This is a genomic window from Flavobacterium sp. DSR3-2 (assembly GCF_049896525.1).
Taxonomy (GTDB): Bacteria; Bacteroidota; Bacteroidia; order Flavobacteriales; family Flavobacteriaceae; genus Flavobacterium.
This window is the reverse complement of sequence record NZ_JAFCUM010000005.1, coordinates 1-115,343: the sequence shown is the minus strand read 5'-3', so window position 1 is coordinate 115,343 and position 115,343 is coordinate 1. Positions and strand designations below refer to the sequence as shown.

The following is a 115,343-nucleotide window of genomic DNA, read 5'->3' as shown; positions in this document are numbered from 1 at the left end:
ACTTTTGGAGCAGTCATTCTGGAAAACACATCCGGATGTAAATACAGTTAAAGCGGAAATAGCAAAAGGAAACAGCCCGTCAGCATCAACTCCCAATGCTTTTGATGTAACAGTTATGGCTATCAACAATGATGCTCCTGTGACTACAATTAAATTCTTACTGGAACAACCCGGGAATGAAGTCAATAAATCAACACACGACAATCGTATTTATTTACACTGGGCAGCAAATAAAGGAAATGCAGCAATCGTAGAATATCTAATAGCCAAAGGTTCCGATATTAACCTAGAAGACAGTCAAGGCTATATACCAATTACATTTGCAGCTGCGAATGGTCAAAACAATATTGCTGTTTATGAAGCATTATTTAAAGCCGGAATAAACCCGAACAAGAAATATAAAGACGGTGTAAACCTATTGCTGTTGGCGATACCGTTGGACAAAAGTCTGACACTTTCTAACTATTTTATTACTAAAGGAATGTCTCTTGATGCTGTTGATGACTATGGTAATACCGCATTTAATTATGCGGCGAGAACAGGAAATATTACCCTTCTAAAAACACTGTTAGAAAAAGGAGTAAAATTCAATGATGATGCACTAATTATTGCCGCGCAAGGTTCCCGTAGAGATGCAAATACTCTTGAGACCTTTAAATATTTGGTAGAGGAATTAAAAATAAATCCAGCAGTAATCAGCAAAACAGGTGAGACAGTACTTCATTTTCTTGCAGGTAAATCCAAACAAAACGAAATCATCAATTACTTTTTAGCCAAAGGAGTAGATCCCAACAAAGCTGATAACGACGGAAATACAGCATTAATGGCTGCTGCTGCATCCAAAGAAATCGCTGCAATGGAACTGTTATTACCAATTGTAAAAAACAACAATTTGCAAAATAGCAAAGGAGAATCGGCATTAACGATGGCGGTGAAGTCAGGAACCCCTGAAGCAGTTGCACTTCTTTTGAACAAAAGTGCTGCGGTAAATGTTTTAGATAAAGACGGAAACAATTTGGGATACTACTTAATACAATCCTACAGACCAATGAGTCGTGGCCCAGAAGTGGCAAATGGACCATCACAAGATCCTTTTGACGCTAAAATAAAATTGCTGCAAGACGAAGGATTCAACTTAGTCGCTCCTCAAAAAGACGGAAGTACGCTTTACCACTTTGCTATCGCCAAAAACGATTTGGCATTATTAAAGAAAATCACCAATTTGAACATTGATGTAAATGCAAAAAATAAAGATGGTTTAACTGCGTTGCACAAAGCAGCCATGATTGCTAAAGACGATGCTATCTTAAAATACCTAGTGTCTATTGGTGCCAAAAAAGAAATCACCACTGATTTTGACGAAAGCGCCTACGCCTTAGCAAAAGAAAATGAGTCTTTAACAAAAAACAACGTTTCTTTAGAATTTTTAAAACAATAGTATGCAATCAATATTAAAATTAGGTGTAACAGCTTTGCTATTATCCTTATTATCTTTTCAGGCTTCCGCACAAACCAGTAAATACAAATGCATGCTGCAAATGTCAAACTACATGGGAGAAGGCGCTTATATTGTAGTTTCACTTATAAACGCTAAAGGCGATTATGTAAAAACGTTATATGTAATGGGTGATGATAAAAAATGGTACAAAACCCTTAAAGAGTGGCACAAATTTTACGCTAAAAAACCAGAAAACATCAGCGCCAAAACCGGAGCTTCTGTAACTGGTGGTGACCGAAGCATCACAACAATAGAAATTGAAGATGCTAAAATCAATAAAGGATTTAAATTACGATTTGAAACAGCAGTAGAAGATCATAAATATAATACCGCTGATTTAGAAATTCCACTTACAACTGAAGGAATTGCTGCAAAAACTGAAGGTAAAGGTTACATTCGCTACGTAAGATTAAATAAAATCTAAAAAACAGCTATTGTTTGCTAAAGGTAGTTTGGGCGTGACCCTCTCTAAAAAAGGTCGGGTCGGGTCTTCCGTTCCCGCTTTTTTTATAAAGACAAAAAAGCCTTTATAAAAAAGAGCTCCACTTCAACCCCTCATGCAAGCGCAGCGGTAAAGCAACCAAAAATATTTAAACAACATTTTAATCCAGTTTCAACTCCCTCCCTCCGGGGAGGGTTGGGGTGGGGAAACATACAACTTGACAAATGACTCTTTCTTTTTGGCGTTACTTACATTTGGCTTTGGCTGTATTTTCTGCTGCATTTTTAGTGTTGGCGTCCGCAACTGGTGTCATACTTGCCGTAGATGCCATACAGGAGAAAACACCGCCATACAAAGTAGAAAATTTTGAAAAAATAACACTCGAAGAAACTTTACCAGCACTAAAAAAAGCGTATCCCGAAATAACGGAATTGAATGTTGACCACAATCAATTTGTGACCCTGCAAGGTATTGACTGGAAAGACAATGATGTTAATGCTTACATCGACCCAAGAACTGGAAAAATACTAGGAGAACCCATCAAAAAAAGTGCGTTTATCCAATGGACAACAGCGCTCCATCGTTCTTTATTCCTTAAAGAAACCGGGCGTTTTTTTGTTGGTTTTATTGCCTTTTTGTTAATATTGATTTCCATTTCGGGTTTTGCTTTGATACTCAACCGTCAAAGAAGTCTTCGCAGTTTATTTTCTAAAATTGTAAAGGAAAATTTTGTACAATATTACCATATTTTTTTAGGTCGATTATCACTGATTCCAATTCTGATAATTGCACTTTCGGGTACGTATTTAACCTTGGAAAAGTTTAATTTTTTCTTCGAAAAAACAGATGTAGAAGAAAAAACCGAAATAGCAACACGTACGTCTATTTCAAAAAAAGAGACTCCTATTTCAGTTTTTAAAAACACGCTTCTGGCTGATGTTAAAAAAATTGAATTCCCTTTTTTAGATGATCCTGAGGAATATTATAGCATTACATTGCAAGACCGAAAAATAGAAGTCAACCAAATTACTGGCGCAATAGTGCGTGAAATTCCTTTTCCATTGCAAACTTTAGTGTCAGACTTGAGTCTTAATTTGCATACCGGTCGCGGCAGCATTTTATGGGCGATAATTTTAGGAGTAGCAAGTTTAAACATTTTATTTTTTATCTACTCCGGTTTTGCCATGACGTTAAAACGAAGAGCGAGCCGAATTAAAAATAAATACAAAGCTGAAGACAGCACATTCATTTTACTGGTAGGTTCCGAAAATGGAAGTACGTTACTTTTTGCCAATGCCATTCAGAAACAATTGCTTGCCAACGGAAAAAAAGTTTTTCTTACCGAAATAAATAATTATTCAGTTTATCCGATAGCAGAGCATCTTATCGTATTTACTTCAACCCACGGACTGGGCGATGCGCCTTCGAATGCGGGTAAATTTATAACACTGGTCAATAAAACTGAACAAAATCAAAAAATCAATTTTGCGGTCGTTGGTTTTGGGTCGAAAGCGTATCCTGATTTTTGCGGTTTTTCCCGTGAAATTGATACCGTATTGGAAAAACAAAATTGGACTGAACGCTTATTAAAATTACAAACCGTAAATGACAAATCAGCGGATGAATTTGTAAATTGGGTTAAATTATGGAGTGCCAAAACAGGAATTCCACTTTCGGCAACTCCATCTTTATATAGTACAGTTCCAAAAGATTTGCAAAAGCTAACCGTACTTGATAAAACTGCCATTTCTGATACGGAACATACTTTTTTACTTACATTACGTTCTAATAAGAATGCTAAATTTACTTCTGGGGATTTACTGGCTATTTATCCTTCAAACGACAATCAAGAACGCCTCTACTCTATTGGAAATCATAACGGCAACATACAATTAGTGGTAAAGCTGCATCCTTCTGGTTTGGGTTCAGGCTATTTATATGGCGTTAAAGAGGGATCTGTTTTCAAGGCACGAATTATTAAAAATCTATCATTTCACTTCCCGAAAAAAGCATCTAAAGTAGCACTGATTTCAAATGGAACCGGCATTGCTCCTTTTCTGGGAATGATAGAACAAAATAAGAAAAAAATTGAAATTCATTTGTATTGTGGTTTTCGAAAAGCAACTGAAACTGTAATAGTATATGAAAAATTTGCTGCTGAAATGATTCAAAAACAGCAACTTAAAAGTTTTCATGTGGCGTTATCCCGCGAAGTAAACCATCACTATGTAATGGATCTAATCAAACGAGATGCTGATTTTTTTATGGATTTACTGTCACAGGGAGGCGTTGTAATGATTTGCGGTTCTCTTGCGATGCAAAAGGACGTGGAAGCGGCTCTTGATGCACTCTGTCTTGCGAAAGCAACTTTGAGAATTGCAGATTATAAGGCTAATAGACAAGTGCTGACGGATTGTTATTAAATCCTCTCCCCAGCCTTCTCCAAAGGAAAGGGAGCCGAAACTAAATTGAATTTACAATAACTACTGCCGTTTTTGTAGAATTGCTCCGCGTGAGTGATGGCAGTGAAGCTCTTTTTTTGAGAGGCTTTTTTCAGCCACTCAAAAAAAAGCAGGAACGTACAGCACGACCCGAAGTTTTTACGCAGGGTCACGCCCAAATAATTTTAACATTGAATTTTATGTCTGGAAAATACTTCTTTTTGCTGATTGCGATACTTTTTTTGAGTCAAGGAAATTATGCACAAATCGGACGAAAAAGAACCACCTTACTTATGGGCGGTCGATTTGACATTACCATTGTAGCGAAGGATTCATTGTCAGCAGAACAAAACATAGATGCTGTTATTGCAGAAATTACACGAATAGAAAATTTGATTTCCGACTGGAAACCGGACTCGCAAGTATCAGAAGTGAACCAAAATGCGGGTATTCGGCCGGTGAAAGTGGACAGGGAAGTTTTTGAATTGACGCAAAGAGCGATTCGGTTTTCTGAAGTGACTAATGGCGGTTTTGACATCAGCTTTGCGGCAATGGATAAAATCTGGAAGTTCGACGGCTCCATGACTGAGATGCCTTCGGCGGAAGCCATTCAAAAATCGGTTGAAAAAGTAGGCTACAAAAATATAATTTTGGATAGCGTCCAATCCACCATTTTTCTAAAACTAAAAGGGATGAAAATTGGATTTGGCGCATTAGGAGAAGGATATGCCACCGATAAATGCCGGAATATGATGCTTGCAAAAGGCATTCAAGCCGGAATTATAAACGGATCAGGAGATATGAGCACTTGGGGAAAACGGCCTAATGGAAAAGCTTGGAATATCGGTATTACGAATCCTTTTCATCCTGAAACAATTTTAGCTGTTGTACCATTAGAACAAGATGCCGTAACGACATCAGGCAGCTACGAAAAATTTGTTGTTTTTGACGGCAAACGCTATTCACATATCATCAATCCAGCAACGGGATATCCCGCTACAGGCTTATGCAGTGTGACGGTTTTTGGTCCAAATGCTGAAATGGCAAACGGTTTAAGCACTTCATTGATGGTTTTAGGGAAAACAACAGGACTGCTTTTGCTCAACAAATACCCTGATTATAGTTGCGTCATGATTACAGATGATAGAAAAGTACTGAAATCAAAAAACTTCCGAATCAAGAAATTTAAGACCAAGTTCTTAGAAATTAAATAGTGTACTACAAAGCATAAGTACCACATCCAATTGTGTATGAAAAATAATTTTTACTCATAAACCATTCCTGATTATTTACCCAGACTATTTAAATTCAAAAAATAATTCTCTAAAAAATCGATTCTTTTGTCGCTTTATTTTTGATCATTTTGATTTTAAGCTTTACTATTTAAATAACCTAAACTCTTTGTTAGTTTAGCTTTTATGTTACTTATTGGATTTGTTCCTCAGCACTACTTATCGTTCGAATTTGTCTTAACATAAATTAACATAAGACATTTGCAGCGCTTTCAGACACAATTAACCGCAGGCACAACCGTCAAATGTTACTTTTAAGGTTTAAAAAATGAATTTTATTAAGAATTATTTAATTTTTTAAAAATATAAATACCTACAAAACAATACCTTATAATTAAATATAAATATTATTCATATTTAATCTAAATAAGTTTTGCAAAACCACACCTGGGTTTTATATTTGCATTATTATTTTTAATTATTCCAAATAAACAATCATGAAATATATTTTCCTTCCCACATTAACCCTTTTATTTAGTCTATCGTGTTTTGCGCAAGAATCACTAAATGCATCTGACGATAAAAATTTTGATGACCCTTTCGAATCAATAACGGATACCATAAAAAATAAAAAAGGTGGAATTCTTAAAGAAGTTATTGTTATGGCCAACAAAGAGAAAAAGGTAGTTTCAGCATTAAGATCAGGATTAAAACCAATGGACACTCCGCAAAGTGTTCAGGTTATTGGAGCTGAAATAATTGAGCAACAGCAAGCCATTCGTCTAAGTGAAGTTATCAAAAATGCTAATGGTATTTATGTAGGTTCTGCACGTGGTGGCGCTCAGGAATCGTTTTTCTCAAGAGGGTATGATATGTCAGCCAACAATATGTTTAAAAATGGTTTCCGTTATAATGCAGGTTCTATTCCGGAAGTTTCAGGTTTAGAGAAAGTGGAGTTTCTTAAAGGTGGTTCTGCCTTATTGTACGGAAACGTTGCTCCGGGTGGAATTTTAAATTTGGTAACAAAAACGCCTTCTTTCAAAAGTGGAGGAGAAATTACAATGCAAGCAGGGAGTTATTCCTATTATAAACCATCGATTGATTTCTACGGACCTTTAAATAAACATATCGCTTATCGATTTAATGCGTCGTACGAAAACTCAGAAAGCTTTAGAGATTATGTCAAAAATGAGCGTATTTATATAAATCCTTCATTTCTTTTTAAAGTAAGCGATAAAACTCAAATTACGGTACAAGGTGACTATCTTAGTGCCGATTGGACACCTGATTTTGGGACTGGAATAATTGGTAAAACAATTTTAGATTTGCCCCGAAACACGTATTATGGAGCGCTTTGGTCAACAGGTAAAACAAAATCATCCAGTGCTTCAGTATTGGTCAATCATGATTTCAACAACAACTGGAAATTAAGTTTTAATTCTTCTTTTCAGTCTTACAACAGAACTCAAAAATCGACTGCACAGTTAAACTCGATTGATGCCAATGGAAATTGGAAACGTGGCTTGACACAAGCTGATGCTTCTGAAAAAATATTTGGAGATCAATTGAATTTACAAGGAACCTTCAACACTGGAAGCATCAAACACCAAATATTTACAGGAGTTGATTATGAAAATTCTATGGCACCAAGTTATACTTTTGGCTTCTATGCCAATCCAAATGGTACGAAGGCTTTAACCACTGAAGCAACTGCCATAAATCTATTCAATTACGATTATAGCACACAAAGCCTCACCTCGCCATATTCAACTAGAGGAACCCAACTGGCTACTACAGATACACAACGTTTTGGAGTATATGCGCAAGATTTAATTTCCATTACTGATTATGTTAAGGTTTTGGCCGGACTGCGTTGGTCATGGCAAGAAAGTGAGGTCACAACCTCCAAAGAAGTGATAGGGAAAGTGAATGGAGTTGACGCCATTACAACAACTCTAGATAATGCAACCGCTACAACTGGAACTAAAAACTTAAACAGAGCCTATTCCCCAAAAGCGGGACTGGTAATTCAACCAAATAAAGATTTGTCTTTGTTCGCTAGTTACTCGAACTCATTTACTCCTAATAGCGGAACAACGGTAGATTTGCAACCGTTAAATCCTTCTATAATAGATCAATTCGAGGTGGGTATCAAAAAAGATTTTTGGAAAGGTATTTTAAGCACCAATGTAACAGCATATCAAATCTCAAACAATAATTTAGCTCAAACTGTTTTGTTTGCGGCTGACGGTGTAACACCTAATGTAAATACGAACTTAAAAGAACTGGTAGGGGGAACAAAAGGAAAAGGAATTGAAATAGATGTTACTGCAAAACCAACACTAGGTTTGAACATCATTGCCGGATATAGCTTTAACGAAACCAAAATTTCTAAATCTTCAGGAACAAGCGGAAGTCTTGTAATAGGGGATATTTTAGCAAGAACACCAAAACATACAGCCAATTTGAGTTTTTTCTACAAATTGCCTAGCGGGGCACTGAAAGGGCTTACTTTTGGAGCCATCGGGAACTATATTGGTGACCGAACAGGAGGTTGGAATGACCGTTATGTATGGACAGAAAACAAACCAGTAACTGCTCCAAAAACATATACTGTGACTATTGAAGACCGTGACATTCCATTAAAAGGGTATACAACAATTGATGTTTCTGCAGGTTATGAATGGAAGAAATTCTCCATCTTGTGCAAACTATCTAATGTGACAAATGAGTTGAATTACACCGTACACGAAAATTACAGTGTAAATCCAATCGCTCCACGTCAAGTATTGACAAGCTTGAAATATAAATTCTAAAACCTTACTTAGGTTGTATTTTATCCAAAGTTTTCCTGTCCCTTTCATTTTTTTGATAAGCAGAAAAAGTTTTGAATTTTTTAATAAAAAAATCCCATCTCCTTTTGACCGGAAATGGGATTCTATATTTTAGAAGAATTTGAAGTTATTTCAAACCCGCCAAACTGTGTTCGATAGTTTCAATTTTTGCCAAAGCGTCGGCTTCTTTTTGTCTTTCGTTTGCCAATACTTTCTCTGGCGCACCAGCCACAAATTTCTCATTTGCCAGTTTGTTTTGAACCGATTTCAAGAAACCTTGCGTATACTCCAACTCTGTCGTAAGTTTAGCAATCTCAGCTTTTACATCAATGTTTCCGGTTATTGGAATGAAATATTCATTTGATTTTACACGGAAAGATAATGCTCCGTCCACTTTATCTGAAACATATTCTAATGAAGTAATATTCCCTAATTTTGTTACTACCGAATCAAAATAAGTGGCGGCTTTGTCATTATTTACTACTTTCAGTTCGATTGTATCTTTGAAAGGAATATTTTTGTCTTTACGAATTGTTCTGATCCCAGAAATCACTTCAATTGTATTCTCAAAATCAGCAATTAAACTGGCGTTGAACGGTTTCATTTCCGGCCAAGTTGAAACGATTAATGCTTCTTCTGTAGTTCTTTGAGCAAGAATTTGCCAAATTTCCTCTGTCAAGAACGGCATAAACGGATGCAATAATTTCAAGTTATTTTCCAGCATTGCTATGGCTTTCGCCAAAGTTACGCTGTCAATTGGCTGTTGGTACGCTGGTTTTATCATTTCAAGAAACCATGAACAGAAATCGTCCCAAACCAATTTATAAATTGCCATCAACGCATCGGAAATTCTATATTTTTCAAAATTATCTTCGATTTCCAAAAGCGTTTGTTGCGATTTGGCTTCATACCATTCAATCGCAACTTTTGATGATTCCGGTTGCGGTATGGCATCCGAAACTTCCCAACCTTTTATTAGTTTGAACGCATTCCAGATTTTATTGGTAAACGCCTTTCCTTGATTGCACAATTCTTCATCAAACATAATATCATTTCCTGCAGAAGCGCTCAAAAGCAATCCCACACGAACTCCATCAGCTCCAAATTTTTCGATTAAATCCAAAGGATCCGGGGAATTCCCTAATGATTTAGACATTTTACGTCTTTGCTTGTCACGAACCAAACCAGTCAAATATACATTTGTAAATGGTTTTTTGCCTGTATATTCATAACCTGCTATGATCATTCTCGCTACCCAGAAAAACAAAATATCCGGACCGGTAACTAAATCATTCGTTGGATAATAATATTTAAAATCTTCACTTTCCGGATCCATAATTCCGCCAAAAACAGACATTGGCCACAGCCAAGAGGAAAACCAAGTATCCAAAGCATCAATGTCTTGTCTTAAATCTTTTGTTTCAAGTTTCAAGTTTAAAGTTTTGGCTTTTGCCAATTCTAAAGCATCTTCTATATTCTCGGCAACCACAAAATCTTCTTTTCCATCACCATAGAAATACGCAGGTATTTGTTGTCCCCACCACAATTGACGCGAGATATTCCAATCGCGAATGTTGTTCAACCAGTGTGCGTACGTATTATTAAAACGAGCAGGATGTAATTTAATATCACCATCGACCAAAACGGATTTAATAGCCGGTTTTACCAAATCTTCCATTTTCAAGAACCATTGGTCAGACAAACGAGGCTCGATTACGGCTTTCGTTCTCTCCGAAGTTCCCACTTTATTCAAGTGAATTTCTGTTTTTGCTAAAGCACCAATTGTTTCTAATTCTTTGGAAATTTCCTCACGAACTACAAAACGGTCTTTTCCTTGGTAATTCAATCCAAAACTATTCAAAGTAGCATCTTCATTGAAAATATCAATAATCTCCAAATTATGCTTTTCTCCCAATGCCTTGTCATTCATATCGTGCGCCGGAGTTACTTTCAAACAGCCTGTTCCAAATTCGATATCGACATATTCATCTTCAATAATTGGAATTACCCTTCCGCAAATGGGTACAATGGCTTTTTTGCCTTTCAAATGAGCAAATCGTTCGTCATTTGGATTAATACAAATTGCAGTATCTCCAAAAATAGTTTCCGGACGTGTGGTTGCAATCGTCAGGAAATCTTCACTTCCTTCGATTTTATATTTTAAGAAATATAATTTTCCTTGTTGTTCTTCATAAATTACTTCTTCGTCAGACAAAGTCGTTTTGGCTTCGGGATCCCAGTTTACCATTCGGTATCCTCTATAAATCAGTCCTTTGTTGTATAAGTCTACAAAAGAACGAATCACCGACGCTGACATATCAGGATCCATCGTAAACTTGGTTCGTTCCCAGTCACAAGAAGCTCCCAGCTTTTTTAATTGATCCAAAATTACACCACCATATTTATCCGTCCATTCCCAGGCATGCGCCAAGAATTCTTCGCGAGTCAAATCATTTTTATTAATTCCTTCCGCTTTTAATTTGGCAACTACCTTTGCTTCAGTTGCAATTGAGGCGTGATCCGTTCCCGGAACCCAGCATGCGTTGAACCCTTTAAGACGCGCTCTTCTAATTAAAACATCTTGAATCGTATTGTTTAACATGTGTCCCATGTGCAAAACTCCAGTCACATTTGGTGGCGGAATCACAATGGTATATGGTTTTCTGTGATCTGGCTCCGAATGAAAATAATTATTTTTCATCCAGTAGTCATACCACTTATTTTCAATAGTTTTAGCGTCAAATTGTGCAGGAATTGTCATTTTATCGTGGATTCGTTTACTCGTTAAATTCAAGTGTTTGTTGCCTATGTTAAACTGATAACAAAAGCAACAGGTACATTTTATATTTTGGTCTAATATTTGCAATTAAATTGCGGAACAAAAGTAAATAATTAAGTAGATTATAAAAAGAGAAATAAAAATTTGTGCATTAATTAAAAGAAACTAATTTTACTAAAAGATTTTAAATAAATGAAAATGAAAAAAACTTTAATTTTATTCGCATTCGCATTGATCAGCAGCATCGGTTTTGCTCAAAATGGCCCTAAAATTGAGTTTGCCGCGAAAGACAACACGATTGATTACGGAAAAGTTACCAAGAATGAAAATGGCTCTCGTGATTTTATTTTTACAAATACAGGTAATGCTCCATTAATTATTACTAATGTACTTTCTACTTGTGGTTGCACGGTTCCTACAAAACCTGATGAACCAATTATGCCTGGAAAAACAGGAAAAATAACTGTAAAATACAACATGGCTCCTGGACCCATCAGAAAAACAATAACAGTTGAGTCAAATGCAGTGAATTACGAAGCTGGTAGAGTTGCTCTGAAAATAAAAGGAGAAGTGATTTCCAATTAATTTTAGACTTAAAAATAAATTAAAAACGCTTTTGGATAATTTTTCCAAAAGCGTTTTATTGTCATAAGATATCGTCCAGCTTAAACCGAAACTTTAAAATTTGGCTTTCCCGTTCAATCTCAATATCAATCCACTTATCTTCTACCGACTTAAAAAGAAAATTGATTTCTTGCAAAGAATATTGATAAGGAATGTTGTTATTAATTTTTATAATAATATCTCCTTTTTGCAATCCTACTTTTGCCGCGGGCGAATTCTTCCTAACGTTAGCTATTTCATAAATAGGTTTCAATTTAAATTTATATTTAAAATCAGTAGTTACACTAACCCCGCCGGATTCATTATATCTCGTACTTAACGGAACTGTTCCCATGCGCACAGTTTCCTGAACCCACTGCAAACCATTGTGCTGTATTTCAACACCACTTTTATTATAACTAAAAGGAGCTTGATAATCACTGTTTTTTTTGAAATAAAGTTGCTGTTCCCTATAATCAAATATGACCGTAAACCGTCTCATGATTTCGCCACCTACTGACCCCATTCGGTCTGGCACCATAGAAACGTTTCTAATTGAAATGGAGTCTGGAAAAGCCACAACCGGATTATTGAAGATAAAATCCCCCATCTGAAATTTCTCAATTCGGGCTCTTTTGCCTTCAACATCGCCACTAAAACCCCTGCCCAAAAAATCATCAAAATTTTTCTCTGGAACTTTAATCCATTTTGAGCGATCTTGAAACAACCAAATTGCATCGCTGTTACCAATATCAACCAATAATTTAACTGTTACGTCACGATTACTCTGATTAATGCTGCTTTTTAAATATGGTTTCGAATTTTCGATAGATATAGGAATGGAGCTAAATTTTTTAGCCATTTTAACTCTGTTTTTATCCGTGTCTTTGTAAACGACAACTCTTCTTTTTCGGTAATCAATTTTGACTAAATTATTTCTAAAAAACTGGTATCCAATAATACCGTTTACGGGAATACCAATGTGAGATGATAAATTAAAATCAGGGTCTAAAACAATATAAAGCATGTGATTTCTATTCTTTAGACTGCTAAATTCTAAAATATTATTTGTCGATTTCAATCCTTCAACAGCCTCTTGGCTTCCTAATCCTTTTAATAGTATTTTTTCAATATTAAAAAAACGGACTTCTTTTTTATCTTCTAAACTGAACAATATAGTTTCAACTACACCAGTGTCCAGCAAAAAATTTAATTCTATCCCATTCACTTTAATAGGTACAAAAACCAAATTGTTGATTAATTTGAAGGGAACACTTATCTTATTTGCTTCTTTTTCAAACTGGAATCCTTGTTGCGAATAAGCTGAACAAACACAGCAGTAGATAAGTAATAAAAAGAGCGGTTTTTTCATTATTTTTTCTTTTCCATAAAATTAATAAATAAATAATATCAAAATGCAGATTTAACAATATATACACCTTTTGATTAGAATAAATTCGGAAAAAAAATTGCAAATTTGCAATTCAATAATTTAAGACTATGCCAACAATATCAAACAAAGGCAAACAAATGCCAGAATCGCCAATACGAAAATTGGTTCCGTATTCAGAAATTGCCAAGAAAAAAGGAAATAAAGTATATCATTTAAACATAGGTCAACCGGATATAAAAACGCCAGAAGTTGCCATGAATGCTGTAAAAAATATTAATTTAACTATTTTAGAATACAGTCATTCTGGCGGAAACGAAAGTTATAGAAAAAAATTATCGGCATATTATATCAATCAAGGTATTTCGGTAAATCTCGAGGACATTATAATTACGACTGGTGGATCAGAGGCACTTATGTTTGCCATGGGAAGCACTATGGATCACGGCGATGAAATCATTATCCCCGAGCCTTTTTATGCAAATTATAACGGATTTTCAACGGCTTCAGGAGTTACTGTTGTCCCTGTAATTTCGACAATAGAAACTGGTTTTGCTCTTCCGGCTGTAGAAGATTTTGAAAAACTGATTACTCCAAAAACAAAAGCGATTCTTATTTGCAATCCAGGAAATCCAACTGGATATTTATATTCCAAAGAAGAAATCATGAAACTGGCAGTATTGGTCAAAAAACATGACTTATTCTTAATCTCTGATGAAGTATATCGTGAATTCACTTATGATGGAGATGTACATTATTCTGTAATGAATGTTCCCGGACTTGAAGAACACGCCATTATGATTGATTCTGTTTCTAAAAGATACAGTATGTGTGGCGCAAGAATAGGATGTATTGTTTCTAAAAACAAGGAAGTCATGGCTGCTGCAATGAAATTTGCACAAGCAAGATTAAGCCCGCCAACCATTGAACAAATTGCAAGCGAAGCCGCTCTGGACACACCGCAAAGTTATTTTGACGAAGTAATTTCAGAATATAGAGAACGAAGAGACACTCTGATTGAAGAGTTAAATAAAATAGACGGTGTTATTATAAGCAAACCAAAAGGAGCTTTTTATTGTATCGCGCAACTACCGGTGGACAACGCTGATGCATTTGCAAAGTGGCTTTTAGAAAGTTATGACCTAAATGGTGAAACGGTAATGGTAGCGCCCGCAGCTGGGTTTTACTCGACACCCGGAATGGGATTAAATCAGGTTCGTATTGCTTATGTTTTGAAAAAAGAAGACTTAATAAGTGCCGTACGCATACTAAAAGCAGCAATTCCTGTTTACAATGCAGCCCAAACAAAAGCGTAATTAACGTATACTTCAGTTGTACTCATTGAGTAAACGGAAGTATTTTATAAAAAGGCAATAACACACCCGTTATTGCCTTTCTTTTTAGGTCCAAAAAACAAAAAAAATCTCCTGATTAATCGACAAAGTAGTCTTAAATAATAAGAGCGATAGAAATTCTTTACTTTTTATTATTTATCTTTACCCCTTAAATATTTATACCCACTATAATAGTTGCTTTTAATGATAAAAAACGAAGAATTGCAAGACGAATTAGGAGACAATCATGTTAGTTTATCCGCGAATAATCCAGTAAGAGACGATGCTTTTGACCTTACTGATGATGAAAAAATTGAAAAAATAAAAAAAGACGTCGAGAGTATTCTGATTACACTTGGAATGGACTTGACCGATGATAGTTTAAAAGGCACACCCAATCGTGTTGCTAAAATGTTTGTCAAGGAAATTTTTGGAGGTTTGGATCCTGCAAAAAAGCCAAAAGCTTCCACATTTGACAACAATTACAAATACGGTGAAATGTTAGTTGAAAAAAACATCATCGTGTATTCTACCTGTGAACATCATTTATTACCCATTATAGGAAGAGCGCATGTGGCTTATATTTCTAACGGAAGAGTTATTGGTTTATCTAAAATGAATCGTATTGTGCAATATTATGCCAAAAGACCTCAGGTTCAAGAGCGTTTGACGATGCAAATTGTTCAGGAATTACAAATTGCTTTAGGCACCGAAAATGTAGCTTGCGTGATTGATGCCAAACACCTTTGCGTAAATTCAAGAGGAATTAGTGATATAGAAAGTAGCACTGTGACATCTGAATTTGGCGGAAAATTTAAAGATAGTGTAACTCGTAGAGAGTTTCTCGACTATATTAAATTAGAAACAAAGTTCTAATCCTCTCCCCGACCCTCTCCAAAGGAGAGGGAGCCTAGTCTGGTAAGATCAGAGCAAGATTACAATAATTATTAACAACACATTCACGGCTCAACTCCCTTCCCTTCGGGGAGGGCTGGGGTGGGGAAAACAATAATCTGCAATGCCTTTATACAATACGCAAACGCTTAAAATATACAATTCTCTTTCGGGAGAAAAAGAAACATTTACACCCATTCACGAAGGAAATGTTGGGATGTATGTTTGTGGGCCAACGGTTTACAGCAATGTGCATCTTGGAAACGTGCGTACTTTTATGTCTTTTGATGTGATTTTCAGGTATTTTCTACATTTGGATTACAAAGTGCGCTATGTTAGGAACATTACTGATGTGGGCCATATTGTGGATGATGTGGATGAAGGCGAGGATAAAATTGCCAAAAAAGCGCGTCTGGAACAACTGGAACCGATGGAAGTTGTACAGCGTTATACCGTAGATTTTCACGACATTTTGAATGAATTTAACTTTTTGCCACCAAGTATTGAACCAACGGCAACGGGTCACATTATTGAACAAATCGAAATTATAAAGACTATCATTGAAAAAGGAATTGGTTATGAAGCCAATGGATCCGTTTATTTTGATGTGGTAAAATTTAATCAAACCAATCATTACGGACGATTAAGCGGACGGAATATTGAGGATATGCTTGCCAATACCCGTGATCTTGACGGACAAAGTGACAAGAGAAATCCACAGGATTTTGCGCTTTGGAAAAAAGCGGAAACCCAACATATCATGCGTTGGCCTTCGCCTTGGAGCGATGGATTTCCAGGATGGCACTTAGAATGTACCGCAATGAGCACTAAATATTTAGGCAATCATTTTGACATTCATGGTGGCGGAATGGATTTAAAATTTCCGCATCATGAGTGCGAAATCGCACAAAACGAAGCCTGTACCGGTCAAACTCCAGTTAATTATTGGCTACATGCCAATATGCTCACCTTGAACGGTAAAAAAATGGCTAAATCTACGGGCAATAATATTTTACCAAGAGAAATATTGACGGGAGAAAACACGATTTTGAGTAAAGCTTTCTCAGCATCGGTTGCGCGATTTTTTATGTTACAGGCGCATTACCGAAGTATTCTTGATTTCTCTGATGACGCCATTGTTGCTGCCGAAAAAGGATACAAACGATTAATGGAAGCGATGAATTCATTAAAAGAGATCACTGCTGGCACAAAAAGCACGGTTAATATTGCTGCTTGGAAACAGTCCTGTTATGACGCGATGAATGACGACTTTAATACGCCAATTTTGATCGCGCAGTTGTTTGAAGGCGTTCGATTTATCAATTTATTAAAGGATGAAAAAGAAACTTTGAATGCCGATGACTTAAATTATTTTGCAAAAACAATGCATGCATTTGTTTTTGACGTTCTAGGTTTAGAAGATGAAAAAGTTTCGGACAGCAGTAACGATAAGTTAGAAGGGACAGTGAATATACTTATCGAAATGAGAAAACAGGCCAGAGACAACAAGAATTTTGCTTTGTCCGATCAAATTAGAGACCAATTAATTGCTTTAGGAATTCAGTTAAAAGACGGAAAAGAAGGAACAACATTTAGCATTTAGTCTTCAGTTATCCATTTTTAATGATTAGTGCAGAATTTTAAATTGAAACTAATAAAATATGATTTCAAAAATCCTCATATTTCCTTTTATACTATTAGTTCGATTTTATCAAGTTGCTATTTCTCCGTTTACACCTTCCGCTTGCCGATTTGAACCGACTTGCTCATCCTACATGATCCAAGCCTTACAAATTCACGGTTTGTTTTACGGAGGATTTTTAGGAGTAAAACGCATTTTGAGTTGTCATCCTTGGGGGAAAACGGGCTATGATCCTGTTCCAGAAAAAACATGCAATCACAAACATTAACCTTTTTGAGCATATATGTACTTAAAAACTCTATTTTTACGACTAATAAATAAATTTAACACTAAATGACACACGCTTTAAACATCGTTTGGAATCCATCAGAAGGAATCGATTTAGGCTTTTTTATCATTCGATATTACAGCTTAATGTTTGTAATTGCTTTTGGATTAGGCTGGTACATCATGAAACACATCTTCGAAAGAGAAGGTGAATCGATAGAGAAATTGGATTCTTTGTTTATCTGGACTGTGTTGGCGACCTTAATTGGTGCTCGTTTGGGACACGTTTTCTTTTACGATTGGGAATATTACCGCAATCATTTATTAGAAATTATTTTACCTTTTCGATTTAGTCCGAGTTTTGAATTTACAGGATATCAAGGTTTAGCAAGTCATGGCGCTGCTATTTCTATAATAATTGCCATGTATTTTTATAGCAAAAATATATTGAAAAGACCACAGTTATGGATTTTAGACCGTGTTGTTATTCCTGTAGCGAGTGGCGCCATTTTCGTCAGATTAGGCAACTTTTTCAATTCGGAAATTATTGGTCATGAAACCACATCTTCCTTTGGAATAAAATTCATTAAAGATCATTTTAGTCCGATGGATGCTGTCAATGCAACTCAAATAGCGAATCCTAAAGAGGCTTATACAGCCATTGCAACAGAGCCTAAATTCGCAACTTTACTGGAACAGGTTCCTGTGAGACATCCTACACAGTTATACGAAGCATTTTGTTATATTTTTGTTTTTGCTATCTTGTTTTTTATGTATTGGAAAACCGAAAAAAGAAAATATACTGGATTTATTTTTGGAATGTTCCTCGTTCTTTTATTTACCGTTCGTTTCATAGTGGAATCCGTCAAAGAAAGTCAGGGTGGTTTCGAAAGCGCTTTAGGCTTGTTTTCAACAGGACAATGGCTCAGTATTCCATTTATACTTATAGGACTGTATTTCATTTTTACAGCTCAAAAAGAATTAACGAATTAAAAAATCATTTCGTTTCGAAAAAAAAGCGTTAGCGACATCAAAGTAGCTAACGCTTTTTTTATAGGGAAAATAAAAATCCAAAATCAATGTTTTTTGTATTATAACCGGAATTTTTTTTCTGTAGACCAGCGTTAGAAATGTGACGAATATTTGGCCGTATGTCCAATGTAATTCTGTTAACTTTGCAAGTGAATCCTATGGCTAAAACATCTGCGAAGGCAAAACCTTTAGACAAGCGCTCCGTTTCCGTATCTGTAATCATTGGTCCGATACTTCCTAATACATAAATAGAGGCCGATTTAAAGACTGGTTTCCTTGCCAGAAAGCCAATATTAAAAACATATTCTTTTACATCCTTTAGCTTTGTATACATCTCCCGTTTAGCTTCATAATCCGGTTCATCAGGTGCTACGAAATACAAATTTAAGAGTTGGTGTTTTGCAAAATTAAGCTCTGGTTGCAGTACTAATTCATATTTAAAGCGCTTTGTATCCTTTATTTTGTAATATAATTGCAACTTGAAATATTGGTTCGTATAAGTATAATTTCTATTTTTAAATTCATTTCCTGATCCGTAAGCAAAGCCGAATTCAATTCTATTGCCTTTATCTTGCGCATAAAATGGGATTGAACTGCAAATAACAATTACAATAAGAAGTGCTTTTTTATTCATAGAATTTAGATTTAAAACTCTTCCGCTCTTTACAATCAACTGTTAAATTACGAATTAAAAATCACACTTTGGTTTACAACAAAAAAAAGAGATTCAACTTTCGCTGAATCTCTTTTTATAAAGTATAGAAAAAAATTTTAGTCTTCTAAATGTGCTCTTTCAACCTTGTTTTTATCTTCTTTTGAAATTGTATCCACCAACACCGGTGTTGCGATAAACAATGAAGAATATGTTCCCACTACAATACCTACTAACATAGCAAATATAAATCCTCTGATTGATTCCCCACCGAAAACGAACATTATTAACAAAACAACAATCATTGTTAATGACGTATTGATTGTTCTGGACATGGTTGTATTAATTGACTGATTTACAATATCAGAGAACGTTCCTTTAGTTTTACCTGCTAAAAACTCTCTAACCCTGTCAAATACAATAACAGTATCATTCATAGAATACCCAATAACGGTTAGAATCGCAGCGATAAAATGCTGATCGATTTCCATTCCGAAAGGCATGAATTTATAGCATAATGAATAAATTCCTAATACAAAAATAACATCATGTGCGATGGCGGCAATCGCACCTAAACTATATTGCCACTTTCTGTAACTGATCATTAAGTATAAAAACACTATTGCCATTGCTCCAAGTACTGCCCAATATGCATTAGTTTTGATATCTTCTGCTACCGTTGGACCAACTTTAGAAGCTTGTAAAATACCTAATTTTTTACCATCATAAGAATTAACAAATTTGTCATACGTCATATCTGCTGAAAAATGCTGTTTTAAAGTGGTAAATAATAATTTATTCACTTCTTCATCTGCTTTTATTCCTGGTTCTTGAACTTTAAATTTGGTAGTTATTTTTAATTGATTATTATTACCAAAAACTTTTACTTCAGCACTACCATCAAAAACTTTTGCTAATTCTGCTTTTACAGTTTCTGTTTCAATTGGTTTTTCAAAACGCACTTGGAATGTTCTTCCTCCCACGAAATCAACTCCCTGATCTAGACCGTTTGTTGCTAATGAAATAACACTAATAATTACAACGATACTGGAGAACAAATAAGTCCATTTTTTCATTCCTAAGAAATCAAAATGAAAGTTATTGAACATATTTTTAGAAAAATTTGTTACAAAAGTCAAATTGTTCTTTTTGCTTATATTCCAGTCAATGAAGATCCTTGCAATAAAGATTGAAGTAAATAAAGATGTTACTATACCGATCAATAATGTAGTGGCAAAACCTTTAATTGGTCCTGAACCAAAAATAAATAACACAGCTCCAGTTAAAATATGGGTTACATTCGCATCTGTAATGGATGACATCGCACCTCTCCAGCTGTACGAAGTTTTAACCGCTTCTTCCAGAGTTTTACCAGCACGCAATTCTTCTTTTGCTCTTTCGTAAATAATGATATTTGCATCCACTGCAGTACCCATTGTAAGAACAATACCAGCAATACCCGGCAATGTTAATACTGCTCCAAGACTTGCTAAAATTCCGAATAAGAATAATAAGTTAACCGCTAGTGCAACATTTGCATACCATCCGGCTTTACCATAATAAATCATCATCCAAAGTGATACTAAAAGTAATCCGATCAGAGCGGAGTTAGTACCATTATCAATTGCTTCCTGACCTAAGGATGGACCCACAACCTCTGACTGTACAATATCTGCAGCTGCAGGAAGTTTACCCGCTCTTAAAACATTTGCTAAATCTTTAGTTTCTGTTACATCAAAAGCTCCTGAAATTTCAGATCTACCACCTGATATTGGGCCCGTAGAAACTCCAGGTGCGGAATAAACGATATCATCAAGAACAATAGCGATATTGCTTTTTTGAGTATATGCTCTACCAGTTAATTCTTCCCAAGCTTTTGCACCTTGACCGTTCATTTGCATAGAAACAGCCGGTTTACCACTTTGATCAAATGTATCGCTTGCATCAGTAATTACGCCACCGCTCATTGCAGGCACATTATCTCTATTTCCTTTTAAAGCGTATAATTCTACAGCATCAACATCTTTTGCTTTAGCATCTTTTATTATCATTGGTTTACCCCAAACAAATTTTGCATATCGTTGGTCACCGGCTAATAAAATTCTGATATTAGCTCTTTTCAAATATCCGTTTACAACGGCAGTATCTTTTGGAGAGAAAAGTCCCAAAACCGGACCTCCGCCTTGACCAATAATTTTATCAAATAAAGGATTTTCTCCTTTTTTAGCAGCAGTTGAATCTTTAGCATCAGTAAGTAACGCACTTAAAGAATCTTTCACAACTGGTTTTACTTCAGTCGTATTGATTTCAGTTTTTTTCAATGACTCATTAGCAGCCATTAAAAAGTTACCTATTTCTTCAATTTTGTATGTTTCCCAAAACTGTAATTGAGCTGTGCTTGATAATAATTTTTTAGCACGATCTACATCTTTTGCACCTGGAAGTTCAACAAGAATTTGACCTGAATTTCCTAATTTTTGAATATTAGGCTGCGTTACACCAAACTGGTCAATACGTTTTCTTAAAACTCCAAAAGCACTTTCTACAGACTCATCTACTTTTCTGGAGATAACCTTTTTTACTTGTGCATCCGTCATTTGAAAATCTACTCCACCTTCACCTTGCAAACTTCTGTTCGCGAAAATATCAGGAGAAGCTAATTTTACAGTTCCTTTTGAATTGGCATCAAAAGCATCAAAAAACTTATCTAAATACGATTTATTTCCTTGTGAATCTGCAGTCGCATCAGCCAAAGACTTATTGAAAACTGGGTTTTTAGAATTATTAGATAATCCTTTTAAAATATCTTTAACAGATATTTGAAGTATAACATTGATACCACCTTCTAAGTCAAGACCTTTATTGATCTGCTTATCACTTACTTCATTAAAAGTAAAATTAGTGAACCCAAGATTAAATACTTCTTCTTTACCAATAGAATCTAAATATTTTACTTCTTTGTCAGCATTTCCATTAGCAAAAGATTTTGCATCGTTTTTTACTTTGCTTGCGACAAAAGTGAAAGAAAGTTGGTAAATACTTACCAATGCAAATAGAATTGCGAAAAATTTAATAAGTCCTTTATTCTGCATTATTACTAAAAATTAATTATTTTTTATTTATTTATTTTTGCTTTAAACCTTGTAAAACAACATTTTACATCCATTTTTAAATTTAAAAAAGAATCTCAATAGTTACTTCATTTTTTTTAAACCGAGCAAATATATAATTAACGTTAAGATTAACCAATTTATTTATAGATTAATCTCAAGAAAAAGACTGCAATGATGCAGTCTTATCTTTTTTCTATGTAAATTTTATACCAAAATCGATTTTAAAGCGTCATTCATTTGTCTAACGGCATCAGCACTTTTAGCAAATAAGGTTTTTTCAGCATCATTTAGTTTAATGTCAAGAATTTCTTCCACTCCATTTTTACCAATAATACATGGAACACCAATACAGATATCATTTTGACCATATTCTCCTTCAACGAAAACAGAACAAGCGATCATTTTCTTTTGGTCATTCAAAATACTATCCACCAAAAAAGCAACTGAAGCTCCCGGAGCATACCAAGCCGATGTTCCAAGAAGTCCCGTAAGTGTAGCTCCACCTACCATAGTGTCCGCAGCTACTTTTTGCAATTGTTCTTCCGAAAGAAATTGTGAAACTGGGATTCCGTTGTAAGAAGCTAATCTTGTCAAAGGAATCATAGTAGTATCACCGTGCCCACCAATAACCATTGCTGAAATATCATTAGCAGGTTTGTCTAAAGCCAAAGATAAATATGTTCTGAAACGAGAACTGTCTAAAGCTCCACCCATCCCAATAATTCTATTTTTTGGCAATCCAGTAGATTTCAATGCTAAATATGTCATGGTATCCATAGGATTTGAAACCACTACAATAATAGTATCCGGCGAATGCTTCAATACATTTTCAGCAACTGTTTTCACAATTCCTGCATTAATTCCAATTAGTTCTTCACGAGTCATTCCTGGTTTTCTTGGAATTCCTGATGTAATTACCACTACATCACTTCCTGCTGTTTTAGAATAATCATTGGTAACACCTGATACTTTGGTATTAAAACCTGTATTAGTGGCACATTGCATGATATCTAATGCTTTCCCTTCAGCAAAACCTTCTCTAATATCCAATAACACTACTTCGCTGGCAATTCCTCTATAAGAAATTACATCCGCACATGTTGCTCCTACATTTCCTGCTCCTACAATGGTAACTTTCATATTTTAAAGTTTATTCGGTTAATTGTTAATTTGGTTACTTGTTTTTGTGTTAATCTATTCAAATAAAAACGAACGATTACATTACGTTACGCATCGATATTTGCGTAAACTGCATTTTTCTCAATAAATTCTCTTCTTGGCGGCACCTCATCACCCATTAACATAGAGAAAACTCTATCGGCTTCCGCCAAACTGTCAATAGTTACCTGACGCAACGTTCTAAAACTTGGATCCATTGTGGTTTCCCATAATTGCTCTGCATTCATCTCTCCAAGACCTTTATAGCGTTGAATTCCTGCGCTTCCGCCCATTCTTTCATTTGCTTGATCACGTTGTAAATCATTCCAAGCGTATTCTTTCTTGTTTCCTTTTTTGACTAAATATAAAGGTGGTGCTGCAATATATACGTGCCCTTCTTCGATTAATTCTTTCATAAATCTAAAGAAGAACGTTAAGATTAAAGTAGAAATGTGACTACCATCGACATCGGCATCACACATAATGATTACTTTATGGTAGCGTAACTTTTCAATATTTAATGCTTTACTATCCTCCGCAGTTCCTATTGTAACGCCCAGTGCCGTAAATATATTTCGAATCTCTTCGTTTTCAAAAACTTTGTGATGCATTGCTTTTTCTACGTTCAAAATTTTACCACGTAACGGTAAAATAGCCTGAAACGCACGATCACGACCTTGTTTTGCGGTTCCTCCCGCCGAATCTCCCTCGACAAGGTATACTTCACATTTTGCAGGATCTTGCTCTGAGCAGTCTGATAATTTTCCTGGTAATCCACCGCCACCCATTACGGTTTTGCGTTGTACCATTTCACGCGCTTTTTTGGCTGCGTGACGCGCTTGTGCTGCAAGAATTACTTTTTGAACAATAATACGGGCGTCATTTGGATTTTCTTCCAAATAATTTTCAATCATTTCACTGACCGCTTGACTTACCGGAGAAACAACCTCTCTGTTTCCAAGTTTGGTTTTAGTCTGTCCCTCAAATTGTGGTTCAGCAACTTTTACCGAAATAATCGCCGTTAATCCCTCTCGGAAGTCATCGCCGGAAATATCAAATTTCAATTTGTCTAACATTCCAGAAGCATCTGCATATTTTTTTAGTGATCTGGTCAAACCAGTTCTAAAACCTTGCAAGTGTGTTCCTCCCTCGTGCGTATTAATATTGTTTACATAAGAAAAAATATTTTCCGTGTAACTGGTGTTGTAAATTAAAGCCACTTCAACTGGAATTTCTCCTTTGTCATTATCCATGGAAATAACATGCGCTATGATTGGCTCACGATTTCCATCTAAATAGCGGATATATTCTTTAAGACCTTCAGTAGAATGAAAAATTTCTGAAACAAAATTTCCTTCTTTATCTAATTCTCTTTTGTCTGTAAAAGTAATTGTAATTCCTTTATTTAAAAAAGATAATTCACGCATACGAGCGGATAAAGTATCATAAGAAAACTCTATTGTTTGCGTAAATATGCTTGGATCCGGATAGAAAGTTACAATAGTTCCTCTCTTAGTAGTTTCCCCAATTTGCTTAACTGGATACAACGCCTTTCCTTTTTCATATTCTTGCTCATATACTTTTCCATCACTACTGTGAACAGTAGCTCTCAGATGATTCGATAAAGCGTTTACAACAGAAACCCCAACACCGTGAAGTCCTCCAGAAACTTTATAAGAATCTTTATCAAATTTTCCTCCAGCACCAATTTTGGTCATTACAACCTCCAATGCCGACACACCTTCTTTTTTGTGAATCCCTACCGGAATACCACGCCCATTATCTTCAACAGAAACGGATCCATCTTCATTAATATCAACTATTATGGTATCACAATGGCCTCCCATTGCCTCATCGATAGAGTTATCTACAACCTCATATACTAAATGATGTAGTCCTCGAACACCCACATCTCCGATATACATCGAAGGACGCATTCTTACGTGCTCCATTCCTTCTAATGCCTGAATACTATCTGCTGAATAACTGTCCTTCTTGATTTCTTCGCTCATATATATTTTATTCTAAAAAATGTAATTTTTGTATAACACGCAAATATATAAAAACGCAAATTATATAACCGTTAAAATCCCTTTTTAAGCCCTTAAGTTATTAACATTTGTTCATATAATTATAAAAAAAATGCTCTCAAAATTGAGAGCGTTCTTCATTTACAAATATTGAAATTATTGTTTCAAACCGTAATTCCTGTTTTAGCAATTTCGGTATCGGCTTTAACGTGCGCTGCATTGGCTCTTCCGCTTGGATCTAGGTTTTCTTGCCATTTTGGAATCCATTTCCTAACCGTTTGTGCGGCACTTACTTGTGGGTAATATTTATTAAATATCGACCTGTATAAATAGGCTTCTTTAGTTGTAGGAGAATTGTATGTAAATTCAGTCGCTGCGCCCGATAATTGCTCATCCGTAACTTGTGTCGCACAATAATCAATCAATTCATCAATCCATTGATAACCCACACCATCTGAAAATTGTTCTTTTTGTCTCCACAAAACTTCATCCGGGAGATACGGGTTTTCAGGAGTATCAAATGCTTTTCTTAAAATATATTTTTCTTTTCCATCGTACGTTTTAGGCATCTTTTCTTCTGTTTTGATGCGAACAGCGATTTCCAAAAACTTTTTGTCTAAAAACGGAACTCTAGTCTCTAATCCATGAGCCATCGTTGATTTATCGGCTCGTAATAAATCGGCAGTAAATAATTTCTGTACTCTTTCGATGGTTTCCTTTTGAAAATCTTCAGTTGAAGGTGCATTTCTAAAATACAAATACCCTCCAAAAATCTCATCGGCTCCTTCTCCTGAAAGCACCACTTTTATTCCCAAATCCGTAATCGCTTTTGATAAAAAATACATGGGCGTACTTGCTCTTATTGATGTCACATCATACGTTTCAAGATGCCAGATTAATTTATCCAGAATTTTAATTCCTTCTTCGACAGTGAAATGAACTTCATGGTGTTCTGTTTCTAAAAATTCCGCCACTTTTCTTGCAGCGGCCGCATCCGGAGAATCCGCATTTAAACCTATTGAGAAGGAATGCAATTTTTTACCGGTTTCAGCCAATAATCTGGAGGCAATTGCTGATGTCAAAGAAGAATCCAATCCTCCTGAAAGCAACACTCCAATTGGCACATCGCTCATTAACCGTTTACGAGTCGCTTCGGTCAACGTCTCTCTAATTAATTTTAAATCTAACTCTTGGTCGGCTTTTAAATAATCTTCGTATTCTGGTTTGTAATACTTAACAAAACCCGTTTTTTGAGTGTAATAATGTCCCGGAGGAAAAGTAGAAAAGGTTCTACATTGATCCGCAATAGGTTTCATTTCAGAGGAGAAATAAATTCTTCCTCTTTCGTCTAGTCCATAATACAATGGTTTCACTCCCAGCGGGTCCCTGCTGGCAATAAAATCATCTCCATCAACAACTACAAAAGCCCAGTCTCCATCTAAACGATTGCAAAAATCGTAGCCAAACTCCTCGTACAAATGCACAATAACCTCTGAATCTGATTTGGTTCTAAAAGTATGCCCGTTCAAAACACCATCTCTTAATTCCTGATGATTGTATATTTCGCCATTATGTACCATGTAGGCCGTTTTTGTGCCTTGTATCGGTTGTTTTCCGGAATGTAAATCGATTATAGACAGCCTTTCATGACTTAAAATATGTCCTTTTTCAGTCACATGTACGTCACTTTCATCCGGACCACGATGCGTCATTCTTTTTGAAAGTTCCCCAAAAAATTGTTCATCTTTTCCCCTTCCGATAATGGCTAATATTCCGCACATAACATTAAATTTTAATTTTTTTACCAATTCAACTTGACAAATATGCGATAGCAGTTACAAATACAAAACATAATTCGTGTATTTAGTTGCTTTTTAAAACAAAAAGATGCGTTTTATCTTAAAAATGTAATTCAAACAACACTAAATTAAAACAGCCTATTACAACTGTAAATCATCAAATTTATTCATAGCTATTATTTAACTTTCTGACCTTTTAGATACGTGTTCGTTGGTTTCATTTTCACTATCTTATTTTCTTCCACTTTCATTAAATCCTGATCAAACATTACAAAATCAGCCCATTTCCCAACTTCCAAACTTCCTTTTTCTTTTTCTTCGAAATTAGAAAAAGCGGCCCAAATGGTCATTCCTCTTAAAGTTTCGGCTCTGGTCAAAGCATTTTCCATTTGAAAACCACCTTTTGGATATTCTTTACTGTCTTTTCGGGCTACGGCAGCATGAAAAGTTAGCATCGGATTCACTTCTTCCACAGGAAAATCAGTTCCAAGAGCTACCATTCCAGCTTTTTGAAGTAGTTTTTTGTAGGCGTAGGCATTTTTTAATCTTTCTTTCCCCAATCTGTCTTCAGCCCAATACATATCTGATGTGGCATGTGTGGGTTGAACCGAAGGAATAATTCCGAATCTAAAATAGTCAAAATCAGCTTCACGCAGAACTTGCGCATGCTCAATTTTCCATCTTCTGTCTTTTGTGCCTGTCAAAACTTCTTTGTATATTTTCAAAATCACCGTATTTGCTGAATCGCCAATGGCATGTGTATTTAACTGAAACTTTGAAGCCGCAATTTGTCTCGCTACTTCTTTTAATTCTGGAACTGGTGCCAGCAAAGCACCATATTGGTCGGGCTTATCAGAATACGGTTTGTGCATGCAAGCGCCACGCGAACCCAAAGCACCATCGCCATACATTTTAAAGGAACGCACATTTAGATTATCCGTTTTATAAATTCCTTTATTTAAATATAAATCGATATTTTTTTGATTTGCTGTCACCATAGCATATACATTTAGCTTCATCAATTTTGCTTTCTGCAAACTATCCATCAAATGAATAATATCCGGATCCAATCCTGCATCATTCACGGTTGTCAATCCGTAATCAAACATCACTTTTTCGGCATCCAATAAGGCGGCAATTTGTATCTTACGAGTTGGTTTTGGAATTATCTTAAACACTAATTCCATTGGATTATCTACTAAAATTCCTGTTAGTTCCCCGTTTGCAATTTCAATCTGACCGCCAACAGCCTTCGTATCTTTCGTAATTCCAGCTAACTTCAACGCTTTGCTATTTACGATTATTGCATGCCCGTCTACTCTATTCAAGACTACAGGAATATCAGGAAATGCGGCATCTAAATCTGCTTTTGTTGGATACTTTTTGACTTTCCAATCGTTCTGATCCCAACCATTCCCAACAATAAACGTTGGATTTTTATCTTTTTGAAAAGTCTTTAAGCGTGTAATTATTTCGTCCATACTTTTAGTTCCACGCAAATCAGCTTCTTGTAAACTTAATCCATAGCTATAAAAATGGCAATGCGCATCAATTAAGCCAGGGTAAATGAATTTTCCCTCCGCTTGTATCGTATTTTTAGATTCGTATTGTTTTGTAATTTCACGATTAGTACCAATAGCCACAATTTTGCCCTTATCTATTGCCATAGCCGAAGCGGTCTCAAAAGAGTTATTGACCGAGTAAATCGTTACATCGGTAATAATGGTATCAACGGAAATTTTATTTTTTTGATCACAAGAAATCAATAAGAATAAACCAAAGAATAGTGTAATAAATTTCATAATAAACATTTTAGTTGTGCTAATATAAAAAAACTCGCCTAATTATTTTGGACAATCCGTAATTATAACGTTTTTTCAAATTCTATATTTCTTCCTAAATTTATTTTCCATAAAAAAACGCTCTCGAAAAGGAGAGCGTTCTATCTATTTTAAAAATCTTATTTCAATACTGTTTATGCTTTTATATACGCGTCATCATGCACACTCGACACCGCTCTTCCGGAAGGATCATTCATGTTTTTGAACGCTTCATCCCATTCCAATGCAATTTTTGTACTACATGCAACGCTTGCTTCTTGTGGAACACACAAAGCCGCTGCATCACTCGGAAAATGCTCATGAAAAATGGAACGATAATAATATTCCTCTTTAGAGGTAGGCGTTTGTAAAGGGAACTTGTATTTAGCATTTGCTAATTGTTCGTCTGAAATTTCAACAGCTACAACTTCTTTTAAAGTATCAATCCAACCGTATCCTACACCGTCACTAAATTGTTCTTTTTGTCTCCAAGCTACACTTGGCGGTAACATCTCTTCAAAAGCTTTACGAACCACCCATTTTTCCATCGGATGTTCTGCATTTATCATTTTATCTTGTGGATTGATTCTCATCGCCACGTCCATAAATTCTTTATCTAAAAATGGCACACGTCCTTCAATTCCCCATGCTGCTAAACTTTTGTTCGCTCTTAAACAATCATACATGTGAAGTTTTCCTAATTTACGCACATTTTCTTCATGGAATTCTCTCGCGTTTGGTGCTTTATGAAAATACAAATATCCTCCAAAAAGCTCATCTGCTCCTTCACCTGATAACACCATCTTGATACCCATTGATTTAATAACTCTTGCCATCAACCACATTGGTGTCGACGCCCTAATTGTAGTCACATCATACGTTTCCAAGTTATAAATTACATCTTTAATTGCATCTAACCCTTCTTGGATAGTAAATTTAATTTCGTGGTGAATGGTTCCAATGTGATCCGCTACTATTTGCGCTGCTGCAAGATCCGGAGAACCGTCTAATCCTACCGAAAACGAATGTAATTGGGGATACCAGGCATCGGCTACGTCTCCAGATTCAATACGTTTTTGTGCATATTTTTTGGCTACAGCCGAAGTAATTGAAGAATCTAATCCTCCAGAAAGTAAAACTCCATAAGGCACATCGCTCATCAATTGTCTGTGAACAGCTGCTTCTAAAGCGACTTTAATATCATCAATGTTGGTTACGTTGTCTTTTACAGCATCATAATCAACCCATTCCCTTTTGTACCACTGTACAAATTCGCCATCTTTACTTGACATATAATGACCAGGAGGAAACAATTGAATTTTGGTACAATATCCTTCTAATGCTTTCAATTCTGAAGCAACATAAAAAGTTCCGTGTTCATCCCAACCAATGTATAATGGAATAATTCCCATGTGATCTCGAGCGACAAAATACTCATCATTTTCGACATCATAAATGGCAAATCCGAAAATCCCGTTCATTTCATCTATAAAATGAGGGCTTTTTTCTTTGTAAAGTGCTAAAATTACTTCGCAGTCACTTTCAGTTTGAAAGTTATATTTGCCTTCAAATTGTTTACGTAATTCTCTGTGGTTGTAAATTTCACCATTTGCTGCTAAAATAAGTTGTTTGTCTTCACTAAACAACGGTTGTTTCCCAGAAGCAGGATCAACAATTGCCAAACGTTCGTGAGACAAAATGGCTTTTTCATTACTGAAAATTCCGCTCCAGTCCGGTCCACGATGACGGATAATTTTAGACATTTCTAATACTTGAGGTCTTAAAACTTCTGCTTTTTGTTTTAAATCAAAGGCACATACTATTCCACACATAACTATATATTTTTATTGTTCTGTTTATTTTGATAGGGCAAAGATGGAGTTATAGTTCTAATTGAAAAACACAAATGCCATTTTTAGTTATAAATAATAACTAAAAAAGAAAATTTGTGTTTAAAATGTAACTAAAAGATAATAAAAACAGAATTGAAGTTGTGGATTGTAAAAAGAAACGCAGGTGAGATGAGTTTTATTCAATATTCTCCACCAAATACTTCGTCCCATTAATCTCAAAAGTAAAACCTTCTTGATTTCCCATGAGTTTATTTCCCAAAGGCGATTGTGGTGATAATGCGATAATATTGATTCCATCGATATTGATTTTAGGAAGCGCCACACTCAGATACAAATAGATTCCGTTCGCTTTTATCAAACTCCCCAAAATAATTGTTTCGGCAATTGTAACAGCATCAATTTTATCCAGAACTGTTTTTTGATCCAGTACTTCTCTCAATTTACGATTTAGTTTTTCCTGCTCAATGTGCATCATCGATAAGGCGGTTTCGTGTTTGTCTCCGGCAGAACCTTTAGCGTCATTTTTAGAATCTTCGGTAAGCGCCACAATCATGTCTTTGAAAACGTCGATTCGATCCTGAACTAATTGCAGGTAATGAATATGTATTTTTTGTTTGAAGGTCATAGGTTTTTTTGGAGTGCGGATATTTACCATCCGGTGGTTATTCTAGAATTATTTGTAGTTTGTTTTTAAAATAAAAATTTAAGGGACATAATTCATTGGTAACATATCTCCCAATTTTCTCGTCGCTAAATCTCCCCCAAACTCAATCTTATCAGCATCTGAATTGTTTCCATACTCATCTACATAAAAAACATTTGTTAAGAAAATCACTTTTGATTGTTTCGTTTTCTTGTAAAGAAAATTAAAATCGGCATAAAATCTAGGTTTAGAGCCAGCTAAAAGGCCTTCATATTTAATATTCGAAGCAATACTGATCTTCTTTAACTTTCCTTCATTGGAAATTGTAAAATAATTTTCTGGAATATCCTGAAAACCTCCTTTGAACAATAAAAAAAGATCTTTACCCCAACGATTTTCCGAAAGATTTTTAAAGAGATGCATCGAAGAGCCATTGTATACATTATCCCTGATTTTTTTTATTTTAGATTCTTTATTTATCTCATTAAATAATGTTGTTCCCAAAAATAAGCTTTTAGTTACGTCTTCATTTTTTATACTCTTTTTACGAAATTTAACATAAAATTCATACAAATCGAATTCAATTTGATAACCTAAATATGGATTATCAATTTTTAATGGCTTATCTGATTTCGCAAATAAAGTATTTGTTTTATAATCATATTCAAATTCAATATCCTCTTCATTATTAATTTTACATGATTTTCCAGCCTTTGTAGTTCCTAAAAACTGATCTCTAAACAATTGCATTTTTTGGCTCCTTGTAAAATAATCTTTTCTTATGACAACCTCATCAAGTTCGACTTGCTTCGCGACTAAATAAATTTTTCTGTTGTTATTTTCAAAAGGGTTGGCAATACCTACTGTTTCATAACCCATAGACCGGATAATCAATGAGGTATTAATTTTACTCTTCACACTCAAAAAATATTTCCCATTTTCATTGGTCAAAGTAGCTATTGTGGTTCCATCCAAATAAACCGACGCTCCTACCATTGGCATTTTGTTTTCGTCAAAAACGGTTCCTTCTATGGTTTGACAAAAGGTATTTAATGAAAACAAGAAAATAAAAATTAATAATATTTTTTTCATATTACAAAAAATTAAATCAATATTCTTCACCAAAAAATCACCGAAAGGTACTCATAGAAACTACGATGTTCTCCAAGTTTTTTTTATTACGGTTTCTGTGATTTTGTGTCTACTTCGTAGTTAAGTAAAAAATTAAAAATCAAATTTATAGTTCACGCCTAAAATCACTTGAAAACCTTGAACTGGATAATTTAACCATTTTTGGTAGGCATTATTAGTGATATTATTGGCTCTTGCAAAAGCAGTCAATCGGTCACTGTATTTGAAACCAACATTTGCATTGACATCAAAATACGATTTTAAAGTAAAAGGACCCGGCTGAACTACATATACAAAATCAGTATTTATCTGAAAATCTTTTCGCTCGCCAACGTAAAACACATTTGCACCAGCAAACCATTTTTCAGTTATATTAAAATCAAGATTTGAATTTATTTTAATCGCCGGCAAGTTCCAGGCTTCTTGCTGAAAATCATTCGTAAAACTACGGAAAGTTCCGTTGATTCCAAAAGACACATTTTTAGAAAAATCGGCTTTTAATTCTCCGTAAAAACTCAATGTTTTCATATCGTCATACACCACTTGAAAGGAATTTCCAAACGCATAATCTTCATTACCCGCATTTTCATTATAATCATTGCTTCTAAATAATGCTTTATTTCTTTCGTTGACGTACGAAGCTTTAACATTATAACTTACATTATTAGTCAATTTCCCTTTTAATCCGGCAAAAACATCATACTGCTGATCTGTTGGTGTAATACTTAATGTAGGGGATAAAAAAGGATTTTCGTCTACAAAATCCTGATATGAATTTTGTTTTAAGTTCCCTTCGGCGCCAGCATAAAAAATCATCAAATCGCCAACTACTTTATACGAAGCATTGAATTTTGGATAAATATAAAAGGAATTACTGCTGTTTTGATTGTCCATGCTATATATAAATGCAGCACCAATATTTAGCGTCCAGTCGTTCTCCTGCATCACAAAGCTTGGTGAGATTCCGAAATTTGTAAAGCCGTATTTCATGGCTTCCGTATTAGTATTTAAATAATTTTTCTTGAAATTACCTCCTACATAATCTACAATTAAATCCGTTTTCACAGCACTTTCCATTACGTCAAATTCAATTGTAGGCTTTGCATAAAATCGATTTTCAGAAGATCCGGAAGCATCCGAAAAATGGTTGTATTTAAGACTTGTTTTGTTTAAAATACTTTCGTTAAAAGCTACATTTCCGCCTAACGATATAGTTCTGTATGTTTGCTGCGGATCAATTGCATTAATCAACATCACTTGATCCTGAGCTGATAAAGTACTCCCAAATTCTGAAGGCAATCCATACCAGTTATAAATTTGGTTTTGGTACCCTAAATCCAAATTCCATGACACGTCTTTTTGATTTGAACCGTACATCAAGTTCAGAGCCGTATCGTAAAAACGATCTTCTAACGCTACATTTTTGATTCCGCCTTCTGACGAATGATGACGAAACATACCGCCAACATAATCCGTAGTATTAAGATCATGATTTACGAATAATTCGCCAATAAAAGTTCCGTAATTCCCAACACCAAAAGTGGCATAATTTTTAAATAAATGCGCTTGTTTTTCTTTCTCTACTCCTTCTGCTTTTCCTTTTGATGGGGTAAACGTTGAAGCTACCGGAAAAGAAAAAATGGAATACTTTATAATTTCTTTTTTGGCATTTCCTTCCTCATCCAGTTCCGGAATTTCTTTGACCTTGAAAGCATCCGAAATTTTTGGCGTATACGGTTTCACAACATTTACTGTTTCGGTGCCTATTTGCTCTTTCTTTTGTGCAAACGAAAATTGAGAAAGCAAAAGAAACAAAATCCCAACCGCAACTCTCCCCGAAGGGCAGGTTGCCATCAATGTTTCTATCTTATTAATAAATGATGTTATTTTTTTATCTTTAAATGTCATGTTTTATTTTTTTACTTCTTAATTTGTAATTCGTCCTTTCTAATCTTCAATTTATACCTCCCATTCGCCTTTTGCAATAAATTGCGTTTTGCCACCAATTTTTATCTCAAAATGATTATTCGTTAATTTCCCATCAAAATAAATCTGGGACGGTCTTCTTATAAAATCACCCTGGTGATTGATAATTTGGATTTGTGGCGCATCATATTTTAAAAGAAAAGCCTGTAAACAAGTGCTTGCACTTCCCGTTGCCGCATCTTCAATAAGTTGATTGTTTTCAATACACAGCATTCTGCTACTGAGTTTTGCATCTTCTAAACAATAAAAATACAACGCTCTGTGATTGGTTTTGCAGTGTGCATCCAACCAGTCGTTCATTTTATCCTTATCCAAAATCAAATTCTCCAATGCTTTTATATTTTTGACAGGAACAATTACAAAAGCGCTTCCTGTAGTCACCTCCTGAATGGGAAATTTGGCATCGAGGTCACTATTGCTTAAATTGCTAAACGATTCAAAATCATCTGCTGAAAAAATATCCAAAAATTCCGGTTGTGCAGCCTGCAGCCAAACCAAATCTTCCGATTGATACACTGGAATTTCACCAATTGGAACCGATAATGAAATCTTTTCTGGTTGCTGCTCAAAAATCTTATTCATCAAAACCCATGAAGTTCCAATAATTGGGTGACCGGCGAACTTCATTTCGTGCTCTGGAGTAAAAATTTTGATGGTTGCCGAATTGTTTTCAGCATCAAGCTCGGTTATAAAAGTGCTTTCCGCAAAGTTTATTTCTCGCGCAATTTCCTGCATCTGTTTGTCAGTTAACAAATCGGCACCTGAAAAAACTGCGAGTTGGTTCCCCGCATATTTTTTTTCTGCAAAAACATCAACGATATAAAAAGATAGACTCATTCAATTTGTTTTTTTGGCTTTCGATTATTTAAAAATTTACGCTTGATTTAAGTTGTTTTCCAACTTCTAAACCTTGATTTCTTACTTTGTAATCGATGAATTTGTTTTAGATTCTTCCGCCTTTATAGCGTTCAATTCTCTTTGTGCATCTGAAACGACATCTGGAAAATCAGTAAAATTTTGAATTACATTTTCTAAAATATAGGTTGCCTGATAACTGTCTTTCAGTCCGTAAAAGTTTTTCGCCATCAATACTAATCCTTTGGCTCCAAAATATTTATAACTGGAATAATTCTTCGCTAATTTTTGAACTGCAGTATTGGAAGCTTCAAATTTTTCGTCTTTATTTTTAAAATAAGCATCATAATACAATGCTTCAGCTGCTAATTCTCCTTTGGCAATCGTCATTAATTTTGCATAAGCAACTTTCGCCTTCGCTTCATCACCCGTTTCAATTGCCGCACGTGCAATGATAATTTGTGCATCACTTTTTACATTATCATCTGTTTTTGAATTCATCAAAACCTTCTCGGCATAAATAACTGAATTCGGATAATCTTTTTTATCATAATACAATTTCATCAAGTTCGATTGTGCAAATGTTTTGTTCTGAGAAGTATCTGCTTCATTTTCTAAACGAGTCAAAATCAGAATTGCTTTTTGATCCTCTTTGTTTTTAAGGAATATTTGAGCCAATCTTGACAACGATTGTTCAGTAAATTCACTTCTGGATTGTGCAACTACATATTCATAATTAGGTGTCGATTTGCTTTCTGACCCGTCAGCATAATACAATTGCGCGAGGTAATAATTAGCTTTCAAAGTATGAATCCCGCGAGGAAATTGGCTTACATAACCGCTAAATCCTGCAATTGCCTGTTTAACATTATTTTGTTGAAATTGTTTTTCAGCGGCTTCATAAGTGTCATTGTCCAATTCTGCATCCGTTACCGCAACAAAATCCAATGTTCGAACCCAAGTTGCATATTCATCTACTCTACCATTGTCGACATAAATTAATCTAGCAGTCGCAACCGCTTCCAAAGCTTCCGGAGTTCTAGGAAAATCAGCCGCAACTTTTTTAAATTTCAACAATGCCTGCTCGTCTTTATCAGTGTTATAATAAACCAATCCCTGACGCAAAATAGATCTGGAAGTGAAAGATCCTTTTTTAAATTCCGTATTTAATCGGTCGTATGTTTTTACAGCAAGTTCATTTTTATTCTCAGCAACATAGGTATTTGCCAATTCAAAAAGCGCATCGTCCCTGTATTCTGATTTTGGATAAAATTGTAAAAAAGCATTTATCTCATCAATTTTCTTATCGTTTTTAGCCATAAATCCATAGGAAATTGCTTTTTGGAAATACGCATAATCCGCATCTACACTTTTAGATTCGATTACCTTAGTATATGCCTCCATTGCGGGACCGTATTTTGAAGTCACAAAACGGCAATCCGCCAAACGCAAATACGAATCATTCAAACGCACTTTATCACCAGGCGCTTTTTCTATTTGTTTTTGGAAATAATCACCTGCTTGATCGTATTCTTTCAATTTAAAATACGTGTACGCAATATTGTAATTACTGTTTTTAAATTCCGGTGTTGTTGCGGCTTGATTTGAACCAATGAATTGCTTGAAACTCAATAACGCCTCTTTGAAATCATTTAAAACATATTCAGACTCTCCTTTCCAGAAAGTAGCTCGGGCAGTAAAAACAGCATCTTTTTGTTCGCTCATGGATTTCGTGAACATCTTCATTGCTTCCGGATAATTTCCATCAGTGTGTAATTCTAAACCTCTATAAAAAAGCACTTTTTGGTACGCTAATTTATTTTCTGGCGCTTTATTTTTTTCCAATAAAACTAAAGCTTCTTTGTAGTTTTTAGAAGAAATATAAGAATCTATCAATAATTTCTCCACCTCAGAACGGCTTGCATTATCTGGATATTTTTTCAAAAAAGCCTGCAGAACCGAAGGAACGCTTTGATACGAATTCCCTAATTCATAACTTAACTTAGAATAATTCAAACTGGCGTCTTCTTGAATGGCTGCATCAAAACTCATTTCCGATGCATTTTTGAATGCGTTCAAGGCTTGTTGCTTTTTATCAGTATTCAGGTAACTTTCTCCCAAGTGATAATAAGCATTTTGTGCTACTAAATCTTTCCCTCCAATGATTTTATTGAACTGCGAAATCGCATTTTCGAAATCTTTTTGTTTGTAATACGCATAACCCAATTGGTAAAAATCAGTATTACTCCATTTCCCTTTTTTTCCTTTATAATCTACTAAATATGGAATTGAAGTATCGTATTTTTTTAAATTAAAATAACTTTCACCAATGATTTTATTTAGTTCTGATTTTTCCAAAGGAGTTGATTTAGCCATTGCTTTCTGCCCCAAATCAATTGCTTTTTGGAAATTCCCCAGCTTAAAATTCATATCTGCCTGATAATAGGAAAGCTTTTCTTTGTACTTCTCCTCGCCCGAAACTTCGTCAAAATACTTCGTTGCCTGCTTGTAATCATCTCCTTCATAGGCCATAAATCCCAAATAATATTTGGCTTGAGAACCATATTCGGCAGAATTAACGACCTTATTCAAATATACTGTAGCTTCCTTTTTCTTTTTGGCATTAAAAAAACTATAACCTTTCTGGAAATTGAATTTATCTTGGTCTTTTCTGCTTAAACTGCTTTCGTCTACTTTATCAAACCATTGTAACGCTTGCGGATAATTTCCTTGGTTAAAATGATAATGTGCCACCTCAATATACGCCTGATTTTGCTTTACGCTCGTAGGATAATCTGAAACAAATTGCTCCATCAATTCATCCGCATTGGACTGATTGGTTCGAATGGCGCAATTAGCGGCATAATAGGCACAATCTGATTTCAATTCTTCAGTAGCTGCAGTTTCCTTCACCTTATTAAAAATAAGTTGCGCCGATGCATATTGCTCATCTTTGAATAAAGAAACCGCTTTATTAAAATCTTTAGAATCGTGAGTATAAATAGTTGATTTTTGTGCCGAAATACTGGCCGTTATAATAAAAAAGGATAAAAAATAGCCCCAGGAAAGTTTTTGCATTGCGATTTTATTTTAATAATTCAAATGTATTGTATTCTGAACTCTATAACGAATCCGTTTTGGCTTTTATTATGATTTTTTTTCACAGTTTGCAATTAAAGCGACACTGCGTATGATTAATCAAATCAAGCCGCGCCAGTTTTTCGTAATGTTTGTAATTTTTTAAATTCTACCTAATAGAATAGAATTTATTTTGAATGGAAGCGTTATCTTCTTACTTTTACCCAATAAACAAATGCAAATTATGTCACAATCCGTACTGTCTTTAAAAAATGTAACTATTTATCAAGAAGAAAAAACTATTTTAACAGAGGTAAACTTGGAGGTAAAACATGGTGAATTCCTATACATCATTGGAAAAACAGGCTCCGGAAAAAGTAGCTTAATGAAAACTTTATATGGTGATTTACCTTTAACTGACGGAGAAGGTCACATAGTAGATTTTGATTTAGCCACCTTAAAGGAAGATGACATTCCGTTTTTAAGAAGAAAGATTGGAATCGTTTTTCAGGATTTCAAATTACTTCCGGACCGTACGGTAAACGAAAATATGTTGTTTGTTCTGAAAGCAACTGGCTGGACCGAGAACGTAGAAATGCAAAATAAGATCGACGAAGTTTTGAATAAAGTGGGAATGAAAGATTTTGGCAAAAAAATGCCCCATCAACTTTCTGGAGGAGAACAACAACGTGTAGCCATCGCTCGCGCTTTGCTGAACGATCCTGAATTAATCCTTGCGGATGAACCAACAGGAAACTTAGATCCACAAACAAGTGCCGAAGTATTGGAAGTCCTGAAAAAAATCAATGCCAATGGAAAAACCATTATTATGGCAACACACGATTATGCACTGTTAATGAAATTCCCTTCGAAAACATTAAAATGTGAAGACTCCAAAATTTTTGAAGTGATTCAGCAGCGAACAGCGTAATGCTTTCGTTACTAATTCCGGTTTATAATTACAATGTTTATCCGCTGGTTTCGGAGTTATACAAACAATGTTTAGATTGCGGAATAACGTTTGAAATTTTGTGCCAAGACGACGCTTCACAATCAAGTTTGAATGCATTTAATGAGCATGTAAATGCATTACCAAATTGCAGTTTTGTCTCCTTAAAAGAAAATCTAGCACATCGTGAAAACAGAAACTCCCTCGCTGAGCAAGCAAAATTTGATTATTTGCTTTTTATAGACGGGGACTCAATAATTATTCATGAGCATTACATAAAAAAATATATTGATAATCTCCAAGATTTTGATATTGTTTATGGCGGCAGGTTGCATCCTGAAAAATGCCCTTCCGACAACCAAAAACTACGTTGGAAATACGGAAGATTTATTGAGGACAAATCTTCTGAAAACCGAAAGAAAAAACCGTATCAATCGGTGCTTTTTAATAATACCATCATTAAAAAAGACTGTTTCAAAAAAGTAAAATTTGATAAAGACACAAAAAAATACGGTCATGATGACACCCTACTTTCGTATCAATTGAGTTTATTACAAGTGAAGATAAATCATATTGAAAATCCAGTTGAACATGGCGATATTGATACTAATTTAGTTTATCTGAATAAAACCAAAGAGTCTTTAGAAAATTTGATTTTGTTATATAAAGAGAATAAAATCACTATTGAGTTTGTGCGATTATTACAATTGTATCACTTTTTAAAAAGAACAAAATCCTCTTTTAGTATTTCAAAAATTCATACCCTTTTTGAAAAATATCTAGTACAAAATTTGACTGGAAACAATCCTAATTTAGTTCTTTTCAATTGGTTTCGAGTGGGTTATTTATGCTCAATAAATCAGAAAAATTAATTCTTTTTGATTCCAATAAATAATTGGTTCCAAGTTTCCATAATAGCATCGATATGGTATTTTTCACTGGCTAATTTTGCATTTTTTCCCATTTCTCTTCTTAATGCCGCATTTTCTATTAAAGTCTCAATCGCTTTTATATAATCTGACTCATTGCCATTTTCGATCAAAAAGCCGTCTTCGTTTTGAGAAATTATTGCTCTTGGTCCGCACGGACAATCGTAGGCTATACAGGGCAATCCAGAAGCCATCGCCTCAATTAAGACCATTCCAAAACCTTCAAACCGAGACGTCATTAAATAAAATGAAGCGTCTAAATATTTTTCGTTAATATTCTGAACCGGTTCATAAAAAATAACATTATTCAAAATATTTAAATCTTCAGCCAACAATCTTAAATTGTTGTTTTCAGTCGATTTTCCATAAATTTCAAGTGTCCAATCGGAATGTTTTTGAATCACTTTTTGCCAAATTTGTAACATTCTGTCCAATCCTTTTTCATAAGAATGACGTCCAACAGCAATTACTTTCTTAGATTTTAAATCAGAAGAAGTAGTTGGTTCAAACCATAATGGATTAGGAATTACAACACCATTTTTCACATTCCATTCTTTCAAACTCTCCTTTGATAAGGCAACAAACTTGGTAAACCTTTTAGCAGCTAATTTTTTGAAAAGTATTTTAATTTTTGTCGAAACAAAATATTTTGTTGGTTCTTTTTCCTCAATATATTTAGAACTGTGGCACTCAAAAATAATCGGCGTGTTTGTGTTTAAAATAAAAGGAACTAAATAGGCTTTTAAACCGTTGTCACAAACAATGATAACATCCGGTTGAATGGTTTTAATTTTACTTTTTAACCCTTTTGAAAAAGAATTAATAAACTGAAAAAAGCTACCATTTAATAGCAAATCGTGATAAAAAATAGTAGAATTAAAAGAATAAAACAAAGGAGAAAAGCCTTCATTTTGAGTTAAAATATGTACTTCATATCCTGATTTTTCTATTAGATAATTCGTTTTTACCGAAAGCACTCTGGCAACTCCGCCTTCGTTATTTATGTTGGGAACAATGTAGAGAAGCTTCATTTTTTTGACTCCAAAAATGCACCAAAATCCCGAATATAATCGGCTTCTTCAAAGGTATCCGATGCCAACACTAAACAAACGGCTCCCGAGGAAAAATTTTGCAATTCTCTCCAAATCCCTGTTGGAATCAGTAATCCAACATTTGGCTTATTCAATACAAATGACTTTTTTACAGCACCATCCTGAAGAACAACCTCAAAACTTCCACTCAAAGCAATTAAAAGTTCTTGTTGAAGGATATGTGAATGTCCGCCTCTATAAGCGTTGCTTGGCACATCAAAAAGATAATACACACGCTTGAACTCAAATGGCAAAAAATCCTTTTGAATGAAGGCTAAATTTCCTCGCGTATCTTCTACAACGGGGATTTTTAGGAGCTGTATGGCGTCAAGAGTTGTCATAATTCTATTTTAAACTGATTTTCATTAAATCCAGCCATTGTTTTCCAATAGCTGAAACAGAAAAAGATTGCACACTTTGCAACGCATTCTGTTTGCAATATCGATATAAATTTTCGTCTTCAATAAATAAATTCATTGCTTCAGAAAGTTTTTCAACATTCTGATTTTCGACCAGTAATCCATTTTCTCTATGCTGAATCATTTCTTTTGGTCCTGATGAGCAATCAAACGCAATTACAGGAGTTTCACAAGCCAGCGATTCCAAAATTACATTGGGCAAACCTTCATTCAAACTGCTTAACACGAAAAATTTAGCGTTTTTCAAATACTTAAATGGATTGTCCTGATGCCCTAAGAAATGCACTTTGTCTTCAATTTTTCTTTCCTTAACCAAGTTTTGCAGCATTTTTTTTTGTTCACCATCACCCAAAAAAACCAAATGAATATTGTTTTGTGGCAGAACTGATTTGGAATACGCTTCAATAAATTTATCAAATTGTTTGATGTTTGTTTCCATTTGGCCTACGCCAATAATATAATCATACGGAATTTCATTCTCCTCTTGGCTCTCTACTGCAATTACCTCAATATCGATTGGATTATAAATTCGGACAACATTTTTCAGCTGGTGTTTTTTCTCGATCAGTGCTTTGGATTCGTCCGAAACATTGACTAATCTATAACAATCTCCGTACATAAAACGACTGAGAAAAGACCAATTTGGCATGTAATGATCTATCAAAAAACTGTGAACTGTGAAAATGGTATTCGTTTTATAAAGCCATTTTGCGATCAATACCTCTTGAATAGGTTTTGTCCGAAATCGGAAATCGATAATGAAATCGAATTGATTTTCGTCAAGGTATGTTTTCAGAAAAGTGAACCGATTCCATTTATTAAGAAGTCCCTTGGACGCATTTTTCATCTTGCCTAAATTGACCAATTTTCCTGAATAGGAATACGAAATTTCGTCGAGAACAACAATAGTATGAACCTCTAACCCTTGTTTTTCGAAAAATTGAGACAAAATCGCCATGACCTTTTCGGCACCGCCACGACTTAATCGATAACCAATTAAAGCAATTTTAATTTTTTTGTTGGGCAATATCATTAACGATTTCTTATTTTCGTATCAAATATAACTCTTTTAAAAAAATATGCAAGACAATCCATTGGTTACCATTATTTGCTTATGTTACAATCAGGAAGAATACGTCTTGGAGAGTTTATTTTCAGTTGTCAATCAGAATTATGCTGCTGTAGAACTCATTATTGTTGATGATTGCAGCTCAGATAATTCAAAAGCAGCAATCGAAAATTGGCTGCTTGATTTTCCAAAAATCCAATTCATTGCGAATGAAATTAATTTAGGAAGCACCAAATCGTTTAATAAGGCCTTAAAAAAAGCCAAAGGCGAATTTATCATTGACTTGGCTGCAGATGATATTTTATTATTTAATTGTGTAACTTCACAAATAAATGCTTTCAAAAATACAATCTATAAAAATCTCGGAGTAGTTTATGGAAATGCGGAATTAATTTCTGAAAAAGGAATATTTAATTCTTATTATTTTCCCGTAGACCGTTATAAAAAAGTAATAAAACAGCGTGCAACGGGTGACATTTATTACTCGGTACTTTCTGGTGGCGACTGCATGTGTTCGGTTTCATCAATGGTAAAAAAATCCGCATTTGATCATTTAAATGGTTACGATGAAACGCTTGAGTATGAGGATTTGGATTTATGGATTCGCGCTTCCCAGATTTACGATTTTGATTTTATTGATGAAATTTTAATCCGAAAAAGGACAGTCCAAAATTCTTTAGGAACTCATTTTTTTATGAAAAATGATGCTAGAGCCAGAAAAATAAATCAATCTACTTATTTGATTATAAAAAAGGTTATGAGACTGAACAGAACAAAAAATGAGGATAAAGCGTTGTTAAAACGCATTCATTTCGAAATCATTTTGAACAATAAAACTACAAACTACACCTTATTATTAAAGTATATTTTGCTTGAGATTAAGCTGAGATTACGTTTCCTGAATATAATCTAAACCATCATATAATTATCTAACGCTGCTTTCTCTCCTTCCCAATCTCTGGAAATATGTGTACTAATTAATTTTGCTGGAATACCTCCAATTAAAATGTTAGAACCAAAAGAAGTATAATCAGCATTGCACAAACTATTTGAAGCTATCGTACAAAAATTAGTCGTATTAGTACCCTGAAGTACAGTCACTCTGCTGGATGCATAATTGTAATTCCCAATTAGGACGGGCATCGTCATTTTAAACTTTTCGCCGGTTTGGGTATCCATCATCTGATGAAAATTAGTATCCATAATTTGAGATTCCGCACCAAAACGGGCATAATTCCCCAATACAATTCGCTCGATACAAATCAATTTTGCATTGGAAGCTAATGAAGCCATGTGGCCGAATTCACAATATCCATTTTCGCCAATGTAAATAAAATAATCTTTTCCAAATTGTACGTGACCCTTAAAAACGAGCGTTCCCAAAACATTAATTTCGGCAATTCCTTTGTGAAGGGTATTCATTTCATACGGTTGTCCAAAACCAATCATTCCTTTTTTAATAGCTCCTTCAATTTCTATTTTTCCCGCTATTGACGTGAATTTTACCTTCCCATAAAAAAATACCGGAAGCTGTTTTGCAACATTAAAAGGGAATTTTTTGAAATTAAAATATAGCGTTTTTGTCCAATTTATGGAATAATAAATTTTAAGTTTTTGATAACTTGACTTTGCTTTTCTGTAATTATGTTTTAAAATTTCAATCATTCTTTCTCTTTATTACAGCGTTGAACAGTCCTTTTAGCTCCATCTTTTTATTCATTTGAAATACAACAAAAGCAATGGAAAGTACTACCATTACTGACATTAAACAGTATTTTAAAATTGGATTCGGAATGTATCGAAACAAAAATGTTGCCATACACATCAGGATGCAGATTAAATATATTTTATAAAAATCACTGTCAAAAAAGAAATTATATCTTTTAAAGGTAATTATTTTCAAACCAAAAAAGTGAATCATATAATACACTAAAAAACTAAAACCCAGCCCTTCCAATCCATAAAAATAATAGCCTAAAACATTTAAAAGTAACGATATCGCATTGAAACCAACGGCCGTTTTCAGAAACATATTAGAATCTCCTTTGGCAATTAAAATATAGCCCATCGACCAGGAAACCGCTCTGAATAACATAGCCAATATTCCAAAACAAACCATCGGAATAATGGCGGCAAATTGTGGTGTAAACACTATTTTCACAATAAGCGGAATCAACGTTAAAAACAGAATTATTACCGGCGTTATAATCAATATTGAAATGAACGATTGCTGAATAACACTCGTTCTGACTTTTTCATTTTGATCACTTATGGAAGCTAATCTTGGAAAATAATCGGTACTCATTACCGTGAAGATTACGCCTACATACGAATTCAACAAAATAAAACCCGCATTATAAAATCCCACTTGTTCTAAATTCCCCACTTTTCCGACATAAATTTGGATTAAATATGTCGTCAGCAAAGTCAACGAACTACTTAATGTCAGCATAAATCCAAGGGTAAAGATACGCTTTGCGTCAGTCATCAATTGAATTTTTGTTATACTTTTTCTCTCAATTTCCACTTTTCCGGAATAATAAAAGGAATATAATAAAGCGGATAGAGAAGTAACAATTATCGTTGGAACAATCGCGTCGATTCCATAAAAATAATACAGCGGAATAGATAATAGCAATCCGAATATATTTCCATATAGATTCGCTTTCGCCAAAAACCTCATTTTCCTCAATCCTTGCAAAACAGCTAATTCTCCTGTTGTCAATTGCTTAAACAGCAACGTAATGGACAAAAAAACAAACGCATACATTTGGTCTGAATTCCCAAAGGTAATTATGCTCAACCAACTAGAAAAAATCATAGTTAATAATGTTCCCAGAATACCCGTCAATAACGCTACAATTTTAACCACTGAAACCGTAGCCGAAACTGTATTTAAATTTTCATTTTTGTAATCTGCTGAAATGTGTTTAATTCCACTTGTTTCTAGTCCTAATCCCGATAAACCGCTAATGACTCCAATTGCAGAATTCAACAAAGCAATGATCCCCATACCTGCAGGACCTATAAAAACAGCGATTAATTTGGTTCTGATTACAGCAATAATAATTGTTAGAAACTGAACACCACCAAAAAGCGAAGTCGTTTTTACAATTTGATGATATGAAGTTTTAGAATCAGACACTATTAATATTGATTTAAAACCGTAATAATAAAATCTACCTCATCCATTGTCAAAACTGGGCTTATGGGCAAACTCAATACTTCATCATGGATTTTTTGGGAAACAGGAAAAGTCAAATGATTCCACGCTGATAACGCTTTTTGATTGTGCGGCGGAATGGGATAATGTATGACCGTTTGAATACTATTCTGATGTAAATATTCTTGTAAATTTATTCTGTTTTGTGTTCGAATGACAAACAAATGAAAAACATGGTTTTTAGATAAATTCCAAAAAGGTAAAATTATTTTATCATTTTTAATTTCAGATAAGTAACGTTTAGCAATTATTCTCCGCTTTTCATTTTCAATATCTAAAAACGGTAATTTCACATTTAAGAAAGCCGCTTGCAGTTCATCTAACCTTGAATTTATACCAACATAATCATTGTAATATTTGGTTTCCGAACCATAATTTCTCAGTGACTGAATGGTTTTGGCTAATTCGGAATCATTTGTTGTAACCGCGCCACCATCGCCTAATGCGCCCAAATTTTTCCCTGGATAAAAACTATACGCTACGCTTGATTTTTGATTTTTGATTACTTCGTCAGTCCGACCTGCGGTCTGGGGTGCTGATTCTTGATTTCTGATTGCGCCGTGAGCCTGAGCCGCATCTTCAACAACCAGCAAATCATTTGCAAAAGCAATTTCATGTATTGCATCCATTTCTGCCAATTGTCCATACAAATGAACGACCAGAATCGCCTTGGTTTTTGAGGTAATCTTTTCAGCAATTAAATTGGGATTGATGTTGTAGGTTTCTAACTTTGGCTCGACCAAAACAGGAATTAAATCAGCTTGTAAAATAGATAGAATACTCGCAATATAAGTGTTGGCAGGAACTATGACTTCGTCGCCTTTTTGTAATTTTCCCAACTGAATATATCCTTTGAAAATCAACATTAAAGCATCAAAACCATTTCCCACACCTACACAGTACTTTGTGCCGCAATAGCTAGCAAAATTGATTTCGAATTCCTTAACTTCATTCCCTAAAATATACCAACCATTATTTAGAACTGCTTTCAATTTTTCCTGAAAAGCGGCTTCATACGGTTCATTTATTTTTTTTAAGTCAAGAAATGGTATCATATTAGATTCATTTTATAAAAATCCTGACTATAAACCGAGCAACCCAATTCTTCTTTTTGTTTTAAAAGTCCGGCATGATACCCTTTTTCATTGTCTTCATTTACGATTCCCATATCAAAAAAAAGTTTGCCTTCGCTCTTGTATTTTTGGATCAAATTAATGAATAAAAAATCCAACGCGCGTAATTCCTCCCCTTTTTTAGTGGTGGCTCCATATTGCGATTTCACAACGGTTTCCGTCTCTAAAATTGTTACACCGGCAATAATAACATCTTCAAAATACACTGAAAACTGTTTGATATTTTTCGGGAATTTTTCTTTCAGTGCTGTAATTTCTTTTAGTGTATGTACTGGTTTTGCGTCATATTTTTCCAACAACCTTGGCTCTAAAACCAATTTCCAAAACAATTCCAATTGCTGTTCTTCCACCAGCTCTAAATCGAGTTCTTCAATTTTTCTAAAATGCTTCAATTTACTTTTCGAAATTGTCAAAGGCAAGGACAAATTGATGCCCAAATTCATTTCTTTTTTATCTAAAAAAGCTCCTTTTTTCAGCATAAAAAAATCCATTTCAGCGTTACCTTTTAATGTATAAAATAAAGGAATAGGTTTAAAATAGAACGATTGCACCTCATTTTCTTTAAAAAAAGACATAAGAGAATTCAAAATATTTTCTACTTTTTCTCCGTTTAATTTCGTGGAATAAACCAGTCCGCCATACGTCAAGCCTTGATGGGAATAAACTATTGCCCCAACTCTATTTGCAGGCAAAACAGCAACCAGTTTTTTATTCTCAAAAACCAGTAACGAAAAATCCTTGAATCGATCTTTGTGGTATTCCATAAAATCTCGGTGAAATAAAAAAGTAGCATTTTTGGCCTGACCAATAAAGGCATTCCAGTTTGCATAATCACTTTCCCGATATGGTCTGACAGAATAATTTTTCACTGTTAAATTTTAGACTTTGTGAAAGTAATCAATTTTTATTTATGTTCTAAAGTGGGCAAATACCATTTGAATTTTACGGCCATAAAACGAACCGAAATAATAACAATTGAAGTCGTTAAGTATAAAATATCATTATCTAAATTCAATTTTCGAAGCAGGAAAAAAACAATCCCGCCCAAAATACAAATCGTGGCATAAATTTCTCTTCTGAAAATAACCGGAATTTCGGTGCACAAAATATCACGAATCACACCCCCAAAACAGGCCGTCATGGTCCCTAGGGCAATACAAACAACTGGATGAAGCCCAATATTAATTCCTTTTTCAAGACCAATTAAAGTAAAAACACCTAATCCAATCGTGTCAAATAAAAACAAAGAAGTTCGTAATTTGTCGAATTTTTTTCTGAAAAGTATTGCCAAAACAAACCCAATAATGATTACATAAACATATTTTAAGTCAAGCATCCATCCTACTGGCGTTCTGCCAATCATAATGTCTCGGAGGGTTCCGCCCCCAACCGCAGTTACAAATGCGATAATAAAAACCCCAAAAGGATCCAGTTTTTTATTCATGGCGGTCAATGCGCCTGACATGGCAAAAGCCATCGTACCGATGATGTCAAGTAAGTGAAACATTAGAATTGCAATTTTGACAAAAATAACGAAAATACTCGTGAAAAGAGCTAGAAATACCTTCTATTAATCAATATGTTGCTTCCAGAAAAATATTCGAATCGGATTAGAAAACTGGATTTTCTCTATGTATCTTTGTAGCTATTAATTAAATAGTTGAACGTCTTGAAACAAATCACTTCGATACAAAATCCATACATAAAATCCTTAGTGCAATTGCAGGAAAAATCAAAAGCACGCAAACAATCCGGTACTTTTTTAATGGAAGGAAAACGCGAAATTTCGATTGCTGTAAAAGGTGGCTACGAAATGGAAACGCTATTGTTTCTCCCTGAAATTTGTTCGGAAACTGACGCTAAAGAATTATCAGAAAATGCAGAATTAATTGAAATCAACAAAGAAGTCTATCAAAAACTGGCTTACAGAGATACTACCGAAGGAATTCTGGCTGTAGCCAAAACCAAATCGATGCAATTATCCGATTTGAAATTATCCGAAAACCCTCTAATTCTTATTGCCGAAGCACCTGAAAAACCAGGAAATATTGGCGCTTTATTGCGAACTGCAGATGCTGCTAATCTTGATGCAGTGATTATTGCCAATCTAAAAAGTGATTTGTACAATCCAAATATTGTGCGTTCCAGCGTGGGCTGTTTGTTCACCAATCAAATTGCTACTGGAACAACATCTGAAATTATTGCTTTTTTAAAAGAAAGAAACATTAATTTTTATTGTGCGACTTTACAAAATTCGACTTCGTATCATACTCTGGATTACACGACTCCAACGGCATTAGTCGTGGGAACGGAAGCTACTGGATTGACTGAAGAATGGCGAAAAGAAGCGACCCAAAACATTATTATCCCAATGCAAGGCCAAATTGATTCTATGAATGTTTCGGTTGCCGCAGCCATCTTAATTTTTGAAGCCAAAAGACAAAGAGGGTTCTAATTGTTTGATTGAAGATTAACGATTTTAGATTGCAGATTTAAAAACAAAAAATATTAAAAATTTACCATTTTATTAAATACTATAGATAATATGAAAAATAAATTATTCGTTGCAATAGCATTGATTTCAAGCACTCTTTCATTCGCACAAATCAATTCGACTCAAGTGGATGAACTAGTTAACCGTACTTTAAAAACATTTAATGTTCCCGGAATTGCAGTGGCGATAGTCAAAGACGGAAAGATTATTCACGCCAAAGGATACGGTGTAAAATCAATTTTAACGAATGAAAAAGTGGATGCAAATACGCTTTTTGGAATTGCATCCAATAGTAAAGCCTTTACAAGCGCCGCTTTGGCAATGTTAGTAGATGAAGGAAAAGTAAAATGGGACGACAAAGTCATCAAATATCTTCCTAATTTCAAGATGTATAATGAGTATGTAACGAATGAATTTACCATTCGGGATTTATTGACGCATCGCAGTGGACTCGGACTTGGCGCTGGAGATTTGATGATTTGGCCTGACGGAAGTAACTTTACGGCACAAGATATCATCCAGAATTTACAGTATTTAAAACCGGTTTCGGCATTTAGAACACAATACGATTATGACAATTTACTGTATATAGTTGCCGGAGAAGTCATTCGCGTAGCGAGCGGTTTGAGCTGGTGTGATTTTGTGGAAGAGCGCATGATGAAACCCTTAAAAATGGAGCATAGTGTGGCTTCTTTTTTACGTTTAAAAGACACAACAAACATCATTGCACCTCACGTTCCTATTGACGGAAAACTAAAAGTAATCAAACGCTATCAAAACCAACTTTTTGATGCGGCCGCCGGCATTTACTCCAGTGTAAATGATTTGAGTAAATGGACCATTATGCAAATGAACAACGGGAAATATGGTGCAGATAATAAGCAATTATTTTCTAAAAAAGAACATGCCGAAATGTGGCAATTACAAACCATAATTCCTGCAACCACAAGACCTCCTTACAACACTCATTTCAGTGGGTATGGACTGGGCTGGTTCCTGAGTGATGTAAAAGGATACAAACAAGTGACGCACACTGGCGGTTTAGAGGGAATTGTTACGCAAGTCACGCTTTTACCGGAACTGAATCTGGGGATTATTGTATTGACCAATCAGCAATCAGGTGCTGCATTCAGAGCAATTACCAATACTATAAAAGACAGTTATTTAGGAATTCAATCCGAGGATTATGTGACTAATTACAGTACTAGTCTAAAAGAAAACGAAGCCTCTGCTGACAAAGTAACTGATGAAGTTTGGGCAACCGTAGCCAAGAATAAAAAAGACAAAATCAAAATTGATTTTAAAAGCTATACAGGAACATACCAAGACAATTGGTTTGGTGAAGTAGTACTTTCAGAGAGAAAAGGACGATTGTATTTTGCTTCGAAACGCTCTCCACAACTTACTGGCGAAGTTTTTTTCTATAAGGACACTAATTATGTTGTCAAATGGGACAATGCGTATTTCCATGCGGATGCTCATTTGTTTTTTGAATGTGATGCCACTGGAAAAGCAGTAAGATTAACCATGAAACCCATTTCTGAGCTAACTGATTTCAGTTATGATTTTCAAGACTTGGATTTTAGTAAAGTGCAATAATCATGTTGAATGTCAATTTTGTTATTTACACACCGAAGCCCTTTTTTACTTGCACATCTCCCAATTAATTTCTATTTTTAGGAATTGAACCATGCCGTTATGATAGAAATTGATATAGAAAAAGAAAATAAAGCAATTGCTCAAGAATACAAAGAATTACTTCGTATAAGCTACCAAACATTAAGTGATGATGATAAAAAACTCATCCGAAAAGCATTTGATGTTTCTGTGGAAGCACACAAAGAACAACGACGAAAATCCGGTGAAGCTTATATTTTCCATCCGATTGCTGTGGCAAAAATTGTCGCTTCTGAAATAGGTTTGGGTGCTACATCCATTGCTGCTGCTTTACTGCACGATGTTGTAGAGGATACGCCAACTACAGTTCAGGATATCGAACGTTTGTTTAATCCCAAAGTGGCTCAAATCGTTGAAGGATTAACAAAAATATCGATGGTGCAAAGAGATTTGAATGTGTCCATGCAAGCGGAGAATTTTCGTAAAATGATATTGACCCTGAATGATGATGTTCGCGTTATCCTCATTAAACTCGCCGATCGGTTGCACAACATGCAAACTATGGATTCAATGCAGGAAGACAAGCAGACAAAAATTGCATCGGAAACCTTATACATTTACGCTCCATTGGCGCATCGACTGGGCTTGTACAACATTAAAACCAAACTGGAAGACTTAGGTTTGAAATATACGGAACCTGCAGTATACAATGAAATTGTCAGCAAAATAAAAGAAACTAAAGAGGAACAGGATGCTTATATAAAAGACATTTCGGATGTATTGAAAAGTTCATTAGACGCTGAAGGAGTTGATTACATTATAAAAGGACGCCCAAAATCGATCTATTCTATTCGTAGAAAGATGCAGGCGCAAAACGTGAGTTTTGATGAAGTATACGATAAATTTGCGTTGCGTATTGTATACAAATCAAATCCACATGAAGAAAAATTTGTTGCGTGGAAAATATATTCAATCGTTACGGATCATTACAGACCAAGTCCAAGCCGATTGCGCGACTGGATTTCATCACCAAAATCAACCGGTTACGAAGCCTTGCACATTACCGTTATGGGACCAAAAGGTCGATGGGTTGAAGTACAGGTTCGAAGCGAACGTATGGATGAAATTGCTGAGAAAGGATATGCCGCACATTACAAATACAAAAACGGAGGTACCGAAGAAAGTGGTTTGGATGTTTGGTTAAATTTATTAAAAGAAGCTCTAGAAAATTCTGAAACAAATGCGGTAGATTTTGTAGAAGATTTCAAAATGAATTTATATTCCAAAGAAATCTTTGTTTTTACGCCAAAAGGAGAAATAAAATCATTGCCTAAAGGCGCCACTTCGCTAGATTTTGCGTTTAGCATTCACTCCGAAATCGGAATTCGAACTAGAGGAACGCGTGTCAATGGAAAATTAGTTCCTTTGAATTTCGTGTTAAAAAGTGGCGATCAAATAGAAATTATTACTTCTCAACATCAAAAACCCACCGTCAACTGGCTGGATTACGTAACGACTTCGAGAGCGAAAACGAAGATAAAAAACGTTCTGAATGAAAATACCAAAAAAATTGGTGAAGAAGGAAAAGAACTGTTGACTCGAAAATTAAAGCATCTAAAAATAACGTTGAGTGAACAAGTGATTAACGAATTAGTCAACTTTTTCAAATTAAAAACAAGCTTAGATTTATTTTACAGAGTGGGAATTGGCGCTATCGAAAACCAGCAACTCAAAGATTACGCTGCGCAAAAGAGCAATACTTTCATTAATTTTTTTAAAAATAAAATGAAACGCTCGCCAAGTACCACTTCTGATGATGACATTCACAAACCAATTATAAGCAGCAGTTATGACATGCTTGTTTTTGGTAAAGAACATGACAAACTCGATTATAAACTATCGCCGTGCTGCAACCCAATTCCGGGTGATGACGTTTTTGGTTTTGTAACTATTAATGAAGGTATAAAAGTGCACAAGAAAGATTGTCCAAACGCCATTGGCATGCAGTCAAATTACGCGTATCGAATCATGTCAGCAAAATGGATTGATTCTTCTCAAGAAGAGTTCAAAGCCATCATAAACATTACCGGTATGGATGTTTTAGGGCTTACCAACCAATTGACAAAAGTGATTTCGAATAACATGCATGTAAATATTCAAAGTATTTCTTTGAGTACCGATGCAGGAATTTTTCATGGTCAGGTAGCCGTGATCGTTCAAAACAATACCATTTTGAAAAAAATGATTAATAATATCAAAAAAATTGACGGAATTGATAAGGTTACCAGAGTTTATAAAACTTAGAAAAGTTTCAAGTTTCTCTGTTTGAAATAGGTTCTCCAACTTGAATCCGAATAAACTTGAAACTAAACAAACCGGAAACTTTAAACTTTAAACTAAAAAATTTATCTTTGCCAGATATGACACTCATTTCCACAGATAACACCAAAAACCAAGAAATTGTAAAAAATGTTTTTACAATGTATCTTGAAAAAAAAGGACATAGAAAGACTCCTGAACGCTATGCTATCCTTCAGGAAATTTACGACAGCGAAGAACATTTTGATGTAGAGAATCTTTACATTAAAATGAAAAACAAAAACTATCGTGTGAGTAGAGCAACTCTTTACAATACTATTGAATTATTATTGGACTGTGCTTTGGTGCGCAAACACCAATTTGGACAAAATCAGGCTCATTACGAAAAATCATATTTTGACAAGCAGCACGATCATATAATAATGACTGATACTGGTGAAGTAATTGAGTTTTGTGATCCTAGAATTCAAAGTATAAAAAAAACAATCGAAGAAATATTCGATATAGAAATCACCAACCACTCGTTGTATCTCTATGGAATCAAAAAACAAAAAAACAACTTGGACGAAAAAGATCGTCTGTAAACATAAAAACTAACTACAAATAACATTCAGAATGACGGTAGATTTATTACTAGGATTACAATGGGGAGATGAAGGAAAAGGAAAAATTGTTGATGTTCTAACTTCAAATTACGATATTATTGCTCGTTTTCAAGGAGGTCCAAACGCAGGACATACTTTAGAATTTGATGGAATAAAACATGTTCTTAGAACTATTCCTTCCGGTATTTTTCATAAAACTGCTATAAACATCATTGGAAACGGAGTTGTAATTGATCCTGTAGTTTTTCAAAAAGAAATCGAAGGTCTTGAGAAATTTAATTTAGACATCAAGAACAAATTAATCATTTCAAGAAAAGCGCATTTAATTTTACCAACACACCGTTTATTAGATGCCGCTTCTGAGGCTTCAAAAGGGAAAGCAAAAATTGGTTCTACTTTAAAAGGAATTGGTCCAACATACATGGACAAAACCGGAAGAAACGGAATCCGTGTGGGTGATATTGAATTAGAAGATTTTGCAGATCGTTACAGAGCTTTGGCTGATAAGCATGAAGCAATGATCAAATTTTACGATGTTGCTATCCAATATAATTTGGAGGAATTGGAAAAAGAATTTTTTGAAGCTATAGAAGAACTAAAAAAATTAGATTTTATCGACAGCGAAGAATATTTACACCAAGCTCAAAAAGCTGGTAAATCAATATTATGTGAAGGCGCGCAAGGTTCATTATTAGACGTTGATTTTGGAACTTATCCATTTGTAACATCCTCTAACACGACTGCTGCTGGTGCTTGTACCGGCTTAGGAATTGCTCCAAATAAAATCAAAGAAGTATACGGAATTTTTAAAGCGTATGTAACACGCGTAGGAAGTGGCCCGTTCCCAACAGAACTTTTTGACGAAGATGGCGCTACAATGGCAAGTGTAGGAAACGAATTTGGATCAGTAACCGGAAGACAAAGACGTTGTGGCTGGTTAGACTTAGTAGCGCTTAAATATGCTGTTCAAGTCAATGGTGTAACGCAATTAATGATGATGAAAGGCGATGTTCTTTCTGGATTTGAAACGTTGAAAGTATGTACCGAATATAATTACAAAGGAGAGAACATTTCTCATTTTCCTTATAATATCGAGCCAGAAAATGTAACTCCAGTTTATCAGGATTTCAAAGGATGGAAACAAGATTTGACAGGCATGACAACTTATGATGAATTGCCTGTAGAGTTGAAAGATTATATTGCATTTATTGAAAAAGAAGTGGAAGTTCCAATCAAAATAGTTTCTGTAGGTCCAGACAGAAAGCAAACTATATTAAAATAAGATTATAAACGCTCTGAAAATTCAGAGCGTTTTTTTTAGTTTAAAACCCAATACAAGCGAATGAAAAATCCAGCTATCAAAATACAAAAAACCGAATTGCTCTCCGACAATTGGTACATCTTAAACAAAGTTACTTTTGATTATCAAAAAAAAGACGACTCTTGGATAACCCAAAAAAGAGAAGTCTATGATAGAGGAAATGGCGCTGCTATTTTGCTTTATAACACAAAACAAAAGACAGTTATTCTAACGAGACAGTTTCGCTTACCAACGTACCTTAACGGAAATGAAACCGGAATGATGATTGAGGTTTGTGCCGGACTTCTGGACCAGGACAATCCCGAGCAATGCATCATTCGCGAAACAGAAGAAGAAACAGGATACCGCATTTCTAAAGTCAAAAAAGTAATGGAAACCTACATGTCTCCCGGTGCCGTTACTGAAATCTTGTATTTATTTGTGGGCGAATACGACGAATCCATGAAAGTAAGTGACGGTGGTGGAGTAGAACATGAAGAAGAAAATATAGATGTGATGGAAATGGCATTTGACAAAGCCTATTCTATGATTGAATCCGGCCAAATGCAGGACGCAAAGACGATTATGTTATTACAATATGCAAAAATTCATAATTTGGTTTAATGAACAATACAACGAAAGGAGTTTTATTTGCCTTATTCGCGACCATGCTTTGGTCAGTAAATATGGTAATTGCCAGTGGCTTAAAAGGTCATATTCCTCCTGTTGGATTGGCTTTTTGGAGATGGACACTTGCTTATATTGTTTTGGCTCCATTTGCCATAAAAAGTACTATTAAAAGTTTCAAAATTGTAAAAAAACATATTTGGTATCTTTGTATTACCGCTGTTTTAGGCATTACAATTTTCAATACGCTAATTTACTTTGCAGGAAAAACAACAAGCGCAGTCAATTTATCATTAATTGCCATTTCAATTCCGTTATTTATTGTGGTACTCTCCAGAATTATTTTTAAAGAGAAAGTGTCCAATATAAAAATAGTGGGAATTGCAACCATAATCACTGGGGTTCTAATACTGATTTCCAAAGGTTCATTGCAAGCAATACTCCACATCAACTTCACCATTGGGGATTTATTGATGCTTGTGGCTTGCTTTTTTTTTGCCTACTACACGATATTAGTCCGACAAAAACCAGAGGAATTAACGACTAAAGTATTTTTGTTTAGTGTATTTTTTATTGGTACGATTGTGCTGCTCCCTTTTTATATGTATGAACACATCTATTATCAAAAAGTAATTTTCGACACTAAAACTGTATTGGTAACTGCTTATGTAGGTATCTGCGCTTCACTAATTTCTTATTATTTATGGAACGAAGCCATTCGATTAATTGGAACATCAAAAACAGCTTTAATTTACTATTTGATTCCGGTATTTAGCGGGATCTTGGCGTATTTTTTTTTAAATCAAGCGATTTTACCGACGCAAATTATCAGTATGGCAATCATTATTTCAGGGTTATTTATTTCCAATAAGAAGTAATGATTCACTCTTTTTTATTACTGAACTAATTTCTGATTTCAACAATGTCATTTGCACTTTAAGAGTATTACAAAATTGAAAATTTAATTTTTTAAAATTATTAGTCATTACTTATTTAGCAAATCAAAAGTAATTCCAACAGTGAGATTAATTTCTGAAAAGAATTGTTGAAGAAGTTATTGATGCCATTAAAAAACTGCACTGTTTTACTTTAGTTGCTACTTGTTCCTAAATGCATAAAAATAGCAGAATGAAAAATAAATTCATTCTGCTTTTCTATTCACAAAGTGTTCTAAGAATTTACTATTTATTAGGTTGTGGTGTCATTCTTAAATACGGTTTTACCCTATCGTAGCCTTTTGGAAATTTAGCGGCAATATCTTCATCTTTTATCGAGGTCGAGATCACTACCGCATCTCCATCTTTCCAGTTTGCGGGTGTGGCTACGCTGTATTTAGCTGTCAATTGCAAACTGTCAATTACACGCAATAGTTCGTCAAAATTTCTACCGGTTGATGCAGGATACGTCAATGTTAATTTTATTTTTTTATCTGGTGCAACAATAAAAACAGAACGAACGGTGAGACTCTCATTTGCATTAGGATGAATCATATCATACAATTCAGCGATATGCTTGTCTTCATCAGCAATTATCGGGAAATTTACAGTTGTATTTTGAGTTTCATTGATGTCTTTTATCCACTCCATGTGGGAATCTACACCATCAACGCTCAAAGCGATTACTTTTACATTTCTTTTTTCAAATTCAGGATAATAATTCGCAACAGTTCCTAACTCAGTAGTACAAACTGGTGTAAAATCAGCCGGATGGGAGAATAGAATTCCCCAAGCATCTCCTAACCATTCATGAAAATTTATTTTTCCTTGTGACGTTTCTGCTTCAAAATCAGGAGCAATATCGCCTAATCGTAATGTTGCCATAGTAATTTAATTTATTGATTAGTAACACTGTAAGATATTGAAATAAAAGCAATAAAGGAGAAAATCAATCTTAAAATTGTACTAATTTTTATGAAAATCAGAAAGTAACACTTCCAAAATAACACTATTAGCAGACCAAACGCCATAGCCCTGATCGAAGCGGCATCCTTTTATTTTTTTCTTTAAAAAACAAAAGATTCAGTGCAGAGCAGGAGAAAGCTCCTGAAAAAAAATCCTATTTTTTCTTTAAATTAGGTAAAAAGAGCGCTATAATTCCTATCAAAGGCAGATAGGCACAAAGATAATACACGTAAGTTATGCTGGTATGATCCGCAAGATTTCCCAATAAAGCGGAACCCAAACCGCCCATTCCGAAGGCAAAACCATAGAAAAGACCAGAAACCATTCCGAGTTTTTTAGGCAATAATTCTTGTGCATAAACCAAGATCGCGGGAAATGCAGAGGAGATTATGATTCCAATTAAGATCGATAAAACGCCTGTCCAAAACAGATCAACGTAGGGCAACAATAAAGTAAAAGGTGCGGCTCCCAAAACCGAAAACCAAATCACATATTTCCTTCCAAATTTATCGCCTATTGGTCCTCCGATCAAAGTTCCAATGGCACAAGACGCCAAGAATAAAACCAAATGAAATTGTGCTTCCTGTACCGATAATCCAAATTTTTCAATTAAGTAAAACGTAAAATAACTGGACATACTTGCCATGTAAAAGAATTTTGAAAATATCAAAACCAACAAAATTGCCACTGAAATAATAATGGTTTTTTGGGACAAATTAGGCAAATCGATTACGGCTTTTTTTGCACTTCTTAAACTCAAATGATTTTGATACCAAAGTGCAATTCTACTCAAAACAATCAATCCAATAATGGCTACCACCACAAACCAAATGATATAATATTGTGAATTTGGTACAACAATCAAGGCTACTAACAAAGGTCCGATTGCAGTTCCGGCATTCCCTCCCAGCTGGAAAATGGATTGTGCCAAACCACGCTTTCCACCAGATGCCAAAAAGGAGATTCGGGACGCTTCAGGATGAAAAATGGAAGAACCTATCCCAACTAAAATAACCGAAACTATGATCATTGAAAAACTGGAAGCATACGATAAACATACAATTCCGGATAAAGTAAAGAGCATTCCGAAAATTTGAGAAAAAGGCTTTGGTCTTTTATCTGTATACAAACCTACTAAAGGCTGCAATATAGAAGCTGCCAACTGATACGCCAGGGTGATTAATCCGATTTGTGTGAATGTTAAATTGAAATTTTCTTTTAAAATAGGATACGCAGCCGGTATAACCGACTGTAATAAATCATTTAATAAATGGGCGAATGCAATGGAAAATAATATAGAGTAAACAGTTTGCTGAGCAACCGGACTTGTATCATTTTTTGACACAGTATTAAGAGATGAATTCATATTTCTAAAAAACTATATTACTAATTATTGGTTCAAATTGTTTCTAAAAAGTTTAAATATATTGAACAACAAAATACCAAAATAATAAGGTGATAAACGATAATGGGATTCCAAAACCAATCATCATACTGCATAAACGGGGCTTTAAACCGTGAGTAGAAGCTAAAATACAAGCAGTAATCATGGGTGCCATCGCTGACTCCAATATCGCAACTTGAATGATTTTAGAATGTTGTTGCAAAATTACGACATACAACACGTAAATGAGAGCTGGAGTCAATATTAATTTATACAAAAGTCCCAATCCTAAAAACTTCCAATGCTGACTTTTCCGGTCAAAACGCAGTTGCAAACCAACAGAGAGCAATGCCAAAGGTGTCACGCCACTTCCCAGTTTTTGCAATAAAATCTGAACATATTCATGAAAATCGAAATTGAAAACATTCATCAAACAGGCAATCAAAAAAGTTATAAATGGAGGGAATAACAGAATCTTCTTGGCAATCTGAAAACCATTTGGATTGCCACTGGAATATAAAGTTGCTACTAGTATTCCTAATGTGGAAAGTACCACAAAAGAACCCGGTTGATCGACTAGAATAGCCGTTTTCAAACCTTCTTCTCCGTACAATGCTTCAATTATTGGAAAACCTAAAAAGGAAGTATTACCCAAACCTGCTGTTAAAATTAAACAACCGATAAGTTTTTTAGACCATCCAAATTTGCTGCCTAAGAAACTAAAAAATATATAAGATACTGCAAATCCAATCCAAGCAACTCCAATTGGATATAACAATTCAGTAGTCCATTTTATTTTTGGAATATAATACAGGGCGAGAGCAGGAAGACAGATGTAAATAACAATCTTGTTTAACAACTTATAAATACTTACAGGAAACCCTTTTATATTTTGGAATACAATTCCAAGGAATAGGAAAACAAAGATTAAGATGAAGTTGGTCATAATACAACAAAGATATTGACTAATAAGAAATAAAATGAATTCAAAAAAATAAAATTTGTGATATATCCTCCGCAAAAGAGGAGCGATCAAAATGAAATGACATTTTAAGAGAATGACCGTCTATTCAAGATAGTTTTTATTATTTTTACTATTCTAAAAAATTATTTTGCCAAATAAAAAACAAACTCCAAGCGCATTGAATGAAAAACCCGGAATTTCTGCTCCAGAAATTATCAGCGCTGTTGCTGTTGGGCATATTCAGCAATTTAGAAAAATACAACCTTCGGCAAAAGAACTTTTTAAAGGAATTTTAGACGAAAATATTACTGCGCTTAGCCGTGCGATTACTTTAGTTGAAAGTACAAATGTCAATCATTTGGCTAAAGCCAATGAAGTAATAAATGCCTGTTTGCCTTATGCTAAAAAATCTGTCAGGATAGGAATTACAGGTGTCCCAGGCGTTGGAAAAAGTACCTTTATAGAAGCTTTTGGAAAATACTTGACTAGTTTAGGAAAAAAAGTAGCCGTACTTGCCGTTGATCCTAGCAGCACGATTTCACATGGAAGTATTTTGGGTGACAAAACCCGAATGGAAGAATTGGTGAAAGATAAAAATGCTTTTATACGACCATCTGCTTCGGGGGAAACATTAGGTGGTGTTGCTCGAAAAACCCGTGAAACCATTACGCTTTGTGAGGCCGCCGGTTTTGACACCATAATCATAGAAACCGTTGGTGTAGGTCAAAGTGAAACCGCAGTTCACAGCATGGTTGATTTTTTTCTTTTATTAAAAATTTCTGGTGCCGGCGATGAATTGCAAGGCATTAAACGCGGCATCATGGAAATGGCTGATGCTATTGTCATCAACAAAGCGGATGGTGACAATATCAAAAGAGCGCATCTTGCCAAACTGGAATTTAATAGAGCTCTGCATCTTTTTCCTGCTAAAAAATCAGGTTGGACTCCTACAACTGCTGCCTGTAGCGCCATAACTCATGAAGGAATACCTGAAGTTTGGGAAACCATTCAAAAATTTCTGGAACTGACAAAAGGCAATAATTATTTCTTTGAAAAGCGAAAAGAACAAAACCAATATTGGATGTTGGAGACCATTAACGAGCAATTGAAAACCAATTTTTACAATAACCCGGAAATTCAAAAATCATTGGATTCAACTAAAAAAGCGGTACAAAATGATGAAATTTCACCCTTTGTAGCCGCTCAAAAATTATTGGAAAAGTATTTTAAAAAAGACTAAGATATTATTTTACGATCTTTTGTTCTAAATAGGTTTTGTAACCATATTTTATCATCATTAAGCCTAAGGCAATTTTACCAAATTTACCAATAACATAACCCGCAGCATGTCCATAATTATAGGCATTACTAGAGTTTTCATTTGAACGAATTTCAAAAGGAAAAAAATTAAAAACGCCTTTAATTACGAGCAATGTCCCAAAAATAAACATGGAATACACAAATACATTTTTCATGTAAATATAAATTAAGTAAAACAAGAAATCAACTATTCTTCGTAAAGTTTGATTTCTCGGTCATAAAACTTATTGGCAAGAACGATTAATCCTTCCATTTCTGCATTTAATTCTGCTTCGTCAAGGTCTTCAGCTTCTTCCATAAACTCTACCTCATCATCCTTGAGATTAATGATAAATCTTGGGTAATCAAGGTGTATGATGAAAATATCTTCGGGAAAATCAGTGTTATCGCCCAGTAAAAATTTTGGTAATTCCATTTTAGTATTGTTTTGTTGATTTGATATTGAGTTATTTTAATTTTGAAAAAAACCTATTTGTCCGAAAGAATTATGGGTGTGTTTCGGCTGCCATTCATAAAAATAATCTTGGTATTAGTTGACGCTGCAAGTTCTTTCTGAGCTTTTATTTGCTCGTACTGTAATTGCTTATCTGTTAATCCTGTTGAAATGATACGTTGATAATCAGCAATACCTTGCGCTTCTACTCGCTTACGCTCTGCTTCTTGTTTTTCTTTTTGAAGCACAAATGTCATTTTTTGGGCATCTTGCTCGGCATTAATTTTACTTTCGATAGAAGCTTTTACCGATGCTGGAAGGTTTATATTGCGTATCAATAATTGCTCTAAAATCAAACCTCTTGATTTAAAATCGGCTTCAATTGTTTTAAATATACGCTGCTGAAATTCATTCCTTTTAGTAGAATACAAAGCTACGGCATCATAATAAACTGCATTGTCACGAATACGAGTTCGGGTAACAGGACGAACAATTTTATCACTGTAGTTCACGCCAATTTCTTTTAGAATTTTTGGAGTAGCTTCTGGCGATACTCTAAACAAAACGGTCAGATCGATAACGACTTCAAGTCCATCATTTGACAACACACGAATGGCATCATCACCAGATTGAGCGCCTTCGTTATGAACCGCAGACATGGTGTAATTTTGGGTTTGAATATCAAATTCTGTCACATCCATGAGCGGATTTATCAAACTCAATCCACTTTGTAAAATGTCGGTTTGAACGCTACCATAAAGGGACTTTACTCCTACTTTTCCAGCGTCAATTTGTTTGAACATAGATGAGAAAATTCCTAAAACAACCACAAGTACTCCAATGATTTTAAGACTGCCTGAGAACTTAGAGAAAGAATTTAGATTGCTTTTTAAGATGAAACTTAAAATTAAAAATAGTATTCCTAGAATAATTAATAGTAACATATTTTTATTGGTTTGGTTAATATTCTTGTTTTACGAAAATTCGGATGAGAAGTTACAGCGTACGAAAAATTTTATTCTTTATGATTTTGTATAACTAACTTTCTTGTCAATCTCGCAAAGCGAATATACAAAAATAAAGCGGCAGCGGTTAATCCTGCCAGAAGTCCGATCCAGATTCCAACGGCTTTGAGTTCCGTATATTTTCCTAAATAATAGGAAATAGGAAAACCAATAACCCAATAGGCCACAAAGGTTATGTACATAGGGATTTTTACATCTTGCAAACCACGTAAAGCTCCCAAAACAACGACTTGAATTCCATCCGATATTTGGAAGATAGCCGCAATCAATAGCAATTTTGACGTGATTATGATGATTTCTTCATTATCCAGCATTTGAGCTGAATCATTCATATTTAAGAATAAATGCGGTAAAAAATTATGAAATACCACAAATATTATCGCAAAGAAAGTTTCAAGTATAATCGCCAATAGAAAAATAGATCTTGCCACAACAATCAAATTTTTATAATCGTTCATTCCTTTGGTATGACTCACTCGGATCATTGCAGTAACACTTAATCCCATAGCTACCATAAAGGTGGAGGAAGCTAAAATAAGTGCAATCTGATTGGCAGCCTGGCTATTTTTACCCAAAGAACCAGAAAGCCAAATCGCAGCGGTAAATAAGGTTACTTCAAACAACATTTGCATTGCTGACGGCAAACCAAGATTAATGATTTTTTTCAAAATTGATTTTCGGATTTCTTTAAAACTAAAGTTTTTAAAATATTTTTTCAAAGCTGAGTTTCGTTTCATCAGGTAATGCATAAAAACTACCATCATTATTCTGGACAAAACAGTTCCTAACGCTGCTCCCAGAATTCCTAATTTTGGAAAAATCCAAATCCCATAAATCAGTACGTAATTAAAGAAGATATGTACCACGTTTGCCATCAAAATAGCATACATCGAATATTTTGTTTTGGTTAAACCATCTGCAAATTGTTTATATCCCTGATAGATAATCACCGGAATCAAAGAAAACGCCACCCAATCAATATATGGAGCGGCCATTTCAGCGACTTCTTTGGGTTGGTGCATCAAATACATAATCTGTTTTGAAAGCACCGTCAAAATAAACAATGCCACGCCTAAAACCGTACATAAAAGCAGTCCGTGATGAAAAGTGGTACGGATTTTTTCATTGTTTTTTTCAGCATCAGCCTCAGCAACTAACGGAGTAATTGCGGTAGAAAACCCTATCCCTAAGGACAAAGCAATAAAAATGAAGCTATTACCAAGTGAAACGGCCGCCAACTCCGTAGACCCCAATTTTCCTACCATGAAATTATCAACAATACCTATTAACGTATGCCCTAACATTCCCAAAATTACAGGATAAGCCAATGTTATATTATAAGAAAACTCTTTGAAGTATTTAGATAAATTCACTTTTTGTCTTTTTTTGGACAAAGATAATTAGAAGCTTTGAATTGTGTTGATACAATTGCATTTTAAACAGCTGTTTTTTTAATTTTCAGTCAATATAACAAGGAATTCTATAACAAATCGACATAATTATATAACTTTTTAAAAACTACGAAACTTACTTTTGCACTGTTGTTTTACGATAAACAAAACCCATCAAAACAACTAAAATATTAAAAAATACAATTATGAAAATCGCAGGAAAAATTAAATTCGCATTAGCACTTACTATCTCAATGATGTTTGCTTACAATGTGGAAGCTCAGGAAACAAACAAAGCAACAAATTACGACCAAGGATTCCGTTTAGGATTTGGTGCAAATGCAGGATATTCAGTTAATGATCCATACAAATTGGTACTAGGAGCTGATGTTAGAGGTCAATATGATTTATCAGAAAGATACTCTTTAACGTTGACTACAGGTTACACTAATTTATTTGTAAGCAAAGCTGATGGGTTTCCTGGCCTAACAGAAGGAAAAGATTTAGGTATCATCCCAGCAAAAGCGGGTTTTAAAGCTTTTATTTGGGAAGACCAATTTTACGTTATGGGAGAAGCTGGTGCAGCATTTGCAGCAAGTAATGTAGACAATACCAGAGACAAAACTTCTTTATTGTTATCTCCAAGTATAGGTTATGCTTCTAAATACATAGATATTTCTTTGAACTATACACATTACAATCATTTTGATCGTTTAAACAGTAACGGTTCTCTTGGTAGAGGAGTTGGACAAGTAGGTATTCGTTTAGCTTATGGTTTCAAACTATAAACGCACAAATAATGTTATAAAAAAATGCGCTGAAATTCAGCGCATTTTTTTTGGTCTATTCTTTTTTCAACAGGTCTTTATACATTTCAAAATTAGCTTTTACCTTTTCGTCTAATTTCGGTTCTTTGATGTCACTATATTTTTGCATTTCTTCCCAGATAATTTTGGCCACAACATAACGCGCCATTTCCTTATCGTCTGCAGGAATAATATACCATGGCGCATTTTCGGTAGCCGTTTTATTAATCGTTTCCTCATAATACTGCATGTACTCATCCCAATGTTCGCGTTCTTTCAAATCTCCGGGTGAAAATTTCCAATGGTGCTCCACTTCTTCCAATCTTCGCAGCAAGCGTTTGCGTTGCTCTTCTTTACTCAAATGAAAATAAAATTTCAAAACAATAGTTCCGTTTTGCGTGATGTGCTTTTCAAAATTATTGATCTGCTCTAAACGGTTTTGCCAAAACTGTGACGTAATGTCTTGTACCTTTTCAATTCCTGGCAAATTTTCATTCAAAATATATTCCGGATGCACGCGGGTGTACAAAACATTCTCATAATGCGTTCTGTTAAATACTGCAAATTTTCCTTTTTCTGGCAAAGCCAAATAATGTCGCCACAAATAATCGTGTTCCAATTCCGTTGAATTGGGAGTTTTAAAACTGTGCACCTCTACACCGCGCGGATTAAATTCCTTAAAAACTTCCCGAATTAGACTATCCTTGCCCGAAGTATCCATCCCTTGCAAACAAATTAAAACCCCGTATCGATTGTGCGCGTACATCACATCCTGCAACTCGCTCAATTTCGCCTGAACTTTATCCAGTTTTTCCTCTTTGGCATCATCACTGGCTCCATTGAACAAATTAGTAGGGATTTTGGCTAATTCAATTTTGCCAATCACTTTAAAATCATTGGGATTTATAGACTTCATAACAAATAATTTATCTTTGTAAACTCAAATATAACAAATTATAAAGATTAATCCTGATGAATTTCAGGAGCATTTTCCAGCTATTCGTTGCAATCTTTCTAGTCCTGAACTTGTTTCAGGATCCTGAAACAAGTTCAGGACTAGAAAGGATTTTCACTATTATCTGGGCTAGGCAATGCTTTTCAAAACACATATTATGGAAAAATTCACACTCGAATTACTGTTTCAAATCATCGGCATTGGTTCCGCATCCGGACTAATTTACAAAAACAATTCGCTATTAATTATAGGTGACAACAGCGGTTTTCTTTACGAATACCACCTAGATTCGCAGGATTTAAAGCGCCATCCGCTACTGGAAAATCCCATTGAAAACACGCTAAAAAAAGACAAAGCTGATTTTGAAGCCCTAACCGATTTTGGAGATAGTCTGTATGTTTTTGGTTCTGGTTCTACCCAAAAAAGAAACAAAATGTTACAAGTCAACTCCAGCACTAAAAAGGTGATTGCTAAAAATGACCTCGCCGGTTTGTATGCCGTAATGCAAAATTTTGGAGAAATTAAACCTGAAGATTTCAACATCGAAGGCGCCATCTACAATGGCGAAAGTTGGTTTTTATTGAATCGTGGCAACGGAGGATCTCATAAAAATGTCCTTTTCACCATCAAAGGAAAAAACCTTGCCAACGACTTCACTATTCTTTCGAACACCTACATACTTCCTAAAATAAAAGGAGTACGCAGTAGTTTTACCGACGGAATTTTAGTCGATGACAGTATTTATTTTTTGGCGACAGCCGAAGACACCGAATCTACGTATGATGATGGCGAAGTTCTAGGAAGTCTGATTGGGAGCATTAACCTGAAAACCATGAAAATCGATTTCACTAAAAAAATTAGCAGCACCCATAAATTCGAAGGATTGACTTTATACGCCAATTCAAAAGAGAAAATCGAGTTCTTGCTTTGTGAAGACAAAGATTCCGAGGTTTTAGAAACGGATATTTACAAACTGACTTTGGACAAAAAATGATGTTTCTTTCGACCTAAATAACATAACGTTAAATTTAGATTAAATAGAAAACCAAAATAGATTTAAAATGTAAAACGTATTACTTTTACAGTAAACTCAGCCTTGTAAAGGCATTAAATAATTAAAAAAATGACAGACTTAAAAAATAAAAATGCCCTAATTACCGGCGCTGGAAAAGGAATTGGAAAAGCGATTGCTTTGGCATTAGCCAAAGAAGGCGTAAATGTAATTTTGATTGCCAGAACACAGGAAGAAATAGACAGTGTTGCGGCAAAAGCACGTTCGTTGAGAGTAAAAGCACTGGCAATAACCGCTGATGTTGCTGATATCATCTCGGTTAATACCGCCGTTGAAAAAGCATTGGCTGAATTTGGAACCATTGATATTTTAATCAACAATGCCGGAATAGCCGCTTTTGGAAAATTCCTAGAATTAGAACCCACAGATTGGGAACGTATTATACAGGTAAACTTAATGGGAACTTATTATGTGACTCGCGCCGTTTTGCCCAATATGATTGAAAGACAAACGGGTGATATCATCAATATTTCTTCAACATCAGGATTAAGCGGAAATGCATTAACAAGCGCTTATAGTGCTTCTAAATTTGCAGTTTTAGGATTAACCGATTCTTTGATGCAGGAAGTGCGTAAGCATAATATTCGGGTAACGGCGTTAACACCAAGTACGGTTGCCACTGATATGGCCAAAGAATTAAAATTGACTGATGGAAATCCTGATACAGTTATGCAAGCTGAAGATATGGCCGAATTAATCATCGCGCAACTCAAATTAAACCGACGCGTATTTGTCAAAAATAGCAGTATTTGGTCTACGAATCCATAATGCCATTTAAATAAAGAAAATGACAAAACAAATTGTCTAAAAAAAATCTGCAAAAATCTACAAAATCTGCGTGCTGAAAATTTTTCACGCAGATTTTGCACATTCAGCAGATTTTATATCTTACAATACCTACTTCGAATTTCTTTAACCAAGCATTTGAAAAGAGTTAAATACAGTTTGTATTAATTCCTTTTAATTAAAAAAGAAAAAATTATTGACTAAATTCGTATTAAAACCGATTCTTTGTGGTGAAAAAAAATAACCTTTTTAAACCACAATATTCACGAACTCCATTCGTACGCTTCCGTCTTCATCAATTTTTGTCAATTTAATGTCGTGCAACGTATTGACTAATTCTGGATTCCAAGGCGTTTTTACTTTGACATAGTTTTCGGTAAACCCGTGAATGTAGCCTTCTTTATTTTCACTTTCGAATAAAACAGTTCTATTACTACCCAATTGGCTTTCGTAAAAAGCGCGACGTTTTTTAACGGATAATCCACGTAACATTTTACTTCGTTTGGCACGAACATTAGCAGGAACGACACCTTCCATTGTAACTGCTTCCGTATTATCACGTTCCGAATACGTGAAAACATGTAAATACGAAATATTCATTTCATTCAAGAAATGATAGGTTTCCAGGAAATGTTCATCTGTTTCGCCAGGAAAACCAACAATTACATCCACACCAATGCAGGCATGTGGCATGACTTCCCGAATTTTATTAACTCTTTCTGTATATATTTCACGCTGGTATCGGCGTTTCATTAATTTCAAAATATCGTTACTTCCAGATTGCAACGGAATGTGAAAATGCGGTACAAAAGTCCTGCTTTTCGATACAAATTCTATCGTTTCATTTTTCAATAAATTTGGTTCAATAGATGAAATTCGCAATCTTTCAATACCTTCTATTTTGTCTAATTCCTGAACTAATTCCAGAAAAGTATGTTCGTGTTTTTTATTTCCGAATTCCCCTTTTCCGTAATCGCCAATATTTACTCCGGTAAGAACAATTTCTTTTATGTTTTGCTCTGAAATATCCTTTGCATTTTTCAATACATTTTCCAGTTCATCACTTCTCGAAATTCCTCTTGCTAAAGGAATCGTGCAATAGGTACATTTGTAATCACAACCATCCTGAACTTTCAAGAAAGCGCGGGTTCTGTCCCCTATCGAATAACTTCCCACGTAAAAATCCGCTTCGGAAATTTCACAGGAATGTACTTCACCAAAATCATTTTTAGACAAATCATCGATATAATCTGCCAATTTAAATTTTTCAGTTGCACCAAGAACTAAATCTACTCCATCTACACTCGCTAATTCTTCTGGCTTCAATTGCGCATAACAACCCACCGCCGCGACAAATGCTTTGTCATTCAATTTCATTGCTTTTCGAACCACTTGCTTGAACTGCTTGTCTGCATTTTCAGTAACGGAACACGTATTAATCACATACATATCAGCTACTTCCTCAAAATCTACCCGATCAAAACCTTCGTCTTGAAGATTACGGGCAATCGTCGAAGTCTCCGAAAAATTCAGTTTACAACCCAGCGTATAAAAAGCAACTTTTTTTCTATTTTCCATAAAATAACTCAATTAATGAAATCGTTGTCAAAAAATTGAGTGCGCAAATTTACGAACAATATTCTGGAAAATGAAATCAATAATTTTCTATATAGTAGTATCTTGTGAGCAAATAATTAGGCTTTAAAAAATGAAAAAAATAATTACAATTACATTTCTTATGATTGCGTTACAAATAAATGCTCAAAACGCAATAGAATGGGATGGAAAATATCAAATCCAACTTTCCGATTTTAAATCAAAAGCAACTCAAATTGGCAATGTGAGTAGTAATAGCATACAAACTGCTTCTGGACTAAATTTTAGCATACAAATGAGTAATGTTGAATTTATGTTTACCAAAAACTTCAATTCCAAAGTAAGTTCTACATTCAAACGAGAATCGGCTTCCATAATAGCAACTGATACTATTACAGGTGAACATATGGTGAAATTTGCTCAATATGAATTTGATTTATCAGAACTTTATGCTCGAAAACTTAGAAAAGACTTATACGTTAACAAAGGCACTTTTTCAGATATTAGTTTTCTTCAACCGCTTTATGATGCTATCCAAAAAGAATATGTAGAAGAACACGGAGAAGCCTCTAAAAAAACTAATCTGGGACAAAAAAAGGATATATTAATAAAACTTAACGATGATGTTTTAATAAGAATTCAAGAACTTTCTGATTTCTGTAAAACTTGTAAATCACCTAAAAAGAAATCTTAATTCAAAATAAATCGTCTCACAACCTCAGCAACGCCATGATCATTATTTGATGCAACAACAACATCGCCTTTATCTCTCAATTCAGGATCAACATTGTCTACCCAAACGCCCAATCCGGCATATTCAATCATGGTTAAATCATTTCCTGCGTTTCCAACGGCGATAATTTCACATTGAAGGATATTTAGTTTTTCCGCCAAAAATTTAATACTGGCTCCCTTATCGATTCCATTTTGAGCTACTTCAAGAAAGAAAGGTTTTGACATGCTGACACTAAGATGTGGCATCGCTGCTTTCAAATCTTTCTCTACTTCTTTTAAATAACTTGGCTCTTCTAATAAGATACATTTTACAGCTGAAGATTGAACCTCCTCTTTAAAACTTACCACTTTATTATGCGCTAAACCGGTGATGTTTTTTTCGATTTCGATATATTCAGAATCTGTTTCACTTACAATTTTACCATCAACATAAGTAATAATATGAGTATTACTTTTTAAACTGTAATCGTACAATTCATGGATTTGCTCTTGGGATAATGTTTGTTCAAAAATGACCTTATCTTCCTTCAAATCTGTAATCACAGCTCCATTATACGATATCATGAACGAATTATCCAATTGCAGTTCTTTGGCATACGCTGTCATTGCTGGGGTTGGTCTACCAGATGCCAGAACAATATGAACACCTAATTCTTTTGCCTTAAACAACATTTCTTTATTCTCGTTTGAAATGGTATGGTCATCAGTCAACAAAGTGTCGTCCATGTCCAAAACCAACATTTTATATTTCATTTTAATTTTTGTTGCGAATGTTTTAAATACTCATTCTAAATTCTTCGATAACTGGATTTACTTTTGAAAACTCAGTTTCCTGAACGAACAATTCTACCGCTAAATCCGAATTCCCAAAACCTCCCAATCGAGCTGATTGTATATTGTTTTTCACAACAACATTTACACCAATCGCTTCGATTTTTTCTTGTAAAGCCATTGCTAGAATTTCACTTCCCGAAAACACTTTCATTAATCCCATCTTGTTATTTATTTATTATTATTTGTTACCGTTTTCTTCATTGCCTTCTTGTTCTTCGAACTCATCTCCAGCTTCAGGTTCGAAATCTTCCTCCTCCTCTAAATCCTCGTCTTCAACTCCATCAAAATCAAATTCAAAGGGCTCTACTAACATTTTTTCAGCGAGGACTTCGATTCGTTCTGTAAATTGTTCCGAGAAAATTATACGTTGGGTTCTGACGATACTATTTGAAATACGCATGATTTTTGTTTCATGACGCAATTTCAAAATTGGGTCTGCATCATCCAAAATAAACATTTTTAATCGGTTTACATTAAATCCAGCCGTGGTAAACATTTCGCTTAATTTATTTGGAGTTCCAATCAATACGTCAATTCCGCTGGAAATATAATTTTTATCGTATTCCATATCTCCTTTATCATGAACACCATAGACTTCTAAATTAGAATTCTTTCCGTATTTTTCAAAAAGTGATTCCATTTCCAACACTTTGGCTTTGTCTTCAACAATAATTAAAGCTCTTGGTGATTCTTCGTTTGCACCTGCCAACCTCTGAATTACATTCAACACAATAGTTGTTGATTTCCCGCTTCCTTTTGGTGCAATAATAATGCAATCCGAACCACTTTTCAGTGTCGAAAATGTTTCTTTTTGCATCGCATTAGCCTCGGTCAAACCGTTTTCAATTAAGGATTGCTGTAAATCTTCGTTTATTTTTTTTAGTTTCATTTCTTGTGATTGAAAGATTAAAAATTGAAAAATTAAAAGATTAAACCTGGTGCTGAATCTTTAAATCATTACATTTTTAAAATCATTAAATTAATTTTATTTTGACGCAAATAGTTTCACATCATTCTCGGAAATTTCGCTTCCACCGAGGATAATCAAGCGCTCCACTACATTTCGTAATTCACGGATGTTTCCAGTCCAATCGTATTCCTTCAATAAATTAATCGCTGCTTTAGAGAATTTTTTCACTGTATTCCCTTGCTCTGAAGCAATTTTATCAGAAAAATGCGAAATCAACATCGGGATATCATCGCGTCTTTCATTCAAAGCAGGAACTTTTATTAAAATAACGGCCAAACGATGGTATAAATCCTCACGGAAACGACCTTCGGCAATTTCTTTATTCAAATCTTTATTAGTTGCTGCAACCACACGAACATCTACTTTAATATCCTTATCCGCTCCTACTCTTGTAATCATACTTTCTTGTAAAGCACGCAACACTTTGGCTTGCGCCGAAAGACTCATATCGCCGATTTCATCCAAGAAAATAGTTCCTTTATCAGCGGCTTCAAATTTCCCTGCGCGGTCTCTCACTGCTGATGTAAACGCTCCTTTTACGTGACCGAATAATTCGCTTTCTATTAGTTCTGATGGAATAGCAGCGCAATTTACTTCGATTAAAGGAAAATTAGCTCGTTCACTTTTTTCGTGTAATTGATGTGCTACGAGCTCTTTTCCAGTTCCGTTTGGTCCCGTGATTAAAACCCTGGCTTCGGTTTGTGCTACTTTTTCAATCATCACTTTTATGTGATTAATAGCTTCGCTTTCGCCAATCATTTCGTAGTTCTTGCTGACTTTTTTCTTTAAAATTTTATTCTCTACTACGAGCTGTTTTTTATCCAAAGCATTTCGAACCGTATTCAACAACCGGTTTAAATCAGGTGGTTTCGAGATGTAATCAAATGCACCCAACCGCATTGTGTTGATGGCGGTTTCCATATCGCCATGACCGGAAATCATCACCATGGGAATTTCAGGTTTGATTTTTTTGACCGCTTCCAAAACTTCAACGCCATCCATTTTTGGCATTTTGATGTCGCATAAAACCAAGTCGTAATCGTTATTTTTTATTTTTTCAAAACCTGCAACCCCATCTTCGGCTTCTTCAACTTGATAGGTTTCGTTCTCTTCAGAAAGTATTTTTGTAAGTACTCTTCGAATTGCGGCTTCGTCTTCTATGATTAGTATTTTTGACATATTTGTATTTTTGTTTTGCCACGAAGGCACAAAATTTCATTTCTAATTAACAGACAACGTTTTTGAAAACTGATGCCCTAGCCCCGATTGAAGTGGAAATCCTTTTTATTTTTTCTTTAAAAATAAAAAGATTACAACGGAAAGCGGGAGATAGCTCCATAAATTAATTAAGTTTTAACAAAGCTGAATTAACCTTCTATTAGTATTTCAACCAGCGGTACATTTCACTCCAAGTTGGTTTTTTGCCATACATCAGTATTCCTATTCGGTATATTTTTGCGGCAAACCAAACTACAAAAAAGAAGCTTCCGAATAATAACGTTACTGATATTATGATTTGCCACAAAGGTACGCCAAACGGAATTCGCATCAGCATCACGATTGGCGAGGTGAGCGGAATCATTGAAAAAACAACTGCAATTGTCCCGTGCGGATCATTTATTACAGTGAAAAATCCGACATAAACACTTAACATTAACGGCATGATAATAGGTAACAAAAATTGTTGTGAATCCGTTTGATTATCAACTGCAGCGCCAATTGCCGCATAAAATGAGCTGTATAGAAAATAACCGCCAATGAAATAAACCACAAAGCCACCTAAAATACTGGCAATGGGTAAATTCCATAATTCTTTAATATACATTTGGGCAGTTCCAGTCATTTCCTGCTGCGCGGTTTGCATCATTTCCGGAGAAATTCTGGCTGTAGGACCTACATTTACTCCCAAAAATACCGAGGCAGCAAACAGTAATGACATTCCGATTATTGCCCAAATAAAGAATTGCAGCAATCCGGCTAATGAAGTTCCTATTATTTTTCCCATCATCAATTGAAATGGTTTAACCGATGAGATTATAATTTCTACTATTCGGCTGGTTTTTTCCTCGATGACGCTCCTCATCACCATGTTTCCGTAGATGATTATGAACATCATAATAAGATATCCAAATGCGCCGCCAATCCCGATTTTGATTTCATTAAGTCCTTTCACGCTTTCTTCACCAGATGCTTTTGTCAAGCTAATATTCACTTTAGATTGCGCATTTTTAATTGCCAGTGTATCTAAATGCGCTTTTTCTAAATTGTTTTTGGTCAGCTTATTTGCAATTACATCTTGAACATTTTCAATGAATGAAATACTTGGACTGCTGTTTGAAATAAACTGGATTTTATTTTCGAAATCCTTGGCATTATTCGCTTTAGGGATATACAACAATCCTTCATAGCTTTCATTAGAAATACTGTCTTTAAGAAATTTCAAGTCAATTACAGTCAGATCAAGGTATTTGTACGCTTTGTTTTTATTGTTTTGCGAAGTAAATTCCTTTACAAACATACCCGATTCATCATGAATAGCGATTCGTTTGGTATCGGCTTTCATGGAACTTAAATAGGCCACAAAAACGGCTATTCCCACAAATAGTAACGGACTTAAAAAAGTCATAACAATAAAAGATTTATTACGCACTTTGGCAATAAACTCTCTTCTTATAATTAATGATATGATGCTCATTTTTAGACTGCTTAAATTTTTCGATTACTTAGATTTTTTTAAAACGATTCGATTAGAAGACTGCAAAAAGTCTAATAATTGAAGAAGTCTATCCAGCTATTGTGTTACTGTTTGAATGAAAATATCATTGACACTTGGAATTTTTTCGACAAAATGCGTTACCTGACCGCGTTGTGTAAGAATATTTAATAATTCATTTGGCGTCGAATTTCCGAGTTGGATTTCCAGTTTTAATTCGTTGTTCAATGATTTAAAATTAGCGGGACCAACAGTGAATTTTTGTTTAATGGAGTACATCAAACCTTCTACATTCTCAGATAAAATACCAACTTCAAAACTGTTAGTTTTAAATTGTCTTTTTACATCATCCAGTTTTCCTTCAATCAGCTTATTGGATTTGTGAATTAACGCAATATGGTCACATAATTCTTCTACGCTTTCCATGCGGTGAGTGGAGAAAATTATGGTTGCTCCTTCTTCTCTTAACGCTAGAATTTCATCTTTTATAATATTGGCATTTACGGGGTCAAAACCAGAAAAAGGTTCATCAAAAATCAATAGTTTTGGCTTATGCAGAACGCAAACCACAAACTGAATTTTCTGCGCCATTCCTTTAGAAAGTTCTTGAATTTTCTTGTCCCACCAGCCTTGAATTTCTAATCTTTCAAACCAATATTCCAATTGTTTTTTGGCTTCAGCCTTAGAAAGTCCTTTCATTTGAGCCAAATACAAGCATTGTTCTCCCACTTTCATCGTGTTGTACAATCCCCTTTCTTCCGGCAAATATCCTATATATTGAATGTGTTTGGGTTGCAGTTTTTCACCATCCAAAATAATTTCGCCACGATCCGGCAATGTAATTTGATTTATAATTCGGATAAGTGATGTTTTACCGGCCCCATTTGGACCTAAAAGTCCGTAGATACTCCCTTTTGGAACCGTTAATGAAACCTCGTTAAGCGCAACATAATCACCGTATTGCTTGACAACTTTATTCACTTCAAGAATGTTACTCATGCTTATTTTTTAATTGGTGTAAAAGTAAATAATTAGTACCGAAATACTTAGAATAGTTTCAGATATGTAGCATTTAATTTTTAGCGATCGTGTATGATATCGCCTTATATTTATTGGTATTTGTTTGCAACTAACAAATTACTATTGGCGATTTCATAAAAAACCCATCCTTATTTTAACAAGGATGGGGTATATACTTTAAAGAGCATCGATAAATTATATCGCTACTTTTTATTATGAAAACATATCTTTTACTTTCTCAAAAAATGATTTATCTGATTTTTCAGGATTTGGAATAAAATTTTCGTCGGTAAGATTTTTTTCGAAAAACTGTTTTTGATCTTTATTCAATGTTTTTGGAGTCCAAACATTTACATGCACCAATAAATCTCCGTTTCCGTAACCATTGATGCTCGGAATTCCTTTTCCTTTTAATCTTAAGATTTTACCAGATTGAATTCCTTCTTCCAGTTTGATTCTGACTTTTCCGTTTATAGCTTCAATATCTTTAGAAATACCAAGAACAGCTTCAGCAAAACTGATGTATAAATCATAATGCAAATTCTCCCCTTCGCGTTTCAAGAACTCATGCTCCAATTCCTCAATAGCAACAATTAAATCTCCCGGAATACTATTTCCTGGAGCATCATTTCCTTTATTAGAAACTTTCAATTGCATTCCGTCCACCACTCCCGCGGGTATTTTTATTGAAACAGTTTCATCTTCAAGAATCATTCCTTGTGAATCTGCTTCTGTTGGTTTTTTATCTAAAATTTGACCCGAACCACTACATGTCGGACATGTTGAAGCCGATTGCATTCGACCCAGAATTGTATTTGTAACGCGCATCACTTGTCCCTGACCATTACATGTAGAACACGTTTTGTAACTAACGCCAGGAGCTTGAACTTTACGTTTAACTTTTACTTTTTTCTCTACACCATTGGCAATTTCTTCCAATGTTAATTTTACTTTGATACGTAGGTTACTCCCTTTAGCACGACGAACTCCGCCGCCTCCGCCTCCGCCGAAACCACCAAAACCGCCTCCGAAAATATCACCAAACTGACTAAAAATGTCATCCATATTCATTCCGCCTTGACCACCTCCGCCGAAACCGCCAGAACCATCAAAAGCTTGATGACCATATTGATCGTACTTTGCTTTTTTCTGAGGATCGCTTAATACTTCGTAAGCTTCAGCAGCTAATTTAAACTTATCCTCTGCTGATTTATCTCCAGGATTTTTGTCAGGATGAAATTGTAGTGCGCTTTTTCGGTATGCTTTTTTAATTTCTGCAGCATCAGCATTTTTTGAAATGCCTAATATTTCGTAAAAATCTTTTTTCATTTTTATTTTTTCTTTTGTTGAGTCGCACTAATGTGCATAGCTGCGCATAATGTAAAGACTTAATAAACCTTGGCTCTACTACTGCCCTAATACAACTTTTGGAAAACGAATGATTTTGTCACCTAACTTGTATCCTTTTTCAAGAACGTCAACAATTTTACCTTTCATTTCGTCTGATGGTGCAGGTATTTGAGTAATTGCTTCAGCAAAATCAGCATCAAAAGCGTCTCCTGGGTTTACCTCAACTTGCTCTAATCCTTTAGCAACTAAAGTATTTTTTAATTTTTCATGAATAAGTTCCACTCCTTTTAAAAGCAATTCATCTTCTGATTTACTTATTTCAACAATGGCTCTGTCAAAATCATCCAATACTGGTAACATCGCTAATAAAACCTCTTGGTTTGCTGTTTTGAACAACTCAATACGCTCTTTGGTAGTTCTGCGTTTGTAATTTTCGAATTCAGCAAATAATCGTAAATATTTATCTTTCTCTTTGGCTAAGTCTTGCGTCAATTGCTCTTCTACACTTAATTCCTCAATAATCATTTGCTCCCCATTCGCATTATTTTCTAATGTCGTCTCATCTAATTCTTGATCGATTTCTGTATTTTCAGTAGTCATATTACTAGTATTTTTAAAAATATTCTTAAACTTCATTTTTATTCTTTTCTATTGATTGCAAAAGTACTGCCAATTCTTTTTAAATGTCAAATTGTCATCTTTTTATTGATTTCATTTTTCTTTTCGCTATTACTTCTGAGTACTTAAAATTTTAAGATTATTTTAAGATTATCTTGCCATTCTTTATTTAGTTTTGTTAACAAATTTTTTTTAGAAATGTTTTCAAAAGTAAAAAACTTGAGATTATATTCTGAACAATTATTAATTCACCTTTACTTTATATTAAGAAAAGCTTCGTTTTAACCAACGAAGCTTTTCTTATATATTCAAATTAAGAGTTTAACAAGGCTTGTTTTAAATTTTCAAAATCCAATGTAAGCTGTTCACCCGTAGTTAGATTTTTGAGCGAAAACATATTCAATTCCATTTCTTGTTTCCCAGCAATTACCGCAAAAGGAATTCCACGTATATCCGCATGTTGAAACTGCTTTGCCACTTTAGCATTATCAGGATAAAATTCTACTTTTATATCTGAATTTCTTAATTCTTTTATCGCTTTCATCGCGTAAAAAGCTTCACTTTCACCATAATTGATAAACAATGCTTTTGAAGTTTCCGTTACAGTTTCCGGAAATAAATTCAATTCTTCGACTACCAAATAGATTCGGTCTAATCCAAAAGAAATACCTACGCCGCTCATGTTTTTCAATCCAAAAATTCCCGTCAAATCATCATATCTTCCACCACCACCGATGGAACCCATTGAAACAGATTTTGGCGGAGCCACTTCAAAAATAGCGCCTGTGTAGTAATTCAACCCTCTTGCTAAGGTTACATCCAAGTCCAGAATTGCGGTTGACAAACCAAGTTGTGTTACATTATCACAGATAAAACGCAGTTCCTCGACCCCTTTCATTCCGTCGTTAGACTCAGCAAGCAAAACTGAAAGCTGGTTTATTTTCTCCGAAATGGTTCCCGTGAAATGAAATAACGGTTGTACTTTCAGAATCGCTTCCTCCGAAATTCCTTTCTCCATCATTTCTTTCTTCACGCCGTCCTCGCCTATTTTGTCGAGTTTGTCCAACGCTACCGTGAAATCGATTAATTTATCCGATGCACCAATTACTTCAGCAATTCCGGATAATATTTTTCGGTTATTGATTTTGATAATTACTCCCTCTAAACCCAAAGCTGAAAAAACACTGTCATATAATTGTACTAATTCTACTTCCTGCCACAATGATTTAGAACCTACCACATCCGCGTCACATTGAAAAAACTCTCTGAAACGTCCTTTTTGCGGGCGATCCGCTCTCCAAACCGGTTGGATTTGGTATCTTTTAAATGGAAATTCAATATCGTTTTGGTGTTGTACCACATAACGGGCAAACGGAACGGTTAAGTCATACCGCAAGGCTTTTTCGGAAATACTTGACGTTAATTTAGTACTGTCTCTGTTTTCTAAATGAGTTGCGTTGGCTTTCGCCAAATAATCTCCAGAATTTAATATTTTAAAAATCAAACGATCGCCTTCTTCCCCGTACTTCCCCATTAAGGTTTCGGAGTTTTCAAATGAAGGTGTTTCTATAGGTTGGAATCCGAATTTCTCGAAGTTGCTTTTTATGATTTGGATGATATAGTGCCGTTTTGCCACCTCAGTTGGTGAAAAATCTCTGGTTCCTTTTGGGATGCTCGGTTTTGATGCCATGGTGTAAATATTGGATATTAAATTTAAGATTTTGGAAGTGTTGAAAAAATTCCTAATTCTAATTCTTTGCAAATATCTTATTTTTAAAATTATTCTGTTTACAAATTTTAGCATTTTATTACCCAATGCTTAGCCCGGATTAAAGTGTAAATACGGCAGCAAAAAATACTATTGTTTTCTTGCCTGAAAGAGCGACCGCAGGAAGCTCCTTTTGGGCAATTGAAAACAAATTATTTTTTGTTGCAGGATTGTAACGGAAAGCTGGAAAAAGCTTCAAAAACAAAACGGTCAAATTAAATTAATTTTTAGACTTAGAAGATTTGTAACAAAATTTGTATTTTCGTGTCAAACTTACATGATGTTAAAATTATTCAAAGAAAATATTCGGATTGCATTCGGTTCTATCAGAACGCAATTGTTACGAACGGTTCTTACGGTGATGATTATCGCTATTGGAATCACGGCATTAGTTAGTATTCTTACGGTTGTTTCAGCGCTGGAAAACACAATTTCCGCCGATTTTGCATCGATGGGGGCCAATACCTTCAACCTAAAACAGTATGAAAATACTACAAGACGACAGGGAAGAGACGAACGAGAAATAATCAATCCTATTATTTCATATCCTGAAGCCGTGGCTTTCAAGAATAAATACAGTTATCCATTTACGGAAACTTCTCTTTCTTTTACGGCAACATCAGCTGCGGAAGTAAAATTCGAATCTTCAAAAACAGATCCAGAAAACTCAATCGTGGGTGTCGACGAATTTTTCATGACTAATTCCGGACTGGAAACGAGTGCCGGCCGTAATTTTACAGGATTTGACATTGATAACAATGCGTACGTGTGTGTTGTAGGTTCTGATTTTGAGAAAGGACTGCTAAAAGACGTGAATCCTATTGATAAGATAATTTCAATTAGAGGCGCTAAGTTTAGGGTTATTGGAGTATTAAAAGAGAAAGGATCAACTTTTGGAAACAGTCAGGATTTACGAGTTTTGATTCCAATTCAATTAGCCCGTTCCATATTTACAGCGCCAAATATCAATTACACTGTGAGCGTTATGGTTAGCAAAAAAGAATTACTGGATCAAGCCATTGACAACGCAAACAGCACGATGCGCAGAGTTCGAAAACTAAGTCCGGTGGAAGACAATAATTTTGGGATAGTCCGTAGCGATGACTTGATTAATAGAATTTTGGGAATTACACAATATCTCGGATTAGCATCGTGGCTGATAGGAATTATCACCGTTCTGGGGTCTTCTATTGCTTTGATGAATATTATGATTGTTTCGGTTACGGAACGCACCAGAGAAATTGGGGTCAGAAAAGCATTAGGAGCCAAAAAAACGACCATTGCGATTCAGTTTTTTATAGAAACAATGCTGATTGGTCAATTTGGTGGATTAGTGGGAATCATTTTCGGAATTCTAATTGGATATGGCATTGCAACTGCAATGGATTTTGCATTCGTAATTCCGTGGGGCGCTATCATGGCAGCATTCATCACCAGTTTCATTGTAGCCATCGCTTCAGGATTGTATCCCGCTATCAAAGCCGCTGTACTGGATCCTATTGAAGCGTTGCGATACGAATAGTAATCAGCGGTAAACTTCATCGTGGGGACGAAACAATCAAAAGCAGTATTTTCTGAAAAAGGATTTGGGCGTGACCCTATTAAAAAAAGGGGCTGACTAATCACATAGACTAATTGCCCCTTTTCTTAATAAGGTCGGGTCATACGCGTTACAAGGTAACTTGCTCCTACCCCTCACGCAAACTACGTACAACCAGAACTTTTGCATAAAACAACCAATGTTAAATGCGATTTCGTTTCTGGAAATTACAACTGATCATTCGGTCATTTCCGTAAATATCTTTTCGTAATTCGATGTTTTTGAAGTTCATTCCTTCAAGTAAATCAATCATTTCCTTGCCTAAATACTGATTGATTTCAAAGTACAGCGTACCATTTTCGGATAGGTTTTTCTGGGCCAATTTGGCTATTTTTTTATAAAAAATCAACGCGTCATTGTCTTCTACAAAAAGTGCCAAATGCGGTTCATTATCCAAAACATTTTTCTTGATTTCCTCCTTTTCTAAATTACGAACATAAGGCGGATTAGAGACGATAATATCAAATTGTCGCTGTAAATCTTCCGTTTTGAGAATGTTTTGATTGAAAAAAGTAACATTAACAGAATTATTTTCTGCGCTTTTATTGGCTGTAGCCAGCGCTTTTTCAGAAACATCGATGGCAAAAACTTGAGCATTTAAAATATTTTTTGCCAATGAAATAGCGATGCAACCACTTCCCGTTCCAATATCTAAGATACTGATCTTTTGACTTTCGTCTTTTGGTTTTTGACTTTCAACAATCCATTCGACCAATTCTTCCGTTTCGGGTCTTGGAATCAAAACGTCTTCATTGACTTCAAAATCCAATCCATAAAAACTGGTTTTTCCTAAAAGATATTGTATCGGAATTTCCTTTTTTAATTGTTCCAAAATAGAATTCCAAACAACAGTTTCCACTTCCAAAAAAACCAAATCGGGACGCAACGCCAAGTCGATTCTTTTCAATTGATTTTTTTCTTCTAAAATCAAATAGAAAAAACTCTCGGCTTCTACTGCATCGTACAGTGGCGTAAGCGCGTCAATAAATTGAGTTCTGTATTCTTTTATTTTCATTTTCTCTGTCAATCGTTTCTAAAGAATTAACACTCGCAACTCATTATTCAAAACTTACAAATCTTTCAACATCCAAACCGGACAACTAACGTGACCAGTGCTTCCCATGGGTGCAGCAATATTTTCAAAACCTGTTTTTTTGTATAATTTTTGTGCGTTGAGCATAAATGGCATGGTTTCCAAATAGCATTTTTCGAAACCAAAATTCTTAGCGCTTTGCAAGCAAACTTCCATCATTTCAGTTCCAATTCCCATTCCTCGAGTTTCAGGCAGAAAATACATTTTTTGGAGTTCGCAGATGGTCTCCGCTTCATTTGCAAGTGGAGCAATTCCTGCAGCACCAACAATCTTACCATTGTTCTCGACCACGTAATATACTGATTTTGGTTTATTGTATTCTTCATACATGAAGTCCAAATATAGGTCCTCGTAAGCCGTCCCCACTTTGGGAATATCCATTTCATCAAAAACTGCACGTATCAATTGTGCAACTTCTTGATTGTCTTCTTTATTTATTTTTCTGATACTGTAATTTTCCATTTTTTCAAAATCTTGATATACCTGCAAAAATAGAAATTGTTTGCTATTATTTTGAAAAGTTTTAAAACAAATCTTGAGGTTTCAGGACTAATCCCAAAATTACTACTTTTGTGTGGTGAAAATACATGAAAAATACATAAAACGATGCATTGAATTAGCCAAAAATGGCTTAGGAACAACGTACCCAAATCCTTTGGTAGGCAGTGTGATTGTGCATGAAGGCAAGATTATTGGCGAAGGATGGCATCAAAAAGCAGGAGAACCGCACGCAGAAGTAAACGCTGTAAATTCCGTCAAAGATAAATCTTTGCTAAAAAAAGCGACAATTTACGTCAGTCTGGAACCTTGCAGTCATTTTGGCAAAACGCCACCGTGTTGCAATTTAATAATCAAAAATAAAATTCCAAATGTGGTTATTGGAACTGTAGATCCAAATGTAAAAGTGGCCGGAAGCGGAATAAAAAAACTTTTAGAAGCTGGCATTCATGTCACGGTTGGTATACTTGAAGCGGAATGCAACGAACTTAACAAACGATTCTTTACATTCCACGAAAAGAAAAGACCCTATATCATCTTGAAATGGGCTGAAAGCCTAGATGGTTTTATTGCGCCTATTGAAAAATCAGAAAAGAAACCCGTTTGGATTACCAATGCGTATTCAAGGCAATTAGTTCACAAATGGCGCACTGAAGAGCAAGCTATTCTGGTGGGAACACAAACAGTCATTGATGATAATCCTATACTAAATGCACGCGATTATTATGGAAACAATCCGATTCGAGTGGTTTTAGACCAAAATAATCGAATTCCAAAAAATAGCCATATTCTTGATAATCAAGTTAAAACTATCCTATTTTCCGGATATAAAACTTCTCTTGAAAAAGAAAATAGTATCTTTGAAATAATCGATTTTGAAAAAAACATTGGAGAGCAAATCGTTCAATCATTGACTAAAAATCAAATTCAATCCATTATTATTGAAGGTGGAAGACAAACTTTACAAACTTTTATCGATGCCAATCTTTGGGATGAAGCACGAATATTTGTTGGAGACATCCAATTTAAAAATGGAATCAAAGCGCCCATTCTTGCTAAAAAACAGTTCGAGAAACATTGCATTGCGGCAGACGAACTTATAATTTTTAGAAACCATGATTAATACTATTATTTTTGATTTTGGAGATATTTTTATCAATTTAGATAAGCAAGCCACTATTACTTCTTTTGAAAAATTAGGCTTAAAGGAATGGAATGACGATTTAGACCAACTGAATTTACAGTTTGAAACAGGTAAGGTTTCCCGTGAAAATTTTCTTTTTGGTATTCAAGAACATATTCCGAATGCCAGCATAAAAGAGATTTTGGCAGCTTGGAATGCCACCTTGCTTGACTTCCCGCTATATCGATTGGAATTCTTGCAGATGCTTTCCCAAAAATACCGCATGTTTCTCTTATCCAATACAGATGCCATTCATATTGAAACTTTTGAACAAGCGAGTGGTGTTTCATTTTACAGAGATTTTTATCAATGTTTCGAAAAAGTTTATTTCTCATTTGAGCTCGGCCTGAGAAAACCAAACCCTGAAATTTTCAATCATTTGATAAGCAACCATGAATTAGCACCCAAACGAACGTTATTTATAGATGACAAAAAAGAAAATACAGATGCCGCATTCGCTATGGGATTTGAAGTTTGGAATTTAGAAGTCGGGAAAGAAGATATTATTCATTTATTGGACAAAAAAATAATTTGACAGCAGCAACTCATCGACCAAACTACAATAACATTTCAACTCTCTTTTCTAATTCAATTTGAAAGACACTTACTACACTATTGAGATTCCCTCAGACGAATTGCTGTTCAAAGAAAAAAACAGTAAATTCTTTGGTTATGCCTATCCTATTCATTCGGAGGAAGAAGTAAAACCGCTGATCGATATTTTGCGAAAGCAACATCCCAACGCAGGCCATTTCTGTTATGCTTATCAAATAGGAACTGATGCTTTTACATATCGTGCAAATGATGACGGAGAACCCAGTAATAGTGCCGGAATGCCTATTTACGGACAAATCCAATCCTTTTCAGTAACAAATGTTTTATTAGTTGTAGTTAGGGTTTTTGGAGGCGTAAAACTAGGCGTTGGCGGATTGATTTCTGCCTACAAAATGACTACGAAGATGGTTCTTGAAAGATGTGAAATTGTTGAAAAAACAATTGATATTCATTTTACCATCACTTTTGATTACCAAAACATGAACAAAGTAATGCGAGTAATTAAGGAAAAAAAGTTGGAAATGGTATCCCAAAAAATGGAGATAAATGAAATTACCACCCTTCCTATTGGAAAAATCGAACTAAAAACACGAAAAAAAAATGCCGAAATGGTATTCGACATTTTCAACTCGATGTTTGAAATTAAAATAAACCGACTATAATTTCGCTATGAAATTGCTTCTTTTGTGATTTATTCCATTGTTTTTAACAATTCTAAAATATAATCCGGCGGAGCTGTTGGACGACCTGTTTTTAGGGACACAAAAACCAAAATAAACTGGGCAGTTGTTAATAACTCATCAGATTCATTGTAAATCGCACAATCAAATTCTATCTTGACGGAACTCTGACTTTTAAAAGTGGTGTGAACCGTAAGCAACTCATCATACCGAGCTGATTTTTTATAATTTACATTCATCGAAACGATGGGAAGCGCTATGCCACTTTCCTCCATGTTTTTATACGAGATCCCTTTGTTTCTAAGCCATTCAACCCTTCCTATTTCAAAATATGGAATATAATTCCCATGGTATACAACCCCCATTTGGTCGGTTTCTGAGTAACGAACTCTAACTTCTATTTGATGATCTTTCATTTATTATGTATTAAAATTTAAAATTTAAACAACGCCTTACAACAATAATTTGTGAAATTATTACCCTATATATTTTTTTTTATAAAAATTTGTTCACATATTTGTTACCCCGATAATCAATTACAAAACTCCTTTTTTTTAGTAAGATAACAATTACCAATTAAAAACAATTTAACAGAATATATGAACAAAACTGCTCAATCAGTATGGGAAAACTGTTTGTCTTTCATAAAAGACAACATCCAAGACCAAGCGTACAAAACTTGGTTCGAACCAATCAAATCAGTTGAACTTACCGATAACGCATTATATATTCAAGTTCCTAGCAAATTTTTCTATGAATGGTTAGAAGAGCATTATGTGAAATTACTAAAAGTGGCCCTGACGAAAGAACTTGGAAAAAACGCTAAGTTACTTTATAAAATCAGAATGGAAAATACCTATGGCAATAAACAACCGTTTACGGAGCAGTTGCCAAGCGCGAATAGAGTTCCTATGAAGCCACAAGAAGTTAATGCTCCATTTAAAAACTTAAACCCGGAATTAAAAAATCCATTTGTAATCCCCGGCATTCGAAATTTAAAAATTGAATCCCAATTAAATGCAAATTATAGTTTTGATAATTTTTTGGAAGGAGATTCCAACAGATTAGCACGTTCTGCAGGTATGGCTGTTGCCAATAAACCGGGTGGAACCTCATTTAATCCTTTGTTGATTTTTGGCGGAGTTGGTCTTGGAAAAACACACCTGGCACATGCTATTGGTGTAGAAATAAAAGACAAATACCCTGAAAAAACAGTTTTATACATTTCAGCAGAAATTTTTACACAACAATATATCGACTCGGTTAAGAAAAACAACCGAAATGATTTCATCCATTTCTATCAATTAATTGACGTTTTAATTATTGACGACGTACAATTCCTTTCCGGTAAATCAGGAACTCAGGATGTGTTTTTCCATATTTTTAATTACTTACATCAAAACGGCAAACAAGTGATCTTGACTTCGGATAAGGCGCCAGTAGACATGCAAGATATTGAGCAACGTTTACTTTCCCGTTTTAAATGGGGATTGTCTGCGGAATTGCACCAACCGGATTATGAAACCAGAATTTCAATCCTGAAAAACATATTGTACAGAGACGGTGTAGAAATTCCGGAAGAAATCATCGAATATGTTGCCCGCAATATAAAATCGAATGTCCGAGAATTAGAAGGAGCTATTATTTCCTTAATTGCACAATCATCTTTTAATAAAAAAGAAGTTACGCTGGAGCTTGCGAAAAGTGTTGTTGAAAAATTTGTAAAAAATGTAAAAAGAGAAATTTCGATCGATTACATTCAAAAGATTGTTTCGGATTATTTCCAATTAGACTTAGAAACCTTGCAATCCAAAACAAGAAAAAGACACGTGGTTCAAGCCAGACAATTAGCCATGTTTTTCGCCAAGAAATTTACTAAAGCTTCTTTAGCAAATATTGGTTCCCAAATTGGAGATCGCGATCACGCAACCGTTTTACACGCTTGTAAAACCGTTGACAATTTAGTGGCTACCGACAAACAATTCAAGAAATTTGTGGAAGATATCAATAAAAAATTAACGTTGTAAACCCATCATGTCCGTAAAAATTTTAATGGTTTGTTTAGGAAATATTTGCCGTTCCCCACTAGCCGAAGGGATTTTGGCTGCAAAACTTCCTAAAGACAAATTTACAGTTGATTCTGCAGGAACCGGATCTTGGCACATTGGTCACGCGCCAGACGATCGCTCTATTGCTATTGCAAAAAAAAATAAAGTAAACATTTCTCAGCAAAAAGGACGACAATTCAGCGCAACTGATTTTGATGCCTTTGATTACATTTACGTAATGGATAATTCCAACTACAAAAATGTAACTGAACTTGCCCAAAACCAGAACCAAGTAGAAAAAGTCCAGCTAATTTTAAATGAATTGTTTCCAAATGAAAATGTAGATGTTCCAGATCCTTATTTTGGTTTACCAAATGGATTCGAAATTGTTTACAACATGCTGGATGAAGTGTGTGATGAAATTGCTAAAAAGCTATTAGAGAAACACCCGTAATTTTTTCTGCAAAAAATTACAGTAAGCTCATTGATAAATTACGCACCTACTCAACAATATTAAACCATTAGCAGATTTCACTTTAGAAACATAAATATTACTTATGGAATCAAACTCTGTTTTAGGAAAACTCTATTTAATCCCCACCACAATGGGCGATTGTGACCCTATGGATGTTTTACCGCAAACTATAAAAAGAAGCATTGCGCTCATTGATTATTACATTGTTGAAAACGACAAAACAGCTCGTAAATCCATAAAAGAAGTAAATCCTGAGAAGAAACAATCCGAGTTAAAACTTTTTGTTTTAAATAAACACACTGAAATTAAAGAACATTTAGACTTTATAAAACCTTTACTAGAAGGTCACAACATGGGTTTAATGAGCGAAGCTGGCTGTCCCGGCGTTGCGGATCCTGGAGCAGTAATCGTAAAGTTAGCCCACGAAAAAGGAATTCAGGTTATTCCTTTGGTAGGCCCTTCCTCCATTCTTTTGGCCATGATGGCATCAGGAATGAATGGACAAAGTTTCACCTTTCATGGCTATTTACCCATTGAAAAAGACGAAAAGAAAGCCAGTTTTAAAACCCTAGAAAGAGTTTCTTTCGAAAAAAATCAGTCTCAGATTTTTATTGAAACGCCATATCGCAATAACAAATTACTGGAAGATTTGGTACAAACGCTGCATCCTGAAACACATTTATGCATCGCAACGGATATCACTTTGCCTACAGAATATATCAAAACCAAAAAAATTTCTGCTTGGAAAAAAGAAACAATAGATTTACATAAACGCCCAACCATTTTTATAATCCACAAAATGTAATTTTATAACTACATTTAAATTAATTTAATATGTTTACCTTATCAATTAGCTAAACAATTAAACCAATTAAAATGAAAGTAAATAAAAGAGACCTTAAAATATTTACATTGGGAATTTTCAGCCTTTTTATATTCCAGTCCATCTATGATTGGAAACAAATTAAAAAAGATATAATTAGCGGCTGGAATACAGGCTATCGCGCTGAATAATAATTTCCATTCAAAAAGTAGTTTTAAATTACAAGAAGAAAGAAAAATACTTTTTTATCCGATTAAAAATTTTAGCGAGCCACTAAAGCTTCAGTTTATTATACTAAGCTATTACAATACTTGTTTACGATTAAAAGTGCTTTAAATTTAATAATGAAAAATCTTTATTCATTAATTATATTATAAAAAACGCGCTATTAATCTCAAGTAACCCGCTAAAAACTATACTAATATTGATTAAATCCAATTATAAAAAGCTATTTTTATAATTGGATTTAATCAATATTTTTTATGAGTAAACTACCAAATATCAGCACGAGTATTTTTACGGTTATGTCTAAAATGGCAGCTGAATATAATGCCATCAATCTTTCACAAGGTTTTCCAAACTTTCCCGTTGACGAAAGATTAACTGATATTGTTGCTAATCTGGCGAAAGAAAATGTGCATCAATATACGCCAATGTCAGGCTACATGCCGTTATTATTAAAAATAGCAACACTAATCAACAACTCCTATGGAAGAACTGTTCAGCCTGAAACGGAATTGTTGATTACCGCCGGAGCAACACAAGCCATTTTCACTACCATAACAGCTTTGGTAAAAAACAATGACGAAGTGATTATCTTAGATCCAAGTTATGATTGCTACGAAGCGCCCGTATTATTATGCAACGCAAATCCGGTTCGAGTGTCGCTGAACGATGATTACACTCCAAATTGGAAAATTATCGAAAAAGCGTGTACGTCAAAAACTAAAATGATTATCATTAATAATCCGCACAATCCAACGGGGAAAATTTTAACGGAATCAGATTTTGAATCATTAGAAATCCTGTTGGAAAAATATCCTGACATTATTCTTCTTTCTGATGAAGTGTACGAATACATTACTTTCGAAGAAAAACATATTTCAGCTCATACCCGAAAGAAATTATTGAATCGTTGTGTAATGGTTTCTTCTTTCGGAAAATCATTTCATGTAACAGGTTGGAAAATTGGTTATTTAACAGCGCCGGAATATTTGATGAAAGAAATCAAAAAAGTACATCAGTTTTTAGTTTTCAGTGTAAATAGTATTTGTCAAGTTGCCATTAGTGAGTATTTAGATATTGTTTCTGTAGTTGAAATTGGGAAATTATATCAGGAAAAACGGGATTACTTTAAACAATTATTAAAAGGTAGTCGCTTTAAACTTATGCCTTGCGAAGGAACTTATTTTCAGGTGGTTTCTTATGCAGCTATTTCAAATGAGAACGATGTTGATTTCTGCAAACACCTTGTTATTCAACATGGTGTTGCTGCCATTCCTATTTCTACTTTTTATGCCGATGGAAAAGACCTGAAACTAATTCGCTTTTGTTTTGCCAAAGATAATGCAACGTTGGAAGAGGCAGCAAAAAGATTGTGTGCGATTTAAAATCGGAAATGAAATTTATTTTATTATGCATGCATACTATTTAATTTTATTATATTTACAATAAAAAAATATCACAAATATGAGTTATACAGATAAAATGTTACGCGACGATGCCCTAAAAGGCAAAGTTATTGTTGTAACCGGAGGCGGAAGCGGTTTAGGAAAAGCAATGACTAAATATTTCCTGGAATTGGGTGCGCAAGTTGCCATCACTTCCAGAGATTTAGAAAAACTAAAAAATACCGCTACAGAACTGGAAACAGAAACAGGTGGAACTTGTCTTCCAATTCAATGTGATGTGCGTCATTATGAAGAGGTTGAAAATATGCTGCAAGAAGTTTTGAAAGCCTTTGGCAAAGTAGATGTTTTACTTAATAATGCTGCCGGAAATTTCATTTCTCCAACGGAACGATTATCTGCGAATGCTTTTGATACTGTAATTGATATAGTTTTAAAAGGGACCAAAAACTGTACCCTTGCTTTTGGAAAACATTGGATTGACACGAAACAAAAATCATCTACCATCTTAAATATCGTTACGACATACGCTTGGACAGGTTCTGCTTATGTAGTACCTAGCGCAACTGCAAAAGCTGGAGTTTTGGCCATGACAAGAAGTCTTGCGGTGGAATGGGCAAAATACGGAATTCGTTCTAATGCGATTGCTCCAGGACCATTCCCTACTAAAGGCGCATGGGACAGATTATTACCAGGTGATTTGGCAGAAAAATTTGATATGGCTAAAAAAGTGCCATTAAAACGCGTAGGAGATCATCAGGAATTAGCCAATTTAGCGGCGTATTTAGTTTCTGATTTTTCAGCTTATGTAAACGGTGAAGTGGTTGTAATTGATGGAGGCGAATGGCTCAAAGGAGCCGGACAATTTAATATTCTGGAAGCAATTCCCGAAGAACTTTGGGATCAGTTGGAAATGATGATCAAAGCAAAGAAAAATAAATAAAAGTTGATGTAAAATAAACCATTAAGAAATAAAGAAAAATTAAGAATTGACGCTTAATAAACCTTTATTTCTTAATCGTTTAATTTTTATTGTTTTCCAAAGCTATTAAAATTTCACTTTTCAGCAAGCCGCTTCCACCACCATAATGCTGCACAATAACTATATTTGGATTTTGTTTTTTAAAAAAAGCGCATAATTCAACTTCGCTTTTCTCCTGAATTCCGGAACCCAACAACACAACGGAAAAGTTTTTATTTCGAAAAACTTCCTTCGCTTCCTCTTCTTTCATAACGCCTACCCCATTCCAATTCTCATTTGCATTTATTAATCGGATTACAGTTTCCAGAATTTCAAAATGTCCTCCGATGTATAATATATCTATGGTTTTCATCATTCCATTTTTGAAAAACACAAACCTCAAAAAGAATAGTATTTTGAGATTTGTGTTTGTTTACTTTAAATTATTGTTGCAAAAACTGCAATTCGATATTCAAACGTACTTCTTCGCTTACTAAAACACCGCCAGTTTCAAGAACGGAATTCCAATTTAATCCCCAATCTTTCCTGTTGATTTTGCCTTCTAATGACAATGCCATTTTGGTATTTCCCCATGGATCTTTCATTAATCCGCCATAATCTGCCGCTAATTTTACTGATTTAGTAACACCGTGTAAGGTTAAATCTCCAACTAATTCATATTCACCTTCATTAATTTTGGTGAAAGAAGTAGCACTGAATTTAATTTCTGGAAATTGTGCAGCATCAAAAAAATCTGGACTCAATAAATGCGTATCTCTGTCTGAATTTCCTGTTGTAATAGAATCGATTGCGCCGGTAAATTCTATTTTTGAGTTTTCAATATCGTTATTTTCTGATTCAATCGTTGCATCAAATTTTGAAAATTTACCTGAAACATTAGTGAACATCATGTGTTTCACTTTAAAACCTATTTCTGAGTGTGTTGGGTCAATTACCCATTTTGTTATTGACATAATATTATTTTATTTAAATTATTATTTGCTATTTTTATTGAAATTGCCATTGAACTTAGCTTAAATACTCATCGGTATTTCCATCAATAAGATTTCGGCATCGGCTGAATTAGCAATGATTTCAATCAAATTGGTATCCCAAATTCCTAAACCGTCACGTTCATTCAAAGCGATGTTTCCTATGGTGAAATCTCCTTTTAAGACAAAAGCATAAACTCCATTTCCCGGTTTTTTTAACTCATATGAAGCAGAAAAATCGTTGTCAAACTTTCCAATATGAAACCAAGCATCTTGATGAATCCAAACCCCTTCGTCCTCTGGATTTGGCGATAAAATTTGCTGCAATTTATTGTGACGATCCTTCAAGTCCAAAGTAACTTGGTCATAACGAGGTGCTACATTTTTTTTATTTGGATAAATCCAAATCTGCAAAAACTTAACCAACTGATCTTTGTTCTTGTTATATTCGCTGTGAAAAATTCCGGTACCAGCGCTCATCGCTTGAATATCCCCTTCTTTTATTATGGTAGTATTTCCCATACTGTCTTGGTGTTCTAAATCACCTTCAAGAGGAATGGAAATAATTTCCATATTGTCATGCGGATGTTTTCCAAAACCCATTCCTTGGCTGACTCTGTCATCATTAAGAACGCGCAATACTCCAAAATTCATTCGCTCTCGGTTCTGATAATTCGCAAAACTAAATGTGTGATACGATTCTAACCAACCGTGATTGGCATGACCGCGCGTGTTTGCTTTGTGCAAAACATGATGTGTGATTGTCTCTTCTGAAATTTTATCTGTTTTTTCCATTGTCATGATCTTTAATAGTTTTATGCAAAGTTGCGTCAAAATAAAAGCGATGGCATTGAACTAGGACAAGAAATGAAAAATAACAAGAATTTAAAGTTTAGCGATTTTTGTCCTTACTTTACTTAAAAATTCGGCTGAAATACCAAGATAAGAAGCAATATAATGCTGGGCAACACGCTGCGACAGTGTGGGATAATGTTCGAGAAATTCTAAATATTTCTCGGTTGCCGTTTTAGAAATAGTATTAAATAAGCGGTCTTGTGTAACAGCCAAGCTCCGTTGCATCAGGATTCGGAAAGCGCGTTCAAACTTTGGTGCTTTACTGAATAATTCCTCTTTTGTTTCCGGACTAAACATAAAAAATTCGCAATCTTCTAATGTTTCGATATATACTCGACTTGGTTTATCTTCGTAATTACTAAAAGAAATATCGCTAATCCACGCATTTTCAATCGCAAATTGTAGTATAACTTCAAAACCATTGGCATCAATATAATATTTCCGAACACAACCTTTAATAACAAAAGCTTCAAAATTGCACATCTCGTCCTCCTGAAGCATTATCGTTTTTTTCGGAACGGCTTTGTATTGCAATAATGAATCAAAAATTTCTAATTCATTTGCGTCAAAAATGACATAGCGGCTAATATTTTTATTAATTTGGGAATACAATGTTTTAAAATTTAGAAAATAAAGATAGAAAAAATGTTAAATAACAACCACTAAATAAATATATTAAATTAGCAATATTTCTTAAAAAAAGAAAAACTGCTCCCGATTAAATTCCTATTTTTGTTCCGATAAAAACATAACAAAAAAATTATGCTCATTATAGGAATTGCAGGCGGTACTGGAAGCGGAAAAACAACCGTCGTACATCAGATTATGAACGAATTACCGCAAACCGAAGTTGGTATTATTTCTCAAGACTCTTATTACAAAGAAAACCACGGACTTTCATTCGATGAAAGAGCATTAATTAATTTTGACCATCCACGTGCCATTGATTTCGAATTATTAGTGGCTCATCTCAAGGAATTAAAAGAAGGAAATAACATTCACCAACCTGTATATTCGTTTGTAACGCACAACAGAACGGACGATACCGTTTTTACACATCCTCGAAAAGTGATGATTGTAGAGGGGATTTTAATCTTAGCAAATCCAGAATTAAGAGAGCTATTTGATGTAAAAATATACGTTCACGCCGATTCTGACGAGCGATTAATCCGACGGATGAAACGTGATATTACCGAACGTGGTAGAGACATGAATGAAGTAATCAACAGGTACCAAACCACTTTAAAACCAATGCACGAACAGTTCATCGAACCAACCAAAGCATTTGCTGACATCATTATACCAAACGACAAATACAACACCGTAGCCATTGATGTGGTTCGCGCAGTAATAAATCAAAAAATTCTGTAATTTAGTTATAATTTTAGTGGAATAATTATTAGGAGCTATTTCCCGCTTTCCGTTGCAATCTTTTAGTAGATGAATCTTCCTTCGTCATCATCACCTACTAAAAGGATTTCCACTGTAATCGGGGCTAAAAAAGATAAAATGACAAATCCGTATAAAGACAAATCTTGGTTTAAATTCTTGAGTAACAAATACGTTTGGGTCTTGTTGTTTTTTTGCGTTTGGATGATTTTTTTGGATAATTATTCCTACTTCGGTCATCGTATTTTGGATCAACAAATCGAAGATTTAGAGGATAATACGACCTATTACAAAGAAGAAATAAAAAAAGATCAGCAGAACATCAAGCAATTAAAAAATTCAGAACAAATAGAAAAATATGCCCGCGAAAAATACTATATGAAAAAAGATAGTGAAGATATTTATATCATTGAATTCGAAGGTGACACGATTGAAAAAAATAATTAATTAAAATATTAATTATTTAAAACCACAATTTAATCAACTAAAAAATGACAACAAATCTTTTCGATGATTTCAATCCCATTTCCTCCAAACAATGGAAACAAAAAATTCAGTTTGAACTCAATGGAGCGGATTATAATGAATCCTTAGTTTGGAATTCTCCCGAAGACATTCAGGTAAAACCTTTTTATCACAAAGATGAGTTTACTAAAGTTTTTCCTGTTTTCACTAAAGCGACTGAATTTAAAATTTGTCAAAATATATTTGTCTATGATATTCAAAAATCAATAGAAAGGGCGTTGGACACATTGAATCGTGGTGCAGAAAGCCTTAGATTTACAATAGAAAACGAATCAATTGATATTACTAATTTTTTGGAGCAATTACCATTAGAAAAAATTACCGTTTATTTTAATCTTGGATTTATTTCAATCGATTTCGTTAAAAAAATAGATGCTTTTGCAAAGAAAAATAATACCACCATTTTCTGTAATCTGGACCCAATTGGGCAATTAGCTAAAGATGGAAACTGGTTTACGACCAAAGAAAAAAGCAATTTTGACACGCTGAATATACTTTCGTCATCAACAACAGCTTTATCTTTAATCAGTATCAATTCCGCCTTGTATCAAAATGCCGGTGCCAACATGGTGCAGCAAATCGCCTATAGTTTAGGACAAGCCAATGAATATTTCAATAGAATTGAAATTATCAATAAACCCATTGTTTTTGAAGTTGCCGTTGGGACAAATTACTTTTTTGAAATTGCAAAACTGCGTGCGTTACGATTCCTTTTTAATCTGATTGCGAAGGAATATGACCACAAACTTGATTGCAATATCATTGTCTCTCCTACTAAACGAAACAAAACATTATACGATTATAATGTAAACATGTTGCGAACCACAACTGAATGTATGAGTGCAATTATTGGCGGAGCGGATGCTATTGCCAATTTACCATACGATGCATTGTACCACAAAGACAATGAATTTGGTGACCGAATCGCGAGAAATCAATTGTTGATTCTCAAGAATGAAAGTTATTTCGACAAAGTAAACAATCCGGCTGACGGAAGTTATTATATAGAAAATCTTACCAATCAATTAGCTGAAAAATCATTGGCTTTATTCAAAGATATAGAGGTGAATGGCGGTTTCTTAAAACAACTTAACGATGGAATTATAAAGAGGAAAATTCAGGAAAGTGCAGATACGGCTCAACAATTGTTTGATTCTGGGAAAGAAATTTTATTAGGAACAAACAAACATCCCAACAAACAGGATAAAATGAAACATGATTTAGAGCTGTTCCCTTTTGTAAAAGTCAAACCAAGAAAAACATTGATTACACCAATAATAGAAAAACGTCTGGCAGAAAAAATAGAACAAGAACGATTGGATCTTGAATAGTCAGCCCAACGCTGTTATTTGATGTATTATTATTGCAAAAAAGTATATTTACTTTACTAAAAAAACAAAATAATGGAAGCCATAAGACAAATCGTTAAAGTAAAAAATCACAAAATAAGCATCACACTTCCGGATAATTTTAATGCTAATGAAGTTGAAGTGATTATTCTTCCAAAGTCGAATAATGTAGAAATCCCTCAATGGCAAATGGACCAAGTTAGAGAAAGAACTGAGAAATATCTTAAGAATCCTTCTTCAGCTCAAGATATTGACGATTTTCTAAAAGATATTGATGGTGAGTTATAGGACTGTAATTGTAGAGGAAGCTAAACTTGATTTCAAAACAGCTTTGGATTGGTACAAAAGCATTCAACCTAAATTGGGCGATAAGTTCTCCAATTCTTTCAAGGAAAGTTTAAAAATAATTAAATCAAATCCGCTACTTTTTCAAATAAGATATGACAATACCAGAGTGGCTTTAATTGAAACGTTCCCATCCTTAATGCATTTCAACAGCTATGATCACATAATTGTCATTAAAGCTATTTTTCATACTTCAAGAAATACTGAAATATGGATTGAAAGGAATTAAAATTTCAATAACTATAATCTTTGTACTAAACAAATGAAAAGAAAAGATTTACAACATATACAATTAGAAAATACAACGCTGAACGTGAAGAATGAAAATTCTTCAACTGATGCATTTCTTACCGCCGAGGGAATCGAACTAAAACAAACGTATTCGGAACAAGATATTGAGAATCTTACTCATCTTGATTTTGGAGCTGGTTTTGCCCCGAATTTACGCGGACCTTATGCAACAATGTACGTTCGCCGACCTTGGACAGTGAGACAGTACGCCGGATTTTCAACCGCCGAAGAAAGCAATGCTTTTTACAGACGAAATCTGGCTGCGGGTCAAAAAGGACTTTCCATAGCTTTTGATTTACCTACGCACCGCGGTTATGATTCCGATCATGAACGTGTTGTAGGTGATGTGGGAAAAGCAGGAGTTGCGATTGATTCCGTGGAAGATATGAAAGTATTGTTTGACCAAATTCCGCTAGACGAAATGTCCGTTTCCATGACGATGAATGGTGCTGTTTTGCCTATTATGGCTTTCTACATTGTTGCCGCCGAAGAACAAGGCGTAAAACCCGAATTACTTTCCGGTACAATACAAAATGACATTTTAAAAGAGTTCATGGTGCGTAACACGTATATATATCCGCCAACTCCTTCGATGAAAATCATTGCTGATATTTTTGAATTTACCAGCAAAAAAATGCCGAAATTCAACTCGATTTCTATCTCGGGATATCACATGCAGGAAGCGGGAGCCACGGCTGATATTGAATTGGCTTATACATTAGCCGATGGTTTGGAATACATTAGAACTGGGTTAGCCACCGGAATGAAGATTGATGAATTCGCTCCGCGCCTGTCTTTTTTCTGGGCTATTGGAATGAATCATTTTATGGAAATTGCCAAAATGCGCGCCGGAAGAATGATCTGGGCAAAACTGGTGAAACAATTTGAACCAAAAGACGATAAATCATTAGCCTTGCGAACCCATTGTCAGACTTCGGGTTGGAGTTTAACAGAGCAAGATCCATTCAACAATGTGGCCCGAACCTGCATTGAAGCAGCCGCAGCAGCTTTTGGAGGAACACAATCTTTACACACCAATGCATTGGATGAAGCCATAGCTTTACCAACGGATTTCTCTGCAAGAATTGCCAGGAACACACAACTTTATTTACAGGAAGAAACTAAAATAACCAAAACCGTTGATCCATGGGCTGGCAGTTATTATGTCGAAAGCCTGACAAATGAAATTGCCGAAAATGCTTGGAAACTTATCGAAGAAGTAGAAGAACTAGGCGGAATGACCAAAGCCATTGAATCTGGAATTCCAAAACTTAGAATAGAGGAAGCGGCAGCCAGAAAACAAGCCAGAATAGATAGCGGTCAGGATATTATTGTGGGCGTGAATCAATATCGATTGGAAAAAGAAGATCCTTTACAAATTTTGGATGTGGATAACCAAATGGTCCGCAAGCAACAATTGGAACAATTAGACCGAATCAAAGCAACCAGAAATACTGAAAAAGTGCAGGATTCGCTGAAAAAATTAATCCTTTGTGCGCAAACCGGTCAAGGGAATTTACTGGAAATAGCCGTTGAAGCCGCTAGAAATCGAACTACATTAGGAGAAATCAGTGATGCGCTTGAAACGGTTTTTGGAAGATACAAAGCACAAATTAAATCCTTTAGCGGTGTGTATAGTAAAGAAATAAAAGACGACAAAAGTTTTGAGAAAGCAAAGCAATTAGCAGATGAATTCGCAAAAAAAGAAGGACGCCGCCCTCGAATTATGATTGCAAAAATGGGACAAGACGGACACGATCGTGGTGCTAAAGTAGTCGCTACCGGTTATGCTGACGTCGGTTTTGATGTTGATATTGGTCCACTTTTTCAAACACCAGCCGAAGCGGCTAAGCAAGCTGTAGAAAATGACGTTCATATCTTGGGAGTTTCCTCATTGGCGGCAGGACACAAAACGCTGGTACCACAAGTGATTGAAGAACTAAAAAATTACGGTCGGCAAGATATCATGGTGGTTGTTGGCGGAGTTATCCCTGCACAAGATTATCAGTTTTTATTTGATGCTGGTGCAGTTGCTGTTTTTGGACCCGGCACAAAAATCAGCGAGGCGGCTATTAAAATATTAGAAATTTTAATGGGAAGTTTCGAATAAAAACTATCCCTAAAAATTTCATTACGTATAAAGCATCAATCGAAAAGTTGGTGCTTTTTTTTATGGTAACATATTAAAAATAAGGTGTTTAATTCCTATTAAAAAAAATCGTAATGAGATATTTTTATTAACACTGGATATAGAATTCATTAACAGCCAAGCCTTTAAAAAATAGGTAAATTTACATAGGCTGATGTTAATTAATCCATTAAAATGCTGATATTCAATTTATTAAAACATTTAAAAAAAATTGTAAGTAAAAAACGAGCCTGGGCATTCATTAGTGTATTACAAGTGCAATAACTCAATAATTAATTTAAAACTAAATATTATGAAATCACTTATTATCATCTTCATTTTAACCATTACTATCGCAACGAATGGTCAAGTAACCGAGAAAGGAAAAATCAAAATTGAAGAACTGCCCGGAGTTGTAATTAAAAGAGTTGGAACTGATTTTTCTGTATATATTCCTGACAATAATCCTGATCAAAGGGTAAAAATGGTGGAAGACCAATTTATTGCTTTTGATCTGGGAAAAGGTGCTGAAGGTTTTGAAGAATACCTTGTAGTAATGGAATCAAAAAACGGCTCTTCGACTGCTACCTATAATGAAAACGGAAAATTGGTGCGTGTAATAGAAAATTTTAAAAACGTTCGACTTCCAAGTGAAGTTATCTACTCCATTTACAGAACATATCCTGGTTGGTCTATTGTAAATGATAGTTTTCTTTATACTCAGGAAGATGGAGACGTAATCAACAAACAATATAACATTAAAATTAAAAAAGATAAGGAAGTCGTTAAACTATTAGTTCGTCCTAATGGGGAAATCCTAAAGGCAAAATAATCTAATTGAAAGTAACAAAAAATAGGCTGTCAACATTTTGACAGCCTATTTTTTATCATAAAAAAAAGTGATTACACTTTTTTTACTTTTGCATTAATATCGGCAATGATGAACGAAGTGTCATAACCTCCAAACATTTTTATATAACTTCGTATTGAGCTTCCGTAAGCATCCCTGAAATTGCGTTTGCCTTTGTGTTTAAAATATTTTTTTACAGATCCTGCACCTCCTAAATGTGCAGCAGCTAAAATGCCGGATTCCGTAATTTGGATACCATTTAATATAGTACCTTCATATTTTTCAATTTCTGTTTTCAATTCCCATTTATTTTTTGCTAAAAGCGCCAAAAAAGCTTTTTCTTGAAGTTCAGGACTATTTAAAAAAGCGGAGCGATTGTATAAGCCAACTGATTTTAATGTTTCTATACCAAACTGGTATTTACCCATGTAACCCAAAGAATTGATTTTTTTATATTTATTTTCAGACTCTCTATAACCGATTGCTTCTTTGAAGCCGATAAAGAAATTTCCGGTATAAGGGATATTTAAATTGGTGTATTCTTCTTGTTCTTGTGATGGATATAAGTAGTGTGTTCCATCTTCTTCATTGATGAGAAACCATGGGTTGGTTTCTAAATTAAAAGGTCTAAAACCTGAGCTCAAAAAAACTGTAATTACAGTTAGACTTGTATAAAAATACCATTTCTTAATCATAAATTGTTTTTCTTCAAAACGCTGTCCCGTTATGAAATTTCTACATGCAAAGATACAATAAAAATAATTATACTGATAATCAGGTAGTTAAACTTTTCTAAAAATAGATGAAGTGGTATTTTACATCGTTAAAACGAACAAACTCAATTGCCGGTGCAGGGATTTTAACTGTGTTAAAAACAGAAAAAACGGTCTTTAAAAAATGAGAATTTGTTTTTATTTTTGTTAAATCGACATCCAAACTAAGGTAAAATTGTCTGAATCTTTTTGAATTTGAAGTCGATAAGGCAACGCTGTAATCTCTGTTTCCGGTCAGCATTCCTTCCGCTCCATATCCAAAAGCTAAATTCAGCCATTTTGGTATTTTAGAACCTTTAGCAAAAGAATGTAAATTGACCGAAAGCCAATATGTTTGTCCATTGTAATCTTTTAAAATTTGCTCCGAGAAGGAACTACCTAGAACTTCTGGTCTAAAATTGGCATACTTTGTTGTATGAAAAGAGAATTTCGGCGTTATACGTTGTTCGTTCCAAATTAATTCCTGAGAAACATACAATGCTGTACCAGAAGCATTAGCAATTATATCGCCAGAAGAAGCACCCCAGTCAGAAGAATATCCGTCTAAAACCTCAACTGCGGTCAGAAATGCAAAGCCTAAACCCGCTCCATATAATAATTGATTTTTTTTATTGGCGCCGCTCCACTGCAACATTTCAGCACCAAATCGGCCTAGCTGATACGACGAAAATACATGACCGGCTTTATCCATTTGAAGCCACTCCACGTTATCATTTATAAAATGAAAATCAGATTTGGAATAATTGGCGTACCAAAGTTGGTTTAAGCCTACCAAAGTTCCCGTGGCCAAAACAGCTTCCGAAATGACAACGGTATTTTGCCTTTTCTTATTTAAAGAATCGGATGGTTTAAAGAAATTATCCTCACGGTTTTGTGAAAAACCAATTTGAAATCCAATGAACAATAAAAATATCAGGAGTGCTTTAAATTTCAAAACTATCTTTTCACACCTTGACTGATGATCCAATCCGAATATTTTTTGGCGTTTTTATTGTGTTCTTCTAAAGTAGCAGCAAACTCATGGTATCCAAAACGCTCTACACTTGCGCAGAAATAAATGAAGTTATTTTTCTCAGGGTCCAAAACTGCTTCTAACGCTGTGATGTCAGGCATAGCAATAGGTCCAGGAGGCAGACCAACATTCATATATGTATTATAAGGATGTGACATTGTCAGATCATTGTAAAAAACTCTTTTGATTACCTGATTAAAATCATTCGATTTCTTTTTCATCGCAAATATTACGGTTGGATCAGCCTGCAATGGCATTCCAGCTCTTAAACGATTCAAATAAACGCCTGCAATCCTTGGTCTTTCATCTTTTTTTACGGATTCTTTATGAACGATTGAAGCCAAAATAGTCGCTTCAATTGGAGTTAATCCTTGTTTTTGAGCTTTGGCGACTTTTTCCTTATTCCAAAAATTACGGTATTCCTTAATCATTTTATCCCGGAACTTTTCAGCTGTTGTGTTCCAATAAATCTCATACGTATTCGGAATAAACATTACCAAAATATTCTCTTCATTGAACCCGTTTTCTTTCAAGAAAATAGAATCTTTGAACGAATTCAATAATGATAAACTGTCGGCTTCAATTTGAGAACTCACACGTCCCGCTAAATTTTCTACACGTTCCTGATTATTGAAAGCCAATTTTACAGGCGAATTAAGTCTCAAGGTTTTTACCAATTCATAACTGTTCATTCCTTTTGTGAATAGAAAACGCCCCGGAATCACATTGTCAGAATAACCTCTTTTATTGGCCACCATTTCAAAACGTTCCATATTATCCACATAAGGTGCAATTATCTTTTTGACATCCTCGTATTTTGAATCAGTGGGGACATAAACAAACACTTCTTTATCTTCAAATTTTGTATTGGCGGCAAAAATCTGACGTAAAATAATCAGTCCGTAAATCATTAATATGGATATTAAAACAACAGACGTAATCGTGATGATTTTCTTGATATTCATAGGTGGTATTATTTTTTTCTTGGAATCATGATACGACCATTCTTCCTATATACTTGATTTTTAAATGATATTGTTTCAAAACTAAAAAATTTAAAATTTAGTATTGACTAATTGAAAAATTGCTTCGTCTTTATAAATTCCGTTCACAAAGGTCCAGTCTTTCTTTACACCAATCATTTCGAATCCAAATTTAGTAAAAAGTGCTATACTAGCTTCATTTTCGGTACCAATATTTGCATATAACTGGTGTAAATTAAGATTACAAAAAGCATATTCGATTAATAACCCCAATGCTTCTGAACCAATATTCTGTTTTCGGTTTTCGTTGTCTTGGATAACAATACCAACTCCTGCCCTATTATTCTTTGGATCAAAATCAAATAAATCAATTAAACCCAAGGCCGGAAAATCCTGATCCTGACAAATAGCCAATCGCAATTGCTTGGCTTCATAAATATCCTGATGGGCATTTTCTAAATATTGTTTGACCAAAAACCGGCTGTACGGCGTATGCGTATTACTGACTTCCCAAATGCTCTGGTCGTTTTCTATGGCATATACAAACTCCAAATCATTGGGTTCTAATGCACGAATATAGATGTTGTCGCCTTTTAATGTTTTCATTTAGGTATTTGGTTCTTGGTTTTGGGTTTTAGTTAAATCTCAATCGTTCCTTTAAATACAAATTCCGCTGGTCCTTTCAAGAAGACATTAGTAAACTGTTCTTCTTTTTTATCAAAAGAAACGACTAATTTTCCGCCTTCAACATTCAAATCAATTTCCGAAGCATTCGTTTTTCCTAAAACATTCATCGCAATTGCAACTGCCGTCGCTCCTGTTCCGCAAGAAAGTGTTTCATCTTCTACACCTCTTTCATATGTTCGTAACGAAAAAGTGGTGTCGTCAATTTGTTTGACAAAATTGATGTTACTTCCTGTTTTCCCATACAAATCTCCGTATCGGATCGCGGCTCCATTTTCCCTGATATTGTAATTTTCTAAATCGTCTACCAATTGCACATGATGCGGCGAACCCGTATTTAGAAAAACATAATCTAAACTTACTTTTACCTGATCAACATCAATCATTTGAAGTGAAACCAATCCGTCATCCCCAATTGTTGCGTGGTGCAAACCATCTGTTGCTATGAAAGTAGTTTCATTCTCGATTATGTTCAGCTTTTTGGCGAAAGCCACTAAACATCTGCCACCATTACCACACATGGAACTTTGGTTTCCATCAGAGTTGTAATAGACCATTTTGAAATCTGTAGTCACTGCGAGATCTGAAGCAATCGCATCATTTTCCAATAAGATAAGACCATCGCCGCCTATTCCAAAACTTCTGTCACATAAATTTGCAATGAGTTGTATATTTTCTTTTGGGAAAAATTCCGAACGGTTATCAACCATTACAAAATCATTTCCTGTTCCTTGGTATTTATAAAATTCTAGTTGCATTTTAATTTGTATTGATTCCAACAAAAGTACGAACTATTAATGAAATGTTAATCACTGTTAAAGAGCGTTAAACTGTATTTTAACAAAGCAATTTAGTTTTATTTTTACGAATAAATATCTTTAAAAACGATTTTAATATGAAAAAATTTTCAACTTTATTTTTAGTTTCGTTGTTGAGCGGAGCCATGACTCTTGGAGCTTACAAATTATTATTTGACACCAATGGATATTTTTCTAATGACAAAATTTCAGCAGTTACCATGGCATCGAATTCTTATGGCAAGAAAGTCGGATTATCCGCAGATGTGATTGATTTTACTGAGGCTGCAGAAAAAACCATCCATACGGTTGTTCACGTAAAAAACGTTTCGCGACGAACAATAACGAATCCCATGTTAGAATATTTCTATGGTTATAAAGGCGGACAATCGCAAGAACAGGTTGGGACGGGCTCTGGAGTAATTATTTCGGAAGATGGGTATATCGTAACCAACAATCACGTAATCAAAGGTGCGTCTGAAATTGAAATCACCTTAAACAACAAAAAATCATATCAGGCAAAACTCATTGGAACCGATTCAAAAATGGATATTGCCTTATTAAAAATTGACTCGGAAGAGAAATTACCCTATACCATTTTTGCCAATTCTGATGCGGTGAAAGTCGGCGAATGGGTTTTGGCAGTCGGAAATCCGTATAATTTAACGTCCACGGTAACCGCCGGAATTGTTTCGGCGAAAGCCAGAGATTTAGACACTAGCGGAATCCAATCTTTCATACAAACAGATGCTGCAGTAAACCCAGGAAACAGTGGTGGCGCCTTAGTGAACACGCGTGGTGAACTGGTAGGAATCAACACTATGATTTCGTCCATGACAGGTTCTTACGTAGGTTATTCCTTTGCGGTGCCTTCTAACATTGCCCGAAAAATCATTGAAGATTTAATGGAATTTGGGAATGTGCAACGTGGAATTCTGGGGGTTGAAGGTGGCGAATTAAACGGAACTGCTTCTAAAGAATTAGGGATTTCTCAAACGCAGGGATTCTACATTAATAAAGTAACAAAAAATTCCGGTGCTGAAAAATCAGGACTCAACAAAGGCGACATCATTATTAAATTAGACGAACTGAATGTTGCTACTTTTGCTGATCTTTCTGGATACATCAACACAAAAAGACCCAATGATAAAGTGCAGGTGACATACATCAGAGAAGGAAAAACGAAAAGCATTCCTGTAATTCTGAGCAAAAATGAATTTTTTAGTACGGAATTCAAAGGCATTGAATTAGAAAACATTGAGGCAGTTGACAAAAAGAAATTCAAAATTGATTACGGCGTGCGAATTAAATCCATCAACAGCCAAAATTTGAAACAATACGAAGACGAGTTGATAGGAAATATTATTTTGAGCATTGACAATATCAAAGCTACTGATGTGGAAACGGTGTCTAAACTTTTGAATAAAAAAGAGGAAAGCCAAACGGTACGTATTGAAATGATTAATAAAAACGGTGAAGTACTGCGCGTGATTCTCTAACGCAATACTCTTTTCGAAAACTAAAGCCATCTTAAAAAATTAAGATGGCTTTTTATTTTGCAAATAATTGACAAAATAGCTTACGAAATCGATTGAAATGGGTATTTTTGCGCCAAATTTTAAAAAATACATTAACTTATTTTCACTAAATTTTTAACATGGACACCACAACTTTATACGAAAAAGAAGTTTCTTTTCAAGCCGACAGAAGACGTGCGGGAGTAAAACTGATTAAAATCATCAGCGATTTATGGTACGACAAATCAATTGAAATGGTCTTATTTCGCAATCAATTAATTGACCGAAATGTCAGTGACATCATCAACCTGCATGAATATGCCGGAGAATTTGTGGGCAAACCCATTTCTATCTTTGATTCTGTTAAAATTGCAAAAGCTATTTTAGAATTGAATTTACCTCCTGCAAAATTAGACATTGGAAAACTTACGTATGAATACCATTTAGAAGATGAAAAATATCCTGATGCAAAGTATTTTGTAATTGACAAATTAAAGAACGCAAAAAACTCAGAGGAAATTCATCCAAAAGATGTTGTACTGTATGGTTTTGGGAGAATTGGTCGATTGCTTGCCAGAGAGTTAATGTCAAAAACTGGAAAAGGAAGTCAATTGCGATTGCGAGCAATTGTAACACGTGATAAAAATGATGCTACCACATTAGAAAAAAGAGCTTCCTTATTGCGATACGATTCTATTCATGGTGATTTTCAAGGATCTGTAACTGCTGATCCTGAAAATAATGCTTTGATCATCAACGGAACCACCGTACATGTCATTACTGCAAATGCGCCTGAGGAAATTGATTATACGCATTATGGAATTGACAATGCATTGGTTATTGACAACACGGGTGCTTTCACCACACATGAAGCTTTGACCAGACATTTAGTTTCTAAAGGTGCTGATAAAGTATTGCTTACCGCTCCAGGAAAAGGAGTACCAAATATTGTTCATGGCGTAAACCAAAATGAATATAATCCGGATGAAATCAACATTTTTTCGGCCGCATCCTGTACTACCAATGCAATCACGCCAATCCTGAAAGTTGTTGAAAATACATTGGGAGTTGTCAAAGGACATTTAGAAACCATTCATGCGTATACAAACGACCAGAATCTTGTGGATAATATGCACAAAAAATACCGTCGTGGAAGAGCTGCAGCATTGAATATGGTGATTACCGAAACGGGCGCCGGAAGTGCTGTTGCAAAAGCATTACCCTCATTGGAAGGAAAATTAACCTCAAATGCGATTCGGGTTCCGGTTCCTAACGGTTCATTGGTAGTTTTGAATCTGGAAGTTTCAAAAACAACTTCGGTTAAAGAGATCAATGCCATCATGAAGAAATATGCATTGGAAGGGGAATTGGTTGAGCAAATAAAATATTCCATGAATAACGAGTTGGTTTCTTCGGATATTGTAGGAACATCAGCTCCTGCCATTTACGACAGTAATGCCACAATCGTTTCAAAAGACGGAAAAAACATCGTGTTGTACATTTGGTATGATAACGAATACGGATACAGCCACCAAGTAATCCGATTAGCAAAATACATTGCCAAAGTAAGACGTTTTACGTATTACTAGCCTGCCGTTTACAGGTTGTGGATTGCAGTTGTAATTTTTTTATTTTTAGTTTTTAGTCTCATTAGTTTTAAATTTAAAGCAATAGCAACCCAACCTGAATTTAATAGAAAATCCGTCGCGTTATCAAAACGAGACGGATTTTTTTGTTTTGGTTTTTTTATTACACTGAATTAGCACGCAGATGACGCGGATTTAGCAGATTTTTTTATTAAGTGTTACTGTCATTATTGTACCGAATTAGTACGCAGATGACGCGGATTTAGCAGATTTTTTTATTAAGTGTTACTGTCATTATTATACCGAATTAGTACGCAGATGACGCGGATTTAGCAGATTTTCACTGATCTTCCCTGATTTTAAAAAAATCAAACTTGAAAAATGAATATATCAACCCTTCTACAATTCACGAAAAACCATTTACTTTTTACTTCTTACTTCTCACAATTCACTTCTCACAACTCACTTTTCACAAAAAAACTACTCCTTAGCTTTTGTCAAATAATACACCGGTATCCCAATCAACATTATCAAAACACCCCAACCACTGGTACTGGTTTTAGTATACAATAAAGCGATACAAATCGCCGTAGCAATAATTAGGTAAAGGCCTGGTAAAAATGGATATCCAAAAGCTTTATACGGTCTTTCGGCATTTGGCATTTTCTTGCGAAGAATAAATATCCCTAGGATAGTAAGGATGTAAAATATCAAAACGATGATGACTACAAAGTCCAATAAATCACCGTATTTTCCCGTGAGACACAACGCCGATGCCCAAATACACTGCGCCCAGATAGACCAAGCCGGAACACTGGCTTTATTCAGTTCAGCTGCTTTCTTGAAGAAAACACCGTCTTGTGCCATCGTGTAATACACTCTGGCACCCGCCATAATCAATCCGTTATTGCAGGCAAAAGTCGAAATCATAATCATCACAGCGATTATTAATGTTCCCACCGAACCAAAAATACTTTGCGAAGCCACAACAGCCACGCGATCAGATTCTGCCGTTGCAATTTCGTACAAAGGCACCACCGCCAAGTACATGAAATTAGCCAAAATATAAATCACACTTACCATTAAGGTTCCCAAGAATAAACTCAGTCCCACATTGCGTTTTGGATTTTTTATTTCTCCGGCGATAAAAGTCACTCCTTCCCAAGCCACGCTGGAGAACATCGAACCTACTAATGCTGCCGAAATTCCAGATATCAAAGCCGTTCCGCTGATGGGCAACCAAGAACCTGTTTCTACATTCAGTGTTTGTGAAGTCCAGGCATTCGTCCAGTTCGCGTCCCACACTTCTGCTTTGGCAGCCATAAAACCAAAAATAATCAAACCTGCCAACGATAGAATTTTGATAACCGTCAGAACCGTTTGCAAAATCTTCGAGTTTTTCACCCCGCGACTGTTGATGTAACTCAGCAAAATAATGGTGAAAATAGAAACAATCTGAGCCGCATTGAGTTTGAAATCCCCTATTTCATATAAAATATTCTTATCACTTAAAGGTGCGTACAAATAGGCGGCAAATTTGGCAAAAGCCACGCCCACGGCAGCAATGGTACCGGTTTGTATCACGGCAAAAAAGCTCCAACCGTACAAGAAACCCACCAGTTTCCCGTAGGCTTCCTTGATGTACACATATTGACCACCCGCTTTTGGAAACATCGCGCTCAACTCGCCATAACTCACGGCGGCAATCACCGTAATGGAGCCAGTAAGCACCCACATCGCAATCAACCAACCGGCAGAACCTAATTGCCGCACCATATCCGAGCTTACAATAAATATCCCGGAACCTATCATAGAACCCACCACAAGCATGGTTCCGTCGAGCAGTCCTAATTCTCTTTTAAAATCGTCTGGTTTTTGGTCTTCCATATTCTTTGTTTTGGAGTTTTGGTTTTAGTTGGCTAAAGATATACTTTTTTTGGAAATTTCATAAAAGGAATGGGGAAAGTGACAGCAAAGTGAAAAGTGAATTATGAGTGGTGAAGAGTGAGATTATTCTTTTGGGCGTGACCCTGCAATAGCTTTGTCGTTCCTCCTCGCCACTTTGGGTCGGGCGGTACGCTGTATCTTTATTTTCTTAAAAAAAGAAAATAAAGGATGCCGCTTCCCTCCCTCACGCAAACTGCAATAAAAAAGACATATATTATTTTGTAGAAAAATTGTAAGAAAAATTTAATATATTTGAAAAAATATAAGGTGCAATTCAATAGCGAAAATCTACCCGATTAGGGGTGTGTATAGCCGTAATTTTGTGGCGAGTATAAACAAGTTCACGGTAATTCAGCCCAAAATATAATAACAAATGATAAATATTAGAATCGTAATATTTCTTCTGATTTCAAATTATTGTGTTGCGCAAAATATAAATTTCAATTTAGGGAAATCGAAAGAATTAAACTATTATTCAGAAATACCTTTTGAATATGTTAATGGAAAAATAATAGTTTCAGTATTAATAAATGAAAATAAATATAGATTTTTATTAGATACAGGTGCACCAAACTTAATAACAAAAAGGTTAAGTAATATTTTAAATCTTGAAAGTTTGCAGGAATTAAAAATTAGTGATGCAAATCAAATAAAGTCAACAATGAATATTGTTCAATTACCAAATTTGACAATAGGTAGTATTATTTTTGAAAATTCAGTTGCCTTATCTTCGCAAGACGAAAATAATTTAGTATTTGATTGTTTTGAAATTGATGGTTTTATTGGAAGTAATTTATTGAGAAACTCGATTATTCAAATTGATGTTAAAAATAAAATATTAATAATAACTAATGATCTTAAAAAACTTCACTTAAACAGTGAAAATAGTTCAAAACTATCATTATTTGGGCAACAAAGTAGTCCTTTTATATGGTTAAAATTAACGGGCTCAAAAGATAGTGGCAAAGAACAAGTACTATTGGATACAGGAATGAAAGGTTTTTATGATATTTCACATAAAAATTATATAAAATTTAAAGATGAAAAAATTTTCAGTGAAGTTGCAAATGGAAAAGGTTCAGAAAGCATTGGATTAAGCGGGACTTCTCCAGAAAGTGAACAGGTAAGATTACTACTTAAACATATTAAGATTGCAAATTCAGCTTTCCTAAATATATCGACTACAACTACAAATGATAATAATTCGAGGATAGGAATTGGCTTATTCGAAAATGGTATAGGTACAATTGATTTTATTAACAAAAAATTTTATTTTGAACAATATGAACATAATAAAGATTTAATCGAAAAATATTTACCGTTTTCGCGGACAATAATAAATAATAAGCTCTCCATCGGTATTGTCTGGGATGAAAAATTGAAAGCTAAAATAAATTACGGTGACGAAATCATTGAAATTAATGGCAAATACTACGAAAACTATAAATTATGTGATTTTATTAATAAATCAATTTTTGAGAATATAACAGTTTCAGAAATAAAAATAAGAAATAAAAAAGGTGAGATTAACATAATAACATTGTAAAAAATTACTACAAAAAACTGTATTGATATAGTGTGTAATTCCATACAACATTTCAAAGCAGCGGAACATTATAAAAAATCAAACTAAAAATGAAATACGCTGAATTTAATATCGACTCAAATAAAATAGAATTCTGTAACTCTATTTTTGGAATTGAAAGTGTTTTACTGAATGGAAAAAGAATTTCTAAAAAGTTTTCTTTTTCTGGAATCACCCATGACATAAAACTACACGCCAGAGATTTAATATTGGAATCAAAATACAAACAATTCGAGAAAAAAGAAATCAAACTTGAATTAAAGGAAAATGGCCTATTGCTCAAGGAACAATTTGTAAAAATAGAGAAAAAGCAAAGATTTTTTTGGTTTCTAATTGGAATAGGCTTGGGAATTGCACTCTATAAACTTACTAATTTACTTTTGGAATATTTGTATCAATAAGGTATCTAAAACCTGAACAAAAGCGACATGAAGTTTCTTTTTATGAAAAAACAAAACTTAAAATAATACCGCTATTCCTCTAGCTAATTTTTATTTCTTTCCCAGAAATAAAACGTACTTTAGTGCTGCTTTCCTAACGCTATTCTAGCTTTAAAACCAAAACAGGAAACGTATCATTTAGCACTAAAAATTATGAATACATTAAAATTAGGATGGACAGGTCTTGGCAACATGGGAAACCCGATGGTTATGAACCTACTCAAAGCGGGTTTTGAAGTATCCGTTTTCAATCGTACCAAAGAGAAAGAAGCGCCATTACTGGCTGCAGGAGCAAAATCTGCCAGCAGTTTACAAGAACTTATAGAAAATTGCGACGTAATTTTGACGATGTTGTCCAATGATGCAGCCGTAAAAGAAGTTTTTGAGGGACCAACAGGTTTATTGTCTAAAACCACTCCTGGCAAAACCATCATCAATATGAGTACGGTTGCTCCAGAAACCTCGCGTTATTTAAACACCATTTGCAACCAACATAACGTACATTTCATAGATGCTCCCGTTTCTGGAAGTGTAAAACCGGCACAAGACGGAACTTTGGTCATTCTTGTCGGCGCTTCAACTGAAGACTACGAATTAGCCAAACCGATATTTGACGTTTTGGGTAAAATTGCGATTCACGTAGGCGAACCTGGCGTGGCAAGTTCAGCTAAATTAGCCATCAATTATTTATTAGGATTGAACCTTCTAGGAATAGCCGAAACGGTTTTATTTGCCGAGAAAAATGGCGTAAGCAAAGAAGACATGCTCAACATCATCAATCAAGGCGCTTGCGGCAACGGAATCACGAATATAAAAACACCTTCCATACTCAACGATTCTTATCCGGCAGCATTTGCGTTGAAACATTTAGTCAAAGACTTAAGACTGGCCAAAGAAGCCGGACTTAATTCCCCGTTGATTCATCCTTTGTACGACAGTTATGCTGCAGCAGAACAAGAAGGATTAGGCGATCAAGATGTTATGGCGATTATTAGCAGTTTAAAAAATAAGTAGTATCCGGAACTTTTATGAAAACCATTATACCACTTCCTTCTCTCGTGTAAACCGCAATAGCATGCTTTTTATCTTTTTCATTAAATTGTAAGAAAAATTAGTGCACTTTAGGAGCTGTAAAAATTTTCGCAAATCCATCCAAATATTGGATGCTTTGCGAAAGTTTGTTTTGGTTATAAAGAAGTTGGCAGAAATGCAACCGAACCGACTAAAACTAACTACCAATAGGCAAATATCTGTTGTAGATTTAGATAAATTTCAAAAAACAACTATTGGACATGCTAACTTAGTAATCACTTTTATTAAAATGAAAAAATTAAATCCTTCAATAAAACATCATTTACTAATCGGAATTTTTATCACTGTTTGGTTTTTTATTTTCGCTTTTTTTATTAGGCCATTTGACGATGGAACAATAAGTTTAAATGTATGGATTCTTATAAGTGTTGGATTTAGCCTAATTTCATTTCTATGCTATGGATTAATTGCTATAATTCAAAGAAGTGTTTATCAAAAAGCATCAAAATGGAATATTGTTTTTGAAATAGTTACTCTTATGCTTTTTCATTTACTTTTTTTAGTATTTACATATGTCTATTACAAATGTCCAATTTTAAATGGAGGATATAGTTTTTTTGATTTTTTACGAGTAATAATTCTTAAATCAGCCTTAATTTCAACTCCAATTATAGTTTTGGCTAGGATATATTCTGTTAAGCTAATTCCAATGCAAGATGAAAATATAATTATTAAAGGCGAAAATAAATTAGATATTTTAAAAATAAGAAAAAACGCCTTGGTTTGTGTCTCTAACTCTCAGAATTATGTCGAACTCTTCTATACAGAAGACAACCAAATAAAAACAAAATTAATTCGCAGTACGCTTAAAAAAGTTCATAAAGATTTTGATTTTTTAGTTCAAATCCATCGCTCACATTTAATAAATCCAACGCATTTCAAAGCTTGGAAAAATCAAGACACCATATTTCTGACTCAAATTGAACTGCCTGTTTCTAAAAATTATAAGGAGCATTTATTGTCCTTATAATTTCCGTACCTAAAACTGCATATTTCATACCTAATCACTCAACACACGTTATATCACAGTGGTTTTTCATTTATTTTTGCCTCTCAAATCAAAATAAATAATTTATGAAAAAACTATGGTTTAGGAGATTTCTCTATGCCGTCATGATATTGTTAGTCATTCTTATTGGCATTTTTATATGGGCAGATAATGAATTACATAAGGTTTTGGGCAAATCAACTGAAGTAATAAATATTTCTTCAATTGTTAAACCATCTAAAATAATTCAAATAAAAAACACCAACGTACTTTCAGAAGATTGTACTTATTTTATTAAAAATCAAGATGTAATTATTAAAAATGGAAAGATAATTCGTTTAGGCATAAATCAACTAATGGATAGCACTTCTATCATTATTGATGGTACAAATAAATATTTGATTCCAGGTCTTATAGATTCTCACGTTCATTTAAAAGAAAGTAAGAATGATTTATTTTTATATTTAGCTAATGGTGTAACTTATGTTAGAGAAATGGCTGGAAGACCTATAACTTTAGAATGGAGAAAGTCGTTACAGAATAATGGCATTGGACCACGAATGTTTATCGCCTCTCCACCAATATATAGTGAGAGTGGATTAACCGGATATTATTATAGTTGGACTAGACAGTCCATCAATTATTCAATTAAAAGTGATGCGCAAAAGGAGGTAAAAAGAATAAAAGAACAAGGCTATGATGCAGTTAAAATGTATGGTTTTGTTACTCCGGAAATGTTTAAAACAACACTAGAGATTGCCCAAGAGAACAATATTCCTGTCATTGGTCATATCCCTTTAGTTAATTTAAAAACTTTTTATCAATCAGGTCAAAAAGAGATTGCTCACATTGAAGAAATAACTGTAAAAAATATGGATGATTTCGGAAAATCAATTTCTAAAAACCCAAAAGAATACATCAATTTTTTAAAGGCACATTCAGACCAAATTGCAAAAAAGTTAAAAGAGAACAATATTAGTGTTACTTCAACTATTTCGTTAATTGAAAGTCTTCCAAAACAAAGATTTGCCTTAAAATCTAAGCTTAAAGAAATAGAATTAAAATATGCCAATCCTAAAATTATTGAAGGAACTCCACTTTATAAATTAGGCTGGTTACCAAGTAAAAATGGATATGAATATGATGGAAAAGATGAACCCGAAGCAAGAAAAATATCATTAGCTTTTTGGAATACTTATGCAGAAGCTATTCATATTATGACAAAAGCATTGGTTGATAATAAAGTTACAATTATGGCAGGAACAGACGCCAATGTAGCAACTGTTGTCCCAGGATTTTCTCTTCATAATGAATTAGAATCTTTATCTAAATCGGGAATGACAAACTCACAAGCACTCTATTCGGCAACCGTAGCACCAAGTAGTTGGATGAAAAGCAATACTGGAAAAATTAAAATAGGCTATAATTCAGATTTAGTGATACTTACAAAAAATCCATTAGAAGATATTAAAAACACAAAGACTATTGAATATGTGTTTTTTGACAAATATATGATTGGTAAAACCCAAATCTCAACTACTCTAAAAGCAATAGAAAAAGCGAATAATGAAAATAGAAATATAAAAATTAACGAATATATTAAGTAAAAAAAAGCACTATTCGCTACAGCTAGGGTTCCTATGTAAAGCAGACTTAAGTTATTAACAACTTTTTAAACTGAGCGATATCTTGATGTTTTTCGAGTAAAAAATGCCATCCCCAGCGGCTTGTTGGAAAAGTTGGAAACAA

Annotated in this window: 103 protein-coding genes (1 of these 103 running past the window's edge); 50 read left to right on the top strand and 53 right to left on the bottom strand. The window is 34.6% G+C overall.

All coding sequences use genetic code 11. The features are described from left to right. The 5 genes from ACP7AV_RS08550 to ACP7AV_RS08530 all read left to right on the top strand — a co-directional run. Positions 1-1,438, top strand: the 3' portion of a protein-coding gene (locus ACP7AV_RS08550; RefSeq protein ID WP_426091590.1) for an ankyrin repeat domain-containing protein. 71 nt of this gene lie to the left of the window's left edge; only the last 1,438 of its 1,509 coding nucleotides appear in the window; its start codon lies off the left edge, out of view; it ends in the stop codon at positions 1,436-1,438. A gap of 1 nt (position 1,439) precedes the next feature. Further along, positions 1,440-1,922, top strand: a complete 483-nt coding sequence (locus tag ACP7AV_RS08545) for a DUF2271 domain-containing protein (RefSeq protein WP_426064303.1) — start codon at positions 1,440-1,442, stop codon at positions 1,920-1,922. A gap of 242 nt (positions 1,923-2,164) precedes the next feature. Then, positions 2,165-4,363 (top strand): PepSY domain-containing protein, encoded by a 2,199-nt coding sequence (locus ACP7AV_RS08540; protein ID WP_426091589.1) that lies wholly within the window; start codon positions 2,165-2,167, stop codon positions 4,361-4,363. Between the two features lie 218 nt (positions 4,364-4,581). Beyond that, positions 4,582-5,595 carry an FAD:protein FMN transferase gene (locus ACP7AV_RS08535; RefSeq protein ID WP_426091588.1) on the top strand — a complete coding sequence of 338 codons (1,014 nt, stop codon included), beginning with the start codon at positions 4,582-4,584 and terminating at the stop codon, positions 5,593-5,595. Positions 5,596-6,110: 515 nt separating this feature from the next. After that, the gene (locus ACP7AV_RS08530) at positions 6,111-8,429 is read left to right on the top strand and encodes a TonB-dependent siderophore receptor (protein ID WP_426091587.1); all 2,319 of its coding nucleotides are present in this window, start codon (positions 6,111-6,113) and stop codon (positions 8,427-8,429) included. Between the two features lie 145 nt (positions 8,430-8,574). Here ACP7AV_RS08530 and ACP7AV_RS08525 read toward each other — a convergent pair whose 3' ends face one another. Next, on the bottom strand, positions 8,575-11,208 hold the full coding sequence (locus tag ACP7AV_RS08525; RefSeq protein ID WP_426091586.1) for a valine--tRNA ligase: 2,634 nt from the start codon (positions 11,206-11,208) through the stop codon (positions 8,575-8,577). A 216-nt stretch (positions 11,209-11,424) separates the two neighbouring features. Between ACP7AV_RS08525 and ACP7AV_RS08520 the strand changes: the two genes are divergently transcribed. Beyond that, complete coding sequence (locus ACP7AV_RS08520) at positions 11,425-11,811, top strand: DUF1573 domain-containing protein (protein WP_426064308.1); 387 nt, start codon at positions 11,425-11,427, stop codon at positions 11,809-11,811. 61 nt (positions 11,812-11,872) lie between these two features. On the opposite strand, the gene ACP7AV_RS08515 is transcribed toward ACP7AV_RS08520, so the two are convergent. Then, a complete protein-coding gene (locus tag ACP7AV_RS08515; RefSeq protein WP_426091585.1) occupies positions 11,873-13,201 on the bottom strand; it encodes a PDZ domain-containing protein in 1,329 nt (442 codons plus the stop codon). 128 nt (positions 13,202-13,329) lie between these two features. Here ACP7AV_RS08515 and ACP7AV_RS08510 point away from each other — a divergent pair, with 128 nt between their 5' ends. From ACP7AV_RS08510 to lgt, 5 genes are all read left to right on the top strand, one after another. Then, positions 13,330-14,535 carry a pyridoxal phosphate-dependent aminotransferase gene (locus ACP7AV_RS08510; RefSeq protein ID WP_426091584.1) on the top strand — a complete coding sequence of 402 codons (1,206 nt, stop codon included), beginning with the start codon at positions 13,330-13,332 and terminating at the stop codon, positions 14,533-14,535. Between the two features lie 222 nt (positions 14,536-14,757). Continuing rightward, positions 14,758-15,429, top strand: coding sequence for a GTP cyclohydrolase I FolE (gene folE / locus ACP7AV_RS08505; protein ID WP_426064311.1), 672 nt, complete (start codon positions 14,758-14,760; stop codon positions 15,427-15,429). A 142-nt stretch (positions 15,430-15,571) separates the two neighbouring features. Next, complete coding sequence (gene cysS / locus ACP7AV_RS08500; RefSeq protein ID WP_426091583.1) at positions 15,572-17,050, top strand: cysteine--tRNA ligase; 1,479 nt, start codon at positions 15,572-15,574, stop codon at positions 17,048-17,050. 58 nt (positions 17,051-17,108) lie between these two features. After that, complete coding sequence (gene yidD / locus ACP7AV_RS08495) at positions 17,109-17,357, top strand: membrane protein insertion efficiency factor YidD (protein WP_426091582.1); 249 nt, start codon at positions 17,109-17,111, stop codon at positions 17,355-17,357. Between the two features lie 65 nt (positions 17,358-17,422). Further along, complete coding sequence (gene lgt / locus ACP7AV_RS08490; RefSeq protein ID WP_426091581.1) at positions 17,423-18,349, top strand: prolipoprotein diacylglyceryl transferase; 927 nt, start codon at positions 17,423-17,425, stop codon at positions 18,347-18,349. A gap of 58 nt (positions 18,350-18,407) precedes the next feature. Here the strand turns inward: lgt and ACP7AV_RS08485 are convergent, their stop codons facing one another. The 12 genes from ACP7AV_RS08485 to ACP7AV_RS08430 all read right to left on the bottom strand — a co-directional run bounded on the left by ACP7AV_RS08485 (position 18,408) and on the right by ACP7AV_RS08430 (position 38,506). After that, positions 18,408-19,022, bottom strand: a complete 615-nt coding sequence (locus ACP7AV_RS08485; protein WP_426091580.1) for an acyloxyacyl hydrolase — start codon at positions 19,020-19,022, stop codon at positions 18,408-18,410. 137 nt (positions 19,023-19,159) lie between these two features. Continuing rightward, positions 19,160-22,132 (bottom strand): protein translocase subunit SecDF, encoded by a 2,973-nt coding sequence (gene secDF / locus ACP7AV_RS08480; RefSeq protein WP_426091579.1) that lies wholly within the window; start codon positions 22,130-22,132, stop codon positions 19,160-19,162. A 225-nt stretch (positions 22,133-22,357) separates the two neighbouring features. Then, on the bottom strand, positions 22,358-23,293 hold the full coding sequence (gene mdh / locus ACP7AV_RS08475) for a malate dehydrogenase (RefSeq protein ID WP_091203887.1): 936 nt from the start codon (positions 23,291-23,293) through the stop codon (positions 22,358-22,360). A gap of 86 nt (positions 23,294-23,379) precedes the next feature. Continuing rightward, positions 23,380-25,323, bottom strand: coding sequence for a DNA topoisomerase (ATP-hydrolyzing) subunit B (gene gyrB, locus ACP7AV_RS08470; RefSeq protein WP_426091578.1), 1,944 nt, complete (start codon positions 25,321-25,323; stop codon positions 23,380-23,382). Between the two features lie 182 nt (positions 25,324-25,505). Next, a complete protein-coding gene (gene asnB, locus ACP7AV_RS08465; protein ID WP_426091577.1) occupies positions 25,506-27,122 on the bottom strand; it encodes an asparagine synthase B in 1,617 nt (538 codons plus the stop codon). Positions 27,123-27,316: 194 nt separating this feature from the next. Further along, positions 27,317-28,942, bottom strand: a complete 1,626-nt coding sequence (locus ACP7AV_RS08460; protein ID WP_426091576.1) for an amidohydrolase — start codon at positions 28,940-28,942, stop codon at positions 27,317-27,319. Positions 28,943-29,115: 173 nt separating this feature from the next. Next, a complete protein-coding gene (gene asnB, locus ACP7AV_RS08455; RefSeq protein WP_426091575.1) occupies positions 29,116-30,792 on the bottom strand; it encodes an asparagine synthase B in 1,677 nt (558 codons plus the stop codon). Between the two features lie 196 nt (positions 30,793-30,988). Next, the gene (locus tag ACP7AV_RS08450) at positions 30,989-31,438 is read right to left on the bottom strand and encodes a hypothetical protein (RefSeq protein WP_426091574.1); all 450 of its coding nucleotides are present in this window, start codon (positions 31,436-31,438) and stop codon (positions 30,989-30,991) included. A gap of 78 nt (positions 31,439-31,516) precedes the next feature. Beyond that, on the bottom strand, positions 31,517-32,548 hold the full coding sequence (locus ACP7AV_RS08445) for a carboxypeptidase-like regulatory domain-containing protein (protein ID WP_426091573.1): 1,032 nt from the start codon (positions 32,546-32,548) through the stop codon (positions 31,517-31,519). A gap of 132 nt (positions 32,549-32,680) precedes the next feature. Continuing rightward, positions 32,681-34,441 carry a TonB-dependent receptor gene (locus tag ACP7AV_RS08440; protein ID WP_426091652.1) on the bottom strand — a complete coding sequence of 587 codons (1,761 nt, stop codon included), beginning with the start codon at positions 34,439-34,441 and terminating at the stop codon, positions 32,681-32,683. 105 nt (positions 34,442-34,546) lie between these two features. Next, positions 34,547-35,410 (bottom strand): PhzF family phenazine biosynthesis protein, encoded by an 864-nt coding sequence (locus tag ACP7AV_RS08435; RefSeq protein WP_426091572.1) that lies wholly within the window; start codon positions 35,408-35,410, stop codon positions 34,547-34,549. Positions 35,411-35,491: 81 nt separating this feature from the next. Next, positions 35,492-38,506 carry a tetratricopeptide repeat protein gene (locus ACP7AV_RS08430; RefSeq protein WP_426091571.1) on the bottom strand — a complete coding sequence of 1,005 codons (3,015 nt, stop codon included), beginning with the start codon at positions 38,504-38,506 and terminating at the stop codon, positions 35,492-35,494. Between the two features lie 244 nt (positions 38,507-38,750). Here ACP7AV_RS08430 and ACP7AV_RS08425 point away from each other — a divergent pair, with 244 nt between their 5' ends. Continuing rightward, positions 38,751-39,437, top strand: a complete 687-nt coding sequence (locus ACP7AV_RS08425) for a cell division ATP-binding protein FtsE (RefSeq protein WP_426091570.1) — start codon at positions 38,751-38,753, stop codon at positions 39,435-39,437. Then, complete coding sequence (locus ACP7AV_RS08420) at positions 39,437-40,327, top strand: glycosyltransferase family 2 protein (protein ID WP_426091569.1); 891 nt, start codon at positions 39,437-39,439, stop codon at positions 40,325-40,327. Before ACP7AV_RS08425 ends, ACP7AV_RS08420 begins: the two co-directional genes overlap by 1 nt. Here the strand turns inward: ACP7AV_RS08420 and ACP7AV_RS08415 are convergent. From ACP7AV_RS08415 to ACP7AV_RS08405, 3 genes are read right to left on the bottom strand one after another with little or no spacing between them, the layout of a single operon-like run. Beyond that, positions 40,324-41,415, bottom strand: a complete 1,092-nt coding sequence (locus tag ACP7AV_RS08415; protein WP_426091568.1) for a glycosyltransferase family 4 protein — start codon at positions 41,413-41,415, stop codon at positions 40,324-40,326. The genes ACP7AV_RS08420 and ACP7AV_RS08415 overlap by 4 nt on opposite strands. Next, the gene (locus ACP7AV_RS08410; protein WP_426091567.1) at positions 41,412-41,816 is read right to left on the bottom strand and encodes a sugar 3,4-ketoisomerase; all 405 of its coding nucleotides are present in this window, start codon (positions 41,814-41,816) and stop codon (positions 41,412-41,414) included. The genes ACP7AV_RS08415 and ACP7AV_RS08410 overlap by 4 nt, the downstream gene beginning before the upstream one ends. 4 nt (positions 41,817-41,820) lie before the next feature. Continuing rightward, positions 41,821-42,927, bottom strand: a complete 1,107-nt coding sequence (locus tag ACP7AV_RS08405) for a glycosyltransferase (RefSeq protein WP_426091566.1) — start codon at positions 42,925-42,927, stop codon at positions 41,821-41,823. Between the two features lie 46 nt (positions 42,928-42,973). Between ACP7AV_RS08405 and ACP7AV_RS08400 the strand changes: the two genes are divergently transcribed. Next, positions 42,974-43,876, top strand: a complete 903-nt coding sequence (locus tag ACP7AV_RS08400; RefSeq protein WP_426091565.1) for a glycosyltransferase family 2 protein — start codon at positions 42,974-42,976, stop codon at positions 43,874-43,876. Here ACP7AV_RS08400 and ACP7AV_RS08395 read toward each other — a convergent pair. The 5 genes from ACP7AV_RS08395 to ACP7AV_RS08375 are packed head-to-tail and all read right to left on the bottom strand — an operon-like array spanning position 43,873 to position 48,826. Then, positions 43,873-44,628 carry an acyltransferase gene (locus ACP7AV_RS08395; RefSeq protein ID WP_426091564.1) on the bottom strand — a complete coding sequence of 252 codons (756 nt, stop codon included), beginning with the start codon at positions 44,626-44,628 and terminating at the stop codon, positions 43,873-43,875. The two genes, ACP7AV_RS08400 and ACP7AV_RS08395, sit on opposite strands and share 4 nt — an antisense overlap. Then, positions 44,621-46,108, bottom strand: a complete 1,488-nt coding sequence (locus ACP7AV_RS08390; protein ID WP_426091563.1) for an oligosaccharide flippase family protein — start codon at positions 46,106-46,108, stop codon at positions 44,621-44,623. The genes ACP7AV_RS08395 and ACP7AV_RS08390 overlap by 8 nt, the downstream gene beginning before the upstream one ends. Before the next feature lie 2 nt (positions 46,109-46,110). After that, the gene (locus ACP7AV_RS08385; protein WP_426091562.1) at positions 46,111-47,241 is read right to left on the bottom strand and encodes a DegT/DnrJ/EryC1/StrS family aminotransferase; all 1,131 of its coding nucleotides are present in this window, start codon (positions 47,239-47,241) and stop codon (positions 46,111-46,113) included. After that, positions 47,238-48,188 carry a FemAB family protein gene (locus ACP7AV_RS08380; protein WP_426091561.1) on the bottom strand — a complete coding sequence of 317 codons (951 nt, stop codon included), beginning with the start codon at positions 48,186-48,188 and terminating at the stop codon, positions 47,238-47,240. The genes ACP7AV_RS08385 and ACP7AV_RS08380 overlap by 4 nt, the downstream gene beginning before the upstream one ends. A gap of 35 nt (positions 48,189-48,223) precedes the next feature. Further along, positions 48,224-48,826 carry a trimeric intracellular cation channel family protein gene (locus tag ACP7AV_RS08375; RefSeq protein WP_426064333.1) on the bottom strand — a complete coding sequence of 201 codons (603 nt, stop codon included), beginning with the start codon at positions 48,824-48,826 and terminating at the stop codon, positions 48,224-48,226. Positions 48,827-48,988: 162 nt separating this feature from the next. Between ACP7AV_RS08375 and ACP7AV_RS08370 the strand changes: the two genes are divergently transcribed. From ACP7AV_RS08370 to ACP7AV_RS08340, 7 genes are all read left to right on the top strand, one after another. Continuing rightward, positions 48,989-49,774 (top strand): TrmH family RNA methyltransferase, encoded by a 786-nt coding sequence (locus tag ACP7AV_RS08370; protein ID WP_426091560.1) that lies wholly within the window; start codon positions 48,989-48,991, stop codon positions 49,772-49,774. A gap of 90 nt (positions 49,775-49,864) precedes the next feature. Beyond that, positions 49,865-51,412, top strand: coding sequence for a serine hydrolase (locus ACP7AV_RS08365; protein WP_426091559.1), 1,548 nt, complete (start codon positions 49,865-49,867; stop codon positions 51,410-51,412). A gap of 99 nt (positions 51,413-51,511) precedes the next feature. Further along, a complete protein-coding gene (locus tag ACP7AV_RS08360) occupies positions 51,512-53,734 on the top strand; it encodes a RelA/SpoT family protein (RefSeq protein WP_426091558.1) in 2,223 nt (740 codons plus the stop codon). 116 nt (positions 53,735-53,850) lie between these two features. Beyond that, on the top strand, positions 53,851-54,333 hold the full coding sequence (locus ACP7AV_RS08355) for a Fur family transcriptional regulator (RefSeq protein WP_426064337.1): 483 nt from the start codon (positions 53,851-53,853) through the stop codon (positions 54,331-54,333). 31 nt (positions 54,334-54,364) lie between these two features. Continuing rightward, entirely contained in the window at positions 54,365-55,636 is a 1,272-nt protein-coding gene (locus ACP7AV_RS08350) for an adenylosuccinate synthase (RefSeq protein WP_426091557.1), read from the top strand. Positions 55,637-55,696: 60 nt separating this feature from the next. After that, positions 55,697-56,278 carry a GDP-mannose pyrophosphatase NudK gene (gene nudK / locus ACP7AV_RS08345; RefSeq protein WP_426091556.1) on the top strand — a complete coding sequence of 194 codons (582 nt, stop codon included), beginning with the start codon at positions 55,697-55,699 and terminating at the stop codon, positions 56,276-56,278. After that, complete coding sequence (locus ACP7AV_RS08340) at positions 56,278-57,159, top strand: DMT family transporter (protein WP_426091555.1); 882 nt, start codon at positions 56,278-56,280, stop codon at positions 57,157-57,159. Before nudK ends, ACP7AV_RS08340 begins: the two co-directional genes overlap by 1 nt. 303 nt (positions 57,160-57,462) lie before the next feature. On the opposite strand, the gene ACP7AV_RS08335 is transcribed toward ACP7AV_RS08340, so the two are convergent. The 3 genes from ACP7AV_RS08335 to ACP7AV_RS08325 all read right to left on the bottom strand — a co-directional run bounded on the left by ACP7AV_RS08335 (position 57,463) and on the right by ACP7AV_RS08325 (position 60,512). Beyond that, on the bottom strand, positions 57,463-58,101 hold the full coding sequence (locus ACP7AV_RS08335; protein WP_426091554.1) for a peroxiredoxin: 639 nt from the start codon (positions 58,099-58,101) through the stop codon (positions 57,463-57,465). Positions 58,102-58,336: 235 nt separating this feature from the next. After that, on the bottom strand, positions 58,337-59,548 hold the full coding sequence (locus ACP7AV_RS08330) for an MFS transporter (RefSeq protein ID WP_426091553.1): 1,212 nt from the start codon (positions 59,546-59,548) through the stop codon (positions 58,337-58,339). A gap of 52 nt (positions 59,549-59,600) precedes the next feature. Beyond that, the gene (locus ACP7AV_RS08325; RefSeq protein WP_426091552.1) at positions 59,601-60,512 is read right to left on the bottom strand and encodes an AEC family transporter; all 912 of its coding nucleotides are present in this window, start codon (positions 60,510-60,512) and stop codon (positions 59,601-59,603) included. 166 nt (positions 60,513-60,678) lie between these two features. On the opposite strand from ACP7AV_RS08325, the gene meaB reads away from it, so the two are divergent. Then, entirely contained in the window at positions 60,679-61,770 is a 1,092-nt protein-coding gene (gene meaB, locus ACP7AV_RS08320) for a methylmalonyl Co-A mutase-associated GTPase MeaB (protein ID WP_426091551.1), read from the top strand. A 4-nt stretch (positions 61,771-61,774) separates the two neighbouring features. On the opposite strand, the gene ACP7AV_RS08315 is transcribed toward meaB, so the two are convergent. The 4 genes from ACP7AV_RS08315 to ACP7AV_RS08300 all read right to left on the bottom strand — a co-directional run bounded on the left by ACP7AV_RS08315 (position 61,775) and on the right by ACP7AV_RS08300 (position 64,681). Further along, positions 61,775-62,005 (bottom strand): hypothetical protein, encoded by a 231-nt coding sequence (locus ACP7AV_RS08315; RefSeq protein ID WP_426091550.1) that lies wholly within the window; start codon positions 62,003-62,005, stop codon positions 61,775-61,777. 32 nt (positions 62,006-62,037) lie between these two features. Further along, positions 62,038-62,265, bottom strand: a complete 228-nt coding sequence (locus ACP7AV_RS08310; protein WP_426064345.1) for a hypothetical protein — start codon at positions 62,263-62,265, stop codon at positions 62,038-62,040. Between the two features lie 53 nt (positions 62,266-62,318). After that, entirely contained in the window at positions 62,319-63,227 is a 909-nt protein-coding gene (locus ACP7AV_RS08305; protein WP_426064346.1) for a prohibitin family protein, read from the bottom strand. A 71-nt stretch (positions 63,228-63,298) separates the two neighbouring features. Then, positions 63,299-64,681, bottom strand: a complete 1,383-nt coding sequence (locus tag ACP7AV_RS08300; RefSeq protein WP_426091549.1) for an MATE family efflux transporter — start codon at positions 64,679-64,681, stop codon at positions 63,299-63,301. Between the two features lie 224 nt (positions 64,682-64,905). On the opposite strand from ACP7AV_RS08300, the gene ACP7AV_RS08295 reads away from it, so the two are divergent. Further along, positions 64,906-65,487 carry a hypothetical protein gene (locus ACP7AV_RS08295; RefSeq protein ID WP_426091548.1) on the top strand — a complete coding sequence of 194 codons (582 nt, stop codon included), beginning with the start codon at positions 64,906-64,908 and terminating at the stop codon, positions 65,485-65,487. A 55-nt stretch (positions 65,488-65,542) separates the two neighbouring features. On the opposite strand, the gene ACP7AV_RS08290 is transcribed toward ACP7AV_RS08295, so the two are convergent. Beyond that, positions 65,543-66,421 (bottom strand): PPK2 family polyphosphate kinase, encoded by an 879-nt coding sequence (locus ACP7AV_RS08290; RefSeq protein WP_426091547.1) that lies wholly within the window; start codon positions 66,419-66,421, stop codon positions 65,543-65,545. Positions 66,422-66,617: 196 nt separating this feature from the next. Between ACP7AV_RS08290 and ACP7AV_RS08285 the strand changes: the two genes are divergently transcribed. Together ACP7AV_RS08285 and ACP7AV_RS08280 are read left to right on the top strand one after the other, a co-directional pair. Further along, on the top strand, positions 66,618-67,454 hold the full coding sequence (locus tag ACP7AV_RS08285) for a DUF6929 family protein (protein ID WP_426091546.1): 837 nt from the start codon (positions 66,618-66,620) through the stop codon (positions 67,452-67,454). 129 nt (positions 67,455-67,583) lie between these two features. After that, positions 67,584-68,300, top strand: coding sequence for a 3-ketoacyl-ACP reductase (locus ACP7AV_RS08280; RefSeq protein ID WP_426091545.1), 717 nt, complete (start codon positions 67,584-67,586; stop codon positions 68,298-68,300). 267 nt (positions 68,301-68,567) lie between these two features. Here the strand turns inward: ACP7AV_RS08280 and mtaB are convergent, their stop codons facing one another. Then, positions 68,568-69,896, bottom strand: coding sequence for a tRNA (N(6)-L-threonylcarbamoyladenosine(37)-C(2))-methylthiotransferase MtaB (gene mtaB / locus ACP7AV_RS08275; RefSeq protein WP_426091544.1), 1,329 nt, complete (start codon positions 69,894-69,896; stop codon positions 68,568-68,570). A 130-nt stretch (positions 69,897-70,026) separates the two neighbouring features. On the opposite strand from mtaB, the gene ACP7AV_RS08270 reads away from it, so the two are divergent. Next, entirely contained in the window at positions 70,027-70,608 is a 582-nt protein-coding gene (locus ACP7AV_RS08270; protein WP_426091543.1) for a hypothetical protein, read from the top strand. Here the strand turns inward: ACP7AV_RS08270 and ACP7AV_RS08265 are convergent. The 9 genes from ACP7AV_RS08265 to hisS all read right to left on the bottom strand — a co-directional run bounded on the left by ACP7AV_RS08265 (position 70,605) and on the right by hisS (position 79,844). Then, positions 70,605-71,402, bottom strand: coding sequence for a Cof-type HAD-IIB family hydrolase (locus ACP7AV_RS08265; RefSeq protein ID WP_426091542.1), 798 nt, complete (start codon positions 71,400-71,402; stop codon positions 70,605-70,607). The two genes, ACP7AV_RS08270 and ACP7AV_RS08265, sit on opposite strands and share 4 nt — an antisense overlap. Before the next feature lie 22 nt (positions 71,403-71,424). Beyond that, positions 71,425-71,643: a DUF2007 domain-containing protein gene (locus tag ACP7AV_RS08260; RefSeq protein WP_426064355.1), complete on the bottom strand. Its 219-nt coding sequence runs from the start codon at positions 71,641-71,643 to the stop codon at positions 71,425-71,427. A gap of 18 nt (positions 71,644-71,661) precedes the next feature. Beyond that, entirely contained in the window at positions 71,662-72,372 is a 711-nt protein-coding gene (locus ACP7AV_RS08255) for a DEAD/DEAH box helicase (protein ID WP_426091541.1), read from the bottom strand. A 96-nt stretch (positions 72,373-72,468) separates the two neighbouring features. After that, the gene (locus ACP7AV_RS08250) at positions 72,469-73,632 is read right to left on the bottom strand and encodes a sigma-54-dependent transcriptional regulator (RefSeq protein ID WP_426091540.1); all 1,164 of its coding nucleotides are present in this window, start codon (positions 73,630-73,632) and stop codon (positions 72,469-72,471) included. A 199-nt stretch (positions 73,633-73,831) separates the two neighbouring features. Next, positions 73,832-75,148 (bottom strand): ABC transporter permease, encoded by a 1,317-nt coding sequence (locus tag ACP7AV_RS08245; RefSeq protein WP_426091539.1) that lies wholly within the window; start codon positions 75,146-75,148, stop codon positions 73,832-73,834. 96 nt (positions 75,149-75,244) lie between these two features. Beyond that, positions 75,245-76,165, bottom strand: a complete 921-nt coding sequence (locus ACP7AV_RS08240) for an ABC transporter ATP-binding protein (RefSeq protein ID WP_426091538.1) — start codon at positions 76,163-76,165, stop codon at positions 75,245-75,247. 234 nt (positions 76,166-76,399) lie between these two features. Then, a complete protein-coding gene (dnaJ, locus tag ACP7AV_RS08235; protein ID WP_091204032.1) occupies positions 76,400-77,515 on the bottom strand; it encodes a molecular chaperone DnaJ in 1,116 nt (371 codons plus the stop codon). A 78-nt stretch (positions 77,516-77,593) separates the two neighbouring features. Then, a complete protein-coding gene (locus ACP7AV_RS08230) occupies positions 77,594-78,172 on the bottom strand; it encodes a nucleotide exchange factor GrpE (RefSeq protein ID WP_426091537.1) in 579 nt (192 codons plus the stop codon). A gap of 295 nt (positions 78,173-78,467) precedes the next feature. Next, positions 78,468-79,844 carry a histidine--tRNA ligase gene (hisS, locus tag ACP7AV_RS08225; protein WP_426091536.1) on the bottom strand — a complete coding sequence of 459 codons (1,377 nt, stop codon included), beginning with the start codon at positions 79,842-79,844 and terminating at the stop codon, positions 78,468-78,470. Between the two features lie 355 nt (positions 79,845-80,199). Between hisS and ACP7AV_RS08220 the strand changes: the two genes are divergently transcribed. After that, positions 80,200-81,444, top strand: coding sequence for an ABC transporter permease (locus ACP7AV_RS08220; RefSeq protein WP_167547430.1), 1,245 nt, complete (start codon positions 80,200-80,202; stop codon positions 81,442-81,444). A gap of 220 nt (positions 81,445-81,664) precedes the next feature. Here the strand turns inward: ACP7AV_RS08220 and prmC are convergent, their stop codons facing one another. Continuing rightward, positions 81,665-82,537 carry a peptide chain release factor N(5)-glutamine methyltransferase gene (prmC, locus tag ACP7AV_RS08215; RefSeq protein ID WP_426091535.1) on the bottom strand — a complete coding sequence of 291 codons (873 nt, stop codon included), beginning with the start codon at positions 82,535-82,537 and terminating at the stop codon, positions 81,665-81,667. A gap of 54 nt (positions 82,538-82,591) precedes the next feature. Continuing rightward, positions 82,592-83,077: a GNAT family N-acetyltransferase gene (locus ACP7AV_RS08210; RefSeq protein ID WP_426064364.1), complete on the bottom strand. Its 486-nt coding sequence runs from the start codon at positions 83,075-83,077 to the stop codon at positions 82,592-82,594. A gap of 115 nt (positions 83,078-83,192) precedes the next feature. Between ACP7AV_RS08210 and ribD the strand changes: the two genes are divergently transcribed. Genes ribD through ACP7AV_RS08195 form a run of 3 tightly spaced genes read left to right on the top strand, consistent with a single transcriptional unit; the run spans position 83,193 to position 85,513 of the window. Further along, positions 83,193-84,236, top strand: a complete 1,044-nt coding sequence (gene ribD, locus ACP7AV_RS08205) for a bifunctional diaminohydroxyphosphoribosylaminopyrimidine deaminase/5-amino-6-(5-phosphoribosylamino)uracil reductase RibD (RefSeq protein ID WP_426091651.1) — start codon at positions 83,193-83,195, stop codon at positions 84,234-84,236. Beyond that, positions 84,229-84,831 (top strand): HAD family hydrolase, encoded by a 603-nt coding sequence (locus ACP7AV_RS08200; RefSeq protein WP_426091534.1) that lies wholly within the window; start codon positions 84,229-84,231, stop codon positions 84,829-84,831. Before ribD ends, ACP7AV_RS08200 begins: the two co-directional genes overlap by 8 nt. A gap of 58 nt (positions 84,832-84,889) precedes the next feature. Continuing rightward, positions 84,890-85,513 carry an IMPACT family protein gene (locus ACP7AV_RS08195; RefSeq protein ID WP_426091533.1) on the top strand — a complete coding sequence of 208 codons (624 nt, stop codon included), beginning with the start codon at positions 84,890-84,892 and terminating at the stop codon, positions 85,511-85,513. Positions 85,514-85,542: 29 nt separating this feature from the next. Here ACP7AV_RS08195 and ACP7AV_RS08190 read toward each other — a convergent pair whose 3' ends face one another. Then, entirely contained in the window at positions 85,543-85,947 is a 405-nt protein-coding gene (locus tag ACP7AV_RS08190) for an acyl-CoA thioesterase (RefSeq protein WP_426091532.1), read from the bottom strand. Between the two features lie 183 nt (positions 85,948-86,130). Here ACP7AV_RS08190 and dnaA point away from each other — a divergent pair, with 183 nt between their 5' ends. From dnaA to ACP7AV_RS08160, 6 genes are all read left to right on the top strand, one after another. Further along, positions 86,131-87,558: a chromosomal replication initiator protein DnaA gene (gene dnaA, locus ACP7AV_RS08185; protein WP_426091531.1), complete on the top strand. Its 1,428-nt coding sequence runs from the start codon at positions 86,131-86,133 to the stop codon at positions 87,556-87,558. Positions 87,559-87,565: 7 nt separating this feature from the next. Beyond that, complete coding sequence (locus tag ACP7AV_RS08180) at positions 87,566-88,033, top strand: low molecular weight protein-tyrosine-phosphatase (protein ID WP_426091530.1); 468 nt, start codon at positions 87,566-87,568, stop codon at positions 88,031-88,033. A 103-nt stretch (positions 88,034-88,136) separates the two neighbouring features. Beyond that, positions 88,137-88,859, top strand: a complete 723-nt coding sequence (locus ACP7AV_RS08175; RefSeq protein ID WP_426064369.1) for an SAM-dependent methyltransferase — start codon at positions 88,137-88,139, stop codon at positions 88,857-88,859. Positions 88,860-88,930: 71 nt separating this feature from the next. After that, on the top strand, positions 88,931-89,068 hold the full coding sequence (locus tag ACP7AV_RS08170) for a hypothetical protein (RefSeq protein ID WP_426091529.1): 138 nt from the start codon (positions 88,931-88,933) through the stop codon (positions 89,066-89,068). 291 nt (positions 89,069-89,359) lie between these two features. Then, positions 89,360-90,487, top strand: coding sequence for a methionine aminotransferase (locus ACP7AV_RS08165; protein WP_426091528.1), 1,128 nt, complete (start codon positions 89,360-89,362; stop codon positions 90,485-90,487). A gap of 79 nt (positions 90,488-90,566) precedes the next feature. Next, complete coding sequence (locus ACP7AV_RS08160; protein ID WP_039110037.1) at positions 90,567-91,448, top strand: SDR family oxidoreductase; 882 nt, start codon at positions 90,567-90,569, stop codon at positions 91,446-91,448. A gap of 79 nt (positions 91,449-91,527) precedes the next feature. Here the strand turns inward: ACP7AV_RS08160 and ACP7AV_RS08155 are convergent, their stop codons facing one another. From ACP7AV_RS08155 to ACP7AV_RS08140, 4 genes are all read right to left on the bottom strand, one after another. Next, positions 91,528-91,842: a hypothetical protein gene (locus ACP7AV_RS08155; protein ID WP_426091527.1), complete on the bottom strand. Its 315-nt coding sequence runs from the start codon at positions 91,840-91,842 to the stop codon at positions 91,528-91,530. Positions 91,843-91,909: 67 nt separating this feature from the next. Then, positions 91,910-92,440 (bottom strand): YceI family protein, encoded by a 531-nt coding sequence (locus tag ACP7AV_RS08150; RefSeq protein ID WP_426091526.1) that lies wholly within the window; start codon positions 92,438-92,440, stop codon positions 91,910-91,912. Positions 92,441-92,500: 60 nt separating this feature from the next. Further along, the gene (locus tag ACP7AV_RS08145) at positions 92,501-93,253 is read right to left on the bottom strand and encodes a pirin family protein (protein WP_426091525.1); all 753 of its coding nucleotides are present in this window, start codon (positions 93,251-93,253) and stop codon (positions 92,501-92,503) included. A gap of 90 nt (positions 93,254-93,343) precedes the next feature. Next, positions 93,344-93,925 carry a Crp/Fnr family transcriptional regulator gene (locus ACP7AV_RS08140; protein WP_426091524.1) on the bottom strand — a complete coding sequence of 194 codons (582 nt, stop codon included), beginning with the start codon at positions 93,923-93,925 and terminating at the stop codon, positions 93,344-93,346. 150 nt (positions 93,926-94,075) lie between these two features. Between ACP7AV_RS08140 and udk the strand changes: the two genes are divergently transcribed. From udk to ACP7AV_RS08105, 7 genes are all read left to right on the top strand, one after another. Continuing rightward, the gene (udk, locus tag ACP7AV_RS08135; RefSeq protein WP_091204063.1) at positions 94,076-94,684 is read left to right on the top strand and encodes a uridine kinase; all 609 of its coding nucleotides are present in this window, start codon (positions 94,076-94,078) and stop codon (positions 94,682-94,684) included. Positions 94,685-94,822: 138 nt separating this feature from the next. Then, complete coding sequence (locus ACP7AV_RS08130) at positions 94,823-95,149, top strand: FtsB family cell division protein (protein ID WP_426091523.1); 327 nt, start codon at positions 94,823-94,825, stop codon at positions 95,147-95,149. Positions 95,150-95,193: 44 nt separating this feature from the next. After that, the gene (locus tag ACP7AV_RS08125) at positions 95,194-96,558 is read left to right on the top strand and encodes a methylmalonyl-CoA mutase subunit beta (RefSeq protein WP_426091522.1); all 1,365 of its coding nucleotides are present in this window, start codon (positions 95,194-95,196) and stop codon (positions 96,556-96,558) included. A gap of 72 nt (positions 96,559-96,630) precedes the next feature. Continuing rightward, positions 96,631-96,864 (top strand): hypothetical protein, encoded by a 234-nt coding sequence (locus ACP7AV_RS08120; protein ID WP_426091521.1) that lies wholly within the window; start codon positions 96,631-96,633, stop codon positions 96,862-96,864. After that, complete coding sequence (locus ACP7AV_RS08115; RefSeq protein ID WP_426091520.1) at positions 96,851-97,150, top strand: type II toxin-antitoxin system RelE/ParE family toxin; 300 nt, start codon at positions 96,851-96,853, stop codon at positions 97,148-97,150. Before ACP7AV_RS08120 ends, ACP7AV_RS08115 begins: the two co-directional genes overlap by 14 nt. Before the next feature lie 33 nt (positions 97,151-97,183). Beyond that, positions 97,184-99,322, top strand: a complete 2,139-nt coding sequence (gene scpA / locus ACP7AV_RS08110; RefSeq protein ID WP_426091519.1) for a methylmalonyl-CoA mutase — start codon at positions 97,184-97,186, stop codon at positions 99,320-99,322. A gap of 331 nt (positions 99,323-99,653) precedes the next feature. After that, positions 99,654-100,172 (top strand): hypothetical protein, encoded by a 519-nt coding sequence (locus ACP7AV_RS08105; protein WP_426091518.1) that lies wholly within the window; start codon positions 99,654-99,656, stop codon positions 100,170-100,172. Between the two features lie 71 nt (positions 100,173-100,243). Here the strand turns inward: ACP7AV_RS08105 and ACP7AV_RS08100 are convergent, their stop codons facing one another. The 5 genes from ACP7AV_RS08100 to dapF form a co-directional block, all read right to left on the bottom strand. Next, positions 100,244-100,885 (bottom strand): peptidoglycan-binding protein LysM, encoded by a 642-nt coding sequence (locus tag ACP7AV_RS08100; RefSeq protein WP_426064381.1) that lies wholly within the window; start codon positions 100,883-100,885, stop codon positions 100,244-100,246. A gap of 97 nt (positions 100,886-100,982) precedes the next feature. Beyond that, complete coding sequence (locus ACP7AV_RS08095) at positions 100,983-101,897, bottom strand: DUF2279 domain-containing protein (RefSeq protein ID WP_426091517.1); 915 nt, start codon at positions 101,895-101,897, stop codon at positions 100,983-100,985. Positions 101,898-101,899: 2 nt separating this feature from the next. Then, positions 101,900-102,940, bottom strand: coding sequence for an endolytic transglycosylase MltG (gene mltG / locus ACP7AV_RS08090; protein ID WP_426091516.1), 1,041 nt, complete (start codon positions 102,938-102,940; stop codon positions 101,900-101,902). Positions 102,941-103,030: 90 nt separating this feature from the next. Further along, complete coding sequence (locus ACP7AV_RS08085) at positions 103,031-103,564, bottom strand: GNAT family N-acetyltransferase (RefSeq protein WP_426091515.1); 534 nt, start codon at positions 103,562-103,564, stop codon at positions 103,031-103,033. Between the two features lie 32 nt (positions 103,565-103,596). Continuing rightward, entirely contained in the window at positions 103,597-104,400 is an 804-nt protein-coding gene (dapF, locus tag ACP7AV_RS08080) for a diaminopimelate epimerase (protein ID WP_426091514.1), read from the bottom strand. Positions 104,401-104,537: 137 nt separating this feature from the next. Between dapF and ACP7AV_RS08075 the strand changes: the two genes are divergently transcribed. Then, on the top strand, positions 104,538-105,938 hold the full coding sequence (locus ACP7AV_RS08075) for a trypsin-like peptidase domain-containing protein (RefSeq protein ID WP_426091513.1): 1,401 nt from the start codon (positions 104,538-104,540) through the stop codon (positions 105,936-105,938). A 158-nt stretch (positions 105,939-106,096) separates the two neighbouring features. Next, positions 106,097-107,545 carry a glyceraldehyde-3-phosphate dehydrogenase gene (locus tag ACP7AV_RS08070; protein ID WP_426091512.1) on the top strand — a complete coding sequence of 483 codons (1,449 nt, stop codon included), beginning with the start codon at positions 106,097-106,099 and terminating at the stop codon, positions 107,543-107,545. A 477-nt stretch (positions 107,546-108,022) separates the two neighbouring features. Here ACP7AV_RS08070 and ACP7AV_RS08065 read toward each other — a convergent pair whose 3' ends face one another. Further along, positions 108,023-109,429 (bottom strand): APC family permease, encoded by a 1,407-nt coding sequence (locus ACP7AV_RS08065; protein WP_426091511.1) that lies wholly within the window; start codon positions 109,427-109,429, stop codon positions 108,023-108,025. A 433-nt stretch (positions 109,430-109,862) separates the two neighbouring features. Between ACP7AV_RS08065 and ACP7AV_RS08060 the strand changes: the two genes are divergently transcribed. From ACP7AV_RS08060 to ACP7AV_RS08040, 5 genes are all read left to right on the top strand, one after another. After that, positions 109,863-111,035, top strand: coding sequence for a retropepsin-like aspartic protease (locus ACP7AV_RS08060; RefSeq protein ID WP_426091510.1), 1,173 nt, complete (start codon positions 109,863-109,865; stop codon positions 111,033-111,035). Positions 111,036-111,124: 89 nt separating this feature from the next. Continuing rightward, a complete protein-coding gene (locus ACP7AV_RS08055) occupies positions 111,125-111,475 on the top strand; it encodes a hypothetical protein (protein ID WP_426091509.1) in 351 nt (116 codons plus the stop codon). Between the two features lie 192 nt (positions 111,476-111,667). Beyond that, positions 111,668-112,528 (top strand): NAD(P)-dependent oxidoreductase, encoded by an 861-nt coding sequence (locus ACP7AV_RS08050; protein WP_426091508.1) that lies wholly within the window; start codon positions 111,668-111,670, stop codon positions 112,526-112,528. 145 nt (positions 112,529-112,673) lie between these two features. Then, the gene (locus tag ACP7AV_RS08045; protein WP_426091507.1) at positions 112,674-113,576 is read left to right on the top strand and encodes a LytTR family transcriptional regulator DNA-binding domain-containing protein; all 903 of its coding nucleotides are present in this window, start codon (positions 112,674-112,676) and stop codon (positions 113,574-113,576) included. Between the two features lie 104 nt (positions 113,577-113,680). Next, positions 113,681-115,201: an amidohydrolase family protein gene (locus tag ACP7AV_RS08040; RefSeq protein ID WP_426091506.1), complete on the top strand. Its 1,521-nt coding sequence runs from the start codon at positions 113,681-113,683 to the stop codon at positions 115,199-115,201. Positions 115,202-115,343: the final 142 nt, after the last annotated feature.

Bases quoted from the DNA above. Each gene is read 5' to 3' on its own strand.
- ACP7AV_RS08545 (WP_426064303.1), top strand. From the start codon at position 1,440: ATGCAATCAATATTAAAATTAGGTGTAACAGCTTTGCTATTATCCTTA.
- ACP7AV_RS08540 (WP_426091589.1), top strand. From the start codon at position 2,165: ATGACTCTTTCTTTTTGGCGTTACTTACATTTGGCTTTGGCTGTATTT.
- ACP7AV_RS08535 (WP_426091588.1), top strand. From the start codon at position 4,582: ATGTCTGGAAAATACTTCTTTTTGCTGATTGCGATACTTTTTTTGAGT.
- ACP7AV_RS08530 (WP_426091587.1), top strand. From the start codon at position 6,111: ATGAAATATATTTTCCTTCCCACATTAACCCTTTTATTTAGTCTATCG.
- ACP7AV_RS08525 (WP_426091586.1), bottom strand. From the start codon at position 11,208: ATGACAATTCCTGCACAATTTGACGCTAAAACTATTGAAAATAAGTGG.
- ACP7AV_RS08520 (WP_426064308.1), top strand. From the start codon at position 11,425: ATGAAAAAAACTTTAATTTTATTCGCATTCGCATTGATCAGCAGCATC.
- ACP7AV_RS08515 (WP_426091585.1), bottom strand. From the start codon at position 13,201: ATGAAAAAACCGCTCTTTTTATTACTTATCTACTGCTGTGTTTGTTCA.
- ACP7AV_RS08510 (WP_426091584.1), top strand. From the start codon at position 13,330: ATGCCAACAATATCAAACAAAGGCAAACAAATGCCAGAATCGCCAATA.
- folE (WP_426064311.1), top strand. From the start codon at position 14,758: ATGATAAAAAACGAAGAATTGCAAGACGAATTAGGAGACAATCATGTT.
- cysS (WP_426091583.1), top strand. From the start codon at position 15,572: ATGCCTTTATACAATACGCAAACGCTTAAAATATACAATTCTCTTTCG.
- yidD (WP_426091582.1), top strand. From the start codon at position 17,109: ATGATTTCAAAAATCCTCATATTTCCTTTTATACTATTAGTTCGATTT.
- lgt (WP_426091581.1), top strand. From the start codon at position 17,423: ATGACACACGCTTTAAACATCGTTTGGAATCCATCAGAAGGAATCGAT.
- ACP7AV_RS08485 (WP_426091580.1), bottom strand. From the start codon at position 19,022: ATGAATAAAAAAGCACTTCTTATTGTAATTGTTATTTGCAGTTCAATC.
- secDF (WP_426091579.1), bottom strand. From the start codon at position 22,132: ATGCAGAATAAAGGACTTATTAAATTTTTCGCAATTCTATTTGCATTG.
- mdh (WP_091203887.1), bottom strand. From the start codon at position 23,293: ATGAAAGTTACCATTGTAGGAGCAGGAAATGTAGGAGCAACATGTGCG.
- gyrB (WP_426091578.1), bottom strand. From the start codon at position 25,323: ATGAGCGAAGAAATCAAGAAGGACAGTTATTCAGCAGATAGTATTCAG.
- asnB (WP_426091577.1), bottom strand. From the start codon at position 27,122: ATGTGCGGAATATTAGCCATTATCGGAAGGGGAAAAGATGAACAATTT.
- ACP7AV_RS08460 (WP_426091576.1), bottom strand. From the start codon at position 28,942: ATGAAATTTATTACACTATTCTTTGGTTTATTCTTATTGATTTCTTGT.
- asnB (WP_426091575.1), bottom strand. From the start codon at position 30,792: ATGTGTGGAATAGTATGTGCCTTTGATTTAAAACAAAAAGCAGAAGTT.
- ACP7AV_RS08450 (WP_426091574.1), bottom strand. From the start codon at position 31,438: ATGACCTTCAAACAAAAAATACATATTCATTACCTGCAATTAGTTCAG.
- ACP7AV_RS08445 (WP_426091573.1), bottom strand. From the start codon at position 32,548: ATGAAAAAAATATTATTAATTTTTATTTTCTTGTTTTCATTAAATACC.
- ACP7AV_RS08440 (WP_426091652.1), bottom strand. From the start codon at position 34,441: ATGGCAACCTGCCCTTCGGGGAGAGTTGCGGTTGGGATTTTGTTTCTT.
- ACP7AV_RS08435 (WP_426091572.1), bottom strand. From the start codon at position 35,410: ATGAGTCTATCTTTTTATATCGTTGATGTTTTTGCAGAAAAAAAATAT.
- ACP7AV_RS08430 (WP_426091571.1), bottom strand. From the start codon at position 38,506: ATGCAAAAACTTTCCTGGGGCTATTTTTTATCCTTTTTTATTATAACG.
- ACP7AV_RS08425 (WP_426091570.1), top strand. From the start codon at position 38,751: ATGTCACAATCCGTACTGTCTTTAAAAAATGTAACTATTTATCAAGAA.
- ACP7AV_RS08420 (WP_426091569.1), top strand. From the start codon at position 39,437: ATGCTTTCGTTACTAATTCCGGTTTATAATTACAATGTTTATCCGCTG.
- ACP7AV_RS08415 (WP_426091568.1), bottom strand. From the start codon at position 41,415: ATGAAGCTTCTCTACATTGTTCCCAACATAAATAACGAAGGCGGAGTT.
- ACP7AV_RS08410 (WP_426091567.1), bottom strand. From the start codon at position 41,816: ATGACAACTCTTGACGCCATACAGCTCCTAAAAATCCCCGTTGTAGAA.
- ACP7AV_RS08405 (WP_426091566.1), bottom strand. From the start codon at position 42,927: ATGATATTGCCCAACAAAAAAATTAAAATTGCTTTAATTGGTTATCGA.
- ACP7AV_RS08400 (WP_426091565.1), top strand. From the start codon at position 42,974: ATGCAAGACAATCCATTGGTTACCATTATTTGCTTATGTTACAATCAG.
- ACP7AV_RS08395 (WP_426091564.1), bottom strand. From the start codon at position 44,628: ATGATTGAAATTTTAAAACATAATTACAGAAAAGCAAAGTCAAGTTAT.
- ACP7AV_RS08385 (WP_426091562.1), bottom strand. From the start codon at position 47,241: ATGATACCATTTCTTGACTTAAAAAAAATAAATGAACCGTATGAAGCC.
- ACP7AV_RS08375 (WP_426064333.1), bottom strand. From the start codon at position 48,826: ATGTTTCACTTACTTGACATCATCGGTACGATGGCTTTTGCCATGTCA.
- ACP7AV_RS08365 (WP_426091559.1), top strand. From the start codon at position 49,865: ATGAAAAATAAATTATTCGTTGCAATAGCATTGATTTCAAGCACTCTT.
- ACP7AV_RS08360 (WP_426091558.1), top strand. From the start codon at position 51,512: ATGATAGAAATTGATATAGAAAAAGAAAATAAAGCAATTGCTCAAGAA.
- ACP7AV_RS08355 (WP_426064337.1), top strand. From the start codon at position 53,851: ATGACACTCATTTCCACAGATAACACCAAAAACCAAGAAATTGTAAAA.
- ACP7AV_RS08350 (WP_426091557.1), top strand. From the start codon at position 54,365: ATGACGGTAGATTTATTACTAGGATTACAATGGGGAGATGAAGGAAAA.
- nudK (WP_426091556.1), top strand. From the start codon at position 55,697: ATGAAAAATCCAGCTATCAAAATACAAAAAACCGAATTGCTCTCCGAC.
- ACP7AV_RS08340 (WP_426091555.1), top strand. From the start codon at position 56,278: ATGAACAATACAACGAAAGGAGTTTTATTTGCCTTATTCGCGACCATG.
- ACP7AV_RS08335 (WP_426091554.1), bottom strand. From the start codon at position 58,101: ATGGCAACATTACGATTAGGCGATATTGCTCCTGATTTTGAAGCAGAA.
- ACP7AV_RS08330 (WP_426091553.1), bottom strand. From the start codon at position 59,548: ATGAATTCATCTCTTAATACTGTGTCAAAAAATGATACAAGTCCGGTT.
- ACP7AV_RS08325 (WP_426091552.1), bottom strand. From the start codon at position 60,512: ATGACCAACTTCATCTTAATCTTTGTTTTCCTATTCCTTGGAATTGTA.
- ACP7AV_RS08315 (WP_426091550.1), bottom strand. From the start codon at position 62,005: ATGAAAAATGTATTTGTGTATTCCATGTTTATTTTTGGGACATTGCTC.
- ACP7AV_RS08310 (WP_426064345.1), bottom strand. From the start codon at position 62,265: ATGGAATTACCAAAATTTTTACTGGGCGATAACACTGATTTTCCCGAA.
- ACP7AV_RS08305 (WP_426064346.1), bottom strand. From the start codon at position 63,227: ATGTTACTATTAATTATTCTAGGAATACTATTTTTAATTTTAAGTTTC.
- ACP7AV_RS08295 (WP_426091548.1), top strand. From the start codon at position 64,906: ATGAAAATCGCAGGAAAAATTAAATTCGCATTAGCACTTACTATCTCA.
- ACP7AV_RS08290 (WP_426091547.1), bottom strand. From the start codon at position 66,421: ATGAAGTCTATAAATCCCAATGATTTTAAAGTGATTGGCAAAATTGAA.
- ACP7AV_RS08285 (WP_426091546.1), top strand. From the start codon at position 66,618: ATGGAAAAATTCACACTCGAATTACTGTTTCAAATCATCGGCATTGGT.
- ACP7AV_RS08280 (WP_426091545.1), top strand. From the start codon at position 67,584: ATGACAGACTTAAAAAATAAAAATGCCCTAATTACCGGCGCTGGAAAA.
- mtaB (WP_426091544.1), bottom strand. From the start codon at position 69,896: ATGGAAAATAGAAAAAAAGTTGCTTTTTATACGCTGGGTTGTAAACTG.
- ACP7AV_RS08270 (WP_426091543.1), top strand. From the start codon at position 70,027: ATGAAAAAAATAATTACAATTACATTTCTTATGATTGCGTTACAAATA.
- ACP7AV_RS08265 (WP_426091542.1), bottom strand. From the start codon at position 71,402: ATGAAATATAAAATGTTGGTTTTGGACATGGACGACACTTTGTTGACT.
- ACP7AV_RS08260 (WP_426064355.1), bottom strand. From the start codon at position 71,643: ATGGGATTAATGAAAGTGTTTTCGGGAAGTGAAATTCTAGCAATGGCT.
- ACP7AV_RS08255 (WP_426091541.1), bottom strand. From the start codon at position 72,372: ATGAAACTAAAAAAAATAAACGAAGATTTACAGCAATCCTTAATTGAA.
- ACP7AV_RS08250 (WP_426091540.1), bottom strand. From the start codon at position 73,632: ATGTCAAAAATACTAATCATAGAAGACGAAGCCGCAATTCGAAGAGTA.
- ACP7AV_RS08245 (WP_426091539.1), bottom strand. From the start codon at position 75,148: ATGAGCATCATATCATTAATTATAAGAAGAGAGTTTATTGCCAAAGTG.
- ACP7AV_RS08240 (WP_426091538.1), bottom strand. From the start codon at position 76,165: ATGAGTAACATTCTTGAAGTGAATAAAGTTGTCAAGCAATACGGTGAT.
- dnaJ (WP_091204032.1), bottom strand. From the start codon at position 77,515: ATGAAAAAAGATTTTTACGAAATATTAGGCATTTCAAAAAATGCTGAT.
- ACP7AV_RS08230 (WP_426091537.1), bottom strand. From the start codon at position 78,172: ATGAAGTTTAAGAATATTTTTAAAAATACTAGTAATATGACTACTGAA.
- hisS (WP_426091536.1), bottom strand. From the start codon at position 79,844: ATGGCATCAAAACCGAGCATCCCAAAAGGAACCAGAGATTTTTCACCA.
- ACP7AV_RS08220 (WP_167547430.1), top strand. From the start codon at position 80,200: ATGATGTTAAAATTATTCAAAGAAAATATTCGGATTGCATTCGGTTCT.
- prmC (WP_426091535.1), bottom strand. From the start codon at position 82,537: ATGAAAATAAAAGAATACAGAACTCAATTTATTGACGCGCTTACGCCA.
- ACP7AV_RS08210 (WP_426064364.1), bottom strand. From the start codon at position 83,077: ATGGAAAATTACAGTATCAGAAAAATAAATAAAGAAGACAATCAAGAA.
- ACP7AV_RS08200 (WP_426091534.1), top strand. From the start codon at position 84,229: ATGATTAATACTATTATTTTTGATTTTGGAGATATTTTTATCAATTTA.
- ACP7AV_RS08190 (WP_426091532.1), bottom strand. From the start codon at position 85,947: ATGAAAGATCATCAAATAGAAGTTAGAGTTCGTTACTCAGAAACCGAC.
- dnaA (WP_426091531.1), top strand. From the start codon at position 86,131: ATGAACAAAACTGCTCAATCAGTATGGGAAAACTGTTTGTCTTTCATA.
- ACP7AV_RS08180 (WP_426091530.1), top strand. From the start codon at position 87,566: ATGTCCGTAAAAATTTTAATGGTTTGTTTAGGAAATATTTGCCGTTCC.
- ACP7AV_RS08175 (WP_426064369.1), top strand. From the start codon at position 88,137: ATGGAATCAAACTCTGTTTTAGGAAAACTCTATTTAATCCCCACCACA.
- ACP7AV_RS08170 (WP_426091529.1), top strand. From the start codon at position 88,931: ATGAAAGTAAATAAAAGAGACCTTAAAATATTTACATTGGGAATTTTC.
- ACP7AV_RS08165 (WP_426091528.1), top strand. From the start codon at position 89,360: ATGAGTAAACTACCAAATATCAGCACGAGTATTTTTACGGTTATGTCT.
- ACP7AV_RS08160 (WP_039110037.1), top strand. From the start codon at position 90,567: ATGAGTTATACAGATAAAATGTTACGCGACGATGCCCTAAAAGGCAAA.
- ACP7AV_RS08155 (WP_426091527.1), bottom strand. From the start codon at position 91,842: ATGATGAAAACCATAGATATATTATACATCGGAGGACATTTTGAAATT.
- ACP7AV_RS08150 (WP_426091526.1), bottom strand. From the start codon at position 92,440: ATGTCAATAACAAAATGGGTAATTGACCCAACACACTCAGAAATAGGT.
- ACP7AV_RS08145 (WP_426091525.1), bottom strand. From the start codon at position 93,253: ATGGAAAAAACAGATAAAATTTCAGAAGAGACAATCACACATCATGTT.
- udk (WP_091204063.1), top strand. From the start codon at position 94,076: ATGCTCATTATAGGAATTGCAGGCGGTACTGGAAGCGGAAAAACAACC.
- ACP7AV_RS08130 (WP_426091523.1), top strand. From the start codon at position 94,823: ATGACAAATCCGTATAAAGACAAATCTTGGTTTAAATTCTTGAGTAAC.
- ACP7AV_RS08125 (WP_426091522.1), top strand. From the start codon at position 95,194: ATGACAACAAATCTTTTCGATGATTTCAATCCCATTTCCTCCAAACAA.
- ACP7AV_RS08120 (WP_426091521.1), top strand. From the start codon at position 96,631: ATGGAAGCCATAAGACAAATCGTTAAAGTAAAAAATCACAAAATAAGC.
- ACP7AV_RS08115 (WP_426091520.1), top strand. From the start codon at position 96,851: ATGGTGAGTTATAGGACTGTAATTGTAGAGGAAGCTAAACTTGATTTC.
- scpA (WP_426091519.1), top strand. From the start codon at position 97,184: ATGAAAAGAAAAGATTTACAACATATACAATTAGAAAATACAACGCTG.
- ACP7AV_RS08105 (WP_426091518.1), top strand. From the start codon at position 99,654: ATGAAATCACTTATTATCATCTTCATTTTAACCATTACTATCGCAACG.
- ACP7AV_RS08100 (WP_426064381.1), bottom strand. From the start codon at position 100,885: ATGATTAAGAAATGGTATTTTTATACAAGTCTAACTGTAATTACAGTT.
- mltG (WP_426091516.1), bottom strand. From the start codon at position 102,940: ATGAATATCAAGAAAATCATCACGATTACGTCTGTTGTTTTAATATCC.
- ACP7AV_RS08085 (WP_426091515.1), bottom strand. From the start codon at position 103,564: ATGAAAACATTAAAAGGCGACAACATCTATATTCGTGCATTAGAACCC.
- dapF (WP_426091514.1), bottom strand. From the start codon at position 104,400: ATGCAACTAGAATTTTATAAATACCAAGGAACAGGAAATGATTTTGTA.
- ACP7AV_RS08075 (WP_426091513.1), top strand. From the start codon at position 104,538: ATGAAAAAATTTTCAACTTTATTTTTAGTTTCGTTGTTGAGCGGAGCC.
- ACP7AV_RS08070 (WP_426091512.1), top strand. From the start codon at position 106,097: ATGGACACCACAACTTTATACGAAAAAGAAGTTTCTTTTCAAGCCGAC.
- ACP7AV_RS08065 (WP_426091511.1), bottom strand. From the start codon at position 109,429: ATGGAAGACCAAAAACCAGACGATTTTAAAAGAGAATTAGGACTGCTC.
- ACP7AV_RS08060 (WP_426091510.1), top strand. From the start codon at position 109,863: ATGATAAATATTAGAATCGTAATATTTCTTCTGATTTCAAATTATTGT.
- ACP7AV_RS08055 (WP_426091509.1), top strand. From the start codon at position 111,125: ATGAAATACGCTGAATTTAATATCGACTCAAATAAAATAGAATTCTGT.
- ACP7AV_RS08050 (WP_426091508.1), top strand. From the start codon at position 111,668: ATGAATACATTAAAATTAGGATGGACAGGTCTTGGCAACATGGGAAAC.
- ACP7AV_RS08040 (WP_426091506.1), top strand. From the start codon at position 113,681: ATGAAAAAACTATGGTTTAGGAGATTTCTCTATGCCGTCATGATATTG.